The following is a 115,343-nucleotide window of genomic DNA, read 5'->3' on the forward strand; positions in this document are numbered from 1 at the left end:
CAAGGTGGTACCACTCCTTCCCATCCCGAACAGGACAGTGAAACGCCTTTGCGCCGATGATAGTGGACGGACGTCTGTGAAAGTAGGTCATCGTCAGGCTTTTATTGCTCAGAACCCCGCAGGCTAACGCCTGTGGGGTTTTGTCTTTTGGGGCGCGCCAAACCCTGAAAAGAAACCCTGAAAAGAAACCCCCGTGCGGCTTGCGCCGCACGGGGGTTTTTGTTTTCCACATAGCGCCCGCGACGGAATTCCAGGGCGATCCTGTCATTGATCGTTGTGGTTTCGACTCCTGAAAATCGCTTGCGATAAGCCCCCGCAGCGAGCCTGCAACCCGCGCCAGCATTGAATGTGCCCAAATAACAACGCTCGTGGGGCGGCTGGCTTTGTGCGGTAAGATTGACCGAGTCAATTGTTGGAGCGTAATCGTGAGTGATACCCAGACCCCCGCGCCCGGTACGGCATTAGACCTGCGCACGCTGACCCATGTCGCCTATGGTTTGTTCGCCCTGGGCTTTCTGACCAGTGGTTTCCTGGGCATCGCCACCCTGGCGGCTGTCGTGCTGATGTACCTGAAGCGCTCGGACGTCGCCGGCACCGTTTATGCCACCCATTTCGACTGGCTGTTGCGCACCTTCTGGTGGGCGTTGCTCTGGCTGGCCATCAGCAGCCTGGCGCTGATCATCTACATTGGCTGGATCGGTGTAGTCGCGACGGTAGTGTGGGGCTTGTATCGCCTGATCAAGGGCTGGCTGGCCCTGCTGGAAGGCGCTGCGCCGACCTCCTACGCCTGATTCCGGGCGCTCGCACTAAAAAGCCGGCTGACGCCGGCTTTTTTTCGTTCGGGACCACGCCGTGGCGTTGACGCGCGGGCGGCAAAACTATCTGGATGGGCGATCGCTCGCCATTGACTGTCTCGCGGCCATCACAGGGTAAGGCGCGAACGCCACGAGGGGCCTTTTGGAGGTAGTGGCGAGCGTCATGTTGCTGCACGATGAACCGCGCGGCTTGGCGGCGTTGGTGCGTATGGCGCAGGTGTTGCTGGACCTGGCGCAAGGGCCGCAGTTCAGCAATGCCGAGCTTGATGTTGCGGCCGATGACCAGCGCGCTGGCGAGTTGCTTCGCCTGTTCGATAGGGCGCGGCCCCACGACCATATATCTACTCGCAGGTATCTTCGCGTATGGCCCCACAGCGATCGGCGGCCTTGACGTTTCGCGCCTGCTTGCTCGATGAAGCGCAGATCGTCGCGTGCCGAGCATGGCGAGTCATGAGAGATCGCGGACCTTTGCTGAGCAGCATTGCGTTCAGGACGCCGACCCGTACGCGCGGCTGTCACGACAGCGTGAGGGTGCTCATGCATCTCGATCGAGACCGCAATGATGTTGCCCACGCGATTCGACGCGACAGCGTTCGCATGCAAGATGGATGAGGTGGGGAGGAAGGCCGTGCCCATCGCGGGTATGGGACTGGCTGGACAAGGCGCAAAGCCTGTGGCGGCGGGGATCTTCGGAAGTCGGGTCCGCCCGGCGTTCTAGCCAGGGCGTCGCGACAGTATCGAGGCAGGGACGTACAGGGTACGCCCTTTGCCTGCTTACTTCAGATGTGCGTTGACCAGTTTGGTCAGTTCGAACATCGTGACCTGATCCTTGCCAAAGATCGGGCGCAGCTTGGCATCGGCGTTGATGTTGCGCTTGTTGCTCGCATCTTGCAGGTTGTGCTTCTTGATGTATTCCCAGATCTTCTTGGTGACCTCGGTGCGCGGCACGGCTTCCGAACCGATCACAGCGGCCAGTTCGGCGCTGGGAGTCAGGGGCTTCATGAATGCAGCGTTCGGCTTGCGCGCGGTCGCGGGTTTGGAGGTTGTGGCCATAATGCGGCGCTCCTTCTCTGGCTGTTGGAAAAATTGTCCTGCGGCCGGAGCATAACGTGTCTCTCCCGTAAAGACAAAGGCATTTATCCTCTGTAGCAACTAAAATATCCCCACTGTCCCCCCTCTCACGTCATTCTGTAACCTCCTATGTACGCACGTTCTCCTTTGGAATCAATTCGCCTGTTCCATGACGAATTGACGGCGCTGCGGCGCGACTTGCATGCCCATCCCGAGCTTGGCTTCGAAGAGGTCCGGACGTCCGGGATCGTCGCGGGTGCGCTTGAGGCGTTGGGAATCGAGGTGCATCGCGGAATTGGCAAGACCGGCGTGGTGGGCGTCATCCGCGGCAAACGCTGCGACAGCGGCCGCATGATCGGCCTGCGCGCCGACATGGATGCGCTGCCGATGACGGAGGACAACGAATTCGGGCACAAGTCGACCAAGCCGGGCCTGATGCACGGTTGCGGCCACGACGGCCATACTGCTGTGTTGATCGGGGCGGCGAAGTATCTGGCGCAGACGCGCAATTTCGATGGCACGGCCGTGCTCATCTTCCAGCCGGCCGAGGAAGGACGCGGTGGCGCCAAGGCCATGATGGAGGACGGGTTATTCGATACCTTTCCGTGCGATGCCATCTATGCCTTGCACAACTGGCCGGGCTTGAGGCCCGGCACCATCGGCATCAATCCGGGGCCGATGATGGCCGCGGCAGACCGCTTCGAGATCCTGATCACAGGCCGTGGCGGCCACGGCGCGCATCCTTATCAGACGATTGACCCGGTCACGATCGCCGGCCAGGTCATCACGGCATTGCAGACCATCGTGTCGCGCAACGTCAATCCGCTGGATTCCGCGGTGGTGTCGATCGGGTCCCTGCAGGCGGGCCACCCTGGCGCGATGAGCGTGATCCCGCGCGAGGCGCGGCTGGTGGGCACGGTGCGCACATTCCGCAAGTCGGTGCAGGAGATGGTCGAGACGCGCATGCGCGAGCTGGTGACGGCGATCGCCGGCGCCTTCGGCGGCACGGCCGAACTGACTTACGAACGCATCTATCCCGCGACCCTGAACACGCCACAGCATGCCAACCTGGTCGCCGACATCGCCACCGAGATGATCGGCAAGGAAAACGTGGTGCGCGATCTGGTACCGTCGATGGGGTCGGAGGATTTCTCCTTCATGCTGCAGAGCAAGCCCGGCGCCTACTTCCGCCTGGGGCAGGGCGGCGCCGAATCCGGCTGCGTGCTGCACAACTCGCATTTCGATTTCAACGATGCCGTCATTCCCCTGGGCAGCGCGATGTTCTGCGCGCTGGCCGAACGGGGCATGCCCCTGGCAGATTAAGAAGCCTCTACATGTCCACGCAAAACACCAATCAACTGATCATCACCCGCCCCGACGACTGGCACCTGCATCTGCGCGACGGCGCGGCGCTGGAAGCGGTCGTTGCGGATACGGCGCGGCAGTTCGCCCGCGCCATCATCATGCCCAACCTGAAGCCGCCGGTGACCACCACCGAGCAGGCGCTGGCCTATCGCGGCCGCATCCTGGCGGCGTTGACCAAGGCGGGCGGCGATGCGGGCGCCTTCACGCCGTTGATGACGCTGTACCTGACTGACAATACCTCGGCCGAGGAGATCTTCCGCGCGCACGAGTCGGGCCAGGTCTACGCGGTCAAGCTGTATCCCGCGGGCGCGACCACCAATTCCGACGCCGGCGTGACCGACTTGCTGGGCAAGTGCGCCAAGGCGCTGGAAGCGCTGGAAAAGTGCGGCATGCCGCTGTTGGTGCATGGCGAAGTGACGGATCCGTCGATCGACGTGTTCGACCGCGAGGCGATCTTCGTGGAGCGCGTGATGAAGCCGCTGCGCCGCGCGTTTCCGGCCTTGAAGGTGGTGTTCGAGCACATCACCACCAAGGAAGGCGCCGAATACGTGCGCGATGCCGAAGGGCCTATCGCGGCCACGATCACGCCGCAGCACATGCTGTACAACCGCAATGCGATTTTCCAGGGCGGCGTGCGACCGCATTGGTACTGCCTGCCGATCCTGAAGCGCGAGACGCACCGCTTGGCGCTGGTGGAGGCCGCGACCAGCGGCAGCCCGCGTTTCTTCCTGGGCACCGACAGTGCGCCGCATGCCCGCGGCCTGAAGGAGCATGCCTGCGGCTGTGCCGGTTGCTATACCGCCCTGCATGCGATGGAACTGTACGCGACCGCGTTCGATGCGGTCGGCAAGCTGGATAAGCTGGAAGGATTCGCCAGCCTCCACGGCCCTGATTTCTATGGGCTGCCGCGCAACACTGGCAAGCTGACGCTGGTGCGCGAAAGCTTCCAGATTCCGGACGAGGTGCCGTTCGGCAACACCGCGCTGGTCCCGCTGGCCGCTGGCGAGACGCTGGCCTGGCGCGCGTCGGTCTGAGCGCGGCGACCGCCCTCCGACTATATATAGAGGGCGGTGCGGAAAGCGCCGCGGGCGCTGCGGTAACGGGACTGGATCAGAGGGCGCTTTCGCGGCGCGCCTCGAGCAATTCCCAGCGCGCGAACTTTTCCTCGAGTTCGCTTTCCAGCTTGGACAGCTCGCTGTTGATGCGTTCGACTTCGGCGGGCGCATCGCGGTAAAGGCTGCCGTCGGCGAGCTTGCCGGCCAGTTCGGCTTGTTGCGCTTCGAGCGCGGCGATGGCTTCGGGCAGGCCTTCGAGTTCGCGAAGCTCCCACGAATTCATCTTGGCGGCGCGGGCCGGCTTGGGCTTGGCGGCCTTGGCGCGGGCCGCGGCTTCGTCGGCCGCGCGCGCCGCCTTGGCTGCGTCTTCCTGCGCCGCGGCGACCGGCGCCGGGGCGGGGCGCTGGGCTACCCATTCGTCATAGCCACCGACGTAGTCGCGCCAGTGGCCGTTGCCTTCGTAGGCGATGGTCTGCGTGACGACGTTGTTCAGGAAGGCCCGGTCGTGGCTGACCAGCAGCACGGTGCCCGAGTATTCCTGCAGCAGTTCTTCAAGCAGTTCCAGCGTTTCGATATCGAGGTCGTTGGTCGGTTCGTCCAGCACCAGCACGTTGGCCGGACGCGCGAACAGGCGCGCCAGCAGCAGACGGGCGCGTTCGCCGCCCGACAGGCTGCGCACCGGCGAACCGGCGCGGGCGGGCGAGAACAGGAAGTCGCCGAGATAGCTCATGACGTGCTTGCGGGTGCCGCCGATCTCGACCCACTCGCTGCCCGGACTGATGATGTCGACCAGCGTCGCGTTCTCGTCGAGCTGGGCGCGCATCTGGTCGAAGTAGGCCACCGACACGTTGGTGCCCAGGCGGGTCGTGCCGCTGTCCGGCTGCATCTCGCCCAGGATCAGCTTTAGCAGCGTGGTCTTGCCGGCGCCATTGGGGCCGATGATGCCGATGCGGTCGCCGCGCAGGATGGTGGTGGAGTAGTCGTCCACCACGATCTTGTCGCCGAAGCGTTTGCCGACATGGTCGAGTTCGGCCACGAGCTTGCCCGAGCGCTGGCCCTCGGCCAGCGCCAGCGACACGTCGCCGACCCGTTCGCGACGCTCGGCGCGTTCGACGCGCAGGCGTTCCAGGCGGCGCACGCGGCCTTCATTGCGGGTACGGCGTGCCTCCACACCCTTGCGGATCCAGACTTCCTCCTGGGCCAGCAGCTTGTCGAAGCGGGCCTGTTCGAGGCGTTCGGACTCCAGCCACTGGGCCTTGCGCTCCTGCCATTGCGAGAAGTTGCCGGGGAAGCTGAGCAGCCGGCCGCGGTCCAGCTCGACGATGCGGGTGGCCACGGAATCCAGGAAGCGGCGGTCGTGGGTGATGATGACGGCGGCGCCCTTCCAGGTGCGCAGCATTTCTTCGAGCCAGGCGATGCCGTCGAAGTCGAGGTGGTTGGTGGGTTCGTCCAGCAGCAGCAGATCGGGTTCTTCGACCAGCGCGCGGGCCAGCGCGACGCGCTTGCGGGTGCCGCCCGACAGGCCGGCGATCTGGACGTCCGCAGGCAGGCCGAGCTTTTCCAGCACGGCGCGCACGCGCGAGGGGCGCTGCCAGTCTTCATGGTCGCCGTCGACATTGCAGACCACGTCGAACACGGTGGCGTTCTCGTCCAGTTCCGGTTCCTGTTCGACCGTGGCCACGCGCAGGCCCGAGCTGCGGGCGATGTCGCCATCGTCCGGCACGGTGCGGCCGTCCAGCAGCCGCAGCAGCGAGGACTTGCCGGCGCCGTTGCGGCCGATGAGGCCGATGCGCTCGCCGGCCTGAATGGCGAAGTCGGCGTGGTCCAGCAGCGGGTGGTGGCCATAGGCCAGCTGGATGTCGGTCAGGGTGATGAGCGTTGCGAGGGCCATGTGGGTCGGGTCGTTCTTGCGGCGGATAAGCGGATCAGACCGGTATTGTCGCAGGAACCCGCGCCGCTGTTCGGGGACGGAGCGGCGACCTGTACTAGAATACGCACCGCAAGGCGGGTCGGGCGATCGCGGTGGATGCGAGTCCATCGAGGAAGGTCCGGACTCCACAGGGCAGGGTAGCGGCTAACGGCCGTCCGGTCGCGTCTTCGGACGCGGTCGAGGAACAGGGCCACAGAGACGAGTCTGCGGGGCGGGCGCGCCAGTCGCGCACCGATACGGCCATCTCCGTATCGCGCCGGTCGGCAACGGCCGGCGGCATCGCAGGGTGAAACGCGGCAACCTCTACCCGGAGCAACATCAAATAGGCATGCGTGCGGCTTTCGGGTCGCGAAGGGCGGCTCCGTCCGAGCATGCGGGTAGATGGCTACAGCGGCTCAGCAATGATCCGCGCAGAGGAATGATCGTCCGCCAGGGAAACCTGGTGTACAGAATCCGGCCTATAGACCCGTCTTGCATTGGATTTCCGATCGACGCGTGGCGCCGCGGCGCTTTTTTCTCGCCGCGATATCCGCCACCTGGCGCGCAACGCCCGCCAGTCTTCGGCAAGCGGGCCGGGTAAAACAATGCAAAGGCATTGTTAGCCGCCACTTCTTAAGAAGCACTTTTAGATAGTGACGCAACCTCCTGATTTATTGGGAGGTTTTTCTTTTTGCGTATTTACAAGTTGCTCTAAGTCCTTGTTGTGATTGAAAAAATTGCAACCGCGCGCTTGACCGCCCCATTGCCATACCGTAGAGTGGGAAATAGTAGGAAATTGTGCAATTAAGTGGGGTAAAAGTGGTGTTTCAGGGAAGCAGCGCGCTCACGCTGGATGCCAAGGGACGGATCTCGATTCCGACCCGGCATCGTGACGCGCTGATGGCGCAGGCCGAAGGCCGCCTGACCCTGACCCGCCACCCAGACGGCTGCCTGCTGGTGTACCCGCGGCCCGAGTGGGAAAAGAAGCGCGAGCAGATTGCCGCCTTTCCCATGACGGCGCGCGCGTTGCAGCGGCTGTTGCTGGGCAACGCTCAGGACGTGGAACTGGACGGCTCCGGCCGCGTCCTGATCGCGCCTGAACTGCGCAACGCTTCCGGTATGACGCGCGATGTGATGCTGCTCGGTCTGGGCGCCCACTTCGAGCTGTGGGATGCCGCTACCCTGGCCAGCCGCGAGGCTGAGGACCTGGCCAAGGGTATGCCGGATGTGTTGAATCAGTTTTCGTTCTGAAAGAGTTATGGAATTCGAACATCGGCCCGTCCTGCTGGAGCCGACGGTGGACGCGCTGTTGCTGGCCGATTTCGGCGGCAAGGGCGCGGCACGGTCGCACGCCCAGGACGAGCCGGCCGCGGCTACGCGAGCGGAACGGGGTGTCTTCGTGGACGGCACCTTTGGGCGCGGTGGCCACAGCCGCGAGCTGCTCGGCCGCCTCGGTCCGGCGGCCCGCCTGGTGGTGTTCGACAAGGATCCCGAGGCGATCGCGGTGGCCAATGCGTTGGCGGCGGCGGATTCCCGGGTGACGGTGGTGCATGGGGGCTTTGCCACCATGGCCGAAGAGTTGCGGCAGCTCGGCATCGACAAGGTCGATGGCGTGATGCTGGATCTGGGGGTGTCGTCGCCTCAGATCGACGATGCCGAGCGCGGTTTCTCGTTCATGCGGGACGGCCCGCTCGACATGCGGATGGACACCACTCGTGGACCCACGGTGGCGGATTGGCTGGCGCAAGCCAGTGTGGATGAGATGCGGGAGGTCATAGCGGATTATGGCGAAGAACGGTTTGCTTTTCAGGTTGCAAAGGCGATTGCTGCTCGCCGCGCAACAAGGCCGCTGCGCACCACGCTCGAGCTTGCCGAGTGCGTCGCCAGCGCCGTCCGCACGCGCGAAAAGGGGCAGCATCCGGCCACACGCACCTTTCAAGCTCTACGGATTTACATCAATCGGGAACTCGAAGAGCTCGCGCGCACCCTCGCGTCAGCTCTAGACCTGCTTGCCCCGGGGGGGAGGTTGGCGGTGATCAGCTTTCATTCGCTTGAAGACCGTATGGTCAAGCAGTGCATCGCGGCGGCGGCTCGTCCGGCAGCCGCGCATGCGCGCCTGCCCCTGCGCGAAAGCGAAATGCCCCAGCCGGTGTTGCGTTCCCTGGGTCGCGTGCTGGCCGAAGACGATGAGGTCTCGGCCAATGCGCGCGCCCGTTCGGCCGTGCTGCGCGTGGCCGAACGCACCGCCACGCCCTTGCCCGCCGAGGGCGGCATGGCGTTCGTGAAAATCGGGTCGCTGCCGGGCAGCGATCTGGCTCCGCCGCCTCGCCGCGGCGGCAAGGGAGGGCGCCGCTGATGGGTCGCGTCAACCTGATCGTTGCGGCTTTGCTGATGCTGTCGGCCATCTCCCTGGTCACCAGCCGGTATCAGTCGCGCCAGCTCTTCGTCGAGCTGGGCCGCGATCAGGCGCAGGAGCGCGATCTGGAAACCAACTGGCGGCGTCTGCAGTTGGAGCGCGCCGAGCTGGCGCGCAACGCCCGGGTTGACGTGATTGCGCGCGACAGCCTGAAGATGATTCCCATCGTGCCTGACCGCACGCTCTATCTGAATCAGGCGCCGGTGCCGGCCAGCGGAGGTGCCCAATGAAGCGCGTTCCGTTCTTCGACAATCCGGTGCTGCGCGGGCAACTGCCGACCTGGCGCGCGCGTCTTGTGCTGATCCTGCTGTTTGGCGGTTTCACCGTGCTGGCCGGCCGCGCGTTGTTCCTGCAAGGGTTGTCCACCGAATTCCTGCAGCAGCAAGGCGAGCGTCGCTATGAGCGCACCCTGACGCTGTCCGCCACCCGCGGCAAGATCATGGACCGCAACGGCGCGGTGCTGGCCTCCAGCGTGCCGGCGCGCGCCATCTGGGCCATTCCCGAGGATCTGAAGCAGGCGACCCCGAGCCAGCTGGACTCGCTGGCCAAATTGCTGGAAACGCCGATCGCCGACTTGCGCCGCCGGGTCGAGGAAGACAAGAACTTCGTCTACCTGAAGCGCCAGGTCTCGATGGACGTGGCCGACAAGATCAAGCAGCTCGGCCTGCCGGGCGTGCACCAGCAGCCCGAGACCCGCCGCTACTACCCGGACGGCGACGTGATGGCCCACGTGGTGGGTTTCAACAGCGTCGAGGACCAGGGCCAGGAAGGCGTCGAACTGACCTTCAACCAGCAATTGTCGGGACGCCCGGGCAGCCGCCGCGTCATCAAGGACCGGCTGGGCCGCGTCATCGAGGACGTGCAGGCCGTGACGCTGCCGGTGGATGGCCGCGACCTGCGGCTGTCGATCGACACCCGCCTGCAGTACCTGGTGTTCAAGGAACTGAAGGACGCCATGGACAAGCACCAGGCCAAGGGCGCCACCGCCGTGGTGGTGGACGTCCATACCGGCGAGATCCTGGCGCTGGCCAACGTGCCGACGTTCGACCCGAACAAGCGCGAGACCTTCCACGGCGCCAATCTGCGCAACCAGGCCATTACCGACACGTTCGAGCCGGGCTCGATCATGAAGCCGTTCACCGCCGCGCTGGCGCTGGACCTGGGCCGCATCACCACCTCGACCCTGTTCGAGACCGGCAACGGCCGCTTTACGTATCAAGGCAGCACGATCAGCGACGTCAGCCGCAACGGCACGCTGGACGTGGCCGGCGTGCTGCGCAAGTCCAGCAACATCGGCATGACGATGATCTCCGAGAAGCTGGAATCGCGCGAGATGTGGGACCGCTTCACCGAACTGGGCCTGGGCCAGGCCCCTCAAGTGGGATTCCCCGGCGCGGCCCCCGGCCGCCTGCGTCCGTGGGACCGCTGGCGCCTGATCGAGAAGGCCACCATGGCCTATGGCTATGGCCTGTCGGTGTCGCTGCTGCAAGTGGCGCGCGCCTACACCGTGTTCGCCCGCAATGGCGACATGGTGTCGCTGACCCTGGTCAAGCGCGACAGCGATCCGACCAGCGTCAAGATCTATACGCCCAAGACCACCGCGCTGGTGCGCGGGATGCTGGAGGCCGCCACTGGGCCGGACGGCACCAAGGCCGCCCAGGTCCAGGGTTACCGTGTGGCCGGCAAGAGCGGCACCGCGCGCAAGATTGTCGACGGCAAGTACAGCACGCAGCGGTATCGCAGTTCGTATGTGGGCTTTGCGCCGGTGTCCGATCCCAAGATCGTGGTGGCCGTCTCGATCGACGAGCCCACGGTCGGCGGTTATTACGGCGGTGCGATCGCTGCGCCCGTGTTCTCCCACATTGTCGGCGGGAGTCTGCGGCTGATGGGGGTGCGGCCGGACGCGCCCTTCGAATCGACAATTGTTGCTGGTATCAAGGAGCCAGGCAGATGAGCGCCAAAGGCTTCCTCTCATCCCCCGCCGCCACGGTCGAACAAGCCGTGGCGTGGTTGCATTCGCGCGTGTCGTTGACCGCGCACCTGAAGCTGGACTCCCGCGAGATCGAGCCGGGCGACGTGTTCGTCGCCTGCCCGGGCCTGTCCAGCGACGGCCGTCTATATATAGAGAAGGCGTTGGCGCTGGGCGCCAGCGCGGTGCTGTTCGAGGCCCCCGCGACCGAGGCCATCGAGGCCGCGGCCGCCGCCGGCGATACGCCGATGCTGCCGGTGACCGGCTTGCGCGCCCTGCTGGGCGAGCTGGGCGACACCTGGTACGGCCGGCCGTCGTCGACCCTGGCCGTGGTGGCCGTGACCGGCACCAATGGCAAGACTTCGTCGGTGCAATGGATCGCCCACGCGCTGGGCCGCAACGACAAGCCCTGCGGCACCATTGGCACCTTGGGCGCCGTGCTGCCCGACGGGCAGACGCTGGGCGGCCATCTCACGACCCCGGACGTGCTGACCGTGCACCGCCTGCTGGCCGCCATGCGCGACGCCGGCGCCAAGGCGGTGGCGATGGAAGCGTCTTCGATCGGCATCGAGCAGGGCCGCATGGATGGCGTGCGGGTGGCGCTGGCCGCCTACACCAACCTGACGCGCGATCACCTCGACTATCACGGCACGATGGAACGTTACGAGGCGGCCAAGGCCAGCCTGTTCCGCTGGCCGGGCCTGAGCGCGGCGGTGGTGAACGCCGACGATGAAGCCGGGCGCCGCCTGATCGCCTCGCTGCCGGCGGACCTGTCGGTGATGGGCTACAGCCTGAGCGCGGACCCGGCGATTCCCGCCGCGATGCGCGCGCGCGACCTGCAGGCCACCGCGCAAGGCCAGATCTTCACGCTGGTGTCGCCGCATGGCGAGGCCCAGATCGTGACGCGCCTGCTGGGGGCGCACAATGTTTCCAACCTGCTGCTGGTGGCGGGCGTGCTGTACAAGCTGGGCCTGCCATTCGCGCAGATCGCGCGCGAACTGGCCGCGACCGATCCGGTCGATGGCCGCCTGCAGACCGTGGAACCGGTTGCCGCCAGCACGCAGGCCCACTCGGGCCGTGGCGCGCTGGTGGTGGTGGATTACTCCCACACCCCAGATTCGCTGGCGCGCGCGTTGATGGCATTGCGTCCGGTGGCGCAGGCGCGCGCCGGCCGCCTGGTGTGCGTGTTCGGTTGCGGCGGCGACCGCGACGCCGGCAAGCGCCCCGAGATGGGCCGCATCGCCGCCGAACTCGCGGACCACGTGGTGGTGTCCAGCGACAACCCGCGCAGCGAGTCGCCCGAAGCGATCGTGGCGCAGATCCTGGCCGGCATTCCGGCGTCGGCGGCGGTCGAGGTGCAGGTCGACCGCGCCCGCGCCATCATGCAGGCCATCTGGGCCAGCGCGCCCGAGGACGTGGTGCTGCTGGCTGGCAAGGGCCACGAAACCTATCAGGAGATCGCCGGCGAGAAGCTGCCGTTCGACGATCGCGAATGGGCGCGGCTGGCGCTGCTGCTGCCGCTGGTCAAGGGCGTTTCCACGGATACGCGGCGCATCGGCGCTGGCGAGCTGTTCGTGGCGCTGGTGGGCGAGAACTTCGACGCGCACAACTACCTGGACCAGGCCGCCGAACGCGGCGCCTGCGCCGCGGTGGTGGCGCACGCCGTGCCGGAATCGAACCTGCCGCAACTGGTGCTGGGCGATACCCGCGTGGCGCTGACGCGCATCGGCGCGGCCTGGCGCGCCCGCTTCACGCTGCCGGTGGTGGCTGTGACGGGCAGCAACGGCAAAACCACCACCAAGGAAATGATCTCGGCCATGCTGGCGGTCTGGCGCGGCGAGACAGGTCGGCTGGCCACGGCCGGCAACCTGAACAACGACATCGGCGTGCCGCTGACGCTGCTGCGCCTGCGTCCGGAGCATCGCGCGGCCGTGTTCGAACTCGGCATGAATCATCCGGGCGAAATCGCCCAACTGGCTGCCATCGCGGCGCCCAGCGTGGCGTTGGTGACCAATGCCCAGCGCGAGCACCAGGAATTCATGCACTCCGTGGAAGCGGTCGCGCTGGAAAACGGCGCCGCCATCTCGGCGCTGCCGGCGGACGGCGTGGCCGTCTATCCGGGCGACGAGGCTTACTCGGCCATCTGGGACAAGCTGGCCGCTCCACGCCGGGTCTTGCGTTTTGGCCTGCAGCCCGGTCTGGACGTCTATGCCGAGCAGATCCTGGCGGACGTCGATTCGACGCGCTGCCGCGTGGTGACCCCGATGGGCAGCGCCGACTTGACGCTGCCGGTGCCCGGCGTGCACAACCTGCGCAATGCGCTGGCGGCGATCGCCAGCGCCATCGCCGCCGGCGCGCCGCTGGATGCCGCCGTGCGCGCGCTGGCCGGCTTCAGCCCGGTCGCGGGCCGGATGCAGCACAAGAAATTGAGTGACGGAACGTTGCTCATCGATGACACCTACAATGCCAACCCCGACTCGGTTCGCGCGGCCATCGATGTGCTGGCCCGCATGGCCGGCACGCGTGTCCTGGTTCTGGGCGACATGGGCGAAGTCGGGGACAACGGCCCCGCCATGCATGAAGAGGTGGGCAATTACGCGCGCGAGCTTGGCCTCGATGCGCTCATCACGCTAGGCGATGCCAGCCGGGCGGCCGCGGCCGCCTACGGCACGGGCGCGCACGCCTGCGCATCGGTAGACGAAGTCGTTGCCGCATTGCGCGGCCTGCGCGCGTCCTGCGTATTGATAAAGGGATCGCGCTTTATGCGCATGGAGCGGGTAGTGACGGCTTTTATTTCGAATGACGGGCAAGCGTCCAAGGGGCAGGGGGACAACCATGCTGCTTGAGATCGCCCGTCTGCTTTCCGATGATGTGCGCGCGCTGGGCGTGTTCGAGTACATCACGCTGCGCGCGGTGCTGGCGTGCGCCACGGCGCTGCTGATCGGCCTGGTGGCCGGCCCGCGCGTGATCCGCAAGCTGACCGAGATGAAAATCGGCCAGGCCGTGCGTTCGTATGGCCCGGAAAGCCACCTGGTCAAGACCGGCACCCCGACCATGGGCGGCGTGCTGATCCTGATTTCCATCGCCATCAGCACGCTGCTCTGGGCCGACTGGACCAACCGCTTCGTCTGGGTGGTGCTGCTGGTGACGTTCGGCTTTGGCTGGATCGGCTGGATGGACGATTACCGCAAGGTGGTCTATCGCGATCCGGAAGGCATGCCGGCGCGCCAGAAGTTCTTCTGGCAGGCAACCATCGGCCTGGTGGCCGCGGTCTACCTGGCGTTCGCCGTGTCGGCGCCGGCCAACACCGAATTGTGGCCGCTGTTCAAGGCCTGGGTGGGAAGCGGCTTCACGATGTCGCTGCCGACGCGCGCCGACCTGATCGTGCCGTTCTTCAAGACCGTCAGCTATCCGCTGGGCGTGCTCGGCTTCGTGGCGTTGACGTGGGCCGTGATCGTCGGCACCAGCAATGCCGTCAACCTGACCGATGGCCTGGATGGCCTGGCGATCATGCCTACCGTGATGGTTGGCAGCGCGCTCGGCATCTTCGCCTACGTGGTCGGCCGCGTCGACTATTCGAAGTACCTGCTGTTCCCCTACATCCCCGGCGCCTCGGAATTGATGGTGCTGTGCGCGGCGATCGGGGGCGCGGGGCTGGCATTTTTGTGGTTCAACGCGTATCCGGCGCAGGTCTTCATGGGCGACGTCGGCGCGCTGGCGCTGGGCGGCGCGCTGGGCACCATCGCGGTCATCGTGCGCCAGGAGATCGTGCTGTTCATCATGGGCGGCGTGTTCGTGGTCGAGACCCTGTCGGTGATGATCCAGGTTACGTGGTTCAAGTACACCAAGCGACGTTATGGAACAGGTCGACGCATATTCCGCATGGCTCCGCTGCATCATCACTTCGAAGTGGGCGGCTGGAAGGAAACCCAGGTGGTCGTGCGTTTCTGGATCATCAGCATGATGCTGGTGCTGATTGGCCTCTCTACCCTGAAGTTGCGATGAATACGATGGAAACCTCCCGCGCCGATGCGCCGCTTGTCCTGATCCTTGGATTGGGCGAGTCGGGCGTGGCCGCCGCACGCTGGAGCGCCCGCCAGGGCGCCCGCCTGCGGGTGGCCGACACGCGCGCGGAGCCGGGTGGACTGGACGCGCTCCGCGATGCGCTGGCGCAGGCCGAGGTCGAGTACCGCCTGGGCTGCGATACGTCTTTCGACGTCGCGTTGCTGGACGGCGTGAGCCAGATCGTCGTCAGCCCGGGACTGGCGCCCGAAGGCGCGCCGGCCGGCGATCTGCTGCGCGAGGCCAAGGCGCGCGGCATCGAGATCATCGGCGAGATCGAATTGTTCGCGCGGGCGCTGGCCGAATTGGCCGAGACCCGCGAATATCGCCCACGCGTGCTGGCCGTGACCGGCACCAATGGCAAGACCACCGTCACCGCGCTGACGCGCGATCTGGTCGCGGCCAGTGGCCTGTCGGTGCTGGCCGCCGGCAACATCAGCCCGGCGGCGCTGACCGCGCTGATGCAGGCGCTGGATGCCGACGATCTGCCGCAGGTGTGGGTGCTGGAGCTGTCGAGCTTCCAACTCGAGACCACGCATACGCTGATGGCCGACGCGGCCGTCGTGCTCAACGTGACGCAGGACCATCTGGACTGGCATGGCGGCATGGACGCCTATGCGCGCGCCAAGGCGCGCCTGTTGAAGATGACGCGCATCGCCATCGTCAACCGCGATGACCCCCATACCGTGGACATGGTGCCGTCGCTGGCTGCCATGCCGGTGCGCAGCTTTGGCCGCGACGTGCCGGAACTGGTCGGCGACATGGGCCTGGAGCTCGGGCAGGGCGTGGCCTGGCTGGCCGCGGCCGAGCCGGTCGATTTCGACGAGCCCGTGGCGCCTGTGCGGCGCAAGAAGGATGCGCCCGAGCCGACACGCGCCAAGGGCCGCATGAGCCGCCTGATGCCGGTCGATGCCTTGCGTATCCGCGGCATCCACAATGCCTTGAACGCACTGGCTGCGTTGCAGTTGGCGCGTTGCCTGGATCTGGGCTGGGGCCCGATGCTGCGGGCCCTGCGCGAATACGCCGGCGAACCGCATCGCGCCGCCTTCGTGCGCAGTATCGGCGGCGTGGACTACATCAACGACAGCAAGGGCACCAACGTTGGCGCCACCGTGGCCGCGCTGGAAGGCATGGGCCAGCCGGTGGTGCTGATCGCCGGCGGCCAGGGCAAGGGCCAGGACTTCTCGCCGCTGATCCCGGTGGTGTCGCGCCGCGCGCGCGCCGTGTTGCTGATTGGCCAGGACGGCCCCGAGATCGGTCGGGTGCTGGCCGCCACCGGCGTCGACTGCATCGCCGTCGAATCGCTGCGCGACGCCGTGCGCCGCGCCGCTGACCTGGCGCAGGCCGGCGACGTGGTGCTGCTGTCGCCGGCCTGCGCCAGCCTGGACATGTTCCGCAATTACCCGCACCGCGGGCAAGTGTTCGTGGAAGAGGTCGAAGACCTGGCCCGCGACCGGGGAGAGGTGGCATGAGCCTGATCGCCGATCTCACCGCCAGCGTCAACGCCGTACGGCCCGGCCGTACCCGCATGCGCAATTTCGACATGCCGCTCGCGATTGCGGCGTCGACCTTGCTGCTGCTCGGCCTGCTGATGGTGTATTCGGCGTCGATCGCGCTGGCCGACGGCCCGCGCTATGCCTCCTATGGCCGTTATTACTTTGTCATCCGCCATGGCCTGTTCGTCACCGCCGGCCTGGTGGCGGGCGCCGTCGTGCTGGCGATTCCGATCCGCGTGTGGCAACGCCTGGCGGTGCCGCTGTTCGTGGTGGCAATGGTGCTGCTGGTGGCGGTGCTGGTGCCCGGCATCGGCCGCGAGGTCAACGGCGCGCACCGCTGGATCCCGCTGGGTCCGCTGAATTTCCAGCCGTCGGAACTGATGAAGCTGGCCGCGCTGCTCTACGCCGCCGACTACACCGTGCGCAAGCAGGAACACATGCAGGCCTTTGCCCGCGGCTTCCTGCCGATGGCGTTCGCGCTGGCCGGCGTCGGCATGCTGCTGCTGCTCGAGCCCGACCTGGGCGCCTTCATGGTGATCGTGGCGATCGCGATCGGCATCCTGTTCCTGGGCGGCATCAACGGCAAGTACTTCAGCAGCCTGCTGGCGGTGCTGGTCGGCACCTTCCTCATGCTGATCTGGTTGTCGCCGTGGCGCCGCGCGCGCCTGTTCGCCTACCTGGATCCCTGGAACGAAGACAACGCCTACGGCAGCGCCTACCAGCTTTCGCATTCCCTGATCGCCCTGGGGCGCGGCGAATGGCTGGGCGTGGGGCTGGGCGCCAGCGTCGAGAAATTGCACTACCTGCCCGAGGCCCATACCGACTTCCTGATGGCGGTGGTGGGCGAGGAACTCGGTTTCGCCGGCGTGATGCTGGTGATCACGCTGTTCGCCATCATCGTCTACCGCGGTTTCGACATCGGCCGCCAGGCCATTGCCATGGAACGCACGTTCGCGGGCCTGGTGGCGCACGGCGTGGCGATGTGGTTCGGGGTGCAGGCCTTCATCAACATGGGCGTGTGCCTCGGACTGTTGCCGACCAAGGGCCTGACGCTGCCGCTGATGAGCTATGGCGGTTCGGGCGTGGTGATGAACCTGTGCGCCCTGGCCATGCTGATCCGGGTGGACGTGGAAAACCGCATCATGATGCGAGGAGGACGGGTATGACCGCGTCGTCGCGCACCATCCTGATCATGGCCGGCGGCACCGGCGGCCACATCATGCCCGGCCTGGCCGTGGCCGACGTGCTGCGCCAGCGCGGCTGGCGCGTGCTGTGGCTGGGCAACCCGGACAAGATGGAAGGCAAGCTGGTGCCGCCGCGCGGCATCGAACTGGTGCCGCTGCGTTTCGCCGGCGTGCGCGGCAAGGGCGTGACGGCGCTGCTGAAGCTGCCGTTCCTGCTGGTGCGCGCCTTCGCCCAGGCCTGGGCGCGACTGTCGTACGTGCGTCCGGACGTGGTGCTGGGCATGGGCGGCTATGTCGCCTTTCCGGGCGGCGTCATCGCGACGTTGCGTGGCACGCCGCTGGTGGTGCACGAGCAGAACGCGGTGGCCGGCACCGCCAACAAGTGGCTGGCCAGGATGGCGCGCCGCGTGCTGAGCGGGTTCCCCGGCGTGCTGCCCAAGGGCGAGGCCATGGGCAACCCGGTGCGCGCCGACCTGTGCGCCTTGCCCGATCCGGCGCGGCGCTATGCCGCCCGCAGCGGCCCGTTGCGGCTGCTGGTGGTGGGTGGCAGCTTGGGCGCCCAGGCGCTCAATACCACCGTGCCGCAAGCGCTGGCTCGACTTCCGCAGGCGGACCGTCCGGTGGTGGTGCACCAGGCCGGCGAGCAACATTTGCCGGCGCTGCAGCAGGCCTACGCCCAGGCGGGCGTGACGGCCGACTGCCGCGCCTTCATCGAGGACATGGCCGGCGCCATGGGCGAGGCCGACCTGCTGGTCTGCCGCGCGGGCGCCATGACGGTGTCCGAAGTGGCCGCCGTCGGCGTCGCGGCGCTGTTCGTGCCGCTGCCCCATGCCATCGATGATCATCAAACCGCCAACGCGCGCTTCCTGAGCGACGCGCAGGCCGCGTGGCTGCAGCCGCAGAACGCCTTCAGCCCCGAGTGGCTGGCGGACTGGCTGGGCCAGCGTTCCCGCCAAGAACTGCAAGCCGTCGCAGAACGGGCCCGCGCGCACGCGCGCCCGGAAGCGGCGGCGCATATCGCCGACGTCTGTGAACAAGCAGCGGGGCGTTCATCATGAAACACAGAATCCAGCATATCCATTTCGTAGGCGTCGGCGGTTCCGGCATGAGCGGCATCGCCGAGGTGCTGCTCAACCTGGGCTACACCATCAGCGGTTCCGACCTGAACGAGTCGGCCGTGACGCGCCGCCTGGCCGGCCTTGGCGTGAATATCGCCATCGGCCACGTCGCCAGCAATGTCACCGGCGCCGACGCCATCGTCACGTCGACCGCGGTGGCGGGCGACAACCCCGAAGTCATCGCGGCCCGCGCCGCCCGCATCCCGGTGGTGCCGCGCGCCATCATGCTGGCCGAGCTGATGCGCCTGAAGCGCGGCATCGCGGTGGCCGGCACGCATGGCAAGACCACCACCACCAGCCTGGTGGCCAGCATCCTGGCCGCCGGCGATCTGGATCCGACCTTCGTGATCGGCGGGCGCCTGAATTCCGCCGGGGCCAATGCGCGCCTGGGGCAGGGGGACTACATCGTGGTCGAGGCCGACGAATCCGACGCTTCGTTCCTGAACCTGCTGCCGGTGATGGCCATCGTGACCAACATCGACGCGGACCACATGGACACCTATGGCCACGACGTGGCCCGCCTCAAGAGCGCGTTCATCGAATTCACCCAGCGCCTGCCGTTCTACGGCAGCGCGGTGCTGTGCACCGACGACGCCAACGTGCGCGAGATCATGCCGTTCGTGTCGCGCCCCATCACCTCGTATGGCCTGAACGAAGACGCGATGGTGCGCGGCTACGAAGTGCAGGCCGACGGCACGCGCATGCGCTTCAATGTGCAGCGCAGCCACCGCGACACGCTGCTGCCGCCGCTGCAGGTGGAGCTGAACCTGCCGGGCCTGCACAACGTGCGCAACGCGCTGGCGGCGATCGCCGTGGCAACCGAGCTGGGCGTGGCCGATGAAGCCATCCGCGACGCGCTGGCCTCGTTCAAGGGCGTGGGCCGCCGCTTCACGCAGACGGGCGAATTCCCGGTGCCGGCCGCGCATGGCGGCGGCACCTTCACGGTGATCGATGACTACGGCCACCACCCGGTGGAAATGGCCGCCACGCTGGCCGCCGCCCGCGGCGCCTGGCCCGACCGCCGCATCGTGCTGGCATTCCAGCCGCATCGCTACACGCGCACCCGCGACTGTTTCGAGGATTTCGTGCGCGTGCTGGGCACGGCCGACGCGGTGCTGCTGACAGAGGTCTATGCTGCCGGGGAGCCGCCGCTGGTGGCCGCCGACGGCCGTGCCCTGTCGCGCGCCCTGCGCGTGGCCGGCAAGGTCGAGCCGGTGTTCGTCGAGGACGTGGCCGACCTGCCGCAGGCGGTGGTCGATTTCGTGCGCGACGGCGACGTGGTGATCGTCATGGGGGCGGGCTCGATCAGCAAGGTCCCGGCCCAAGTTGGAGAATTGGCATGAGCGCGAAATTCGGCAAGGTGGGTGTGTTGTACGGCGGCCGTTCCGCCGAACGCGAAGTGTCCCTGATGTCCGGGGCTGGCGTGCACCAGGCGCTGCTCAGCGCCGGCGTCGACGCGCACCTGTTCGACACGGGCGAGCGCAGCCTGGCCGAGCTGGCCGCCGAGGGCTTCGAGCGCGTGTTCATCGCCCTGCATGGCCGCTTCGGCGAAGACGGCTCGATCCAGGGCGCGCTCGAATTGCTGGGCATCCCCTATACCGGCAGCGGCCCGCTGGCCTCGGCACTGGCCATGGACAAGACCATGACCAAGCGCGTGTGGCTGCAGCATGGCCTGCCCACGCCGGAATTCGAATTGCTGGACGCCGACACGGAACTGCGCCTGGTGCCGGACCGCCTGAGCCTGCCGCTCATCATCAAGCCGCCGCACGAGGGCTCGACCGTGGGCATCACCAAGGTGGTGGGCTATTCCGACATGAAGGAAGCCTACGCGCTGGCCGCCAGGTTCGATGCCGAGGTGCTGGCCGAGCAGTTCATCCAGGGCCGCGAGCTGACCGTGGCGGTGCTGGGCAGCGGCAAGACCGCGCGCGCGCTGCCGGTGATCGAGATCGCCGCGCCCGGCGGCAACTACGACTACGAGCACAAGTACTTCTCCGATGACACGCAGTACTTCTGCCCGGCCGCGTTGCCGCCGGCCGTGGCCGAGGAGGTCGCCGACATCGCGGTGCGCGCCTATCGCGCGCTGGGCTGCGAAGGCTGGGGCCGCGCCGACTTCATGCTGGATGCCGACAACCGCCCCTGGCTGCTTGAAATGAATACCTCGCCCGGCATGACCAGCCATTCGCTGGTGCCGATGGCGGCCCGCGCCACCGGCATGAGCTATGCCGAGCTGTGCGTGGCGATCCTGGCCGACGCCTCGTGCAAGTTGCACAGCGCCGCTCGCAATACTTGACCCGGACATTCTGTGTGGAACGACGCTCGCACGACCAACCTGATCGCCAACACGCTTGCCGTGCTGGCGGTCTGCGCCATGCTCCTGGCGGGCGTGGTGTGGGTGGCGCAGCGTCCGTATTTCACGCTGTCGGCCATCGAGCTGGAGTCCACGCCGGACTCCGAGCTGCACTATGTCTCGCCGGGCGCGGTGCGCGCGGCGATCGCGGGGCGCTTCAAGGGCAACTTCTTCACGGTGGACCTGGACGACGCGCGCGAGATCTTCGAGTCGGTGCCATGGGTGCGCCACGCCACCGTGCGGCGGATCTGGCCGAATGTGCTGCGCGTGCGCATCGAGGAGCAGCAGCCGCTGGCGCTGTGGAACGAGAACCAGATGATCAACACCTGGGGCGAGGCGTTCACGGCCAACACGGGCGAAGTGGACGACGAGACGGTGCTGCCGCAGTTCTCCGGGCCCGAGGGCACCGAGTCGCTGGTGGTGCAACGCTACGCCGAGCTGGCGCGCTGGTTCGCGCCGCTCGATATGCATGTCAAGCAGCTGGAGCTGAGTCCGCGCTACGCCTGGCGCGTGGTGCTGTCCAACGGCATGCTGCTGGACCTGGGCCGAGATCCGGGCGCCGATGCGCCGGATCCGCACGGCCTGCCCGGCGCGCTGCCGTTCGCGGCGCGCATTCAACGTTTTGTTCAGGCCTGGCCGGCCGTGGCGGGGCGCCTGGAAGGGCGCACCATCACGCAGGCCGACCTGCGCTATCCCAATGGTTTCGCCCTGGCGCTGGCCCCGTTGCCCGCGTCGGCAAACAAACCCAAATCCACACCGAAACCTCCCAAGAAACGCTAACGCCATGACCCGTGACATCAAGGACCTTATCGTCGCCCTCGATATCGGCACCAGCAAGGTGGTGGCTGTGGTGGCTGAAATCCTGCCCGAAGGGCGATTCGAAGTGCTTGGCCTCGGCCAGCATGAATCGCGCGGCATGCGCAAGGGCGTGGTCGTCAATATCGAGACCACTGTGAATTCGATTCAGCGCGCGCTTGAAGAAGCCGAGCTGATGGCAGATTGCAAGATCCGAGACGTCTACACCGGCATTGCCGGCAGCCATATCCGCAGCTTCAATTCCAGCGGCATGGTCGCCGTCAAGGACAAGGAAGTCACCGCCACCGACGTCGCCCGCGTCATCGAGACCGCCAAGGCGGTGAACATCCCGACCGACCAGCAGGTGCTGCACGTGCTGACCCAGGAGTTCATCGTCGACGGCCAGGAAGACATCCGCGAACCCATCGGCATGAGCGGTCTGCGGCTGGAAGTGCGCGTGCACATCGTGACCGGCGCCGTCAGCGCCGCGCAGAACATCGTCAAGTGCGTGCGCCGCTGCGGCCTGGAAGTGCAGGACCTGATCCTGCAGCCGCTGGCCTCCAGCCTGGCCGTGCTGACCGCCGACGAAAAGGAGCTGGGCGTCGTCCTGGTGGACATCGGCGGCGGCACCACCGACGTGGCGATCTTCACCGGCGGCGCGATCCGCCACACCGCCGTGCTGCCGATCGCCGGCGACCAGATCACCAACGACATCGCGGCCATGCTGCGCACGCCGACGCCCGATGCCGAGGAAATCAAGCTTCGCTATGGCGTGGCCAAGCAGGTGCTGGCGAGCCCGGACGAGTCCGTGGAAGTGCCGGGCCTGGGCGACCGCGGCCCGCGCCAGGTCAAGCGCCAGGCGCTGGGCGCCGTGATCGAGCCGCGCGTCGAAGAACTGTTCACGCTGGTGCAGCAGGTGGTGCGCGACTCCGGCTACGAGGACCTGCTGGCTTCCGGCGTGGTGCTGACCGGCGGCTCGGCGCAATTGCCCGGCATGATCGAACTGGCCGAGGACGTGTTCCTCAAGCCGGTCCGCGTGGCGGTGCCCGAATACGAAGGCAGCCTGGCCGACGTGATGCGCAATCCGCGCTTCTCGACCGTGATGGGGCTGTTGCAGGAGGCGCGTATGCAACGCGTGCGCGGCCGCAAGGTCGCCGCGCAGACCGGCAATTTCAAGAGCCTGCTGGCGCGCATGAAGGAATGGTTCATGAATTGAAGAGGGGGGCAGGTTGGGGCCTGCTCCTTGGCACGATCCGCGGCGGTAGGGCGGGCCGGGCCAGAAAGGGGAGGCGTCTCAAACCCGTTGCGGACCAAAGCAGTCGGCTTCGGCTTTGAGGCGATTCACAAAATATAGGTTGTTGGGGAATTTTTGTGATTTGCAAAATCGGACTTGTGAGGGAGTCATCATGATGAACTTTGAGATGCTTGAGAACAACACCAAAGGGACCGTAATCAAGGTCGTTGGTGTGGGCGGTGCGGGCGGCAATGCCGTCGCGCACATGATTCGCAGCGGCGTGCACGGCGTGGATTTCATCTGCGCCAACACCGATGCGCAGGCACTGGCGGCGACCAACGCCCCGGTGCAGATCCGCCTGGGCCGCACCGGCCTGGGCGCGGGCGCCAAGCCCGAGCAAGGCCGCGCGTCGGCCGAAACCGCGCGTGAAGAGATCCGTGCCGCCCTGAACGGCGCGCACATGGTCTTCATCACCGCGGGCATGGGCGGCGGCACCGGCACGGGCGCGGGTCCGGTCGTGGCCGAAGTCGCCAAGGAGCTGGGCATTCTGACGGTGGGCGTGGTCACCAAGCCCTTCTCGTTCGAAGGCAACAAGCGCCTGAAGATGGCCGAAGACGGCATTGCCGAACTGGCCAAGCACGTGCATTCGCTCATCGTGGTGCTCAACGAGAACCTGTATGAACTGATGGACGAGGACGCGACGCAGGAAGACTGCTTCCGTTCGGCCGACGACATCCTGCACAACGCGTGCGCGGGTATCGCCGAAATCATCAACGTCGAAGGCAACGTCAACGTCGACTTCGAAGACGTCAAGACGATCATGGGCGAGCAGGGCCAGGCCATGATGGGCACGGCATCGGCTTCGGGCGCTGACCGCGCCCGCGTCGCCGCCGAGCACGCCATCGCCTGCCCGCTCCTGGAAGGCGTGGACCTGAACGGCGCGCGCGGCGTGCTGGTCAACATCACCGCCAGCCGCTCGCTGAAGATGCGCGAAACGCGCGAAATCATGGAAACGATCCGCAGCTACGCTTCGGACGACGCGACCGTGATCTTCGGCACCGCCTACGACGAATCGATGGGTGAAAACCTGCGCGTGACCGTGGTTGCGACCGGCCTGGGCCGTGCGCAGGCGCGTCCGCAACTGGTGCAGAGCACCGCTGAAGTGCTGCGCACCGGCACCGACAACATGCCCATGGGCACGATGCCGGCCGCCGGTCAGGGTGATTACCGCAATCTGGACATGCCGTCTGTCATGCGCAACCCGCGCAGCCAGGCGTCGGCCCAGGTGCGCGCGCTGGAAAGCTCGGGCATGGATCATTTCGACATCCCCGCTTTCCTGCGTAAGCAGGCGGATTGAACCTGGAGCCTGGTTTCAGGCTCTATATGCACTCCCTCATCTCCGGCTTGCCTGTCCCCGCGGGCAGGCCGGAGGCGGAGCGGTCCGTGTTTTGATTGTGTGACGTGAATCGGGGACGGTTTTATCGGTCGGTCCTGACGCTTTGATGGCGTTGAGAACCGGACAGAGTTACAATACGTCAGTTACGCCGGCAATCTCTTGTCATCTTGCCGGCTTCCTGGCTCAAAATACCTTAGTCTCATGTTCCGACAGCGCAGCATTCAGAATCTCGTCCGCACGACAGGCGTCGGCGTCCACTCCGGACGGCGGGTCGAGCTCACCCTGCGTCCGGCGGCGCCCAATACGGGCATCGTGTTCCACCGCGTCGATCTGCCCGAAGTCGTCGACCTGCCCGCGCAGGCCACTGGCGTGGGCGATACGCGCATGGCGTCCGTCCTGCAGCAGGGCAACGTCCGCGTTTCCACGGTGGAGCATCTCATGTCGGCGCTGGCCGGCCTGGGCATCGACAACCTGCATATCGACCTCACTGCCGAAGAAGTCCCCATCATGGACGGCAGTGCGGCAACCTTCGTGTACCTGTTGCGCTCGGCGGGCATCGTCGAGCAGAACGCGCCGAAGCAGTTCATCCGCGTGTTGAAGACGGTGGAAGTGCGCGAGGGCGAAGGCCGCAACGAGAAGTGGGCCCGGCTCGAACCCCATGAAGGGTACGCGCTGGCCTTCTCGATCGACTTCCGCCACCCGGCCATCGACTCGACCGCGAATTTCGCCGAAATCGATTTCGCCACCCATTCTTACGTGCGCGAGATCGCGCGCGCGCGCACCTTCGGCTTCGTCAACGAAGTCGAGGCGCTGCGTTCGATGGGCCTGGCCCGCGGCGGCAGCCTGGATAACGCCATCGTCATGGACGAATACCGGGTGCTGAACAGCGACGGCCTGCGCTACGATGACGAATTCGTGAAGCACAAGATCCTGGACGCCATCGGCGACCTGTATCTGCTGGGCAAGCCGCTGGTCGCGCGCTATGTGGCATGCAAATCGGGCCACGCGCTGAACAACCAGTTGGCGCGCGCGCTGCTGGCGCAGCGCGATGCCTGGGAAATGGTCACCTACGAATCGCAAGCCGAGGCGCCGCAGGCGTTCTGGCACGAATGGCAACTGGCCTGAGGCCGGTCGACTGCTGATGGCCGGTGCGCCGGGGGCTGTCCCCGGCTGGCAGCCGGCCAATTTCATTTGGATGGCATCCCAAGGGGGCACGCCTCGACCCGCTGGCGCCATCCCCGCGCCCGCCGCAGGGTCATCCCGTCCGGCAATGTGGCCATCGATGTCACCCGAAAGGCGGGCATCCGGACAAGCCCGGCTATCTCAGCTACTCTTGTGGTGCTTCAATAGCCTGGCCACCGCGTCGGCCAGCGGGCCGGGACGCAGGTTGTCATGCAGGGTTTCGAAGGCGCCCAGGGCGGCATCCCCCAGCGGCTGCGCCTCTTTCGGCGGCAGCGGCTTGCGGGCCCCGGGCTTGGGCAGGCCGGCTTGTACCTTCACCGCAATTTCGTTAAGGTTCCAGCCTTGGTCCGCCAAAGCCTGCGCGATGCGCGGGGCAAGTTGGCGCATCTTCGCCGCGTGCGCGGCGCTGGGCACCACCAGTTGAAGGCGCTGGTTTTCCAGCTTGCCGACCTGGCAGACGGAGCCCAACGGGGCGGGCAGGATCGCCGCCACCGCATATTGGATTTGCAAGTGCTTGCGGGCGGTTGCCAGTACGCCGGCGCCCCGCATGTCATGACCCAGCCATCCCAGGGCGGTATTTTCCCCTCGCCGGCTGGAACTGGAACGTTGACGGTATGAAGTGGGTCTATTCATCCCGGCTCTGAGAATTAGGAAGCAAACCTTGAAAATCGTGATTATGCACGCCCGCGACGGGCGGGACGGGCATTTCACCCTGGGAGGCGCGCATTTGGCGTTGTTTCTGGGGGGCGCGCTGATGACGGCCGCCATCTTCGGCGCCGCCCTTCAGCGCTACATTACACCCATCCTGCCCGCCGTACACACCGTTGGCTGGCCGCTGTCCGAACAACCGGGACGCGATGCGGACTTCCTGCGGGGCAACATGAACCTGCTGGCCGCCAAGGTGGGCGCGCTGCAGGCCAAGCTGGCCAGCATCGACGGCCTGGGCCAACGGGTGGCCAAGGTGGCTGGCGTGGCCTACACCGATCCCGAGGTCGCCAAGCAACTGGCATCGGCCCCCGCCGACGCCCAGCATGCCCCCGAGGCCACCCAGGTGATGGACGACCTGTTCACCGAGGGCACGCCGCCCAGCGCCGCCTCGGCCGAGGCCCTGGGCCGTCAGTTGGACGAGATCCAGGAACGGCTGGCCCTGCAGACCGACAATCTCAAGCTGCTGGACGCGGCGCTGACCCGGCGCTCGGCCGACCAGGCCCGCATGCCGACGGCGATGCCGATCACCGATTACCCCTATCTCAGTTCTTCCTACGGCTGGCGCCGCAACCCCGTGACCGGTCGTTCGGCCATGCACGAGGGGCTGGACTTCGCCGCGCCGCCGGGCACGCCCATCCTGGCGGCCTCCGGTGGCGTGGTGCTGGAAGCAAGATTCCATCCCGGCTATGGCAACATGGTCGAAATCGACCATGGCGATGGCCTTATCACACGCTACGCGCATGCTTCCTCGCTGATGGTCAAACAGGGTCAACTGGTCGACCGCGGCCAGCAGATCGCCCGGGTGGGCTCGTCGGGGCGATCCACCGGACCGCACCTGCATTTCGAAGTGCGGCTGGCCGGCCAGCCGCTGGATCCGCGCCTGTTCCTCGGCCCGCAGCAGAACGCTCCGCCGACGGTGGCGCAGGCCGGCGCGGACAGCGCCGCGCGCTGACGCCCGATCCGGGCTACAGTGCCACCCTGGCCATCGGTTCAGGCTCTTACGCGCCAGGTGCGTTAAACTGGTTCGTTTCCCAGCGGACCCCCGCTCAACCAAATAAATCAAGTCACGGGTGACGCCGCCCTGGCCCCATGTGGGCGCGGCGGGGCTCGTGCGGCCGACATACGCATGGTTTCTCTGCTCAAAAAACTCATAGGCAGCCGCAACGACCGGCTGCTTAAGCAGTATCGCAAGCTGGTAACCCAGATCAATGGGCTGGAGCCCAAGATCTCCGCGCTCTCCGATGCGGAGCTGGCGGCCAAGACCGCGGAATTCCGTTCCCGCCATTCCCAGGGCACGTCGCTCGACGACCTGCTGCCCGAAGCCTTCGCCGTGGTGCGCGAGGCGGGCAAGCGGGTGTTCGGCATGCGCCACTTCGACGCGCAGTTGCTGGGCGGCATCGCCCTGCACAGCGGCAAGATCGCCGAAATGCGCACGGGCGAAGGCAAGACGCTGATGGCCACGCTGCCGGTCTACCTGAACGCGATCGCCGCCAAGGGCGTGCACGTGGTCACGGTGAACGACTACCTGGCCCGCCGCGACGCCGAATGGATGGGACGCCTGTATCACTTCCTGGGCCTGTCCACGGGCGTGGTGGTGCCGCAGCAGCCGAACGAGGAAAAGAAGGCCGCCTACGCCGCCGACATCACCTACGGCACCAACAACGAATTCGGTTTCGACTACCTGCGCGACAACATGGAATACCGTGTTGAGGACCGGCGCCAGCGCGGCCTGTTCTACGCCATCGTCGACGAAGTGGACTCGATCCTCATCGACGAGGCGCGCACGCCGCTGATCATCTCCGGCCAGGCCGAGGACCACACCGAACTCTACATCCGCATGAACGCGGTGCCGCCGCTGCTGACCCGCATGGCCAGCGAGCCCAAGCCGCAGGAGCCGGAACCCGAGGGCGACTACTGGGTCGATGAAAAGAGCCAGCAGGTCTACCTGTCGGAAGCCGGCCACGTCAACGCCGAAGGCATCCTGGCGCGCCTGGGCATCCTGCCCGAGGGCGAGTCGCTGTACGACCCGCGCCACATCGCGCTGATGCATCACCTGATGGTGGCGCTGCGCGCCAACACGCTGTTCTTCCGCGACCAGCAATACGTGGTGCAGGATGGCGAAGTCATCATCGTCGACGAATTCACCGGCCGCCTGATGGTGGGCCGCCGCTGGTCCGACGGCCTGCACCAGGCGGTCGAGGCCAAGGAAGGCGTGAAGATCCAGCACGAGAACCAGACGCTGGCGTCGATCACCTTCCAGAACTACTTCCGCATGTACGAGAAGCTGTCCGGCATGACCGGCACGGCCGACACGGAAGCGTACGAATTCCAGGAGATCTACGGGCTCGAGACGGTCATCATCCCGACCAACAAGCCCATGATCCGCAAGGACCAGAACGACCAGGTCTTCAAGACGGACGGCGAAAAGTACAACGCCATCCTCGAAGACATCCGCGATTGCCACGAGCGCGGCCAGCCGGTGCTGGTGGGCACCACCAGCATCGAGAACTCCGAACTGCTGTCGGGCCTGCTGAAAAAGGCCAAGCTGCCGCACGAGGTGCTGAACGCCAAGCAGCACGCGCGTGAAGCCGAGATCGTCGCCGAGGCCGGCAAGCCGGGCCACATTACCATCGCCACCAACATGGCGGGCCGCGGCACCGACATCGTGCTGGGCGGCAGCGTCGACAAGCAGGTCGACCTGATCCGCGCCGACGAGTCGCTGTCCGAAGCCGAAAAGACCGCCCGCATCGAAAAGGTGCGTGCCGACTGGAAGCCGCTCAACGAGCAGGTCAAGGCTGCGGGCGGCCTGCGCATCATCGGCACCGAGCGCCACGAATCGCGCCGTATCGACAACCAACTGCGCGGCCGCGCCGGCCGCCAGGGCGACCCGGGTTCGTCGCGCTTCTACCTGTCGCTGGAAGATTCGCTGATGCGCATCTTCGCCGGCGACCGCGTGCGCGCCATCATGGAGCGCCTGAAGCTGCCCGAGGGCGAGCCGATCGAGGCCGGCATGGTGACGCGTTCCATCGAGACCGCGCAGCGCAAGGTCGAAGGTCGCAACTTCGACATCCGCAAGCAACTGCTGGAATACGACGACGTCGCCAACGACCAGCGCAAGGTGCTGTACGCGCAGCGCAACGAAGTGCTGGAAGCGGCCAGCGTCAGCGCCACGGTCGAGAACCTGCGCGACGCCGCGGTGGTCGACCTATTCAACACCTACGTGCCGCCGGAATCGGTGGAAGAGCAGTGGGACATCCCGGCCTTGCAGAAGGCGCTGGAGGCTGATTGGCAGATCCACCTGCCGTTGACCGAGATGCTCGAGAAGGAAGCCAACCTGACCGACGAGGATCTGCGCGAGCGCGTGATCGCGGCGGCGCGCGACGTCTACCAGGGCAAGGTCGACCAGGTCGGCGCCGAATCGTGGTCGCAGTTCGAGCGTTCGATCATGCTGCAGGCGATCGACACGCACTGGCGCGAGCACCTGTCGGCGCTGGACTATCTGCGCCAGGGCATCCATCTGCGCGGCTACGCGCAGAAGAACCCCAAGCAGGAATACAAGCGCGAAGCCTTCGAACTGTTCTCGGGCATGCTGGACCGCATCCGCGACGACGTGGTGCGCGTGCTGATGACGGTGCGCGTGCAGTCGTCCGAGCAGGTCGAGCAGGCCGAGGCCGAAGCGGCCCAGCCGCACGTGCAGAACGTGCAGTACCACCACTCCGACTACGACGAGGCCCTGGCCCAGTCGGCCGACGACGCGGGCGCCCAGCCGGTGCGCAACGTGCTGCCCAAGGTGGGCCGCAACGATCCGTGCCCGTGCGGCAGCGGCAAGAAGTACAAGCAGTGCCACGGCAAGCTGGTCTGAGCGGATAACGCCATGCTGCATGCCGTCGGCCAGACCGAGTTCGACCACGCCGTGGTCATGGTGCGGGACCGCCTGGATGCGCTGGCGCCGCACTTCGAGCGCCAGGGCTTCCACCTGAGCGACAAGGCGGTGCACAACCTGGGTTCGTGCAACCGCCTGATCGTGCTCGAAGGCACCTACGTCGAACTGCTGGGCTGGCCGCCCGGCGCGCCGCCGGCGCGCAAGGAAATCGCCGATTCGCCCTTCGGGCTCGAGGCGCTGGTGTTCCGCACCTACGATGCCGAGGCCACGCGCGAGCGCCTGCTCGCCGCCGGCTTCGCCGTCAATCCGATGCAGGAGCTGTCCCGTCCCGCCATGCTGGACGGCCGGGAAGTCGAGGCCCGTTTCCATACCGTGCGTTTCGCCGAGCAGCCGCTGCCCGGGATCCGCATGTATTTCTGCCGTCACCTGACGCCCGAGTGCGTCTGGTCGCCTGAATTGATGGCCCATCCCAACGGCGCCCGCAGCCTGCTGCGCATCGACGCCCGCGCGGCTCAGCCGCGCCAGGTGGCCGAACGGCTGGCCCTGGTGGCAGGGGTGACGGCCGAGGCCGCCGCCGGCGGTTGGGACGTGCCGCTGGCCAACCTGCACATCCACGTGCGGGAAGACGCCACGGCCGTGACCCCGGTGCTGTCCACGCTGACGTTGGAAAACCGCGACGGCGCTCACTACACGCTCGACACCGGCGTCTGATCCCGCCTTCCGCGCGCAGTCGCCGCGCGGGCTTTTCTTTGGTTGACCTCCCGTTCCCAATTTTTGGGGGCGGAGCCTTGCTTCGCGCTTGCGGGCAAACCCGGGTTGTCCGGCAAAGTGTATGCACTTTAGTATGCACTTTATCCCCATCGCGGAGCGCCCCGGCGGCCGACACCCTCATGACCTCATCCCGACCCGCAGCCCGCACCATGGCCGGCCAGGCCGAGCTGTACAACGCCGTCAAGGCGATGGCGGTGAGTTTCGAGTTCAAGCCGGGCGAGCGCATCAACGAAGTCGAACTGGCCAGGCGCCTGAACGTGAGCCGCACGCCGCTGCGCGAGGTGCTCAACCAACTGATGGTCGAGGGCTTCCTGACCCGTTCGGTGAACCGCGGTTTCATCGCGCGGCTGCTCGACGCCAAGCAGATCCATAGCCTCTATGAATACCGCGCGGTGCTCGAGGCCGGCATTGTGCGCGCTGCCTGCGAACGCGCCACCGACGAGGAACTGGCGGCGCTGCGCGCGTTTGTCGAACGCTCGCGCGACGTGCCCGAGGACAGTGACGCGACCCGCCTGCTGGAATTGGACGAGGCGTTTCACCTGACGCTGGCGCGCTATTCGCGCAACGAGGAATTCGTGCGCGCGCTGGAGAGCGTCAACGCCCGCATCCATTTCGTGCGCTGGATCGACATGCAGCAGGGCCGTCGCAGCCACACCCAGGGCGAACACTTGCGCATCGTCCAGGCGTTGGAGCGGCGCGACATGGATGCCCTGCCGGACATGATGCGCAGCCACATCGGCCGGCGGCTGGACCAGATCACCGATGTCATCCGCACCGGCTTTTCCACGATTTACATGCGGGACCAGGCCGAACCCGCTGTCGCAGCGCCGGCCAACACCACAACAGCAGGGGAAAACACATGACCTACACAACGATGCGGCGCGCCTTGGCGGCCGTCTGCGCGCTCGCCGCGCTGGGGGGCGGGCTGGCCGCCGCGCCCGCCCGGGCGGAAGAAAAGCCGCTGATCCTGGTGGTGCCGTATCCGCCCGGCGGCAGCACCGACATCCTGGCCCGCATCCTGCAGCCACGGCTATCCAAGGAACTGGGCGGCCGCGCCGTGGTGGTGGAAAACCGCCCGGGCGCCGCCAGCCAGATCGCCACCGCCTTCGTGGCGCGGGCCGAGCCCGACGGCAGCACGCTGCTGGTCAGCTTCGACAACCACGGCATCAACCCGGCGGTGAAGCCCAAGCTGCCCTACGACACCTTCAAGGACTTCGTCGCCATCACCCAGACCGTGCGCTTTCCGCTGGTGCTGGGCGCCAATCCGGGCGTGCCGGGCGACAACCTGAAGGAATTCCTGGCGGCCGCGGCCAAGCAGCCGCCCAACAAGTTCAACTATGCCTCCACCGGCGTGGGATCGCTGAATCACCTGGCGCCCGAAGAGCTCAAGCGCCTGTCCAAGGTGGAACTGCTGCACGTGCCGTACGGCGGCGGCGGACCGGCCATCCAGGCCGTGGTGGGCGGCCAGGCCAACATGACCTGGTTGAGCTTTGCCGCGCTGCGCGGCCAGATCCAGGCAGGCAAGATCAAGCCGCTGGCGGTGGCCGGCGAGAAGCGCCTGCCGGACCTGCCCAACGTGCCGACGGTGGCGGAGTCCGGTTTTCCGGGCTTCGTCGCCTATTCGTGGAGCGGCATGTTCGCGCCCAAGGGCACGCCGGAGGCGACCGTCAAAAAGCTGACGCAGGCGTTCAACACGGTGCTGGCCGATCCGGACGTCAAGAAGAAGCTGGAAGAGGCCGGCTTCGAGATCGTGGCCTCGAACGGCCCGGCCCTGGATGCCTACGTGAAGGCGGAATACGACCGCTGGAGCAAGTTCATCAAGAGCAGCAACATCAACCTGGATAACTGAGCGGCCGGCGGCGGCGCGCCCTCGCGCGCCGCCCGGTCCGCGCATCGCGTGGAGAAGACATGGATACCTTGACTGGCGCCGAAGCAATGGTGCGGATGCTGCAACACAACGGCGTCAAACATATTTTCGGCCTGTGCGGCGATACCAGCCTGCCGTTCTACGACGCGCTCTACCGGCTGGATCATGGCATGCGACACATCCTGACCCGTGACGAGCGCAGCGCCGGCTACATGGCCGACGCCTATGCCCGCGTGACCGGCAAGGTGGGCGTGTGCGAAGGGCCCAGCGGCGGCGGCGCGACCTATCTGCTGCCGGGGTTGGTGGAGGCCAACGAATCGTCCATTCCGGTGCTGGGCATCACCTCCGACGTGGCGGTGGGCTCGCGCGGCAAGTACCCGCTGACCGAACTGGACCAGGAGGCACTGTACCGGCCGTTGACCAAGTGGAACCGCACCATCGATCGCGCCGACCAGATCCCCGGCATGGTGCGCGCGGCGTTCCGCGCCATGACCACCGGCAAGCCCGGCGCGGCGCACCTGTGCTTTCCGTATGACGTGATGAAGCAGCAGGTCGATGGCGCCGACGTCTGGGCCCAGCCCGAGCATGCGCAGTTTCCGTCGCTGCGCTACGCGCCGGATCCGTCGGACGTGGCGCGCGCGGCGCAGCGCCTGGTGGGCGCGCGTTCGCCGGTCATCATCTGCGGCGGCGGCGTGGTGATCGCCGGCGCCAGCGGCGCGCTGCAGGAACTGGCCGAGAGCCTGAAGGCGGCGGTCTGCGTGACCGTCAGCGGCCAGGGCAGCCTGGCCGACACCCATCCGCTGAACGCGGGCGTGGTGGGTTCGAACGGCGGCGTGATGGCCACGCGCGACGTGGTGGCCGCGGCCGACGTGGTGCTGTTCGTCGGCTGCCGCGCGGGTTCGACCTCGACCGAGCACTGGCGCTTCCCGAACCGCGACGTGCCGATCCTGCACATCGACATCGATCCGATGGTGATCGGCGCCAACTACCTGACCGAAGTCGGCATGGTGGGCGACGCCAAGCTCGCCCTGCAGGCGCTGGGCGCCGAGGTGCAGGCGCGCCTGGCGCACCGGCCGTCCGACGCCGTTGATGGCGCGGTGCTGGCGGGCCGCGCCAAGGCCGCGCGGCGCGCGCAACTGGAGCCGCTGGCGAGCAGCCTGGAGGCGCCGATCCGCCCCGAACGCGTGGTGCAGTCGCTCAATCGCCTGCTGCCCGACGATGCCGTGGTGTGCGCGGATCCCGGCACGCCGTGCCCGTACTTCTCGGCTTACTACGACGTGTCGCGGCCCGGCCGCCACTTCATCACCAACCGCGCCCATGGCGCCTTGGGCTTTTCGATGTCGGCGGCGCTGGGCGCCTGGGTCGGCCGGCCGAACGCCAAGTGCGTCTCGGTGATGGGCGACGGCAGCTTCGGCTTCACGGTCGGCGAGCTCGAGACCATCGTGCGCCACAAGGCGCCGCTGCTGATGATCGTGTTTTCGAACTCGGTCTATGGCTGGATCAAGGCCAGCCAGAAGGCCGGCTACGACAAGCGCTACTACAGTGTGGACTTCGATCGCACCGACCACGCCCGCATCGCGGAAGCCTATGGCGTGAAGGCCTGGCGGGTCGAGGATCCGGCCAAGCTGGACGCGGCGATCAAGGCGGCGATGGAGCATGACGGCCCGGCGCTGATCGACGTGGTGGCGCAGCCGCTGCAGGACGCGGCGGCGCCGGTCAGCCAGTGGATGGGCTGAGAACCCGGCCGGGAAATATGCAGCGGGGCCTTGGAAGGCCCCGCTTTTTTTCGGGATGCCGGTTGCGGCGGACGGCGTCAGTGCGGCGCGGGCGTGGGCACCAGATGGTTGACGCCGGTGCAGAGGTCGGCCTGGTCGACCCCGTAGATATGCAGGGACACGGCGACGCCCGGGCCAGCGTTGCCGAGGCGGTGGATCTGATGCAGGCCCGGGGCGGCGGTGCCGACATCGCCCGGCCGGCGACTGATCTCGCCGCAGGCAATGGCCGCGGCGGCGGCAGGGTCCCAGCGGTAGTGGGTTTCGGCCAGTTCGCCTTGCAGGACCTGGTAGGTGCACCAGGTCTTGTGGCCGTGCACCGGGCTGAACTGCCCCGGGCGCCAGATCAGGTAGGCGACGGTGAAGGCGCCATGCGGATCGGCGTAGGCGATATGGCGGGTGTAGGTGTCGGCGCGGCCGGCGCGCAGGTCTTCGGGCAGGCCGCGCAGCATGTCGCCGGCATTGGCGACGCTGCTGGCCAGCTCGCGCAGCAGGCCGCGGGCCGCGTTCATCTGGGCGACCTGCACCGATTCGCACAGCGAGCGCAGGTCTGCGGCGGCAAGTTGGACGGAGGTCATGGGCGGGCCCCTGAATGACGAGGTTTCATCTTAGGGATTTGCGCTGGAATGCCTTTGCCAAATTCGGCCGCCGGGGCCCGAACATTAGAAAAAAATTCCACCCCTGCCGCGGCCTGCCGCTCCTATACTGATCCGCTTCACGGCATCACTCTGGAGAGTCAGGCATGGATCTGGGGATCAGCGGCAAGACGGCATTGGTATTTGGCGGCAGCCGCGGCATGGGCCGTGCCTGCGCCCTGCAGTTGGCGCGCGAGGGCGTGGCGGTGACGATCGCGGCCCGCAACCCGCAGACGCTGGAGCAGGCGGCCGCCGAGATCGCCCGCGTCGCGGGCATCGGCGTGGGCTGGGTCTCGGCCGACCTGACGCTGGACAAGGGCCGCGACGCCGCGCTGGCCGCGTGTCCGCACCCCGACATCCTCATCAACAACGCCGACGGCCCCATGCCTGGCGATTTCCGCGATTGGAGCCATGAAGACTGGATCGCGGCGCTAGATTCCATGATGCTGGGCCCCATCGACATGATCCGCCGCGTGGTCGACGGCATGATCGAACGGCGCTTCGGGCGCATCGTCAACATCGTCTCGCGCAGCGTCAAGGCGCCGCACGCCGAGCTGGGACTGTCCAACGGCGCCCGCGCCGGCCTGATCGGCTTTGTCAGCGGCCTGGCGCGTCAGACCGTGCGCCACAACGTCACCATCAACAACCTGCTGCCGGGCGCCTTCGCCACCGACGCGCAGGCGCGCCATATCCGCGGCATGCTGGAAGAGGGGGGCAAGACCTTCGAACAGCTTTGGGACGAGCGGGGCCGCGCCAGCCCGGCCGGCCGCTATGGCCAGCCCGAGGAACTGGGAGCGCTGTGCGCCTACGTCTGCTCGGCGCACGCTGGCTACATGACGGCGCAGAACATCCTGCTTGACGGCGGTGGCTACCCCGGCACGTACTGAAGCCACGGCCGCTTAGGGTGTTCCACGGCTGGACGCGGTCGGGGCGTCAGGGCAAGATTGCGGCGATATCGCTTGAGGAACCCCCATGGACCAGACGGACATCAAGATCTTGGCGTTGCTGCAGAAGGACGCCACCTGCTCGGTCGCCGAGATCGCCGAGCAGGTCAATCTGTCCGTCACCCCCTGCTGGCGCCGCATCCAGAAGCTCAAGGACGATGGCGTCATCGCCCGCAACGCGATCCTGCTGGATCCGCGCGCGCTGGGGCTGAACCTGACCGTGTTCGTCTCGATCAAGACCAGCCAGCACAACGAGAAATGGACCCAGAGCCTGATCAATGCGGTCATGGCGCTGCCGAACGTGGTCGAGTTCCACCGCATGGCCGGCGACATCGACTACCTGCTCAAGGTGGTGGTCGAGGACATGGCGGCCTACGACCGCTTCTACCGCCGCCTGATCGGCGCGGTCGACCTGCTGGACGTCAGCGCCAGTTTCTCGATGGAAGTGATCAAGAGCACCACGGAATTGCCGCTGGACGCGCTCTAGGCGCGGGCGGCCGACGCGCTCCGTGCGGGACCGTCCCCAGGGGGGCGGCCGGTGGCAATCGGGCCCCGGCGCCGATGCGCAATTTTTTTCCCTGGCGCCGCCCTCCGGCGAATACAAATTTCTTTCGGGGTGTTGCGCGCGGCCCATCTCGCAATTCTTTTGCGCGCCAGGCGGCGTAGCATATCCGTCATTCCCGCCATGGGAATGAACCCGGGATATCAGAGGACCCTATGTCGTTGGCAGTACCCGCCGGCTGCGCCGGACTGGCGAAGACGCAACCCGCGTCGGTGGAAGATCTTTTGGTGGGATGGAACGGCACCGACGACCTGTGGGTGTTCGCCTATGGTTCCCTCATCTGGCATCCCGGTTTTGCCTGGCGCGAACGGCGCCTGGCCACGGTGCGCGGCTATCACCGCTCGCTTTGCCTTTGGTCGCACGACCACCGCGGCTCGCCCGACAACCCCGGGCTGGTGTTCGGCCTGGATCGCGGCGGCTGCTGCCGCGGCGTGGCATTTCAGATTGCCGCCTGCGACGTGCCGGAGGTGTTCGAGGCGCTATGGCGCCGCGAGATGGTCACCGGCGCCTACACGCCGCGCTGGCTGGCCTGCCACACCGAACAGGCGCCCGTGCGCGGACTGGTTTTCCTCTTGAACCGCGCCTGCCAGGAATACGCCGCCGACCTGAGCGACGACCGCCTGCTGGCATCGGTGCGCAACGCGGTTGGGCATTCAGGCCCGTGCCTGGATTACGTGGTGGAAACCGAAAAGGCGCTGCGCGCCCACGGCATTGACGATTGGCGCCTGGGCGAGCTGGTGCGCCGCCTGGGCATGCAGCCCTGCTGAAGGGCGGCGCGCCCGAGGCCGCCGAAGCGCCTTGCGGCGGGCGCCCGGGGCCGTTCCGCGGCGGCGCGCCGGGCCGTCAGAAGGCCCAGCGGCCGAACATGAACAGCACGTTGCCCGCGCCGCGCGAGCCGGGGATGTAGGTGGCGTACAGCATGGTGTCCTTGTAGCCGGCCGAGACCAGTGGCAGCACGCCGGGGAAGGGCACGTAGCTCATGATGTCGCGGCGCGCGGTCAGGAAGACCGTATAGCCGGCGCCCAGCCGGAAGTTCTCGCTGACCCGTCCGATCTTCAGGAAACCATAGCCGGCGATCGGCTCGACCTTGCTGTGCGAGTCCAGGAAGGCCATGGCGTACAGGCCCTGCCAGTCGCCGTCTTCGTCGTAGATGCTGCGGCCATAGCCGCCGCCCCAGGCCAGCTCGTTGAAGCTGTTGATCTTTTCGCGGCTGTACATGGCGCGGTTGTGCCACGCGTAGCCGCTGAAATAGAGGTCGTTGCCGCCTTCGGTCCAGATCTGGTCGAGGCGTTGACAGGCGGATTGGGCCCACGAGGGAAGGTTATCGCAGGCGTGCGCGGCGGCGCTGAAAGTGGAGAGCAGCAGGCAAAAAAGCGCTGCCCGGAAACGGGCGGTCATTGCGGGGACAGAAAATGATGACAACCCCGTTACTGTAACGGAGCGGCCGTCATATTGACTGTCATGTCGCTGTCAAACGAGTGTTCAGGACATCCGGTGAAACATTCGTGCGCGGGTCCGTTGCGGACGCGCTACAGCAGGAAAATCGTGGCCAGGCCCAGGAAGATGAAAAAGCCCAGCGAGTCTGTCGCGAAGGTCAGCAGGACCGAGGATCCCATGGCCGGATCTTTGCCGAAACGGGCCCGCACCATCGGCACCAGCACCCCGACCGACGCGCCGACCAGCATGTTGCAGACCATGGCGGCCATCATCACCAGCGCGATCGACAGGGAGTGCGAAATCACCCAGGCGAACAGGGCCGCAACCAGGCTGCCGCACAGGCCCACCATGAGGGTCACGAACAGTTCACGCTTGACCAGTTGCCACAGGTTGCGGCCGGTGATCCGGCCCATCGCCAGGGCGCGGATGATCAGCGTCATGGTCTGGTTGCCCGAGTTGCCACCGATGCCGGCGACGATGGACATCAGAAACGCCAGGATCACGATCTGACTGACCGTGCCCTCGAATTGCGAGGCCACGAACGAGGCCGTGGCGGCGGTACAGAGATTGAACAGCAGCCAGGGCGCACGGTTGCGCAGCGCGGTGCTGACCGGGGCGAAGATGTCCTCTTCCTGCAGACCGGCGCGCGACAGGGCCTGCTCCTGTGAGTCTTCGCGCATCACGTCGACCACGTCCGCAATGGTGACGCGGCCGATCAGGCGGCCCTGGTCGTCCATCACGGGCGCCGACACCAGGTCGTAGCGTTCGAATGCGCCGGCGGCGTCGGCGTCGGAGTCGAGCGGGTTGAGGGTCAGGAAGTCGGCGTTCATGACCGCGCGCACTTCGGTTTCGGGTTCGCTGACCAGCAGGCGCGACAGCGGCAGGATGCCTTGCAGCTTGTCCTGGCGGTCGACCACGAAGATCTGGTCGGTGTGGTCGGGCAGTTCGTGCAGGCGGCGCAGGTAGCGCAGCACCACTTCGAGCGTGACGTCCTCGCGCACCCGGACCATTTCGAAGTCCATGATGGCGCCGACGCTGTCCTCCGGATAGCCCATCGCTTCCAGCAGTTGCGCGCGCTCTTCCTCGGTCAGGCCTTTCTGGACCTCGGCCACCACGTCCGGCGGCAGGTCGGGCGCCAGGTCCGCCAGTTCGTCGGCGTCCATGTTGCCGGTGGCGGCCACCAGGTCCTGGCGGTCCATCGCCTCGATCAGCGACTCGCGCACCCAGTCCTCGACCTCGAGCAGCACGTCGGCGTCGTGCTCGGGGCTGACCAGCTTCCAGATCGCCTGGCGTTCATCCTTGGGCAGCGATTCGAGGATGAAGGCGATGTCCGCGGGATGCAGGCCGTCCAGCAGGGTCTTGAGCTCGGCCTCGTGCTGGCGGTGCACCAGGTCTTCGACCAGGTTGGCCTTGGCGTCGCCTTCTTCCTGGCGATGCACCAGGTCGGCCACCAACTGTTGGCGGCGCAGGCGCTCCTGGACTTCCGCCAGGGCGTGCTGCGCGTCTTCCGGGTCGAGGCGGCGGGGCGTCGCGGGCGGTTTCTGCGCGGCGGCGGACTGCGTCATGCGATACGGCTCAAAGAATGGGGAGAGGGCGGCTGCGCCGCGCTTCGTCGGTGGCGACGTAGGTCAGCGTGGCTTCGGTGACCTTGACGACTTCGGCATCCAGGCGCTGGCGCTCCGCGTAGACCTCGACCGAGACGGTGATGGAGGTCTTGCCGGTCTTGACGATGGAGGCATAGAAGCTGAGCAGGTCGCCCACGAACACGGGTTGCTTGAACTGGAACGCATTGACGGCGACGGTGGCGACCCGGCCGGCCGCGCGGCGGGCAGCGGGAATCGAGCCGGCGATGTCGACCTGGGACATGATCCAGCCGCCGAAAACGTCCCCGTGGATGTTGGCGTCCGCCGGCATTGGCATGACGCGCAATACCGCGTCGCGATTGGCGGGCAAAGTCGTGAAGGGGGTTTTGGTGCTGGAGGTCATGCGGCCGGCTCCAATGCAAGGCAACCAGCCGATTATGCAGGAAAAACGTGGCGCCGGCGCGGGCCGGCGCCACGTCGGGACGCTTTATCGAAGCGCCCGCGGATCAGGACGCCAGCTTGACGATGCCGTAGCCGCCGACCAGCAGCCAGACGTACAGGATCAGGCCCAGCGCCATCACGCGCGGACCGGCCTTGCGGATGTTGGCGAAGCGCGTTTCGATGCCCAGCGCGGTCATGGCCATGGTCAGGGCGAAGACGTCCAGGCGGCGGATGGCGGCGACGACGTCCGCCGGGATGATGTTCAGCGAGTTGATGATGGCCAGGGCCAGGAAGCCGACCGCGAACCAGGGAATGGGCAGCTTGGCGCCCTTGGCGTTGCCGCCGGCGTGGCTGGCGGCGCTGCGCAGGTACAGGCCGAGGATCAGCAGCACCGGCACCAGCAGCGCGACGCGGGTCATCTTGACGATGGTGGCGACTTCCGTGGTGGCGGGGTCGATGTTGCTGGCCGCGCCCACCACCTGCGCCACTTCGTGGATGGTGCCGCCGATGTAGATGCCCAGCGCCTGGGTGTCGAAAGGCAGCCAGCCGGCGTGGTACAGCACCGGGTACAGGAACATCGACAGCGTGCCGAACAGCACCACCGTGGCCACCGCCACGGCGCTCTTGTGCGGCTGCGCCCGCAGGGTCGGCTCGAAGGCCAGCACGGCGGCCGCGCCACAGATGGCGCTGCCGGCGGCCGTCAGCATGGCGGTGTCGCGGTCCAGCCCGAGCAGGCGCTGGCCGACCCAGGTGCCGATCAGCAGCGTGCCCACCACCACCGCCACCGAGACCGCCAGGCCCGGCAGGCCGACGGCGGCGATCTGCTGGATGCTGATGTTCAGGCCATAGAAGGCCACGGCGATGCGCAGCAGGCGGCGCGCGGTGAAGTTGACGCCCACGCCCCAATCGACCGGCATGGTGCCGCGCAGGAAGTTGCCGTACAGCATGCCGCACACGATACCGACCACCAGCGGCGAGAAACCGAGCTGGCGGATGGCGGGCAGGTCCGCCAGTTGCATCACCGCGGCCGACATCAGGCCGACGAACAGCACGCCGTTGAGCTTGTCGCGCCAGGGCGTGGCCGCGGCGGCCGCGGCGGGCGGCGCGGCAGGGGCGGCATGGTGGGGGGCGGTGGTGCTGGCGGTGCTCATGGCGGGCCTTCGTGCATATCTAAATAACTAGGCGAAATATTAATTTCATGGTCGTTATTTGGAAAATTTTCATTTTTGATATGAAATATCGGAAATTCTGATAATACGGCTGCCGCCGCCCGGACCGCCCATGACCCCCGATCAATTGCTCACCTTCGCCACGGTGGCCGATGCCGGCAATATCAGCCGCGCGGCGCAGCAACTGCACCTGTCACAGCCGGCCGTGTCGGGCCAGTTGCGCGCCTTGCAGGAATGGTTCGGCGAGCCGCTGTACCGCCGCAGCGGCCACGGCATCGCCCTGACCGAAGCGGGCGAGCGCCTTGCCGAGCAGGCGCGGCAATTGCGCCAGGTGTACCGCCAGGCGCAGGCGGTGCGGGAGTCCTGGCGCGGCCTGGAGACCGGCGCGCTGCGCCTGGGGGCCAGCACCACGCCCGCCAGCTACCTGTTGCCCGCCCTGGTGGCGGATTTCCGCCAGGCGTTTCCGGCGGTCAGCCTGCACCTGTCCGATGGCAACACGCGCGAGATCGTAGAGCGCCTGCCCGCGCTGGACCTGGCGTTCATCGAGGGCGACGTGCCGACGGGCCTGCCGGCCGATACCGCGGTGCACGCGTGGCGGCAGGACGAGGTGGTGGCGATCGTGCGGGCCGACCACGCGCTGGCCGGCAAGGGCGCGGTGACGCTGCGCGACCTGGCGCAGTCGGCGCTGGTGATGCGGGAACCGGGCTCAGGCGTGCGGCGGCTGGTCGAGCGCGCGTTCGCCGACGCCGGCCTCGCGCCGTCGATCGGGCTGGAACTGGCGGGGGTGGAGGGGGTGAAGCAGGCGGTGCGCGCCGGGCTCGGCGTGGGCTTCGTGTCGGCCATGTCGATGCGGCACGAGGATGGCGCGTTGGCGGCCTTGCGGCTGTTGCCGCGTCCGCTGACGCGCACGCTGAGCATCCTGGTGCCGCACGCGGATGCCGCCGCCCGCGCCGCCCAGCGCTTCCTGGCGATGTGCCAGGCGGTGCGGACGGCGCAGGCGGGCGACTTCTAGCGGCGCGTCAGGCCTTGGCCAAGCGCTTGAGCGCCAGTTGCACCCAGTAGGTGCCGCCCAGCGGCAGCAGGTCGTCGTTGAAGTCGTAGCTGCCGTTATGCAGCATGCAGGGGCCCAGGCCATGGCCGGCGGCGCGGTGGTCGCCGACGCCGTTGCCGATCCAGACGTAGCAGCCGGGCAGTTCCTGCAGCATGAAGGCGAAGTCCTCGGCGCCCATGGTGGGCTGCACGTGGTCGTTGACCTTGTCGGCGCCGACGATGTCGCGCATGACCTCGGCACAGAACGCGGCTTCGTCGGGATGGTTGATGGTGGGCGGGTAGTTGCGCTGGAAGGTGAACTCCACCTCGCAGTCCATGGCGGCGCAGGTGTGGCGCGCGATCTCTTCCATACGGCGTTCGATCAGGTCCAGCACCTCCAGCGTGAAGGTGCGCACGGTGCCGCGCAGCTCGGCGTGATTGGGCACCACGTTGTCGGCGCTGCCGGCGTGGATCTGCGTGATGCTGAGGACCGCGGCGTCGAGCGGATTGCGGTTGCGCGTGATGATGGTCTGCAGCGATTGCGCCAGTTGCACCGCCGCCATCACCGGGTCGATGCCCAGGTTGGGCATGCCTGCATGGGTGCCCTTGCCCTTGACCACGATGGAGAATTCGTTGCTGGAGGCCATGATGGGGCCGGCGGTCACGCCGAACTGGCCGGGCGCCATGCCGGGCCAGTTGTGCATGCCGAACACGGCTTCCATCGGGAAGCGGGTGAACAGGCCGTCGTCGATCATGCGCTTGGCGCCGCCGCCGCCTTCCTCGGCGGGCTGGAAGATCACGTACACCGTGCCGGCGAAGTCGCGGTGCTGCGACAGGTAGCGAGCGGCGGCCAGGAGCATGGCGGTATGACCGTCGTGGCCGCAGGCGTGCATCTTGCCGGCGTGCTTGCTGGCGTGGGCGAAGGTGTTGGCTTCCTGCATCGGCAGGGCGTCCATGTCGGCGCGCAGGCCGACGGCGCGTTCGCCGGGACGGTCGCCGCGGATGATGCCGACCACGCCGGTGCCGCCCAGGCCGCGATGGATTTCAATGCCCCATTCTTCGAGCTTGGCCGCGACCACGTCGGCGGTGCGGAATTCCTCGAACGCCAATTCGGGATGCGCGTGGATGTCGCGTCGGATCTGGGAGATATCGTCGCGCCAGGCAACGATGGGATCGAGCAGTTTCATGGAAAGAATCAGGCGGAATATGGGAACGCAACAAGGTTATCATCAATCAAAAACCAATTTAATGGAGACAAACACCATGACCCGTCCGTGGCTTGCCCATTACCCGAAAGGCGTGCCCGCCGATATCTCCATCGACGGCTACACCTCGCTGACCGACCTGCTGGACCGGGCCTGCAAGCAGTACGCGACCCGCATCGCCTGCACCGCCATGGGCAGCGACATCACCTATGCGGAGCTGGACGCGCACGGCCGCGGGTTCGCCGCCTGGCTGCAAAGCCTGGGGCTGCCCAAGGGGTCGCGGGTCGCGTTGATGATGCCCAACGTGCCGGCCTACCTGGTGGCGCTGCTGGGCACGCTGCGAGCCGGACACGCGGTGGTCAACGTCAATCCGCTGTATACCCCCGATGAACTGCAACGACAGTTGCAGGACAGCGGCGCGGCGGTCATCGTCATCCTTGAGAATTTTGCCCACACGCTGCAGAGCGTGTCGGACCGCGGCCAGCTCAAGCACGTGGTGGTGACCGGGCCGGGCGACCTGCTGGGCGGCCTGAAGGCGCCGCTGGTGAACCTGGCGGCGCGCTACATCAAGAAACTGGTGCCGGCGTGGCACATCGAGGGCGCGCAGATGCTGTCGAAGGTGCTGGCCTCGGGGGCGGGCCTGCCGTTCACCGCGCCGGCCATTTCGATGGACGACCTGGCCGTGCTGCAGTACACCGGCGGCACCACCGGCGTGCCCAAGGGCGCGATGCTGACGCATCGCAACCTGACCTCCAATGTGATGCAGATGGAAGCGGTGGCCTCGCCCGCGCTGCATGACCTGGCGGCGCGGCAGGTCACGATCCTGAGCGCGTTGCCGCTGTATCACGTGTTCGCCATGACGGTCTGCGGCCTGTACGGGCTGCACGCCGGCATGCGCAACGTGCTCATCATCAATCCGCGCGACCAGCCGTCGCTGATCGGCGCGTGGCGCAAAACGCCCATCAACGTGTTCCCGGGCGTCAATACGCTGTTCAATGCGCTGGTCCACAACGAGGACTTCGCCAAGCTGGATTTCTCCGGCCTGCGGCTGACGCTGGGCGGGGGCATGGCGGTGCAGCAGGCGGTGGCCGAGCGCTGGCTCAAGGTCACCGGGAGGCCGCTGGTCGAAGGCTATGGCCTGTCCGAAACCTCGCCGGTGGCCACGGTCAATCCGACCGATACCGATGCGTATTCGGGCTCGATCGGGCTGCCGCTGCCCTCCACCGACGTCGCCATCCTGGATGACGAGGGCCACGAGGTGGCGCTGGGCGAGCGCGGCGAGGTCTCCATCCGCGGGCCGCAGGTCATGGCGGGCTACTGGCAGAAGCCGGAAGAGACCCGCCAGGCGATGACCGCCGACGGCTTCTTCCGCACCGGCGATATCGGCATCATGGACGACAAGGGCTATACGCGCATCGTCGACCGCAAGAAGGACATGATCACCGTGTCGGGTTTCAAGGTCTATCCGAACGAGGTCGAGGCGGCGGTGTCGCAGATGCCGGGCGTGCTCGAATGCGCCGCCATCGGGGTGCCGGACGGGCATTCGGGCGAGGCCGTCAAGGTCTTCGTGGTGAAGAAGGATGCCTCGCTGACCGAGGCCCAGGTGCAGCAGTGGTGCAAGGACAAGCTGACCGGCTACAAGCGGCCGCGCTTCGTCGAGTTTCGCGACGAGTTGCCCAAGAGCAACGTCGGCAAGATCCTGCGGCGCGAACTGCGTCCGGACGCCGAGGCCGCGGCGCCGCAGGGCCAGGCGGCCTGAGCGCGCGCGGCGTGGGGACGGCCGGGCCTCAGCCCGGCTGGTCCAGGTGGGGGGCGATCATCTCGTGCAGGGCGCGCTCGATGTCGGGGTTGCCGGCCACGACGCGTCCGCCGATGGGCCAGGAGTCCTGCTGGTGCATGTCGCTGCAGGCGCCGCCGGCTTCGCGCACGATCAGCGTGCCCGCGGCCACGTCCCAGGGCGCCAATCCCATTTCCCAATAGCCGTCATAGCGGCCGCAGGCGGTCCATGCCAGATCCAGCGCGGCCGCGCCCATGCGCCGCACGCCGCGGGCTCGGTTGATGGCGTCATGCAGCATCGGCATGTATTGGCTGGCGAAGGAAAAATCACGGAAGGGAAAGCCCGTCGCCAGCACGGCGTCGTCCAGCGTGCGGGTGCGCGAGCAACTGATGCGCCGGCCATTGAGCCAGGCGCCCAGGCCGTACACGGCGGTGAACAGTTCTTCGCGGCAGGGATCGTAGACCACGCCCGCCACGGGCGTGTCGCGCGCCAGGCGTTCGGTGGGGGATACCGCGGTGCCGGCATGCGCGATGAGCGCGATCGAGACGGCGTAGTGCGGAATGTCGTGCAGGAAATTGGTGGTGCCGTCGAGCGGGTCGATGTACCAGGTGGCGGCGCCCTGCGCCTGGCCGCCGGTCTCTTCGGCGACGATGCCGAACTTGGGCGTGCGCGCCTGCAATTGTTCGATGATCGCGGCCTCGGCCTCGCGATCGGCCTGGGACACGAGATCGTTGCGCGCCTTGCGATCGATCACGAGGTCGGCGCGATGATGCGCGTAGGATTGCAGGATGGCCGCGCCGGCGTGGGCTGCCGTGACCGCGGCGTCAAGCGCGGCGCACAGGTCTACGGGCGAGGCGAGCGAGCGGGGCGGGTCATAGGTTTCCATGAAACCAGTGTAAGCCCACCCATGCGTCAAATCCGTGGCGACGCGGCAAAAGCCCGCGTGCCCGTGGCGCATATCCAACGCAGCCGGCTGCGCCAGCCGATAATCCTTCTTTTCCGATCGCCGCCGTTTTCATGTCCTCGTCCTATGCGCCCCTGACCCCCGCCGTCGCTGAATTCGATGCCCAGGGCCGGCTGTACAGCCCGGTCTATGGCGACGTCTATCACTCGCCGTCGGGCGCGTTGGGCCAGGCGGAACACGTTTTCCTGCGGGGCAACGGCCTGCCGGAACGCTGGCGCGGTCGCGGCGCCTTCACCGTCTGCGAGACCGGTTTCGGCCTGGGCCTCAATTTCCTGGCGTTGTGGCGCGCCTGGCGCGACGATCCACAGCGTTCGCGCACCCTGCACGTGGTGTCGCTGGAGGCGCATCCATTCGGCGGCGAAGACCTGCGAGCCTTGCTGGCGCGCCATGCGCCCGAGCCCGTGGCTGCGCTGGCGACGCAACTGGCGGCCCAGTGGCCGGCCTTGCTGCCCGGCCTGCACCGGCTGGAATTCGAGGGCGGCGCGGTGACGCTGACGCTGGGTTTCGGCGACGCGCAGGTGTTGGCGCCGCGGCTCGCCGCGCGAGTCGATGCGTATTTCCTCGACGGTTTCGCACCCGAACGCAACCCGCGCATGTGGCAGGCCGCCTTGCTCAAGGACCTGGCGCGGCTGGCCGCGCCGCAGGCCACGGTGGCCACCTGGGCCTGCACGGGTGAACTGCGCCAGGCCCTGCGCGATGCGGGGTTCGACGTGCGGCGGGCGCCGGGCTATGGCGGCAAATGGCACATGACGGTAGGCGCGGTGGCGGTCGGCGCCGACGCCGCGCCGGCCGCCACGGCCGACCCTGGCCGCCATGCGCTGGTGGTGGGGGCGGGCCTGGCGGGGGCGGGCATTGCGCAGTCCCTGGCGCTGCGGGGCTGGCGGGTAACAGTGCTGGATGCGGCGCTGGCGGGGGGCGCGCTGGCCCATGCCGGCCACACCGCGGCTGCGCTGACGCCGGTGCTGGCGCGCGACGACAATGCGCGCGCGCGCCTGTCGCGCGCCGGCAGTGCACGCGCCCGGGCGCGTTGGGCCGGGCTGGCCGGCGGCGCCGCGCCGATCCGGTGCGGGACCGTGCAATTGGAACGTGACGCCGGGCGCGCCGCCGCGCTGGAGGAAACCCTGTCGGTGCTGGCGTTTCCGCGTGACTGGGTGCGCGCGGTCAGCCGCGACGAGGCCAGCGCGCTGGCCGGATTGCCGCTGGCGCGCGGCGGTATTTTCTTCGGGCAGGGCATGCTGGTGCAGCCCGCCCAGTTGATTCCGGCCTTGCTGGCGACGCCCGGCGTGCGCGTGGCGGCGGGGACGGTGGCGCGGGTGGCGCCGGACGGCACGGGTTGGCGCGCGCTCGACGCCGCCGATGCGGAGCTGGCGCGGGCCGATGTCGTGATCCTGGCCAACGCCTTCGGCGCCCAGGGTGTGCTGGCGGCCAGTGGCCTGCTGGCGCCGCTGCCGCGGGTAGCGCAGATGCATGCGCTGGCAGGCGAGGTCACACTGATACCGGCCGCGGCGCTGGGCGGCGGTCCGCGTTGCGTGGTCGGGGGCGAGGGCTACCTATTGCCGGACACTGGCGCGGGTTGTGTGGCGGGCAGTACGTACGTGCATGGCGCCAGCGAGGCGTGTATCGGCGCCGAAGGCCAGCGCGTGACGTTGGACAAGGCGGCGGGATTGCTCAGCAGCGGCGACTTTCCCGCCTTCGACGCGCTCGTGCCTGGCACGCTGCCGGGCTGGGCGGGGTGGCGGGCGGTGTTGCCGGGGCGCCTGCCCGCCGTGGGCGAGCTGGCCCATGCGCCGGGGTTGTGGTTGGCGGCGGGCTACGCGTCGCGCGGGTTGTCCTGGTCCGCGTTGATGGGGGACCTGGTTGCGGCCCGGCTTTGCGGCGAGCCGTCACCTCTTGAAACCGATCTGTCCCGGTTGATCGCCCCACGCTGAAAAAAACTTCCGGGGCGTGCAGAACCCGGAGCGGGGTGGCGTAGAATTGTGGCAAATGCCAGGATTTGGCGCCAAATGAACCCGCGTTGGGCGCAGGTTTGGTGTTCCGGTGGCGCTCTGGCGATGACTTGCGGGGGGCCAGCCGGGGGCTTTGCGACCCCTTTTTTCGGATGATATCGCCATCCAAAAGAGGGACTGAGTTTATTTCAAAGCTCAAATCCGTCAAAATAGCGTCTTTTGATGGTTTTTGGCTTAAGCCGGGGGATGCTCTGTGCCGCCCAAGTTCGACTTTGCCCATACTACCCAGCTCGACAACATCGAGCTGCTGACGTCCCGCCCCAGTCGCATCGATTTCGACGCGGGCGATGGGTTGCACCTGGTAGTCGAGGCGCATGCGCCTGGTGTGTTCCGCCTGCGCTGCGGCGAGGCGAACCACCTTACCGATGACAAACCCGGCGCGCGCGCGCGCGCCGTGGCCGAGATGCTGCTCGCGCGCCAGGAGGCGGTGGGCGAGGCCGCCATCGCCCCGCGCGAAGGCGGGGACGGTTGGCGCATCACCCAGGGCGACGTGGCCCTGGAGCTCCAATCCAACCCGGTGCGCTTTGCGCTCTACCGCAATGAAGAGCGGGTGTTCGAGTCCGAGGTTTCCGCGCATACGCCCGCATTCGGGCACAACGCGCTGGACCAGGCCGACGCCGCGGCCTGGACGGCGGGCTTTACCCTGCTGCCGGGCGAGCGGGTGTACGGTCTGGGCGAAACCCCGGGCGATCTGAACCGCCGCGAAGAATCCGTGGTCTCCGACGATCCCGAGCATCGCGCCCTGCCGCTGGCATGGAGCCCGCGCGGCTGGGGGCTGTACGTCAACACGATGCGCCGCGTCGAGCACGCGGTTGGCACGGCGCCGGCCGATTCGGCCTACGTCGTCAGCGTCGACGACGTGGTGCTGGATGTGTTCCTGTTCGCCGGCGAGCCCGCCGAAATCCTCAACCAGTACACCGCCCTGACCGGCCGCGCCGGCCAGCCGGTGCTGTGGGCGATGGGCGCGTGGCTGCAGCAGGCCAGCGGCGAGATGCCGACACAGACCGTGGCCCTGCTGGGCCGCATGCGCGAAAACCAGATTCCGGTGGATGCCGTGACCCTGGCGCAGCCGGCGGCCTGGGGCTTCCAGGCCGACAAGACCGTGTTCGAATGGGACGCCCAGCGCTTCCCCGATGCCAAGCAGATGCTGGCGCTGTTCCACAAGCACAACGTGCATGTGGCGGCGTCGGGTTTCCCGGGTGTCATCAAGACCAGCCCGCTGTTCGAGGAACTCGAAGACCGCGGCTGGCTGCTGACGCGCGAAGATGGCTCGGCGCAGGTGTTCGACGGCAATGCCGCCACCTCGGGCCAGCCCTACGGTCTGCTGGACCTGACCTACCGCGACATTTACAACCTCTGGGTCGAGCGACATCGCCAACTGGTCGAGGACGGCCTGGACGCGCCGGCCTGCGACGCCCAGATCGCCATTCCCGATGGCGTCTCCGCCCGCAACGGCGAGACCGGCCCCGCGCTGCGCAGCATGTATCCGCTGCTGGTGCGCCGCGCGTTGTTCGACGCCGTCGCCGGCCTGAAAGTGCCGCCCGAGGGCGTGGTGCCCAGCACCGACCTGTTCCCGGCCGCGCAACGGCTGCCGTGGCAGGTTGGCCCGCAGGTCGACAACACCTGGGAAGGCCTGCGCCATACCCTGCGCACCGCGCTGTCGATCGGCGCCTCGGGCCTGCCGGTCCAGGTGCACGGCATTGGCACCGGTTCGCGCGGCACGGCCGACATGACGCCCGAGCTGTACCTGCGCTGGCTGACCGCCGGCGTGTTCTCGGCCAATTTCTCGTTCCAGGGCGTCGCCGGCCTGCTGCCGTGGGACTTCGGCGACGAGACCCTGGCGCACGTCAAGACCTGGATGCAGTGGCGCTACCGCCTGGTGCCCTACGTGCTGGGCGCCATCGAGGACGCTGCCCGCACCGGGCTGCCGGTGCAGCGCTCCATGGCGCTGTCGTTCCCCAACGACCCGCATGCCCACGAATGGGATCTGCAGTACCTGCTCGGCCCGGCCCTGCTGGTGGCGCCGATCACCGCGCCGGGCAAGCAGGTGCGGGTGTACCTGCCCAAGGGCGAGGCCTGGTGGGACCTGAACACCGGTCATCGCTACGAAGGCGGCACCACCTGGACCATCGATTGCGAGCTGGGCCAGTTCCCGGTGTTCGGCCGCGAAGGGCACATGCTCTGTCTCGGCCCGGCCGCGCAGCACACCGGTGAATTCAATTCGGCCCGCATCCTCGACGAGGTCTGGATGTTCGGCATGCCGGTGCACAACCCGGTGGTCATGCGCAACAAGATCCGCGTCATGCAGATGCAGGGCTCCAGCTACATCAAGGGGCTGGAAGGCCTGCGCATTTCGCCGTCCGAGGGTCTGGAGGTCAAGCGCCGCGGCGCGGAAGTCCGTATTTCGCGCGCTCGCTGAGCCAGGCGGGGCCGGTTCGCCGGCCGCCGATGAAAAAGGGCAGTCAGGAAGGCTTTCCTTCCCGACTGCCCTTTACGTCTTTGCGCGGACGCATCTTATATTACTGTTAGTTATTAAAAATGGAAAAAACGGTCGTTCTCTTTAGAAGAGAAAAGATACAAAATCGCTTGCCATGATTCAGATCGAGAACCTATCCAAGACCTACGCCACGCCGCACGGCCAGTTCCAGGCGCTGCGTGGCATCAACCTGCACATCCAGCAGGGCGAGGTCTTCGGCATCATCGGCCCCAGCGGGGCCGGTAAAAGCACGCTGGTCCAGTGCATCAACCTGCTGGAGCGTCCCAACGAGGGCTCCATCGCCATCGGCGGCCAGGCGCTGACCGGGCTGAGCGAGGCGCAACTGCGCGCGCAGCGCCGCCGCATCGGCATGGTGTTCCAGGGCTTCAACCTGCTGTCGCGCCGCACGGTGTACGGCAACGTGGCGCTGCCGCTGGAAATCGCCGGCGTCGCCAAGAGCGAGATCCCGGCCCGCGTCGAACGCCTCCTGGCGCTGGTGGGCCTGGAGCACCTGCGCGACCGTTATCCCAGCCAGATCAGCGGAGGCCAGAAGCAGCGCGTCGGCATCGCGCGCGCCCTGGCCAACAATCCGGACGTGCTGCTCAGCGACGAGGCCACCTCCGCGCTCGATCCCGAGACCACCCACAACATCCTGGCGCTGCTGCGCGACATCAACCGCAAGACCGGCGTGACCGTGGTCATGATCACGCACCAGATGGAAGTGGTGCGCGAGGTCTGCGACCGCGTGGCCGTGCTGTCGCAGGGCGAAGTGGTCGAGATGGGCAGCACCCGCGAAGTGTTCGCGCAGCCGCGCCACGAAGTGACCCGCGCCATGGTGTCGGCCGCGACGGCGTCGGACCTGACCGACGCCACGCTGGCCGCCGTCAAGCAGCGCATCGAGGCGCTGGCCGCCGCCAAGCCGGGCCAGGCCGTGCGCCTGCTGCGCCTGTCGCTGACCGGCACCGACGCGTCGGGCTCGTTCCTGTCCGACCTGTCGACGCAGTATTCGCTGGACGTGGGCCTGGTGCAGGCGCGCGTCGAAGACATCCAGGGCGTGGCCGTCGGCACGATGTTCGTGCTGGCCCAGGGCGCGCCCGCCGCGGTCAAGGACGCCATCGCCGCGTTGACCGCCCGTGACATCACCGTTGAAGAAATCGCTCATGAGCCCGCAACTGATCGACCTGCTTATTACGTCGCTGCTTGACACCCTGCTGATGGTGGGCGTGGCCAGCGCCATCGCGGTGCTGGTCGGCATTCCGCTGGGCGTGATCCTGACCGTCACCGCGCGCGGCAACATGCTGGAGAACCAGGCCGTCAACCACGCGCTGGGCGCGGTCATCAACGCCACCCGCTCGGTGCCGTTCGTGATCCTGATGGTCGCCATCATTCCGTTCACGCGCCTGGTGGCGCAGACCTCGATCGGCACCACCGCCGCCATCGTGCCGCTGTCGGTGGCCGCGATCCCGTTCATGGCGCGCATCGCCGAGAACGCCATGCGCGAAGTCGATCCGGGCCTGATCACGGCTGCGCGCGCCATGGGCGCCTCGCCGATGCAGATCATCATGAAGGTGCTGCTGCCCGAGGCGCTGCCCGGCCTGATCGCCGCCACCATCGTCACCGTGGTCAGCCTGATCGGCTACTCGGCCATGGCCGGCGCCATCGGCGGCGGCGGCCTGGGCGACCTGGCCATCCGCTACGGCTACCAGCGCTTCCAGTCCGACGTGATGGCCGCCGTGGTCATCGTGCTGATCGTGCTGGTGCAACTGATCCAGAGCCTGGGCGACCGCTACGTGCGCCGCATCTCGCATCGTTGATCACACCGAACATTCTTCTCCTCCTTCCGACATCCGGGAAATTCGCAACATGAGCATCAAGGTTTTGAAGTCGCTGGCCGCGTTCGCCCTCGGCGCCGCCGTATTCGCCCAGCCCGCGCTGGCCCAGGACAAGCCCCTGAAGGTTGGCGTCACCGCCGGCCCGCACGCCCAGATCTTCGACGTGGTCAAGCAGGAAGCCGCCAAGCAGGGCCTGAATATCCAGGTGATCGAGTTCACCGACTACGTGCAGCCCAACGTCGCGCTGGCCTCGGGCGACCTGGATCTGAACAGCTACCAGCACCAGCCGTACCTGGACAACGCCAACGCCGACCGCGGCTACAAGCTGGTCAGCATCGCCAAGACCGTGATCTTCCCGATCGGCATCTACAGCAAGAAGATCAAGTCGCTGTCCGAGCTGAAGGAAGGCGCCCGCATCGCGCTGCCGAACGACCCGACCAACGGCGGCCGCGCCCTGTTGCTGCTGCAGGCCAATGGCCTGATCAAGCTGCGTCCGGAAGCCGGCCTGAAGGCCACCCCGATCGACGTCATCGAGAACCCGAAGAAGCTGCGCTTCATCGAACTGGACGCCGCCCAGTTGCCGCGTTCGCTGGACGACACCGACGCTTCGGCCGTGAACACCAACTTCGCGCTGGAAGCGGGCCTGAACCCGGCCACCGACGCCATCGCCCAGGAATCGCCCAACTCGCCGTACGCCAACGTGCTGGTGGTGCGTGAAAAGGACAAGGACCGTCCCGAGTTCGCCAAGCTGGTCAGCATCTACCACAGCCCCGCCGTGAAGCAATTCATCGAGACCAAGTTCAAGGGCGCGGTGGTGGCTGCCTGGTAAGCCAGGTTCGCCTCCCCGATGCAGAACGGCCGCGCAAGCGGCCGTTTTCCGTTGAGGCGGGCCGAACGGCCGTTTCACGGTCCCGCCGCAGCGCGGGTCGCGTGCAGCGGCGCCGCTGGCGGACAGCGATCGTTCCGGCGTGGAGGCATCCTGGCCTCTATTTTTTGACAAGGTCCACGAAATCAGCCATAATTTTGGGCTTCGGTCGGGCTGATAGCTCAGTCGGTAGAGCAGCGGACTTTTAATCCGTTGGTCGCGAGTTCGAGTCTCGCTCAGCCCACCACCCCGAATTCTCGCTTGAGCCCAAGCTCTCCATCCCCCGGGGAGCTTGATGCCATGGCACCCAAAGACGCCGCTTTCGAAGCGGCGTTTTTTTTGCGCGGCTCTTCGCCTGGAGCCGCGCCGGTATCCGAGTACCGGTGCTCCCCGGCGGGCCGCTGCGCGGCGCGCCGCTTCAGGATTCGCGACCGACCCTTGGGCTCTGATCGAGCCGCCTCCCGCCGATCGACCGATCTGGCCGCAATGGCCATCGTGGTGTGCGGGGCGATTCCGCAGCCGTTGTTGATCGGCCACTTTCTTGCGGATGAATCAGATTCCCGGGAAAGAGCGGTTTCCTTTTATCTGAATATCACGCCATCTGAGCAGCTCGACGGAAATAATTCGAGCTGAAAATATCATTATTGGAAATGGCTTCGGATAATATAAGACCAAGCCGCGGTTTTATAAATATCTATGTGTTTTATTTGTCCTGCTTCCCGCAATAATAATTATTAGAGTGCGGCGTGCGCATTGACATTCGATTGCTCCATCGAAATTAATACCTATGGCGTTACGCATGACGCGTGTGCCGCAAGTGCTCTAATTCATTAGCCAAATCGCCTCGATTCTCGCGAAGGAATCGTGCCGGCGGGGTTATTTCCTTGCTGAATGCACGTAGCGATTTCAATTGGAATCGCGGGATTTCATCCAGGTGGAAATAATGGCTTGCAGGGCCGTTTTTTTGTCGTCGTAATAATGAAAAAATATAAAACTGAAATGCAGGCGGGGTGCAATGCCGATTGGCAAATGCACCGATGCGCAACGATTGCTGTGTCCGTAATGGATACGGGTACGTCATGGTCGTCCTGATGTCCGGGGCGGGCCGATCCCGGTCATGGGGAGCAATGCGCTGGTGCGCGGGCGCCGTCGTCGCGATGGCCCTGGTCGCGACGGGCGGCACGGCCGGGGCCGGTGTGACCGGCGGCAAGACAGCGTCGGTTGGCGCGCCCGCGGGTGCCTCCGGGCCCGGGGAGGCTCCCATCACACTGCAGGCCCTGGTCGAGGCGGCGATGCGCGGCCATCCGCTCGCGCGTGGCGCGCTGCAGGAGCTGGACGCGGCCAAGGTCGACGTGGACGCGGCCCGGCGGCGCTGGTGGCCTTCGGCGTCCCTGGTCATGGAGTCGCACTCGACTTCCGTCAACTCGCCCGCATCGCGGGGCGCCCAACTCGAGCAGACGCTATGGGATGGCGGCCAGATCAATGCCAATATCGACCGGGCGCGCGCGGATGTGAGCAAGAGCGAGGCGCGGGTCACATGGCAGCGCCAGCAACTGGCGCTGCAGGTCATCGGCGCCTGGCAGTCGCTGATCAGCGCCCGAGACCGGATTGCCATTTCCGAGGCAACCATGACCCGGCTGCGCGGCTACGAAGCCCAGATGCGCCGCCGGGTGGCGGCCGATGCTTCGCCGGCGGTCGACATCGAATTGGCGCTGTCGCGCCTGCGGCAGACGGAAGTCGACCTGACGACGGCGCGTTCCGCCCTGCGGCTGGCGGCACAACGGATCGAGCAATTGTCGGGCGTGGCCGGGCTGGACGCTGAGGCCGACACGCTGGCCGCGTGGCCCGACGCGCAGCAGGTCAAAGACGTTTCGGCCCGCTTGCTGGCGGAAGACGTCGGCGCCCAGGCATGGGACAGCGCGGCCGTGAAAATGGCGCAGGGCGATGTGGCCGTCATGCGGGCCCAGCTCGACGCCAAGTCGGCGCAACGTTGGCCGACGGCCTACCTGCGCGTCAACCGCCCATTGGGCGATGCCTATCCGGGCGCGCGCACCGACCGTGGCGTATCCGTGTTCGTGGGCCTGCGCTATACGCCGGGCGCAGGGTTCTCGACCGGTGTCGAGGCCGATGCCCTGCGCGAGCGCGTGTCGGCGGCAAGCATGGCCGTGGACGCGGCCTGGCTCGAACAGCGGGAGGCGATGCTCGGCGATATCGATCAGATCGCGGCGGCCGAGAATCAGTTGGCGGCGCTGGAGAGCGCCGTCACCGGCTCGCAGCACGTGCTCGACTCCTATTCCCGTCAGTTCACCGCCGGACGCAAGACCTGGATCGACCTGTTGAATGCCGTGCGGGAACTGGCGCAGAACCAGTACGCCCGGGCCGACTCGCAGGCCGCGCTGGCCGCGGCCGCCTATCGCCTGCAGGTGCGCCTGGGCGCGACGGAGCTGGCGCCGTGAGCGCCGTCCCCAAGATGGAGCCGCTGGAGTCGCTGGCCTGGGCATTGAACCGGCTGGCCACGTTGCAGGGCGCGGTGCTGGATCCGCTGCAATTGCGGTCCGGCCTGCGTCAATGCGCCGGCGTCCAGCATCCCGCCGAGTTGCTGGTTCTGTTGTGCCGCCTGTTGGGGGTGGGGACGCCGCAGGGGTTGCGGCGTCCCGATGCCGCGCATTTGCCGCTGCTGTGCCATCTGCCGGACGGCCAGTGGGGCATCGTGACCGACCTGGCGCCCACGGGCGACTGGATGGTGGCATGCGGCACCGTCACCCAGGCGTTCGCGAGCGCCGCGCTGCAAGACCGCTGCACGCGGATGCAACTGGCGCCGGCGGGTTCTTCCGCGGTCAGCGGCCATCCGGTCGGGCCGGCACCGGCCGAGACCTTCCGCTCGCGTCGCAACGCGGCCATCCGGCCGTACCGCGGCGCGTTGATCGAGGCGTGCGTCGGCTCCGTGATGGTCGGCCTGCTGGCGCTGGCCACCTCCATGTTCTCGATGCAGGTGTATGACCGTGTCATCCCCACGCGTGGCGAGTACACCCTGTTCGTGCTGGCGACCGGGGTATTGATCAGCGTCCTGATCGAACTCGCCGTCAAGATCGCCCGGGCCCGCGTGATGGATCACGTGGTGGTCGGGGTCGACGGCATGCTTTCGCGCGACATCTTCCATCGCCTGATGTCGCTGCGCATCGATCAGGTCCCGGCTTCCGTCGGTTCGCTGGCGGCGCAGATCCGCGGCTACGAACAGGTGCGCGCGTTCTACACCGCGTCTTCGTTGTTCGCGCTGGTCGACTTGCCGATGGCCTTGGTGTTCGTGGCGATCGTGATGGCGCTGGCTACGCCGGCGGTGGGCCTGGTTTTGCTGGGGTTCGCGCTGGTCGCGCTGTTCATCGGCCTGGCATCGCAGCGCCGGATCGCGCGCCAGGCCAAGGAGGGCGCGGCGTATGCCAATCTCAAGACGGGCCTGCTGGTGGAGGCCGTCGAAGGGGCCGAGACCATCAAGGCCGGCGCGGGCGGGTGGCGCTTCCTGTCGCGCTGGCTCGATGTCAGCGCGCGGACCATCGCCAACGATCTCAAGATGCGCCACTTGAGCGAAAACGTGGGGTATCTGGGCGGCTCCATCCAGCAACTCAGCTATGCCTCGTTGATCGTCGTGGGCGCCCTGACGGTGATGCACGGCGAGATGACCACCGGCGCCCTGATCGCCTGCTCCATCCTGAGCGGCCGGATCCTGAATCCGATCCTGGCGGTGCCGGGCTTGATGATCCAGCGCGCGCATGCGCTGGCCGCCGAGGACGGCCTGGAAAAACTCTATCAACTCAAGACCGACAACCACGGCGTGCGGCGTCCGCTGGCGCCGGAGCGGATCGAAGGACGCTTTGCGCTCGAAGACGTGTCGTTCGCCTATGGCGACAATCCCGTGGCCCTGCGCGTGCCGAACCTGCGTATCCAGCCGGGTGAAAGAATCGCGGTGGTCGGGCCGATCGGGTCGGGCAAGTCGACACTGCTGCGCGTACTGACCGGCATGTACGTGCCGCAATCCGGGCGCGTACTGCTGGACGACCTGGATCTGTCGCACATCAGCCGGCTGGCGTTGAGCCGGCAGATCGGCTACCTGCAGCAGGACCATCGCCTGTTCCAGGGAACCCTGCGCGAGAACCTCCTGATCGGGCTGCCCGATCCCGGCGACGAAGAGATCCTGCGCGCCATGCGCCGCACCGGCATGGATCGCATCGTGGCCGCGCATCCGAAGGGCCTGGACCGGCCCATCGTCGAAGGCGGGCGGGGATTGAGCGGCGGGCAGCGGCAACTGGTGGCGTTCACCCGCCTGGTGCTGTGCCGGCCGCGGATCATCCTGCTGGACGAGCCCACCGCGTCGATGGACGACGACCAGGAGCGCCGTTGCCTCGGCGTGTTGGCCGAAGAGGCGCGGGCCGGCGCGACGCTGGTGGTCGTGACCCACAAGCCCAATGTGCTGCCGTTGGTCGAGCGCGTCGTGGTCATGATCGGCAACGGCATCGTCAGGGACGGCCCGCGCGATGCGGTATTGAAAGACCTGGAGGCCGCCCGGCGCGATGATGATGCCCGGCGTGCCGCCGGGGCCTCCCTGGGCGTGGCGGGAGCGCAGGCATGAGCCGGCTGATCATTGATTCCCGCTCGCGCGGCAAGGGGAATGCCTTGGCGCCGATGTTGCCCGCGGACGGATCGGATGGGGTCTCGCTGGCCACGCCGCCGCGCCGGGCGCGCTGGTGCATGCGCGCCATGTTCGCCGGCCTGTGCGCGTTGCTGGCCTGGGCCGCGGTGGGCAAGATCGACCAGGTCACGCGGGCGCCCGCCCAGATCATCGCCGCCGCGCGCACCCAGGTGATCCAGTCGCCCGATGGCGGCATCATCACCCAACTGCATGTCAGCGAGGGCGACGTGGTCCATGCCGGCGACGTGCTGGCGACGCTGCAGGAAGAGCGGGCCCGCGCCGCCGTCAGCGACAGCAACGCCAAGGTGGCGGCGCTGCGGATCACGCTGGCGCGCCTGCATGCCGAGGTCTATGGCACCCCGCTGGCGTTCCCCTCGGATCTGCAGGATTACAAGGACTACATGCGCAATCAGCGCGACCTGTACCAGAAGCGCCGCACCGCGATCAAGGAAGACCTGGCGGCGCTGCGCAACATGCTGTCGCTCGCGCGCCAGGAACTGTCGATCAACCGCAAGCTGGTGGCCACAGGCGACGTCAGCCAGGCGGAGATCCTGCGGCTGCAACGCGCGGTCGCCGACATCGAGGCGCAGATGACCAGCCGGCGCAACAAGTATTTCCAGGACGCGCAGGCGGAAATGACCAAGGCGCAGGAAGACCTGACCAGCCAGACCGAGCAGTTGCGCGACCGCAATCAGGTGCTGGAACAGACGCGGCTGATCGCCACGGCCGATGGCATCGTCAACAACATCCGCGTCAACACGATAGGGGGCGTGGTGCGTCCCGGCGAGACGGTCATGGAAATCCTGCCGACCGGCGGCGACCTGCTGGCCGAGGCGCGGGTCGGACCCGCCGATATCGCCTTTGTCCAGGTGGGCCAGAGCGCCAACGTGCGCATCGATGCCTATGACTCCTCCATCTTCGGCGTCATGTCGGGCGAGGTGAGCTACATCAGCCCCGACGTGCTTCAGGAAGAGACACGCCAGGGGCCTTCGCATTACTACCGCGTCCGCATCCTGATCCGGGAAGCGGAGTTCAAGCGCCATTCCTCCGAACAGATCCAACTGCGGGCGGGCATGACCGCCACCGTGGACATCAAGGCGCGCGAGCGCACGGTGCTTCAGTACCTCGCAAAGCCCATCACCAAGGGGTTGCAGCAATCGCTGGGTGAACGCTGACCTGCCTTGTCTTGCCGGGCGTGACAGGCCCGGGATTTTGATTCTCCTTTTGTGAAACCACCGCCATGAAAAATCGATTCAGGACGCTCTCCACCTTTGCCAAAGACGGCCGCATTCCGCTGAACTTCAAGCTCTCCGACGTCAAGGCCATGGCGATCGTCGGTGTCGACGTGGTCGCGCTGATGAAGGATGGCAGCCGAGTGCTGTTGCCCGGCCTGGCAGTGAAGATCCTGGAGCGCCCCTCGCCCGAATTGCAGTTCGATGACCAATCGCTGTCGGGTGCGGAGCTGTTCTCCAAGGTGGATATCGACAGCACCGCGCTCAAGGACGCCGCCGAGGCGCTGCAGGTGCCGATCTCCGAACCCACGACGCAAGAGACGCTCGGCTTCGCCGAGGAGGCGGCGGCCGTGCCGTCGGACAGCGCGCAGGGCGCGCCCAAGGAGGATGGCAAAGGCACGGGGGAACCCTTGGCCTGGTACCAGGAGTACGGCTGGATGTTCGGCGTGGTCGGCCTCGTTGGCCTGGCGCTGGGGCTGTCCAGCCAGAAGGGCAAGAGCAAGGGCAAGGAAGAAGACAGGCCGGCCGCGCCGGCGCCCGCGCCAGACGCCGGGGAGCAGCCGGAGGCTGGCGGGAGCACGCCGTCGCCGACGCCGGACCCTGACGGCGACACGCCGGCAAAGCCGGCCGTCACGGTCACGGGGGGCATCGCGGCCGGGGTGTTCAACCATGCGCAGACGCTGTCGATTTCGCTGTACGACGGCCAGGGGCAGTCGCTGGGCGAGGGCGACCTGGTGCTGGGACCCGGCGGCCAGGTGCTGTCCTACCGCGCCGAACTGCCGTCCGACTATGTCGGCCTGGTGCGCGTGGTGGTGTCCGACAAGGCGCGCGACGGCCAGGGCTATATCGATGAATATCGCCAGGCCTTGGCGCTGGCCCAGGGGATGACGGCGGAGCAGGCGGCGCAATTCGCCGCGACGGATTTCCCCACGCTGAGCGCAATCGGCTACCGCGCCGAGGGGCAGACCGAACTGTCGATCTCGGTGACGCCGCTGACCGAACTCGTCACGCGCCTGGTGGGCGCGCCGGCCGATCCCTCCACGCCGCTTGACGGGGTGTCGGCCGAGCAGGTCAACGCGATGGCGGCCGCGGTGACCAAGCTCATGTCGCAGTTCACCAGCGATGCGCAGCTCGTCGACATCCTGGGGCCGGTGGTGGCCATCAATGCCGACACGTTCGCGCAGGCGTCGGTCGCGGCGCAGGCTTATGGCAAGGTGCTGGCGGCCCTGGCCGGCATGGATTCGGTGTCGGGCGCGCTGGGCAACACCCTGCAGCTTCTGGCCGGCGGCCTGGCGCCGGATGCCGATGGCGCCTTGCGGATCGCGCCGACGATCGAGGGCGCGGTCCTGCTGGCGGCCATGCAGGAAGCCAATGTGCTGCTCGGCAGGCTGGTCGATCCCGCCCTGTTCGATACCTTCACGTTGCCGCAGATGCCCTGGGCGTCCGTGGCGGCGACGTTCACGGACGCGGAGGCGTCGCCCCTCCCCGCGCTCGATGCGCTGGGCAAGGATGCGCAGCCGTCGGTGACGGTGTCATGGACCGGCAGCGCCGACCGCATCAGCGCCGGCCAGCGCGTCGAGCTGCATCTGCTCGATGGCCGCACCATCCTGTCGCGCGTGTTGACGGCGGAGGACGTGGCCGCCGGCAGCGTGGTGCTGCGGGCCGGGGACTACGGCGAGAACACATTGGGCGAGGACGGCGCCAAGCGCTTGTTCGCTGCAATCGTCGACGACCAGGGCGAGTTGATCGCCGGATCCGACCTGCGGACCTATGGGTTGGTCAGCGTGGAGGTCGATGAGATCACCGGCCTGAGCGCCGATACCGGCGTTTCGCCCAGCGACTTCATCACCAATCAGCCGGTGCAGGCCGTGTCCGGCCACTATCTCGGCACGTTGGGGCCCAACACCCATATCGAGGTGTCGGCCGATGGCGGCAAGACCTGGGTGGAGGCCGAGGCGACGCCCGCCGCTGATGGCGCGAGCGGCGGCACCTGGGTCTCCGGCTTCCTGCGGCTGGACGGCGAAGGCGAGGACGCGCGGCTGCTGACGCGTGTGGCGGTGTCTGGTGTCGACGGCGAGCAGCCGTTGACGCTGCCCGGCGCCTCGCATGCATTCGTGCTGGACGTCACGCCGCCGGACGCCCGCGTGGCTTCCATCGACAGCATCAGCACGCCGTTCGCGGGCGCGGTGCTGCCGGGCGGCTTCCTGTTCACGCAGCCGGCGCAGACGATCCGCGGCAAGGTGCTTGGCACGGTGACCAGTGACGACCGGATCATGGTGTCGATCGACGGCGGCGCCACGTGGACCGTGGGCGAGCTGTCGGCCGACGGCGCGTCATGGAGCGTCGCGGTGGGATTCTCCAGGTACGGCGCGGGCGACATCCTGGCGCGCATCAGCGACGTGGCCGGCAACACGACGGAAACCGTGTCGCACCCGTACCAGTACACCGAGCCCACGCTGGTCGGCATACAGCCGACCCAGGCCGCGCAGATCGTCATGGTGGCCGACGACGTCGGCGATCCATCCACCGATCCCTACGATTTCGTGGGCGCGCTCAGTTCCAACATGAGCACCGACGATCGGCGGCCTTCCTTCAGCGGCACGCTCAGCGCGGCGCTGGAAGGCGACCAGGTGCTGGTGCTGGCCGATAGCCTGAACGGCGGGGCCGAACGCTTGCTGGGTTACGCCAACGTGGCGCCGGCCGGCGAGGGGCAATTGCCGCAATGGTCCTTCACGCCGGTGTCGGACATGGCGTTTGGCAGCCATCACGTCGTGGTCAAGGTGTTCTCGCCGGGCCTGGATGCGTACGCGCCGGTCTATCCCGAGGGCGTCGATGCCGATGCGCCGGACGCAACGTCCAACTGGGGCTCCTGGGACGTCAACGTGCAGTCGCTGTCGTTCGACGGCGTGATCGTTCCGGGCGTGACCGAAGTCAACCTGTTGGAGACCACGAGTCCCGTGACGGACTACACCCAGCCCATCCTGACGGGCGCGCTGGGCAGCCTGCCCGCGCCAGGCGAGTACGTGGCCATCTACGACGCCCTCAATGGCGGCGCGCCGACACTGGTGGGCAGGGCGGACGTCACGCCTGCCAGCGAAGGCTCGGGAGCGACGTGGCGCTACGAATTCCCCGCTGACAGCGAACTGAGGGATGGCGTCCACCGGCTGCGCGCCGTGGTCGAGCGCGCCGGGCCGGAGGATGGGGCGCCACAGGCCCTGCTCAGCGCGGCTCCGCCTGCCGTCATCGTAAGCACCGAGCTGCCCGAGCAGCAGGTGGTGATCGACCAGGTCATGGATGACGTGGGCGTCTACACGGGCCTGATCGTCAGCGGCGCTTCCACCGACGACACGCAACCTTCGCTGTCCGGGACGCTGTCAGGCCCGTTGCTCGCCGGACAACGCCTGCAAGTCCGCGTGGAGGACGTCAACAATCCCGGCCGGTCCTTCTCCTACCAGCCGCAGATCGATGAAACGGGCCTGGCCTGGTCGCTGCGGATCGATCCCCCGCTGGCCGAGGGCAACTATCGCCTGATGGCGGGCGTGGTGAACGGCGGCGACGCCATGGGACCGCGGCATGCCGAATTCGATCTGCGTATCAACAGCCTGACCTTCAGCGAGCTGGATGACGCCGCCGGCCCCATCAGGGGCAATGTGTTCGACGGCGACGGTCCGTTCCTGACCGACGACCATGCGCCGGTGCTGCGCGGCCAACTGGGCACCGCGCTGGGAGAGGGCGAGGCGTTGCAGATCGTGGCGGCGCAAGCAGGGAAGGAGACGGTGCTGGGCCAGGCTTCGCTGATCGAGCGCCCGCAGGGCGGATTCACCTGGCAACTGGAGCTGGGCGCGTCGCAAGGCGGCGCGGGTGAGTTGCCGGAAGGGCATTCCACCTTGTCGGTGCGAGTGGTGGACACGGCCAGCGGGCAGATTCGTCTGGCGGTGGACCGGGAAATTGACTTCGATGATGGCACGCCCACGGGGGTCGTCAACATCACTGAGGTTCGTGACCAGATTCCTGGCAACAGCGGCTTCGTCGGCGCGCTGGCTCCCGGTCAGAGCACCGATGATCGCCGGCCGCTGATCTCGGGCGTGCTGCTGGACGGGAATACGCTGCCGGCATCGCGCGCGGTGCAGATCGTAGACTCCGTGAGACAGCCCGATGGCAGGGTGGTCGAGAACGTACTGGGCCTAGCCACGCTCAATGCCGACGCCGCCGACGGCAGTTGGCGCTTCACGCCGCCCGGAGGCCTGGAACTGGGTGACCATACGTTTTCCGCCCGGATCGTCAACCGGGCCAACGGGCAATTGGGACCGGTGGGCCAGACATTCACCGCCAGGGAAAGCCAACTGACCATCAACGCGGTCCAGGACAGTGTCGGTGCGCTGCAGGGCAATCTGCTGGATGCGAAGCTGTTTGCCCAGCCGCCCTTCACCGACGACGTGCGCCCGCAGTTGTCGGGCAGGCTGGGCATGCCGCTGGGGCCGAATGAGCGCGTCGCGGTCTATGATTCGGTCGATGGCACCGCTGCGGTCCTGCTGGGCGTGGCGACCGTGGCGGACACCACCTGGAGTTTCCAGCCAACCGCGGGTTTGAGCAACGGCGCGCACGGGTTCCAGGTCAGGGTGGAGCGGATCGTCGCCGGTGCAAGGCCTCAGGTCCTGCTGTCGGATTCGACGGTTCCCATCACGATCGACGCCGTCGCCCAGCCGGTGACGGCGGTGGTGCTCACGGTGAACGTAACCGATCGCGTGGGCGCCGATGGCTCGCAGGTGGGGCCGGTCGGCTTTCGCGCCAGCACCGACGACCGGAGGCCGGTGGTCAGCGGCACTCTGAGCGAGGCGGTGGGGGCGAGCCAGCAAGTGCAGGTGTTCCTGTCGCGCGAGGACGGCGCCATGCGCCGCCTGGGCGCGGCAACCCTGAACGGCGTCAACTGGACCTACACCCTGACCGAAGCATTGCCGGATGGGCTCGCGACGCTCCACGCGCGAGTGGTGGCGGTCAATTCGGGGCTGACCAGCAATACGCTGGCGACCTCGGTGAACGTGAACAGCATCCAGGTGTCCGAAGTGGTCGAACCGACCACGGGCGTCAATGTGCTGGGCCGGGATGGCCATGGCACCGCCGACAACCAAGTGACGCTGCGTGGCCAGCTCGGGGCGCCGCTGCTGCTGCCGTCGGAGCGGGTGACGATCTACGTGAAGGGCGAGGGCGCCGCGCTGTTCACGCCGGTTGGCGTGGCGAAGTTCGAGGCGAACGGCACCGACTGGACTTTCAGCCTGCCGCAAAGCAATGGCGCGCCGCGAGTCTGGCAGGAGGGACGCTACGAGGTGTCGGCGCGTATCGAGGATGCCTCCACGCGCGCGGTGCGGGCGGTGACGAAGGTGGGCTTCACGGTCGACACCCAGGTTCCCCAGGAACACGCGGAAATCGTCGGCTACGAAGACCACGCCGGGCCGCTGCAGGCCCTGTTGACGCAGGCGGGCGTCAGCACCGATGACACTCGCGGCATCGTGCGCGGCAAGCTCGACAAACCGATCAACGCCGATACCCGCCGCGTGGTGTTGTATGACCGTATCGACGGTCAGATGGTGCGGCTGGGAGAAGCCTTGGCCACGGACACCGAGTGGACTTTCCAGAACCGGGAACCGCTTGGGGCTGGTGTCCATACGTTCCTGGCGCGAGTCGAGAATATCGTATTGGGCAAGGAGGGCGATGCCTCGTCGGAATTCACCATCCATGTGCAACAGGTAACCCTGGACTCCATCGCGGATCCGGCGCACCTGGACCAGAACATCCTGCTGCCCGGGGTCGATGGCGCCTCGAAACAGGGGAAGTTCGTTTTTGGCGGTCACCTGGGCGCGCCGCTGGGAGAGGGCGAAGTCCTCAAGCTGGTTATCGACGATGTGCCTCGCGATGGCCATGTCACGTTCGATCAGGCCAGCCTGACGTGGTCGGGCACGCTGGCCGATGACGAAGTCCTCGGGGATGGCGCCCATGTCATCGCCGTCCAGGTCACGGACCATGACGGCGCCGAACTGCGGGCGGTGTCGGCATCGCATACGGTCTACATCGACGGTGGCGCGCCCACCGAGACCGCGACGATCAGCCAGGCCCGCGACATATACGGGGCGGGATCCTCATTCACGGGCGCCAACGCCACCGGGGTGCCGTCCGACGACGCGCTGCCACAGCTCAAGGGCAGTGTTTCCGCGCGGCTGGCCGGCGGGCTGAGCGTGGCGGTGTACGGCCGCTTGCCCGGGCAGGCCGATCAGGTCCTCCTGGGCTATGCCACCGTGGATGCGAATGCCGAATGGACGTTCCAGGTCGACCGGGAGCTTCCCTTCGGCGACACGGTATTCAATGCCCGCGTGGTCAACCGGGCGGATCCTCAGACCCTGCAAGGCCCGCTTTCGTCGGACTTCGTCGTGCACCAGCAGTCCGTGAGCATCACGGCGCTGATCGATGACCAGGGGGATGTCCGCGGAGATCTGTTCGCGCTTGAATCCCTCGGGGCAAACGGACGCCCGGTCCTCATGCGCACCGACGACGCGCGTCCGACCTTGAAGGGCCATCTGGCCCAGCCGCTCGGCAGTGGCGAGGTGCTGGCGATCTTCCGAGGCAGCAACAGGCTCGGCGAGGCCCAGATGGACGCCGACGGAGTGTCGTGGTCCTTCACGCCGCAGGCGGACGTGGAGACGGGCAGCCAGCGCTTCAGCGCCGTGCTGCTGACGTCCGACGGGGTGTCGCGCATGTCGGCGCAAACCCCGGAAATCACGGTGTCGACGCTGCGGCCGGGTCATGCGGTGGCCATCACGTCGGTGCTGGATTCGAACAATCTGCTGGGTACGTGGGACCGGACCGCGCGCGGGCAGGAGGTGCCGCGGCGCGAGGTGGTGACGACGGCGGTGCTCGACGATACGCGTCCGCGCTTGTCGGGCACCTTGGGGCAGGCGCTGAACGCCTTCGAGGTGCTGCGGGTCTACGCCGAGCATGACGGTGTTGTCCAACTGCTGGGCACGGCTAATACCGACGGCCTGACCTGGTCGTTGCGGCCGCCGGTATCGCTGCCGGCCGGCGCAAGCCATATTTACGCGGCCATCGAGAACAGAGGGGATAGCTTCGGCGCGGTGCGGTCGGATGCGGTCGATGTCAACGTGCTGTCGCTCTCGCCGATATCGGTGCAGGACCTGTCGGCGCAGGGCGCTGTCGAAACGCTGCGTCCGATCCTGCGGGCCAGGGTGAATACGGATAGAACGCAGGGACTGTCGGTGCGCGTGCTGGTCGATGGTGACGCGGCAGGCGAGGCGTCCGTCGGCGCGGACGGCGCGTGGACGTTCCAACTGCGCGCGGACCTGGCGACGGGCATGCACCGGGTCGAATACGTGTTGCTCGATGGCGGCGTGCCGGTCGAGGCGGTACGGAGCCTGGCGCCCGTTAATGTCATGGTGAGCGGCGCCGATGCGCCCGCGTTCGGCGTCACGTTGACGACAGGCGCCGAGCCCATCTTCACCGACCGCGGCTTGACGATGCTGACCGGCACCACCACCGAGGCGGTGACGCCGGGCATGGGCGTCATGGTGTCCATCGATGGCAAGGACGTGGGGGTGGCCGGGTTCGATGCCTCGGGTACCAATTGGTCCTACACGCTGTGGGCGCAGTCGCCGGGCGCCCACCAAGTGGCTGTCAGACCGGTCAATCTGGCGACGCTGGCGCCGGCCCCGGACAGCGAGGCGCGGACCACCGTCTACCAGAATGCGATCACGATCGACGCGCCTGACAACGCGCAGCTCCTGGCGGACGGCGGACTGGTGGCGTTGATCGGCAGCGGCGACCTGATGTTGTCCGGCCACCTGGCGAGCGAGTTGCCGGCCGGGACCACGCTGCAGGTACGGCGCGATGGCGTGGCATTGGGAAGCGCGACGCTGGAAGGCAAGAAATGGAGCTATGCGCTGACGTCTTCCGATCAGTTGGCGGGGGATCATCAGTACAGCGTGGTGGCGCTGCCAGCGGGCGTGGATGCCGGGGATGCCAGCGTGGCGCCCGCGTTGTCGGCGCAGACGGCGTTGACGCTGGTGGCGGCCGGAAGCGGGCCGAGTCCGGATCTGTTCGCGTCGATCACGGGGCTGATAGACGGCCAGCGGCCGGGCCAGTTGAGCGCCAATTCCACCATCGAGGGCCAGATCGCGACATTGCGCGGCACCGTCAGCACCGCTTTGGGTGGACAGGATCAGATCGTGGTCTACGGACAACCGCAGGACGGCGAGCGGCAGCGGCTGGGCGTGGCCCGGATGTTGACCGACACGACCTGGGAGTTCCGGATAGGCGAGGCCCTGCCGTCGGGCTCCTACACGCTGAGCGCGATTCCCGAGAACCGGTTGACGGGGATCGGCAACGACATCGCCGCGGCGATAGCCAATTTCCAGGTCCAGCATCTCACCATCACCGAGCTGAACGACCAGACGGGGGCCTTGCAGGGCAACCTGCTGGATCAAGATCCAGGCTCGCGCCTGACCGACGAGGCCACTCCGCTCATCAAAGGCACATTGAGCGCGCCGCTGGCCGAGTTCGGGCAACGCCTGCGCGTGTCGGATACCTTCAATGGCGCCACCTCCGAGCTGGGCCAGGCCGTGATCGACAGGGCCGACCCGCTGAAATGGTCCTTCCGGCCGGATGCGCCGCTGCTGGACGGCCGGCACGTCCTGTCGGTGGAAGTGGTGGGGGCCACCACCGCCATTGCCGAGACCGGGGACAGCGTGTCCTTCCGCAAGGACAGCAGCACGCCCGCCCAGACCGTGTCGATCGTGACCGTGCGCGACGATGACGGCCCGGTCGTGGGCAATGTGCCGATGGGTGGGGACATCGACTTCCGGCGTCCGCTGGTTTCCGGCAGGCTCAGCGCGGCGTTGTCGAACGCGCAGGTGTTGCGCCTCTGGCAGGATGACGGCCAGGGCAACGTCAGTTACCTGGGTGAGGCCACGGTCACCGGAACCAATTGGCAATGGCGCAGCGACGTGGACATGGCGCTCGGCACCGTCAATCTGTTCGCGACAGTGGACAACGCGGCGCGGGCGGGTACCACCTATACCGCGCAGGATAGCGCGATCCATGGCAGGCCTTCGCCCACCTTCAGCTTCCACCTGCAAGGGCTGGAGGGCATCGAGGTCAAGGACGCCAAGGGCGTCGTGGTGGGGCAGAACACCAGCGAGCGGCAGTTCACGATCAGCGGAGCGCTGGCCGCGCCGCTGGCCGATGGCGAGTACGTGGAAGTCCGCGACGGCGCCCAGCTCCTGGGACGCGCCAGTGTTCAAGAGCAGCAGTGGCATTTCGACATCGAGGTGCCGCTGGGCAATGGCCAGCACGACTTCAAGATCTCGATCGGCGGCGCCGGCAACAGCCCCACGACGCCGTTGGTGTTCGAGACGCTGGCCGTCAACGTGCATGACGCCGCGCCGGACCCCTTGCAGGCGGGGTTGATCGAGGCCGTGATCGCCCTGTCGACCGGGCAGGTGCTGTCGGCCGACAGCCGTTTCGACACGCTTGCGGCGCAAAGTGTCCGGCCTGGCCAGAGCCTGGATGGCAAGCGGGTCGGGATCTTCGGCACGCTGGCGCGGGAGCCGCGCGCCGGCGACCTGGTGCAGGTCTTCGACAACGACGTGCTGCTGGGCGCAGCCGCGGTTGTCGGCACGCGCTGGCGTTTCAACGCGCCGCCCTTGTCCGAGGGCGAACACACGTTCTCGCTGCGCATCAACGAGCAGCCGGTGCCCGCGCCGGATCCGGTCCATGCCGCTGCCTATCCGGTCGTGGTGCTGGGTGACGACGCCATCCGCATCGATGCGCTCGCCAGCCGCGTGGATCCGGCGCAAGCCTTGAACGGATCGTTGTCTCACGGCTTGGGACGGGACGAGGTCCTGGGCGTGTACCGCACGCTGAACGGCGAAACCGTGCGGCTGGGCGATGCCACGGTACAGGGCGCCGCGGACAAGGACGGCCGCTTCGCGTGGTCGTTCACCCCTGCCGCGGGCATGGGGCTGGGCGTGGGCGCACAGACCCTGACCGTGCAGGTCGAGGGGCCGACGCACACGCGCGTTGCCGCGGCGCAGGCGCTGCCCGTGCTCATCGACGAGGCTGCCATTGCGACAGCGGCGACGATATTGTCCGTGTCGACGCCCCAAGCCAGCGGATTGTCCGGCGTGGAGTCTGGCGCGACGATCGCCAGCGCCGCGCTGGTGGTGAGCGGGGCGCTGGACCGCGGTCTGCTGGGCAGCGAGCGGGTCGTCCTGTATGACGGCGATACCCGGATGGGCTACGCCAGCGTCCATGCCAATGGCCGCAACTGGACCTACGTGTCGCCAGGGTTGAACAATGGCTCGCACACGTTGACCGTGGCGGTGGAGAACGAACCGGGCGTCAAGGGGGCAACCTCGCAGCCGTTCGCGTTGACCATCGTCGCCCCTGCGCCGGGCCAGGTCGTCACGCCGGTCAGCGTTCAGAACGGCGACGCGGCGCTGGGCAGCGCGGTGCAGCTCGATACCGGCGGGTTCTCGGTATTCGCGTGGAATATGGGGAGTGCGCAGGCGACCAATATCAACAACATCTGGGCGACTTCCACGGCCAATCCCGCTGGCCAGGGGCAGTTGCCGGAGCTTAACTTCAGGGGGTACAACAGCGCGCTGCTGCCGGGTGTGCCGTATGCCACCATCGCCAACTACGTTGGCAGCGGCTGGTTCCACGTCAGCCCCGAACAGGCCGGCATCTGGACATTCCGATCGCCGGTGGTGGACGATTTCGAGATCGTCAGCGTCGATGGCGACCGGGTGATGGTCGGCCGCGAGTATCTGCGAAATGGCATCCAAGGCGACGTCAGCCTGGATGCGGGCTGGCACTACCTGCGGGTCGATACCGGCAACACCGGCGGGGTGGGGTCTTGGGTGATGCAATGGCGCCGCCCAGGCGAATCCGAGTTCAGCGTGATCCGCGACGTGCAAACCGGTCCAACCGAGCAGGGCGTGGCCCTGGGGGCGAAGGACGCGGACCACCACGTGAAGCTGGACTATACGTTGAGCGCGCCCCTGGGCAAGGACGAGACGTTGCAGGTGGTGGACTTGACGGCGCATCGAACGGCAGAGGGGCTGCGCGTGCAGTTCTGGAATCTGCCCCAAGATGCCAACCGCAGCTTCCCGGACGCATTGGCGTTGACCGCGACCGTGGCGCCGGTGGTGTCCCGCATGGCCGACAACCTGCCCTACGATTGGCGGCACGCGTTCGACAGCGGCGTGACCATGTCCGACGCTTCGCTGATCGGGCGGGCGACGGGTTGGTTCCATGTCGCGCAGGCGGAGGCCGGCACCTGGCTGATCCGCAGCACGACCCGGGACGATCAGGTTCAGCTCAAAATCGACGGCTACACCCTGCTGTCGCCCGACAGGGGAATGCCCCACGGGCAGTATGCCTCCCTGCACCTGGAGGCGGGATGGCACTACCTGGATTCCACGCTGTTCCAGCAGGGGGTCCTGAGAGATGACTGGCATGTCAGCGTCATCAAGCCTGGAGAGACCGCCTTCGCGCCGCTGACCGGATTCGCGCAGTTCGAGTCCGCCGTGTTGGGCAACGCGGTCAACGAGGCCGGGGACCCCACCGCCTTCTCCTTCCAGGCCCAGGTCGACGATGGCCAGAGTCATACCTTGTTGGCGACCGTGACCCCGGCCGGCGCGGACGGGCCGGTGTCCGACCCGATGACGCATGGCGAGCCCGGCATGGTGTTCCTGGCCAATGGCGCCTTCGGCATCGTTGACAAGAAAGTCGAGGTCACGGGCGACGGGCAGTTGGTCGATTTCGCGCGCAGCCACGGCACGATCAACGCGGTGGATCTGGACGCCGACAAGGCGGCCCATGAGCAGGGCAACACCCTGGTCATGGACTCTACTGATGTGCGGCTGATGTCGGATGTCGGGTCGGCCATGTCCCTGAGCAACGACGGCTTGTTGAACGGCGCGTTCCGCCAGTTGGTGGTACAGGGAGGCGAGCACGATGTGCTGCAGTTCGGCCAACTGGGTGGCGCGCGGTTCTGGACGGAAAGCGGCCAGATCAAAGGGAACGACGGAGCCGATTACACGGTGTTCACCGAACCCGCACTGGCGCTGCAGGTGATCGTGGACACCCACGTCGCGCTTGCGCTGGACAGCGCGCTGCATTCCAGCGCCCATCCGGTCATCTGAGAGGGTTGTGATGCAAAGTCAATCTTCGTCAAACATCAACTACTGGCCGGGCTTCGTGGACGCCTTCTCCAACCTGGTGCTGGCGCTGGTCTTCGTGATCGTGATCCTGGCCATGTCGCTGGGGATGTTCAGCGGCATCATGGCCAAGATGGCGATCCAGCGGGCGCTGGTCGAGCAGCGCCTGGATGAATCGCGGGCGGCCTCGGCCTCGCTGGCGGGGGATGGCACGGGCGGAGCGTCGGCGGGCGGCAAGGATCCCGCCGCGCGGGCTGTCGCGCAGCCGCAGGCGCGCGACGGGGGCGATCAGGCGCAGGACGCACATGCGGAGGAGGCGATGGATGCCTCCGATAGCGCCGACGATGTAAAGGCGCAGGCCTCGCCGCCCGCGCAGCCGGCATCGGCGCCGCCTGGCAACGACCCGCGGCCTGAACAGACGGCGGAGGCAGGCGGTGACGCGCCGGGCATGCCGGCCGCCGTTCACGCCGAGCCCGCTTCCAGCGCCGATGTCAGGGCCGTGTCCGGTGGGCGCGAAGGCGCGGCGCGGGACGATGCCTCCCCCAGGCGGGAGGCGCAGGCAAGCGCTGCCGCCGCCAGGGAGGAGGATGCCCTGGAGCATGCGACCTTGCGCCGCGAGAACGATGCCCTGCGGCAGGAACTGGCTGCCTTGCGCAAGAAGCAGGCTGCGCTGGAACATGGGGCGGGGAACGGGGCGGGTCGCAACGAGGCGGGAGCGGGCAAACAGAAACCGGTCGACAAGTTCGGGCCGACGATGCCGCAGGAAGACCGCCGTTTCCGCCAGCAGATCGAGGACGACCTGCAACGCACGCTCAAGGAGTTCGAGGCGCGGCGCGACAGCGGCGCCAGCATCGACGTGGTGATCTATGTGCCGAATTACGCGCTCACCGAAAACAAGCGCACGGCTTTGTTCTATCTCATTTCTATCAAGGACTATTTGATGAAGCGGAAAGTGGCGCCCGGGCAGATCCGGATGCACATGACCCCGGCGCCCGCCGGGCAGAAAGACATGACGGTCTCCATGTCCGTCGAGCCTTGAGGAGCCGATCATGATTCGTTTCCGATCGATACGCTGGCAAGTGGCGAAGGTGCTGTCGCCGCTGATCTGCGCGGCGGTGGCGTCAGCCATCTGGCCGGACCTGATCAAGCTGGCGCTGGGATCAGGCCATGCCATCACCTTCGTGATCCTGACGGGTATCGCGGTGGGCACCCTGCTCATCGTCAACCAGAGCCTGCGGATCAACACGCGATGGGATGCCCTGAGGCGATTCATCGCCGAGGTCGAGGGCCAGGGGAAGGACTGGCGCACGCTGCCTTATGTCAAGACCACCCTGGGCAAGGTGCTGCTGCGCCAGGAAACCCTGGCGCTGGGGCAGGAGGCCCTGGAAAAGGACGTACAGGACCTGCGGGTGCGCGTCTATCAGGCCCAGATATTGCCGGATTTCCTGGTCGGCCTGATGGTGGCGCTGGGCCTGGTCGGCACGTTCATCGGCCTGATCTATACGCTGGGCGACGTCGGCGGGATGCTGGCGGAACTCAACACGAACTCCGTCGATGGGTCCCAGGTCGAGCAGGTCTTCGGGCGCCTGGTGGCGCAGTTGCAGAGTCCGCTGACCGCCATGGGCACGGCCTTCGCGGCATCGCTCTTCGGCCTGGTGGGCTCGATCCTGCTGGGCCTGATGATGGTGCTGCTGCGGGGGCAGATCGAGGATTACATCCGCGCCGTCCGCAAGTTCATGCTGGAGTGCCTGGACGTTCGCAACCAGCGCCTGAGCATCATGCCTGGCGACGTGGTGAACGAGCAGATGCTGGCGCGCCAGGTGCACCACCTGGGCGAACTGGTCGAGCGGCTGGCGCAGCGCCAGGCCGAGACGCTGCAGTCGCACGAGGCCTTGCAGCGGCAATTGGCGCAGGCGCGCGAACGCGACGAGCGTGTGCAGGCGCAGATCGAGGCGCGCTTCGAGCAGATCGGCGACTGGCAAGACGCGGCGATCGCGCAGGTGAACACCGTCAAGGCGCGCTCGGACTCGATCGACGAGGCGCTGACGCTGCTGATCGAGCGCGGTGGCGCCGTGGTCGGCGCGGTACGGGCGTTGGCGGATGCGTCAACCGAGGAGTCGGCCGAGCTGCGCCGCGCCGCCGGCGTGCTGGCGGAGCTGGGCGACGCCCAGAAGGCGCAGAGCCAGGTGCTGGATCAATGCGCGCAGGGGCTGGCCCAGGCGCCGCGGATACTGGAAACGCTGCAGGCCTGGAATCAGGCGGTGAATGCGCACCAGGATGCGCGCCTGCAGGGGTTCGAGACGCAGTTGCAGATGATCCGGGCGTTGCTGGAGCGCAGCCCGGTCGGCGGCGCCTGATTGCCGGCGCGTCCACGCCGCCTGGGGCGGCGTGGATCAGAGCGGCAGCAGCGCCGTTGCCTCGATTTCCACCAGCATGCCATCCAACGCCAGCCGCGGCACCGGGATCAGGGTGCAGGCAGGCGCCAGGTGCACGCCCCAGCGTGACTTGATCTCGTTTGAGAAGAGCGCCAGGCGCTCCTGGCTGTGGTCGACCACCAGCACGGTCAGCTTGGCGACGTCGAACAGGGTGGCGCCAGCCGCCTGCAGGGCGGTCTGGACGTTGTCCAGCGCCTGGCGCACCTGGGCCAGGAAGTCGGGCGACAGCTCGCCCCGGGTGTTTTCGCCGCCCTGGCCGGCGGCGAACACCAGCCGGGCGGGCGTGTCGGCCACGGCGACGTGCGAGTAGCCATTGGGGCGGGGGTCGTACAGACCGGGCGGGTTGATGAAGGCGAGCGAGGACAGGGCTGGGGTGATGCGGGACGACATGCGAAGGCTCCGTGGACAAGCGTATTGACGAAGCCGCAGTATCAAACCTCAACCGTGGTTGAGGTCAAGGCGGCGGCCGCCGCCATCACTTGTCGGCCGGGCCGACGGATCAGGACAGGGTGCGCGGCGGCATCGCCGACAGGTCGGCCAGGCTCAGGCCGCAGCCCCGGGCGCGCTCGGCCAGGGTGGCGCTTTGTTCCAGCGCCCGCTTGCTTTCGAGCAGCAGCACGTCGAGCTGTTCGTCCAGCGATGACGCCATGGCCCAGGCCCGCTCGGTGAATTCGACGGAGAAGGCGTCGACACAGGCCTTGCAGATGGCCGTGCCGTTCCGTTCCAGCAGCGGGGCGCCTTGCGCCAGCGTCGAGAGGCAAAAATGACAGGCGAGGGCGCGGCTCATGCGGGGGGGCTCGTGGTCGGGGGAAGGCCGGCCGCAGGGGGAGCGGGGCCTGACCTTCTGGACAACGGCCGATCGGGCGCAGTCTTAAATCGGCGCGTCCGCGTTACCGACCCTTTCAGTTCACGTAGGCGGGGCTCAATGGCGCGGAGATGGCCTGGGGCGTGACGTCGATCACCGTCCCGGCCGGCAGCTTGAAGAACGCGGCGCTGGCGGCCAGGCGCTTGGCCTGTTCCTCCAGCGACGAGGCCGCCGCCGCGGCTTCCTCGACCAGGGCGGCGTTCTGCTGGGTGACGTCGTCCATCTGCGTCACGGCGCCGTTGATCTGGTCGATGCCGACGGACTGCTCGGTCGAGGCCTCGGTGATTTCCGCCATGATCTGGGTGACGCGCTGCACCGACGCCACGATTTCCTGCATGGTGTCGCCGGCGGCGCGGACCTGGTCGGCGCCGCTTTCGACGTTGCTGGAGGACTGTTCGATCAGGTCCTTCACTTCGCGGGCGGCCTGGGCGCTGCGCTGGGCCAGCGTGCGCACCTCGCCGGCGACCACCGCGAAGCCCTTGCCCTGCTCGCCGGCGCGGGCGGCCTCGACCGCCGCGTTCAGGGCCAGGATGTTGGTCTGGAAGGCGATGCCGTCGATCACCGACACGATCTCCGAGATGCGGCGCGAGCTTTCCGAGATGCGGGCCATGGTCTGGACCACCTGGCCGACCGCCTCGCCGCCGCGCAGGGCGATGGCGCGGCTCTCGGCCGCCAGGGTGTTGGCCTGGTGCGCGTGCTCGGTGTTCTGCTTGACGGCCGTGGCCAATTCTTCCATGGACGCGGCGGTCTCTTCCAGCGACGCGGCCTGTTCCTCGGTGCGGGCCGACAGGTTGGTGTTGCCCGAGGCGATTTCGGCCGCGCCGGTGTTGATCTCGGTGACGCTGCGGCGCACTTCGCTGACGGTGCGGGTCAGGCTCTCCTGCATGCGCTTGAGCGCCGTGAACAGCACGCCGATCTCATTCTTGGAATTGACCGTGACGCGCTGGGTCAGGTCGCCGGAGGCGATGCGGTCGAAATGCACCGCGGCGTCCCTGAGCGGTTGCAGCACCTGGCGGCCGATGAAGCGCCAGCAGCCCAGCGCCAGCGCGGCGGCCAGCGCCAGCATGATGATGGTGGACAGCTCGGCCCGTTCGTAGCGCAGGTCGGACGCGGTATTGATCTCGGCGCTGCGGCGTTCGGTGTGCGCCAGGAAGGCGGTCACGCGTTCGGCGAAGCGGGCGTCGGCGCCGCGGGTGTCCACCACGGCGGCGGCATAGCCATCGGCGGATTGTTTCTGCAGCGCCTGCTCCAGCGCTTCGATGCTGCGCACATAGGCGGTGAAGACGGTGTCCAGTTCGCTGGCCAGCTTCAGGCCGGCCTCGGTGCTCTTGGGCACGCGCTGGTAGATGGCGAAGTGCTTGCGCGCTTCCTGCAGGTACTGCGTGGCCTGGTCGACACTGCCCTGGGCCTGGCTGCCCTTGCCGGACACGATGTCCAGGTAGGCGGCGACCAGCATCAGCCGGCTGCGCAGCAGCAGCGTCTGCGTTTCGTACAGCGGCCGGGTCTGCTCGGCGGCGACCGAGTTCAGGTCGTCCACCGCGACGTCGGCGTCCCGCGCATAGATCCAGCCCATGCTTGTGGCCGTTGTCAGCGCCAGGAGGAAGATGGCCATCACGGCCAGCAGGCCGGTGCGTATCTTCAGGTTCTTAAGCATGGTGGGGGGCTCCTGTGTCTGTCTTGGGGCTGACCCGTCAAAGCGTGGTCGCGGAAAATCCGGCAGACTGTAAATTTGAATTACAAATTTAACAATTGATTATTTTTCATCCCGGCATTCTGCTTTCGGCAACGCTGCGGTACGGCCTGGCTTTCCCGCGCGTTGGCGGGCGTCGCAGCAGGGTCAGAACAGTTGAGGGGCGTCGCTGCGGATGAAGCGCAGGAAGCGGTGCGCGGCGTCCGACAGGGGGCGCGAGGCGTGCGTCTGGAACTGCAGTTGGCCGGCGTTGAGCAGCGCGTCGTTGATGGGCCGGCAGATCAGCCGCCCGCTTTCGAGGTGCTCGACGGCGGTCAGGCGGGCGCACAGGGTGACCGCGTCGCTGGCCAGGACGTAGTGGTAGGCCGCGCCCGGCAGATTCGAAGTGAAGGCCGGTGACAGCGTGACGTTGTACAGGCTGCAGGCCATGTCCAGCACCTGCCGCAAGGCGCTGCCGCCATCCGGCAGCGCCAGCGGATAGGCCGAAAGCTGCGTGATGTGCAGCGATTCGCAGGCGGCCAGCGGGTGGCCGGGGCGCATCACCGCGACGATCTCGGCGGGATGCGAATAGATCACGGCGATGTCCTTTTCCGCCGTGTGGCTGTAGGTGACGCCGATGTCGGCCTGCGCCGAGCGGACCCGCTCGGACACCAGGCCGGCGTCGAGGATGTGCAGCTTGAAGCGGATGGTCGGGTGTTCGGCCTGGAAGGCGGCGAACTTGCGCGGCAGGGCGTAGGCGGCGAAGCCGGGCGCCCCGGCGATCTTCACGGTCTGGGTGTAGCGGCCGTTCTGGCCATCGATTTCGGCATAGGTGCGGGCGGCATCCGCCTCGACGCGGCGCGCGTGGTCGGCCAGGATGCGGCCGACTTCGGTGACCCGCATGCCCTTCGGGTGGCGTTCGAACAATTGGTTGTGCAGGCGTTGCTCCAGGCCGGCGATCTGGCGGCTGACGGCCGAGCTGACGACATTGAGCCGCGCGGCGGCGCCATTGACGGACCCTGTGTCGACGACAGTGAGAAAGTAACGAAGCGCGGTGCTGTCGAATTGGAATCGCTTCATTGATGTGCGTGCCGTAAATCTCAATGTCGAGTCCGGGCGGCTGGCAACCGCTATGAACGGCGCGGGAGGCGGCGGTCCTTGGGATGGCCGCGCGCCGTGCCGTCTTGTGAACGCCACGGCCAACGGCGTCGGACCACGCAAGCGAGGGTGGGTTGCGCCGCGGAAAGAGCGCTTTCCGGGAGCCCGGCGCGCTGCAATGCCAGCCCCGGGGCCTGTGGGCCAGGCGATTGGGCCAGTGGTGGAATTTATTCCAGCAACACCTTTTGCCACAATCGCAAATTTATCAATATTGCATTCTAATTTCGGCAATAAGCCCTGGCACAGCGATTTACGGCCCTGCGCAGGCCCCAGACGCAAAAAAAGCGCGCCCGAAGGCGCGCTTGAAAGCAGCGTGCAAGCGTTGTGGCGCGTCAGTCGATCACGAAGCCGCCGGGGCCGGCCTGGCCGAGCAATTCGCGCGCGCACTGCACCGCTTCATGCGGCGTGGCCACGGCCAGGAACGGCATGCCGAAGGCGCGCGCCATCTTTTCGCCGCGTTTGCGGATCTTGTCGAGCGCGTCGGCGTCGCGTTCGACGGCGATGAACGCGCGGCAGCGGGCCTTCAGCCTCGGCATGTTGGCGGTCTGCCAGTCGATCATCGCCTTGCGGTCGCCGTGGCTGGCCTCGGTGCGCATGTCGGGCACCACCATGACGAAGGTCTCGGGGTTGTCGACCAGCATCTCCATCTCGCGGATCCAACTGGCGGAATAGCCGGCCGGGGCGCCGCCGTGCTTGGCGGTGACGATGGGGAAGTGGGATAGGTCGTGGAAGAAAAACTGGTCGCGGTTCATTCGAATTCTCCGATGGAAAGGGCGGGCGCGGCCTTGCGGCAGCCGCAGCCGCCGTAAAGCACCAGGCTGTAGGAGTCCAGCGCGAAACCGCGTTGCCTGGCGATATCACGCACCAGTTGCGCCATTTCGGGGTCGCTGGACTCCAGGATCCGGCCGCAATGGCGGCAGACCAGGTGGTCGTGGTGTCCCTTGTCATTCAACTCGTACACGGTGCAGTGCGAGTCGAGCTGAGTTCGTTTGAGCAGTCCGGCGTCTTCGAGTTGCGTGATGACGCGATAAACCGTGGCCAGGCCGATGCTGCTGTGTTCCGAGATGAGGTTGCGGTAGATGTCCGCCGCGCTCATGTGCTGGTCCGCGTGCTGGTGGAAGATGTCCAGGATCTTCAGGCGCGGGAAGGTGGCTTTGATGCCGGCCACGCGCAGGCGGGTATGGTCCATGTAGATTCTCCATGCCGGGGGCGATGCCCGAATGATGAGAATGATGTACATTTTCAAGTGGCCCCGCTAACGGAATTCCGTCAACCTGTAGCTCAAATCTGCCAACCATGCGCGTGACCGTGGTCCACAACGCCTTGCCCGATGTCCTGCTGACCCCGTTCAGCATGCGGCATCCGCGCGCATCCAAGGGGCTGTCGGTGCCCGACCACGTGCACAACGAGGGCATGCTGGTGCTGGTGCATGAGGGTCTGGTGATGGTGCAGTCGGGCGCCGAGGTCTGGACGGTGCTGCCGGGCAGCCTGGGCTGGATTCCGCCCGGGGTCTCGCACGCGGCGCGCTGGTTCGGCGAGGCGCGCGGTTCGTTCCTGTACGTGCGGCCCGACGCCTGCGCCCGGCTGCCGGATCATTGCCGCTCGTGGCCGTCTTCGCGCCTGATCGACGCGCTGATGGAGCGCTTTACCACCAGTGCGCCCGGCGAGCTGCCCGAGGCCTATCTCGAACAACTGTTCGAGGTGTTGCTGGTCGAGGTCAAGCAGCGCGAGCATGCCCCGGTGCTGCTGCCGATGCCGGACGATCCGCGCCTGCAGGACCTGGCCCACACCCTGCTGGGCACGCCCGAAGACCCCTCCGGCATCGACGAATGGGCGCAGCGGCTGAACATGTCGACGCGCACCCTGATGCGCCGCTTCCGTCAGGAAACCGGCGTCACGCTGGGCCAGTGGCGCCAGCAGGCGCGCCTGTTGCGCGGGCTGGAAATGCTGTGCCGCGGCGGCTCGGTCACCGAAGCCGCGCTGTCGGTCGGCTACGAGAGCACCAGCGCCTTCATCGGCAGCTTCCGCGCCGCCTTCGGCATGACGCCCACGCGCTACCTCGCCGGCCGGGAGTAAGCCGCCAGGCAGGGGGTGCGGTCGCGCCGCTGGCTGCCGTCCAGCCCTGGCCAGCCTTTACGGATCTTCACTTTTTCCCGACAGATTTGCGGATCTTCGCGGATGCCCTTTGCCTACCATGGCGGCAGGGTAGGACAGGTCTTCTCGTCCTGCCCGCCATGCATCAAGGGTGTTCCATGACTTGCCAACCTTTCCTCGCTTTCCCGCCGGCCGGGAGCGCCGGCGCCGCCGCGGCTCCGACGGCTGTCCTCGCCTTCGCCCACGTCCTGGCGCGCCTGCTGGCGGCCACGCGCGCCGCCTGGCAGCTCGACGCCGCCGCCGGGAGCACGCCGTGACGACCCCGCGTACCGGCGCGCTGCTGATCCACGGCCTGGGCGGCACGGAATTCGACATGGGCTCGCTTCACAAGGTGCTGGCGCGCGCCGGGGTGCAAACCCATGGCGTCACGCTGCCCGGGCACGCGGGGCGGCCCGAGGACCTGCTGGACGTGCGGGTCGAGGACTGGATGGACGTCGTCACCCGGCGCTATCGCGAGCTGTGCGAGCAGTACGAGGTGGTGCACGTCATCGGCATGTGCCTGGGCGCCTTGCTGGCGGTCGAACTGTGCAAGCGCGAGTCGCACACCCGCGGCGCGCTGGTGTCGCTGTCGGCGCCGGTTTTCCTGGATGGCTGGAGCACGCCCTGGTACCGCGGCCTGCGCTATCTGCTGTATCACGTGCCGGGTGTGCCGCGACGCATCCGGGTCGAGGAAGAAGATCCCTACGGCGTCAAGAGTGAACTGGTGCGGGCCTTCATCAAGGCGGGCTTTGCGCGCGGCGACGGCTTTCACTACCAATGGGTGCCGCTGGCCTGCGTGCGCCAGGTCGATCGCCTGCGCGGCATGGTCAAGCGCGGCCTGGAGCGGATGCGCTGCCCGACGCTGGTGATGCACGCAGTCGAGGATGAGCTGACCAGCCCGCGGTCGGCGCGGCTGCTGGGGGCGCGCATTCCCGGCGCGTCGGTGGTGCTGCTGCAGGACAGCTATCACATGATCTGCGTCGATCACGAGCGAGAGCGCGTGATGCAGAACGTCCTGAGTTTCCTGGGCAAGGACCCGGGCATCGTGCGCGTGCGGCGTCGCGACAATGCGCCGCGGCTCGCGCGGGGGCAGGAGGCGCAGGCGGGCGCCGAGGGCATGCTGGTCGCCGCCCGCTAGGGCGGCAGGCGAATCAGGCCGCGGCCGGCTGGTCGGGCTGGTTGGGGTGCGACGGGCCTTGGGGATCGTTTTCCGCGTCGGGCCGCGGCGGCACCGCGGGCAGGCCCAGCGCCAGCCGCAGTCGCTGGCAGTCGGGATTGGGCGAGCCGTCGGGCATCCAGATGTCGAACTCGCGGCAGGGCGTCGGGCGGTTCTCGTAGATGGCGCAGTGGATGCCGGGTCGGCCCAGTTCGCCGCGCAGCGAGATGCAGCGGCCGCCGCCCATTTCAGTGCCCTTCATGCAGGCGCGCAGCGGGCTCATCTGCGTCACGAGGTCGAGCGGCACCTGGCCGCCGTTTTCGCCGGCCAGCTCGCCGATATAGAACGACACCCGGAAATGCGAGCAACAGGCGCCGCAGTCCAGACAGGGATTGGTGGCGGGGTTGCTGTCGCCGGCCAGCAGGGCGGGCGACACCAGGGTCAGGGCGGCTGTCTCGAGCAGGGACATGGCGGGGATCCGAAAGCCTGTCCGGTCCCGGCATGACGCAAAACGGGCTTGCATGCCGCAAGCCCGCCTGGCCGATCCGGGACGCGCTCGGGCACGGCCGGCGCGGGATCAGGGTGGGAAATAGTAGCTGGATTCGGCTTGCGGCCGCTACGACTTTTTTTGGGGACGTTGCTGCGGTAGCATCGGAAACCCGATAGCCGCCAGGACCCTTTCCCATGACCGCCAACTCCGACTTTTCCGACGGCCTCGCCCGTTGCGCCTGGGTCGACACGTCCGCCGAATACATGGCGTACCACGACAACGAATGGGGCCGCCCGCAAGGCGACGACCGCGCCCTGTTCGAGCAATTGTGCCTGGAAGGATTCCAGTCGGGCCTGAGCTGGCGCACCATCCTGAACAAGCGCGAGGCCTTCCGCCGCGGCTTTGCCGCGTTCGAGCCGGCCAAGGTCGCGCGGTTTGGCGAAAAGCAGGTGCTGGCGCTGCTGGCCGACGCCGGCATCGTGCGCCATCGCGGCAAGATCGAAGCCGTCATCAACAACGCCCAGCGGGCGCTGGAGATGATCCAGCGCGAAGGGTCGCTGGGAGCGTTCTTCTGGCGTTTCGAGGCGCCCCCGGGATCCCCGTCCACGCGCGGCGCGTCGACCTCGGCGCAATCCGAGGCCTTGTCCAAGGCCCTCAAGAAGCTGGGGTGGAAGTTCGTCGGCCCGACCACGGTGTATGCCTTCATGCAGTCGGTCGGCATGGTCAACGACCATCATCCCGACTGCCACTGCCACGGTCTCAGCGAGCAGGCGCGCAAGGCGTTCCGGCGGCCGGCGTAAGGTGGCTGGTCCAAGGCGGCCGACACAAGGGGGGCTGGCACAAGGCGGCCCGTTGGCTAGGCGCCTGTGCATAACGTGGCGGCGGGCCGGCACGCATCGCCGGTCTCCTGCGGCGCCTATCCGGCAGCGGCCGGCGCCTTTGCATCCTGCGCCACGGCGGCCGCGCCCGGGATGCAGTAGCGCCCTTCGCGGTAGGCCCAACTGGGCCAAAGCGCGTGCGCCAGCGCCTCGTCGGCCAGCGCCGGGTCCAGCGGCGCCGGGGCATAGTCTTCCGGCGCGGTGTAGCGGTACTGCACCGGGGTCTTGTTCGGCGCCAGCACCAGCAGGTCGTTTTCCTTCAGGTAGCCATAGGTGTTGTCGTACTGCATGATGGCGCGGCCCGGCGTGCTGCGGGTCAGGTCATGGCCGAGCATCGGGTGTTCGGTATCGACGCCGATCAGCGACAGCAGCGTCGGCGCCAGGTCGATCTGGCTGATCAGGCGGTCGTCGCGCCGCGGTTCGATGCCGGCGCCCAGGATCACGGCGGGAATATGGAAGTGGCGCACCGGCACCAGGCTGGCGCCGAACACGCGCGAGTCGTGGTCGGCGGCGATCAGGAAGACCGTGTTTTCCCAGTACGGTGCCGCCTTGGCGCGTTCAAAGAAGCGGCCCAGGGCCCAGTCGGCGTAGCGCACGGTGTTTTCCACCGTGGCCGGGTTGCCTTCGGTCTGAATGCGGCCCGCCGGGTATTCCCAGGGCGAATGGTTCGAGACGCTGAAGGCCAGCGTGAAGGTGGGCTGGTCGCCGTCCTCGCGCAGCAGCCGGTCGAGCTGGTTGAACATGTCCTCATCGGACGCGCCCCAGGTGCCGACGAAGGCGGGATCGACAAAGTCCTCGCGGTCGACGATCTGGCGAAAGCCGTTGCCCAGGAAGAAGCCCTTCATGTTGTCGAAGTGCGATTCGCCGCCGTAGATGAAGCGCGAGTGGTAGTCGTGGCGGCCCAGCAGGTCGGCCAGCGAGAAGAAGCCGCGTTGCGAGCGCGGCAGCTTGAGCACGGCCTGCGCCGGCGTGGGCAGGAAGCCGGTCACCACCGCCTCCAGGCCGCGCACCGAGCGCGTGCCGGTGGCGTAGGCGCGGGTGAAGGTCCAGGCGTCGCGCGCCAGCGCGTCCAGTTCGGGCGTCAGATCCATGCCGCCCAGGCCGGCGCTGTACTGCGCGCCCAGGCTCTCTTCCAGAATGATGACCAGGTTGAGCGGCCGCGCGGTCTTGCGGCTGGCGGGCTGGCGATGCAGGCTGGGGTATTCCGCGTTGGCCGGCGGATAGGGCAGGCCAGCCCGCGTCAGTACGCGGCGCTGCATGTCATCGTCGTCCATGCCGCCGTACACAGCCGAGGCCGACTTTTCGTTTTTCATGCTGTAGACGGCGTAGAACACGTTATAGAGCGAGTTCAGGGCCAGGGTGTTGAGCATGCCGTCGGAACTGTAGGCCACCGACGACGGGTTGATCGGCCGGTGGCCGAGGGTGCCGCGGATCGCCAGGATCACCACCGCCAGGAGCGCCAGGCTGGCCAGCGGCATCTGCCACCAGGCCAGTTGCGCGTCGGGCTCGGCGTGGCCGAACAGCGCATAGCCGCCCCAGCCAATCAGCCCGAGGGCGCCAAAGCCGCCCAGCAGCGCGCCCTTGTAGCCGCGCCACAGCATGCCCGAGACTTCGCGCGGGTGCTTCAGGTATTCGACGAACAACCGGTTGGGACGGGTGTCGTATTCGAGAATGAAGGGCGGCGTGGCGACTTCCAGGAACGCCAGCAGGATGAACGCGACCAGATACCAGATGCCGGCGGCGGTGGCGGCGAACGGCAGGTGGCCGAGCCACGGCGACAGCACGATCGGCAGCGCGCCCAGCACGCCGATCTGGTGCGCGTCGATGCGCAGCCCGCCCAGCAGCAGGGGAGCCAGGCCGCCGGCGTTGCGCACGCGCTGCCATTGCCAGGCGGCCAGGGCCAGGCGGCTGAGGGTCAGTAGCGCGAACGCCGCCACCACGAAAATCAAGCTCGAATGCCGCATCGGGCCTCCAGGTAATACTACTGCGCCGCCGCCAGGACGGTTGCCGGTCGATCGCCGCGCATTTGAACAGGGCGGGCGTCAAAAAAACGGTGGAAATCCTTCCGTGCGGGGGCAAACGGCGGGATCCCGCGGGGGCGGCTTTGTAACTTTTGCCGACCGCGCTCTATGACACGGAAAAATCCGTACACATTATGGGGCCCGCAAGCTTAACCCGCCGCGCGCGGCGCGCTACCCTTTAGGGTAAATAGGGCCGGTGCATCGGCGCTCCGGCGGCAACGGCAAGGATAATAACGATGACGCGCAAAACAAAAATAGCGGTCGGGATTGTGGGCAGCCTCGTCGTCCTGGTGGCGGTGCTGGTCGTGCTGGTCGCCACCTTCGACTGGAACCGCGCCCGGCCGATGATCAACGAACGCGTCAGCGCGGCCATCGGACGGCCGTTCGCCATCAATGGCGACCTGACCGTGACATGGTCGCGTGAATCGGACGAGAGCGGTTGGCGCGCATGGGTGCCATGGCCGCACATCGTGGCCAACGACATCAGCGTCGCCAATACCGAATGGGCTAGGGTGCCGGAGTTCGCCACCCTCAAGCGCGGTGAGTTCAGCCTGTCGCCGCTGCCGCTGCTGGCCCACCGGGTCGTGATCCGGCGCATCCAGTTGACCGAGCCCGCCGCCGACCTCGAGCGCCTGGCCGACGGTCGCGCGAACTGGGTCTTCACCCTGCCCGAGACCGGCGAGCCTTCGCCGTGGGTGCTGGACATCAATGAAATCGGCTTCGACAAAGGCAGCGTCGGCCTGTCCGATGCGATCCTGCAGGCGGACCTGACCGTGCTGGTCGATCCGCTGGGCAAGCCCGTGCCGTTCGCCGACGTGGCCGGCGCGGCCTTCGTGCCCGAAGACGCCGCCGCCGCGGCGCCGCGCGACTATGTCTTCGGCTGGAAGGTCGACGGTAAATTCAAGAACCTTCCCACCAAGGGCGAAGGCAAGGTCGGCGGCATGCTGGCGTTGCAGGATCCCAAGCAACCGTTCCCGGTGCAGGCCGACGTGTCGATCGGCGGCACCAAGGCGGCCATCACCGGCACCCTGACCGACCCGGCCAACCTGGGCGCGCTGGACCTGCGTCTGAAGCTGTCGGGCGGCTCGATGGCGCAACTGTATCCGCTGACCGGCGTGACGCTGCCCGACACCCCGCCGTATTCCACCGATGGCCACCTGGTGGCCAGGCTGCGCCACGCCGGCGGCGCGGTGTTCGAATACCGTGATTTCAATGGCCGCGTCGGCAACAGCGACCTGCATGGCGACGTGACGTTCTCGCTGGCGGCCCCGCGTCCGAAACTGACCGGCAAGCTGTCGTCCAAGCAGTTGCGCATGGCCGACCTGGGGCCGCTGATCGGCGTGCAGTCCGGTAAGCCCGCCCCGGCCCAGGACAAAGCCAAGGACGCCCCCGCCAAGCCGCCCAACGGCAAGGTGCTGCCGACCCAGGCGTTCCGCACCGACCGTTGGCGCGACATGGACGCCGATGTGGCGCTGGAGGCCGGCCGCATCGTGCACGATGCCAAGCTGCCGTTGACGGACCTGACGGTGCACTTGATCCTGCAGGACGGCCAACTCACGCTCGATCCGCTGCGCTTCGGCATGGCCGGCGGCAACATGGCGGCGACCGTGCGGCTGGACGGATCCAAGGCGCCGCTGACGGGGCGAGTCGAGATGCACGCGCGGCGATTGCGGCTCAAGCAACTGTTCCCGTCGGCGGAGTCGATGCAGAGCGCGCTGGGCGAATTGAACGGCGACCTGGCGCTGTCGGGCACGGGCAATTCCGTGGCCGCGTTGCTCGGCTCGGCCAGCGGCGATATGAAGATGCTGGTCAACGATGGCGTCATCAGCCGCAGCCTGATGGAGATTGCCGGCCTGAACGTCGGCAACTACGTCGTCTCGAAGCTGTTCGGCGACGACGAGGTCAAGATCAACTGCGGCGCGGCCGACCTGGAGATGAAGAGCGGCGTGATGACGCCACGCGTGTTCGTGTTCGACACCGAGAACGCGCTGATCAACATCACCGGCACCACCGACTTCAAGAACGAGAAGCTCGACCTGGACATCACGCCCGACAGCAAGGGCTTCCGCATTTTCTCGCTGCGTTCGCCGCTGTATGTGCGCGGCACCTTCGGCAAGCCGGACGTGGGCGTGCACGTGGGGCCGCTGGCGGCGCGCGGCGCGGGCATGGTGGCGCTGGGCGTGATCCTGACGCCGGCGGCGGGTCTGCTGGCGCTGATCGCGCCCAGCACCTCCGACGACAACTCCTGCGGCACGCTGCTCAAGCAGATGCGCACCCCGCCCAAGGCGCCGGCGCCCAAGGGCAAGTAGGCGGCGTCAGCGCGGCAACGCCATGCGGGCGCCGTCGCGCGCCTGGTTGTCGGCGACGCAGACCGCGTTGCGGCCGTGGTTCTTGGCGTAGTAGAGGGCGCGGTCGGCGCGCTGGATCACCTCGTCCAGCGTGGCGCCGTGCTCCGGGTAGCAGGCCACGCCGGCCGACAGCGTGATCGGCGCGGGCAGGCCGGTTTCGGTGCCGAGCGCCTCCAGCTTCTGGCGCAGTCGCTCGGCCGTGGCCACCGCGGCCGCCAGCGGCGCACCCGGCATCAGCATCACGAACTCCTCGCCGCCGCTGCGCGCGACCGTGTCGCCGCTGCGCGACCCCTCGATCAGCAACGCCGCCAGCACCTGCAGCGCGCGGTCGCCGGCGGCATGGCCGTACAGATCGTTGACGTTCTTGAAGTGATCGATGTCCAGCGCCACGATGGCCAGCGGCGTCTCGGCGGCCTGCAGCAGCGCCATGGCTTCGTTCAGGCCGCGGCGGTTCAGCAGCGACGTCAGGGTGTCTGTGGTGGAGGCGCGGCGCAGGTCGCGGATCTTGTGCTGGATCGAGTTCAATCCCATCAGCAGCGCGCGCTTGAGCTGCGAGGCTTCGAAATACCACGAACGCACTTTGCGGATGCGCTCGGCCGAGTCGGGGTCCTGCATGTGCTTGGCGATGCTGGCCAGTTCCCCGAGCGGGCGGGCGATCCAGCGCGACAGCAGCCAGATCAGCAGGATCGAGATCAGCAGCAGCGGCAGGGTGTTGCGCGCGGTCGCCATCAGCAGGTCGTTCAGGGGCAGCAGGGTGCTGGCCACCGGCCGCTGCGCGACGATGGTCCAGCCGGTGCTGGGCACCGGCGCGAAGCCGGCCAGGATCTCGGTGCCCGTCGCGTCGGTGAAGCGCGCTTCGCCGGTTTCGCCGCGCAGCGCCGCGGCCAAGGCGGTCTTGTTCGCGGACATGCTGCCCAGGCGGCTGCGGTCGGGGTGATAGATCAGGGTGCCGTCACGCGCCAGCACATACAGCAGCGAGTCGTCGCGGTTGAAATGCTGGCCGAGCAGGCGATCCAGCACGTTGTCTTCGTGCAGGTAGAGCGTGCCGGCGATATAGCCGAGATAGCGGTAGTCGCGCGAGAAGATCGGATGGGTGTACAGGATCAGCCAGCGGCCGGTGCTGGCGCGGAAGGGTTCGCTGATGAACGGCCGGCGCGTGCTCAGGGCGGTCCGGGCGGCGTCGCTGGTCATCTGCTGGCCCATCAGTTGCGGGTAGGAGGTCGACACCGCCAGCACTTTGCCCTGCGCCGACACCACGAAACTGGAATTGAAATGGCCCAGTTGCTCTTCCTGGCGCCGCGTCTCCGACGACATCAGTTCCGGGTGGGTCTCCATGTGGGCCAGCATGTCGGCGCTGTAGGCCAGGTGACGCCGCAGGTCAGCAAGGAAATATTCCGTGGTGGCGGCGAGCTTGGCGGCATAGACACGGTTGCTTTCGAGCGCGTTGTGCAACAGCAGGTCGCGTTGCACCAGGTAGCTGGCATGCAGACCCGCGGCCAGCACCAGGAAGATCGACAGCAGGCTGATCCATAGGATGAGACGCCGGAGGTCGAGGCGGAGCATGGAAGGTAGGACCGTCAGGCGTGGGCGCGGCCTGGGGGCGGGCCGGAATGGGGCAGGCCGGCGAGCGCATCCCAGGCGCACATCGCCTGGCGCGCGACCGCTTGCAAGGTCTTGCGGCTGGCGCCGTCGCGCGCCTGGATCGACATTCCGTGCAGGATGGTGGTGTAGAACGCGGCCAAGCCTTTCAGGTCGGTGCCGGCGGGCAATTCGCCGGCGGCGGCGCCGGCGGTCAGGCGGGCCAGGATGCGGCCTTGCATTTCGCGCCGATTGTCGCCCAGGAACACGCCCACGCCGGCGTCGGTGTCGGCGCCGGCCGGCGCGCCCAGCACGATCAGGCAGCCCGGCGGAGCGCCGGGGGTGGTGAAGCGTTCGGCAGCCGCCAGCAGCATGCCGCAGATGCCCGCGCGGGCGGTGGGGGCGTCGGTCAGCGCGCGGCGCGATGCGGCGCCGTCGGTGTCGCGGTAAAGCTGCACCGCTTCGCGAAATAGTCCCTCTTTAGAGCCGAATGCGCCATAGAGACTGGGCGAGTTGATGCCCATCGCGGCCGTCAGATCGGTTAGCGATGCTCCTTCATATCCCTTCGACCAGAAGACTTCCATGGCCTTGCGCAAGGCCTGGGCCCGGTCGAAGTTCCTGGGACGCCCACGTTCTGCCATGACCCGGATTTTACTCGCGAGAGTTATTTTGTGTTGATTGATAAAAAAATCGTTGACGGCCGCTTGGCGGCAGTCGATGATATTTGTACTGAACACTACAAATTATGGTGAATCCATGCAGAACCTGATCGGAAAAGTGGCTTTCGTGAGCGGCGGCAGCCGTGGCATCGGCGCGGCAATCGTGCGCCGCCTGGCGTCGGAAGGCGCGGACGTGGCTTTTACCTACGTCAGCGCCTCGTCGCGCGAGACGGCGCAGGCGCTGGCGCGCGAACTCGAGGCAGAGGGACGACGCGCGCGAGCCATCCAGGCCGACTCGGCCGATCCGGCGCAAGTGCGGCGGGCGGTGGAGCAGGCCATCGGCGAACTGGGCCCGGTGGATGTGCTGGTGAACAACGCCGGCATCTTCCTGGCCGGCCCGCTGGACGAGGTCACGCTGGAGGACTATGACCGCACGATGAACATCAACGTGCGCGCGCCGTTTGTCGCGATCCAGGCGGCGCAGGCCTCGATGCCGGACGGCGGCCGCATCATCAACATCGGCAGTTGCCTGGCCGAACGCTCGGGCCGCGCCGGCGTGACACTGTACTCGGCCAGCAAGTCGGCGCTGCTGGGCATGACGCGCGGCCTGGCGCGAGACCTGGGCGCGCGCGGCATCACCGCCAACGTGGTGCATCCGGGTCCGATCGACACCGATATGAATCCGGCCGATGGCGAGCGTGCGGGCGACCTGGTGGCGGTGTTGTCGTTGCCGCACTACGGCGAAGTGCGCGACATCGCCGGCATGGTGGCGTTCCTGGCCGGTCCCGACGGGCGCTACGTGACGGGTGCGAGCCTGGCGGTGGACGGCGGGTACGCAGCCTGATCCGGCGCTCCCTGCGCGGCCTGAGGCCAGGGCGAGGGCGCCCGCATCGAAGGGCCCGCGTCTGTTTTTTTGGGGGCTATCTGCAATGGACTTGCACAATTAAAAAAAGGTCCCTATAATCTCGCTTCTTCGCTGGTCAAACACAACAAACGCAGCGGCGACAACGCGAAAGCGGCGTTTACCAAGTGGTGGTTGTGATTGAACATGCAGGGCTGTTAGCTCAGTTGGTAGAGCAGCGGACTCTTAATCCGTAGGTCGAGTGTTCGAGCCACTCACAGCCCACCAAAATTTCGAAGGCCGTCGACGTTAATCGTCGACGGCCTTTTTCACGTCGACGGCCTTTTTCATTTTCCGCGCGCCGGTGACTTTCCAGGCCTGTGGGCGCCCGCGGGCTTGCCCCCCCCCCCCATGATTCGGGGCCGGCCGCTGCCGCTGGCGTCGCGCTAGAAATCCTGCGCGATCGCGCTCGCGCTGATCCTGGCCTGCGCGATGGTGTCCGTGGCCAGGGCGTCCCAGGTGTGTTCGACCATCAGGCGCCGCACTTCCTTGACGCCGATGAACTTCAGCCAGAAGTCGAGGTAGTCGGCCTGGTGCGCGAAGCCGGGGCTGGCGGGATAGGCGATGGGGTCGTGGCCCTGGCCGCGGACGTGGATGACCAGGGCGCGCGGGATGCTCAGCATCGGGCCGTATGCCCGCCCGTCGAAGCTGAACAGCATGCCGCGCTGGCTGACCAGGTCGATCAGTTGCTTGAGCTTGTACGGATAGTCGAAATTCCACATCGGCACGCCAAGCACGATCCGGTCGGCCTGCTGAAAGCGCCGGGCGAGTTCGGTGATGCGGGCCCAGATCGTGGCCTCGGCATCGTCCAGCGGGGCTTTGGCGACGCCCTTGTACTTGGCGCCGATCGCCCGGCTGTCGAAGTCGGGCAGGTCTTCTTCCCACACGTTCAGGGTGTCGACCTCGAGTTCGGGGTGAGCCTGGCGACAGGCGGCCAGGAACGACTGGGCGATGGCGATCGACGCCGAGCGGGCGCCACGGGGGGAAGATTCGATGTTCAAGAGACGCATGCTGCAAAGTCCGGATGGGGCGAGCGTCGTAAGTTTGGTTGCCAGTCGGCCCGCCAGGGGAAATACGATTGCAAATGCAATCGTTAGGCGGGCAATTGTATCGTTGTCCGATGGAATTGCAAACGCCATCGCGGGACGGCCTGTGGGGCGGCCCGTGGGGCGGTATCACGGCGCACCGCCGGGTCCGGGCGCCGCGAAGTACGCCATCGGCGGGCAGACAGGATTAAGCCTGGACTGAATGGTGATTGCATCCTGGCTAAATCACCGCGAGCGATGTCCTCTCTATAGTGAGGGCATCGAATCCAAGGAGTGCCCCCATGCCTGTAATTGCCCCGTCCGCCGCCTATCCCCGCGCGGTGCTGTTCGATCTGTTGACCGCGCTGCTGGATTCCTGGACGGTGTGGAATGCCGCGGCCGGCGCCGAGGCGCGCGGCCGCGCCTGGCGCGCAGAGTATCTGCGCCTGACGTATGGCTGTGGCGCCTACCAGCCGTATGAGCAATTGGTCGAGACCGCCGCCGCGGCGGTGGGGCTGCCGGCCAGCGCGCCGGCGGCGCTGGAGGCGGAGTGGGACCGGCTGCCGGCCTGGGACGGCGCGCGCGAGCTGCTGCGGGCGCTGCGTCCGCACTGCCGATTGGGCGTGGTCACCAACTGTTCGCGACGCCTGGGACATCGCGCGGCGGGTCTGCTCGGAGTGGACTGGGACGTGGTGGTGACCTCGGAAGAAGCGGGCTTTTACAAGCCGGATCCCCGGCCCTACGAACTGGCGCTGGCGCGGCTGGAGGTGCCGGCCGCGCAGGCGGCGTTCGTGGCCGGCTCAGGCTACGACCTGTTCGGCACCAGCAAGGTGGGGCTGCGCACCTATTGGCACAACCGCGTGGGCCTGGCCTTGCCTGAAGGCGCGCCGGCGCCCGAGGCGCAGTCGCCGCGACTGGATGACGCGTTGCCGTGGCTGGCCGGGTTCGGCGCGGGCGCGGCGGTGCGCTAGCCGGGGGCGGTACAAACTGTTGCGCGCTCGCGATTCCCGCAGCGGGCGGGACAGGCCTTAACATGGTCCCTGCCGGCATCCGCCGGCGCACCGACAGGATCGTGGAGGTTGTCATGCAATCAAGAACAATGCTCAAGCGTATCGCTGTAGTCGCGGCAATGGGTGTGCTGGTGGCGGGGTGTGCCACGCAACAGCAGACCAACACCGCGGTGGGGACCGGGGCGGGCGCGGCCGTGGGGGCCGGCATCGGCGCCCTGATCGGCCATGGCACCGGCGCGGCGGTCGGGGCCGGCATCGGCGCCGTGGCCGGCGGCCTGATCGGCTACAACTGGAAGGTGGTGAAGGAAGACGTGCAGAAGTCCGGCGCGACCTCGCTGGGCATCGACGTGGTCGAGATGCCGGATGGCAGCCTGAAGGTCAACATCCCGAGCAACGTGTCGTTCGATACCGACAAGACCGACCTCAAGCCGGCGTTGCTGCCGGTGCTGGACAGCGTGGCGCGCTCGCTCAACCAGCATCCCGAATTGCGCGCCAAGGTGGTGGGCCATACGGACAGCACGGGCGCGCTGGCGCACAACCAGACCTTGTCCGTGAACCGGGCGCGCAGCGTCACGGAGTATCTGTCGCGGCAGGGCGTGGCGGCGACGCGGCTGACGATCGAAGGGCGCGGGCCCAACGACCCGATCGGCGACAACGCCACCGCCGACGGCCGGGCGCTGAACCGCCGGGTCGAGATCTACCTGTACGCAGTCAAGCAGTAGTAGCATGCGGGCGCCGCGCCCATCATGCGTCGACGGCATGCCGATGGCCGTGATGGTGCCGGGCCGTCGCCGACGCGAACGGCGCGGCGCTCTTCCCTGGCTTTTCCTGGAGTTCGCCATGAGCATGTTTCCCCCTGCCCGCATCGGCACCGATATCGCGATCGCGGCCCTGTCCGGTTGGCAGGCCGTCGCGATGCGCGACGCGATCGAAAAGCGCTTCCGTTTCGCCAATTTCAACGCCGCCTTCGGTTTCATGGCGCGAGTGGCGATGTTCGCCGAGAAGCTGAACCACCACCCCGAATGGACCAACGTCTACAACCGGGTCGACGTGATGCTGACCACGCACGATGCCGGCGGCGTGACCGAGCTGGACGTGCGCATGGCGCAGTTCATGGACGAGGCCGCCGCGCAGATGGGCGCGACCGCGCCGAAAGCGGCCGCCTAGACGGATCAGCCTTCGCGCGTGCCGGAGGGCTCGCGCTGATGCGCGATCAGGCGGTCGAGCATGTCGCCGAGCTGGCGCTGTTCGTCGGCGCTGAGGCAGCCGAAGATCTCCTGGTTGCGGCGCGCGATCAGATCGATGATGCGCCGGTAGTGGGTATCGCCCGCGGCCGTCAGCGACAGCACCACGCCGCGGCCGTCGGCCGCCGAGTCCTTTTTCCTGATCAGTCCACGTTCGACCAGGGCCTGCGCCGAACGGCTCGCCTGGCCCTTGTTCAGGTTGGCGGCCAGCGCCAGGTCGTTGACCGAGAGCGGCGCGTAGCGGCCGATCGCGGCCAGGCAGCGCGCCTCGCCCAGCGGGATGCCGCAGTCTTCCAGATAGGCACGATTCGTGTCACGGTCGGTGATCTTGTTGATCACGTGCAGGCGGTAGGTCAGGAATCGTTCGAGGGCGGGCGTGGTCACGTCGGGCGATCGGCGGTGGCGGCGGGATAGTGTGCCACAGGGGCGGCGCTGGCCGCCTCGGCCTGCGCCAGCAGGGCGGTTGCGGCCTCGGCGTCCGGCAGGCGCGCCAGCGCCGACAGGCCGAGGATCGACAGGAACAGCGGCGCCTGCGCGGGGCCGACGCGAGTCAGGGCCTGCGCCATCAGGGTGTACACCCGGTCCAGTTCATCATTGCTCATGCTTGTGGCTCCCGGGGCGAGGGGGCGATCATCGGATAGTAGGGGGCCAGCGCGGCGCGCAGGACGCGCTCGTCCGCCATGGCCCAGCGGCCGAGCACATAGCCGTCCGGCCGCAGCAGCCAGACCGTGCCGGGCTGCGCGCCGAAGCGCTCGCGCAGGTGGCGGTGCGGGTCGCGCCAGGCGTCAGGCGCCGGTCCGTCGACGACGATGGCCTGCAACGGACTGGCGCTGTGCCGGGTGATGGCCGCGAGCGTGCGCAGGGTCTGGGCGGCGCGGGCGTCCGCGGCGCAGGCCAGCAGCACGAAACCCTGGCCGAAACACGCGCTGAGGTAGCGCGGCGACGCGTCGGCGTCGGCCAGCAGCAGGTCGGGCGCGGGCTGGCCGGGGGCCGCGGCGAGTGGCTGGCCTTGCGCGCCGTCAGGCAGGTTCAGCGGCGAGCCGTCATACGAGATGGGGGCGGATTGACGCGGATTGATCAGCGGCCGGGCGCGTTCGTCGGTCAGGGCCAGCCGCAGAGCGGCCTCACGCATCAGGCGGAAGCCGAAATCCGGCGGCGCCATGAACTCGGTGCTCTTGGCGCCGTAGGCCAGATTCTGGCGGGTGGCGTGGACGCGCTCGCCGCTGTAGCTGTCGAGCAGGTCCTCGCAAGCCTGGCCGCGCAGCACCCAGGCCAGCTTCCAGGCAAGATTGCCGGCATCGTCCAGGCCGGAGTTCAGGCCGCGCACGCCGAAGATCGGCACCAGGTGGGCGGCGTCGCCGGCGAACAGCACGCGGCCGTGACGGTAGCGTTCCAGCGTCAGGCATTTGGCGTTGTAGAGCGAGATCCAGAGCGGCTTCCATGGCGCGGTCTCGCCGATCATGTCCAGATGGCTCTGCACCCGCGGCAGCACGTTCTCCGGCTTGACCGCCTCGGCGGCATCCTCGTCGTCGCGGATCTGGTAGTCGACGCGCCAGACGTTGCCGGGCTGGCGGTGCATCAACAGGGTGGAGCCGGGATTGGACGGCGGATCGAACCAGGCCAGTCGTTCGACGGGGCGGTCGGACGTCTGTTCGATATCGACAATGACGTAGCGGCCGTCGTACTGCATGCCCTCCAGCTTCAGGCCCAGCGCGTCGCGCACGCTGCTGCGACCGCCGTCGCAGGCCACCAGCCAGTTGGCGCGCACGGTGTGATGCTGGCCGTCGATCTCGGCCTCGACGTCGACGCCGTCCGGGCCCGGACGCACCGAGACGGCCCGGGCCGACCACTGCAGCACGGCCTGGCCGGGCTGGCGCAGCATGGCCAGGTGCGCGTATTCCTCGACGAAGTACTGCTGGATGTTGACCATCGGCGCGAAGCGCTGTGTCGGGTCGTGCGGCATTTCGAAGTGCAGCACTTCGCGGTCGCGGTAGTAGCTGCGGCCGCCGCTCCAGGGCAGGCCGGTGGCTGTCAGCGCCGCGTCGGCGCCAGCCCAGCCCAGGATTTCCTGCGAACGGCGCGAGATGCAGATGGCGCGGCTGCCACTGCAATAGCCGTCGTCGGCCTCGAGCGTGAGCGAGGCGATGCCGTAATGCGCCAGCAGCGCGGCCAGGGTGAGCCCGACCGGACCGCCGCCGACGATCAGGACGGGCACGCGGGCTGGGAGTGCCATGCTGTCTCCAGGATATTAGTTGTTTGCGCAACTATATCGTCGGATTGGTTGTGTGCGCAACCATTTGGCCACGGCAAAAAAAACCCGCCGGGTCGGGCGGGTCTTGTCTGCGCGCGACAGCGCTCAGTTGCGCACGTAGTAGATGCGCATGGCCTGTTGCTTCTGGCTGCCGTCCATGACACGCAGCACCACGACCTTGGGAGTGAAGCCGTCGGGCAGCTTCAACTGGCCCAGCGCGTAGTCGTAGCGGTCGACGTTGAGCGTGGGGCCTTCCGGCGTGATGGTGGCGGCGCGGCCGTTGGGGTAGCTGCCGTCGATGGAGAAGGTGAGCGTCCCCTTGAATGGCGCGCCATTGCGCTCTTCGCGCATCACCAGCACCTGGTAGTCGAGCTGGCCGGGCTGGCGCTTGAAAGTGGCCGAGCGGATGCCCAGGTTGCCGCCGCGGGGGTCGGGCGGCATGGCGTCCTGGAACAGCACCAGTTCCTTGTTCAGCGTTTCCAGCCTGGCGCGGGCGTCGGCCAGGTCGGCGGTGAGTTTTTCATGGCCGGACTTGTTGGCGTCGCGTTGCTGCGTGGCCTCTTCGAGTTGGCTTTGCAGGCGCTGGTTCTCGAGCTTGGAGGCGCTCAGTTCGCTGTGCAGTTGTTCGGATTGCTCGACGGTCAGCCGCTGCGGGCCGTAGTTGGTCTGCAGGAAGAGCACGCCGCCCGCGCCCAGGGCAATGCCCACCAGCAGCAGGACCAGCCAGCGCGGCATGCGGCGCGTGCGTTGGCCCGGTTGGTAAACGGAGGGCTTGAATACGGCCCGTTGCGATCTTCCAAACATCCCCATTCCTAGAAAACGTCCTGTGTGTTGCCTGACCCTGCGCCGCGCGCACCAGTCAAAGCGTCAGAGAATACCCGGTTAAGCCGGGGCGATGGGCGCGCGGACAAGCCTCGTTGCGCACCTTGATATTGTGAAATATGTGGGCATTGGCCGGACTCACCGCGCGCCGCGGCGGAGTTCGGCGTCCAGGTCGGCCAGCCGCTGGGGGGTGCCGATGTCGGCCCATCGGCCGGCGTGGCGGGCGCCACGGACGCGGCCCTGTGCCATGGCTTGCCGGAGCAGGGGCGCGAGCCGCGCGGCCGTGCCGCGGGCAATCCCCGCGAATAGCATGGGATGGTAGACGCCGATGCCGGAAAAGGTCAAACGGGCCTCGCCGCCGTCCTCGACCCGGCCGTCGGCCGTGAGGGTGAAATCGCCGGCCGGGTGTTGCGGCGGATTGTCGGCCATCAGCAGCCAGGCGCCGGCGGGCGGGAGCGCGGTCGCCAGGGCCGGCGCGGCGGCGGGGTCCCAGTCGCACCAGATGTCGCCGTTGATCACCAGGAACGGGTCCGGCCCCAGCAGCGGCAGGGCCTGGGCGATGCCGCCGGCGGTTTCCAGGGCGCTGGCCTCGGGCGAGTAGCGGATCCGCAGGCCGAAGGCCGCGCCGTCGCCCAGCGCGCGTTCGATCTCGTGGCCGAGCCAGGCGTGGTTGATGACCACGTCCTGTAAGCCGGCCGCGGCCAGCCGTTCGAGGTGCCAGGCGATCAGGGGCTTGCCGCCGACCGGCAGCAGCGGCTTGGGCAGGCGGTCGGTCAGCGGGCGCATGCGTTCGCCGCGGCCGGCGGCAAGGATCATGGCGCGCATCAGAAGGTGTATCCGACGCTGACCTGGCGGTCGTCGAGCTTGTCCAGCAGGCGCAGCAGGGGCGTGAAGACGCCGTAGCGCTGCGCCACCTGGCGCACGTAGCCGTTCACCCGCGGCATGTGGGCCAGGTAGTGGGCCTTGCCGTCGCGGTGGTTCAGGCGGGCGAAGACGCCCAGGATCCGCAGGTTGCGCTGCAGGCCCATCCATTCATAGGCGCGGTGGAATTCGGCGAAGTCGGCGTCGACCGGCAGGCCGGCGGCGCGCGCCATTTCCCAGTAGCGGATGGCCCAGTCGAGCTGCTGCGGTTCTTCCCAGGTGGTGCGGGCGTCGGTCACCAGCGACGCCAGGTCGTAGGTGATGGGGCCGGCCAGCGCATCCTGGAAGTCGATGACGCCCGGGTTGGGGCCGTATTGCGGCTGGTCGCAGAGCATCAGGTTGGGCGAGTGGTAGTCGCGGTGCACCAGCACGGTGGGCTGGTTGCCGTTGCTGGCCGAGAGCAGCGCGAAGATCTTTTCCAGGGCCTGCGCGGTCTTGTCGTCGAGCGTGGCGCCGTGGTGCTTCTGCACGTACCACTCGGGGAACAGCTTGAGTTCGTCGGCCAGCCGCCCGGTATCGTAACGGGCCAGGCCGGTGGTTTGGGCCTGCTGCAGGCGCACCAGCGCCGCCAGGGCGTCGCGGTACATCGATTGCAGGCGGGCGTCGTCCACGCCGTCCTGGATGCGCTGGTAATAGGTCTGCTCGCCCAGGTCGGACAGCAGCAGCAGGCCCTGGTCGAGGTCCTGCGCGATCACGTCGGGCACGTTCAGGCCGGCGTCGCGCAGCAACTGGTCCACGTGCAGGAACGGGCGGCAGTCCTCATGCTGGGGCGGCGCGTCCATCACGATCAGGGTGCGGCCGGCGGCGTCCAGGCGGAAATAGCGGCGGAAACTGGCGTCGGCGGAGGCGGGGCGCAGGCTGTCCACCGCCAGTCCCAGGGCGGCGGGCAGGCCTTGCAGCCAGGCGCGGATCTGCTCCAGGCGGGGGTCATGATCGTTTTTCAAGGAAGATCCGTGTCAGAAGGGCAATATTGCGGAAAATTGGGTTGCGCGCACATAAGGCTGGGCGTCTGGCGCGGCTTCTCTATAATACCGGCTCGTTTCCGTTAGCATGGGCCCCTGCCGGGCGCCATCGCCTGGTTCCCCCATCGTCAAAAAGGGCTGTTTTCACTCGTGCGCAAGGTTCGGTGGTTGATCCTATCTGCTATCAGCGTCGCCGGGGCCGTTCAGGCCCAGGGCAGCCAAGGCTCGGCTCCCGCGTCGACGTCGATCACGGCGGCTCCTGAGCTGCGCACTTCCCCCGGGCTGCGGGTGCACCGCCTGCCGGACGGGAACATCCCGGCCTATATGGAAGCGGACACCATCGAGGGTGATCCGGATTCCGACCTGACCCTGACCGGCGCGGCCCAGGTCCGCCGCATCGACGGCGTCATCAAGGGCGATCGGATCAACTACCGCAAGGATACCGGCGAGGTGGACGTGCAGGGCAACGCGCGCATGATGCGCGACGGCACCCTGGTGACGGGGCCCAACGCCAAGTTCAACGTCGACAAGTACTCCGGCGAAGTCGAGAAACCGAATTTCTGGCTGGGCGCCACCGGCGGCTTCGCCGTGGCGGAACACGCCGACATCTTCAGCAAGTCGCAGATGCGGCTGCATACGGTCACCTACAGCGGCTGCTCGTGCGAGACGCCGTCGTGGTACATCAAGGCCAAGACGGTCGACATCGACTTCGATGAAAACGAAGGCGTGGCCCGCAATGGCGTGCTGTACTTCAAGGACGTGCCGATCCTGGCGTCGCCCTACATGACCTTCCCGGTCAAGAAGGAACGCAAGTCGGGTTTCCTGATGCCGACTTATGGCACCACCAGCAAGGGCGGTTTCGACTTTTCTCTGCCGTACTACCTGAACATCGCGCCGAACTATGACGCGACGATCCAGCCGCGCTACTTTTCCAAGCGCGGTTTGCAGTTGGGCGGCGAGTTCCGCTACCTCGGCGCGAGCTACGCTGGCAGCTTCTACGGCGCTTATTTGCCGAACGACAACGTCAGTGGCGAAGACCGCTGGATGTACTGGTGGCGCCATCAGCAGTTGCTGGGCAACGGTTTCTACGCCGACTGGGACGTGGCCAAGGTCTCGGATAACGACTACTTCCGCGATATTTCGCAACTGGGCCTGAACCAGGCGTCCACCACCTACCTGCCGCAGCGCGCGCGGGTGGGCTGGTCCTCGACATACTGGAGCGCCTATGCGCAGGTCTACAAGTACCAGACCCTGCAGGATCCGGATGCGCTGTTGACGCCGCCCTATGACAAGCAGCCCGAGCTGTACCTGCGCGGCGCCCGCTACGACTGGGGCGGCTTCGACGTGGACTGGACCTCGACCGCGGTGCGTTTCAGCAAGCCGCTGTTCCTGGGCAATCGCAACGGTCCCAACGGCGACCGCCTGCAGACCTACCCGACTGTGTCATATCCGATCGTCCGTCCGGGCTGGTTCGTGATTCCCAAGGCCGGGGTCAATTACACCCAGTACCAGACGGATTGGTATCACGGTGACTGGCTCGGTTTGAACTCGGGCACGGCCAATGCCGGCACCTCGTTCGGCTACCCGCGCTCGCAGTCGCGCACGGTGCCCATCATGTCGCTGGACGCCGGCCTGATCTTCGAGCGCGACACCACGTTGTTCGGCAAGGATTCGATCCAGACCCTGGAGCCGCGGTTGTACTACCTGCGTGTGCCGTACCGCGACCAATCCAAGATTCCGGTCTACGACACATCGCTGTCCGACTTCAGCTTTTCGCAGGCCTTCGAGGAGAATATCTACACCGGTGGCTGGGATCGCATTTCCAACGCCAATCAGTTGACCGCCGCGCTGACCACGCGCTGGCTCGATGCCTCCACCGGTTTCGAACGCGCGTCGCTGGCCGTGGCGCAACGACTGTATTTCGCCGACCAGCAAGTGACGTTGCCCGGCGAGACGCCGCGCGAGAACGTGCGCTCCGACTTCCTGGTGGGCGCCAGCGCCGCTTTGACCGACACGTTCTCGACTGACGTGGCGGCGCAGTACAACCCCTACGACAACCGCTGGTCGCGCGGATTGCTCAGCGGCCGTTGGTCGCCGCAGCGCCTGACGACGGTGGCCTTGGCCTATCGTTATCAGCGTGATCCGCAGCCGGGCGTGGCTTATCAGCCGCAAGGGCAGAACCAGATCAGCCTGGCAGTGCAATGGCCGTTCACCAAGCGCTGGTACGGCGTGGGCCGCGTGGACTATTCGCTGCGCGACGGTCCGTCCAGCACGGTCAGCGGTACCAACGACTCCCCGCGTATCACGCAGGCCATCGCCGGCCTCGAATACAAGGGCGATTGCTGCTGGGTTGGCCGGATGGTGTTCCAACGCTACGCCGTGTCCGCCACCGACGCCAACACGGCGCTGTTTTTCCAGTTGGAGTTGACCGGACTGGGTTCCCTGGGAACCGATCCGATGAACCTGCTGAACAGAAGTATCCCCGGTTACTCGCGCATCACCCCGCCTGCGCCCACCGGGACCACATTTGAAAGGTATGAATGATGCGTAGGTTGCACTCTTTGCGTCGCTTCTCCGGCAACGCGCTGTTGCTGGCCGTTTGCGCCGCTTTCTCCGCCGCGCACGCGGCCGAGCCGAACGCCAAGGGCGCCAAGAATGCGCCGACCACGCAGAAAAGCGCGCCGCCCGCCGGGGAGCAGTTCGTCGACGGCATCGCCGCCGTGGTCGACAAGGACGTGATCACCCTGCGCGAATTGCGCGATGCGTCGCTGCGCATTGCCGGCGAACTGAAGGCCCGCGGCATCCAGGTGCCCGACGACAAGACCTTGCAGCACCAGGTATTGCAGCGCCTTATCATGGAACGGGTGCAGCGCCACGAGGCCGACCGTCTCGGCATCCGCGTCGATGATGCCCAGGTCGACCAGGCCATCAAGACCATTGCCGACCGCAACAAGATCAGCCCGGCCCAGTTGCGCCAGGAAATCGAGAAGTCCGGCACCTCCTGGGACAGTTATCGCAAGTCCCTGAAGGACGAGATCCGCTCCGATCGCCTGCGCCAGCGCGCGGTCGACTCCACCATCGTCATTTCCGATGCCGAGGTCGATGCGTTCCTGAGGGACCAGCGCCGCAATCCGGCGTTCGGCGCCGCCCCCCCGTCGGCGCAGCAGGCCCAGCCGCAACCGGCGCCGGAAGCCGCGCCCGAGCAGGCCGCCGCGCCGGCCGGTCCGATGCTCTACGCCGTGGCGCAGATCCTGGTGCGCGTGCCGGAAGGCTCGTCGCCCGATCAGGTCGCCGCGTTGCGCAAGAAGGCCGAGGACCTGCTGGCCCGCGCCAAGCGCGGCGATGACTTCGCCAGCCTGGCGGCCGCCAATTCGGACGGCCCCGAAGCCCTGCAAGGCGGCGTGATGGGCGTGCGTCCGCTGGACGGCTGGCCCGACCTGTTCGCCAAGGCCCTCGGCAATCTGCAGAAGGGCCAGGTGTCGACGCTGCTCCAGAGCGGCAACGGCTTCCACATCCTCAAGGTGATGGACCGCGGCACCGCGCAACCGGCGCCCAGCCGCACCGCCCGCGCCCCCGCTCCCGCGCCGGCACCGCAGCCGCGTCCGCAACCCCAGGCCCAGGCGCCGCAAGGTCCGGTCGAGGTGATGCAGACGCATGCGCGCCACATCCTGATCAAGACCTCGACCGTCATGAGCGACGAGCAGGCCCGCCAGCGCCTTGAACAGGTGCGCCAGCGCCTGGTGGCGGGCGATGCCAAGTTCTCGGACATGGCGCGTCAATACTCACAGGACGCGACCGCGCCGCAGGGAGGCGACCTCGGCTGGCTCAATCCGGGCGAGACCGTGCCGACCTTCGAGGCAGCGATGAATGCGCTGAAGCCGGGCGAGATCAGCCAACCGATCCAGACGCCGTTCGGCTGGCACCTGATCCAGGTCGAAGAGCGCCGCCAGCACGACGCCACCGACGACCTGGCCCGCATGCGCGCCCGCCAGACGCTGTTCGAGCGCCGTGCCCAACCCGCTTTCGAAGATTGGCTGGATCAGTTGCGCGCCCAGGCGTACATCGACAACCGGCTGGAAAAGCAGGACCGTATCAACCAGAACAACCGCTGATCGCAGCCCGGGTTTTTCATGTCTCAACACCAGGCGCGCAAGCGCTTTGGCCAGAACTTCCTGACCGACGAGAGCGTGGTCGAGTCGATCGTGCGCGCGGTCAGTCCCGCTCGCACCGACACCGTGGTCGAGATCGGGCCGGGCCTGTCGGCGCTGACGCGGCCGCTGCTCGAGCGGCTCGATCACCTGACCGCGGTCGAGATCGACCGTGACCTGGCGGCGCGCCTGCGCAAGCAGTTCGAGGAAGGTCGCCTGACCGTGGTCGAGGCCGACGCGCTGACGGTGGATTTCTCGCAGTTCGGCGCGGGGCTGCGGGTGGTAGGCAACCTGCCCTACAACATCTCCAGTCCGCTGCTGTTTCATCTGATGACCTGGGCCGACCATGTCCGCGACCAGCATTTCATGCTGCAGCGGGAAGTGATCGACCGCATGGTCGCGCAGCCCGGCAGCGGCGATTTCAGCCGCCTGTCGGTGATGCTGCAGTCGCGCTATCGCATGCACAAGCTGTTCGACGTGCCGCCCGAGGCCTTCGATCCGCCGCCCAAGGTGGTGTCGGCCATCGTGCGCATGGTGCCGTTGCCGGCCGAGCGCCTGCGCCCGGTCAGCGCGCGCGCCTTCGAGACCGTGGTGGCCCGCGCCTTCTCGCAGCGCCGCAAGATGTTGCGCCGGGTGCTGGCCGACTGGGCCCCGCAGGTGCCTTGGGAAGCGCTGGACATCGCGCCCACCGCGCGCGCCGAGGATATATCGGTGGATCGCTACATCCGCCTGTCGGATGCGCTGGTCGAGGCCGGCGTGCTGCAGGGCGGTTGATGCCGTACCGCCGCCAGGCAAGCAAAAGCCCGCGTACAGCGGGCTTTTTTTCGTGATGACGCGCGGTGGCCGCTACAGCATGCGCTTCTGCGCCGCCATCCACAATTGCATCACGTCACGGGCGCGGTCATGCAGCAGGCGTTCGGCATCGGCCAGGGCTTGCTGCAAAGTGATGGGGCCGGGCGCCAGGCTGAAGGCGGCGCTGATGCCGCCGGCGTGCAGCGCTTCGTAGCCTTCACCAAGGGAGCCGGCCAGCGCCACCACCGGCACGCCGGCCTGGTGTGCAATGCGGGCCACGCCCGCCGGCGTCTTGCCGCGCAGGGTCTGCGCGTCCATGCGGCCTTCGCCAGTGAAGGCGAGCGTGGCGCCTTCCATGGCCTGCGCCAGGCCGCCGAGTTCGGCGACGATCTCGACGCCGGGCCGGAAGTGCGCGTTCAGGAACGTCTTGGCGGCGAAGCCGAGGCCGCCCGCGGCGCCCGCGCCGGCATCGTGGCGGCGGTCGCTGCCCAACTGGCGCGCGCAGATGTCGGCGAAGTGGCCGAGCATGGCGTCCAGCGTCTGCACTTGTTCGGGCGTGGCGCCTTTCTGCGGACCGAAGACGTGCGAGGCGCCCTGCGGGCCGCACAAGGGATTGTCGACGTCGGAGGCGATGACGATGCTTGTCTTCGCCAGCCGCGGATCGAGGCCGCGCATGTCGATGCTGGCCAGTTGGCCCAATGCGCCGCCGCCCGGCGGCAGGCTGCGGCCGTCCCGGTCGAGCAGGCGCAGGCCCAGCGCGGTCAGCATGCCGGCGCCGCCGTCGTTGGTGGCGGAGCCGCCCAGGCCCAGGATGATGCGTTCGGCGCCGGCATCCAGCGCCGCCAGGATCAATTCGCCCACGCCGTGGCTGCTGGCGCGCATCGGATCGCGCTTGGACGGCGCGATCAGTTCGAGGCCGGCGGCCGCGGCCATCTCGATGATGGCGGTGCCGTCGTCGAGCAGGCCCCACACGGCGTCGACCTTGTGACCCAGGGCATCGTTGACCGTGCGCTCGCGCGCCTGGCCGCCGGCCGCCGCCAGCACCGCCTCGACCGTGCCCTCGCCGCCGTCCGCCATCGGAATGCAGACCGTCTGCGCGCCGGGACAGGCGGCCTTGACGCCGCGCGCGATGGCCGCGGCGGCGTCGGGGGCGGAGACGCTTTCCTTGAAGGAGTCGGGTGCGATGACGATTTTCACGAGGTCGGCCACGGTGCGTTGAGGGACGGGATGTCGATCATGATACCCGCGTGTCCGCCGCCGTCGTACCATAGCGCTTTCGTTGTTCATGTGAGAGTGGATCGCCATGCCTGTATTGCGCCGCACCAAAATTGTCGCCACCCTGGGCCCCTCGACGTCGACGCCGGAACGCATCGATGCCATGATCAAGGCCGGCCTGGATGTGGCGCGGCTGAACTTCTCGCACGGCAGCGCCGACGACCACCGCGAGCGCGCCCGCCTGGTGCGCGAGAGCGCCGCGCGGCAGGGCCGCTTCGTCGCCATCATGGGCGACCTGCAGGGCCCCAAGATCCGCATCGCGCGTTTCACCGACAAGCTGGTGCAGTTGCAGGTGGGCCAGCCGTTCACGCTGTCGCGGGTGCATCCGAAGGACGCCGGCACGGCCAGCATCGTCGGCATCGACTATCCCGAGCTGGTGACGGACTGCCGCGTCGGCGACGAGCTGCTGCTCGATGACGGCCGCGTGGTGCTGGTGGTCGACCGCGTCGAGGGCGACGAAGTCCACACCACCGTCACGGTGGGCGGCCCGCTGTCCAACAACAAGGGCATCAACCGGCGCGGCGGCGGCCTGTCGGCGCCGAGCCTGACCGACAAGGACCGCGTCGATATCAAGCTGGCGGCCGAAATGCAGCTGGACTACGTGGCGGTGTCGTTCCCGCGCTATGGCAGCGACATCGACGAGGCGCGCGAACTGCTGCGCGCCGCCGGCAGCGAAGCCTGGATCATCGCGAAGATCGAGCGCGCCGAAGCGGTGGCCGACGACGAGGCGCTGGACGCGCTGATCCGCGCCAGCGACGGCGTGATGGTGGCGCGCGGCGACCTGGGCGTGGAAGTGGGCGATGCCGAACTGGTCGGCATCCAGAAGCGCATCATCCAGCATGCCCGCACCCTGAACAAGGTGGTGATCACCGCGACCCAGATGATGGAGTCGATGATCTCCAGCCCGATGCCCACGCGCGCCGAAGTCTCGGACGTGGCTAACGCGGTGCTGGACTACACCGATGCGGTGATGCTGTCGGCCGAAAGCGCCTCGGGTTCGTATCCGGTCGAGACGGTGCAAGCCATGGCGCGTGTCTGCCTGGGCGCGGAAAAGCATCCCACCAGCACGCAGTCGCACCATCGCCTGGGCGAGACCTTCACGCGCTGCGACGAAACCATCGCGCTGGCGGCCATGTACGCGGCCAACCATTTCCCGGGCGTCAAGGCCATCATCGCGCTGACCGAAAGCGGCCACACGCCGCTGATCATGTCGCGCATCCGCTCGGGCGTGCCGATCTACTGCTACAGCCCGCACAGCATCACGCAGAACCGCGTGACCATGTTCCGCGGCGTCTACACCATCCCGTTCGCGCCGTCGGACTACGAGCCGGCGGATCTGAGCAACGCCGCCATCGACGAGCTGAAGAAGCGCAATCTGGTGAAAGCGGGTGACTGGGTGATCCTGACCAAGGGCGACTTCTACCGCGACAGCGGCGGCACCAACGGCATGAAGATCCTGCTGGTGGATTGAGCGGTCTCGCGGCGCGCGGTGCCTGTAGGCAGGCCTGGCGCGCCGTCGAGGCAGCGTGGCTGGCGGCCGGCGCCGTTCAACCGAAGAACCAGTAGCACACGCCGATGGCCGCCAGCACCCCGGCCAGGTCGGCGACCAGCGCGCAACCCACCGCGTGGCGCGCGCGCAGGATGCCGACCGAGCCGAAATACACCGCCAGCACGTAGAAGGTGGTCTCGGTGCTGCCTTGCACCACCGCCGCCAGCAGCGCGGGGAAGCTATCGACGCCGAAGTGCGTCATGGTTTCGAGCATCATGGCGCGGGCCGCGCTGCCCGAGAACGGCTTGACCAGCGCGGTGGGCAGCGCGTCGACGAAGCGCGTGTCCCAGCCGGCATTGGCGGCCAGCCAGCGGATGCCGTCGAGCAGGAAATCCAGCGCGCCCGAGGCCCGCAGCACGCCGACCGCGCACAGCATTGCCACCAGGTACGGCAGCAGACTCTTGGCGATGTCGAAGCCTTCCTTGGCGCCTTCGATGAAGGCCTCGTACACCGGCACTTTCTTGCAGGCGCCGACGATGAGAAAGGCCAGCAGGATGCCGAACAGCGCCAGGTTGCCCATCAGCGACGACAGCGCGGCGATGGCGCTGGCCGACATGCTGGCCAGCAGCGCCATGAAGCCGCCCAGCAGCAGCGCCGCGCCGCCCAGCCACAGCATCACGACGGGATCGAGCAGCCGCAGGCGCTGGCACGCCGCCACCGCCAGGAAGCCGGCCAGCGTCGAGGCGCTGGTGGCCAGCAGGATGGGCAGGAACACCAGGGTCGGGTCGGCCGCGCCCTGCTGCGCGCGGAACATGAACAGCGTCACCGGCAGCAGCGTCAGCGACGAGGCGTTGAGCACCAGGAACAGGATCTGGGCGTTGCTGGCGGTGTCGGGCTTGGGATTGAGCGCTTGCAGTTCGCGCATCGCGCGCAAGCCGATGGGCGTGGCGGCATTGTCCAGGCCCAAGCCGTTGGCGGCGAAGTTGAGCGTGATCAAGCCGATCGCGGGGTGGTTGCGCGGCACCTCGGGCATCAGGCGCGCGAACAGCGGCCCCAGCAGCCGCGCCAGCCGTTCCACCAGACCGGCGCTTTCGGCGATGCGCAGAAATCCCAGCCACAGCGTCAGCGTGCCGAACAGCAGCACCATCACCTCGACCGACACCCGCGCCATGTCGAACAGGCTGGCGACCATGGCGCGGAACACGTCCGCGTCGCCGATGGCCAGCCAGCGGTACAGCGCGGCCGCGGCGGCAGTCAGGAAGAAGCCCAGCCAGAGTTTGTTCAGCATGCGGTGTGTGCCCGGATAGCGAAGGGAATGCGCACCAGCGCGGGGAGGCCCATTGTCGCAGAGTCGGACCCATGGGGTTTGTCCCCGATGGCCCAATTCTGGTACTTTGCCCTGATATGCCCAGTGGCATCGAACGAGAGAGAGCACATGGATTTCAACGCCTGGCGCCGGCGCCGCATCTCCGAACCCGCATACCGTTGGGCCCGCAACGCGATGCCGCCGCTCTCGGCCACCGAACGCGAGGCCATCGAGGCCGGCGACACCTGGTGGGAAGCCGACCTGTTCACCGGCAATCCCGACTGGCGCAAGCTGCTGGACGTGCCCGCCGCCGCCTTGACGCCGGATGAGCAACGCTTCATCGACGGCCCGGTGGCGCAGTTGTGCGCCATGCTGGACGAATGGGACATCACCTGGCATCGGCGCGACCTGCCGCCCGAGGTCTGGGCCTTCCTGAAGGCGCAGCGCTTCTTCGGCATGATCATCCCCAAGCGTCACGGCGGCCTGGGCTTCTCGCCCTACGCCCACTCCGAGGTGGTGCGGCGCATTTCCGCCTATTCCATCACCGCTGGCGTGACGGTCATGGTGCCCAATTCGCTGGGGCCGGGCGAGCTGCTGATGCAGTTCGGCACCCAGGCCCAGCGCGATTACTGGCTGCCGCGGCTGGCCGACGGCCGCGAGGTGCCGTGCTTCGGCCTCACCAGCCCCGAGGCCGGCTCGGATGCCGCGTCCATGGTGGATACCGGCGTGGTCTGTCGCCAGGTGGTGGACGGTCGCGAGCTGATCGGCGTGCGCCTGAACTGGCACAAGCGCTACATCACGCTGGGGCCGGTGGCCACGGTGCTGGGGCTGGCGTTCAAGATGTCGGATCCCGACGGCATCCTGGGCGGCGCGCGCGATATCGGCATCTCGGTGGCGCTGGTGCCGACCGACGCGCCCGGCGTCGAGATCGGTCGCCGCCACCTGCCGGCGATGCAGGTGTTCCAGAACGGACCCAATCGCGGCCGCGACGTGTTCGTGCCGCTGGACGCGCTGATCGGCGGCGTCGAGCGCGCCGGGCACGGCTGGCAGATGCTGATGAGCGCGTTGGCGGCGGGGCGCGGCATTTCCTTGCCGTCGCTGTCGGCGGCGGCGTGCGTGATGAGCGCGCACGCCACCGGCATGTACGCCCGGGTGCGCGAGCAGTTCGGCATCCCCGTTGGCAAGTTCGAGGGCGTGCAGGAAAAGCTGGCCAGCCTGGCGGCCAACGCCTACCTGGTGGAAGCGGCCCGGCGCCTGACCTGCGCCGCGCTGAACCAGGGCGTGAAGCCGGCGGTGGTGTCGGGCATCATGAAATACCACGCCACCGAGCGCATGCGGGTGTCGGTCAACGACGCCATGGACGTGCATGCCGGCCGCGCGGTGATCGACGGACCCAGCAACTACCTGGGCGCGCTGTACCGGGCGGTGCCCATCGCCATCACGGTCGAGGGCGCCAACATCCTGACGCGCAACCTGATCATCTTCGGCCAGGGCGCGATCCGCGCCCACCCCTACCTGATGCCGGAGATCCTGGCGCTGGGCAATCCCGATGAAGAGCGCGGCATGGAAGTGTTCCACGACGTGTTCTGGCGCCACCTGCGCCATACCGGCATGAACACGCTGCGCGCCATCGGCCGCGCCTGGACCGGCGGCCTGCTGGCGCCGTCGCCGGTATCCGGCCCCACCGCCGGCCACTACCGTCGGCTGGGCCGCTATGCGGCCGGCTTCGCGCTGCTGGCCGACGCCGCGCTGGCGCGCCTGGGCGGCGGCCTCAAGCGCCGCGAGATGATCTCGGCGCGGCTGGGCGACATCCTGGCCGAACTCTACCTGTTGTCGGCGGTGCTCAAGCGCTGGGAAGACGAGGGGCGCAAGCACGACGACCTGCCGCTGGTGCGTTGGTGCATGGCGCAGGGCTATGCCGAGATCGAAAAACGCATGGACCAGGTGTTGTCGAACCTGCCTGGCCGGCCGTTGGCCTGGGCATTGCGCGCCGCCATCCTGCCGTTGCGGCTGGCCAAGGGGCCGGACGACGCGCTCAGCCGCGAATGCGCGGAGCTGCTGCTCAAGCCGTCGCCGACCCATGCGCGGCTGGCGGCCGACCTGCAACGTTCAGCGGGCGCCCAGGGCGATGAGGATCCGCTGGCGCTGCTGACCCGCGCCTTCGCCCTGGTCGACGCGGTGCAACCGATCCGTGACCGGCTGCGCCAGTCGGGCGTGCGCGATTGGCGCGAGGCGCACCGGCACGGCGCCATCACGGCGACGCAGGCGGCGCAGTTAGAAGAGGCCGAGGCGATCGTCGCGCGGGTGCTGCAGGTGGATGATTTCGCGCCGGAGGAACTGGCGCCGGGGCAGGCGCCGGGCCCGGCTCCCGCCCCGAAGAACGATCAGTCGTCCTGATTCGGGTCCATGCCGGGGAACAGGATTTCGGTGAAGCCGAACTTCGAGAAATCCTGGATCCGGGAAGGATAGAGCCGGCCGATCAGGTGGTCGCACTCGTGCTGCACCACGCGGGCGTGGAAGCCCTCGGCCTCGCGGTCGATGTCGCGGCCGTAGGGATCCTTGCCCTGGTAGCGGATGTGGCGGTAGCGCGGCACCAGGCCGCGCAGCCCCGGCACCGACAGGCAGCCTTCCCAGCCGTCTTCCATGTCGTCGGACAGCGGCGTGATGACCGGGTTGCACAGGATCGTCTGCGGCACCGCCGGCGCGTCGGGATAGCGCTCGTTGCGGTCGAAGCCGAAGATGACCAGTTGCAGGTCCACGCCGATCTGCGGCGCGGCCAGGCCCACCCCTTGCGCCGCCGCCATGGTCTCGAACATGTCTTCGATCAGGGCGTGCAGCTCGGGGGTATCGAAGCGCTCGACCGGCGGCGCGACGCGCAGCAGCCGGGGATCGCCCATTTTGAGGATGGAGTGGATCATGGCGATGGCGGGTGGGTTCAGTCCACTCGTCCTTTCTTCTGGATGAACTCGATCTTGTAGCCGTCCGGGTCCTCGACGAAGGCGATCACGGTGGTGCCGTGCTTCATCGGGCCGGCCTCGCGGGTGACCTTGCCGCCGCGTTCCTTGACCTTGTCACAGGCTTCGTAGGCGTTGTCGACTTCCAGGGCGATGTGGCCATAGCCGTTGCCCAGGTCGTACTTGTCGGTGTCCCAATTGTGGGTCAGTTCGATCACCGCGCCTTCCGATTCGTCCTGGTAGCCGACGAAGGCCAGCGTGAACTTGCCGTCCGGGTAGTCGTTGCGGCGCAGGACGCGCATGCCGAGCACGTTGGTGTAGAAGTCGATGGACTTGTCGAGATTGCCGACTCGCAGCATGGTGTGGAGCATACGCATGGTGGAATTCCTTAAGCGATGAGGGGTGGCGGGAAGCCGTGGACGTGTCCGGCGGACTCCCGGGTTATGCCGAGGTCTTGCAGCGCGCCGCCCATGGCGTCGACCGCAAGCCGCATCTGGTCGGGCCCGAAGGCGCCGATGCAACCGACCCGGAAAGTGGGCAGTTCGGTGTTGGTGAAATTGCTGAGCACGAAGCCGCGCTGCTTGAGCGCGTCCACGAACAGTTGCAGGTTCCAGGTCGGCGCGTCGGGCGCATGCACGTTGACGACGATCGGGCCCTGCAGCGCGGGCGGCAGGTAGGGGCGGAGCCCCAGGCCGGCCACGCCGTCGTAGAGGGTGCGCATGTTGGCGGTGTAGCGCGCCAGCCGGGCTTCGCGGCCTTCATGATGATACAGCTCCAGCGCCACGGCCAGCGCCGCAAGCGTCGGCGCTGGCGGGGTGAAGCGCGGGCCGGCGTTGGGCGCCAGGGTGTGCTGGTAGATGTCGGCCAGGTCCAGAGACCAACTGCCGGCGTTGCCGCGCGCGGCCTCCAGGCTGTCGCGGCGGCCCACCACGAAGGCGGCGCCGGGCAGGCCTTCCAGGCATTTGTTGGCCGTCAGCACCACGGCGTCCACGGCGGGCAGGGCGCGCATGTCGAGCGGCAATGCGCCGAACGCCGAGACCGCGTCGACGATGACGCGGCGACCCAGCGCGTGGGCGATGCGGGCCAGTTCCGGCACGTCGTGGCAGATGCCGCTGCCGGTCTCGCTGTAGACCAGCGCGACGTGCGTCAGGCTCGGGTCCTGCTCCAGCGCCTGTGCCACGGCCTGCGGGTCGACGCGGTCACGCGCGCCCACGTACAGCGGCACGGCGACGCGGCCGGCCTCGGCGGCCAGCTTCTGCAGGCGGCCCGCGTAGGCGCCGGTGGACGGCACCAGCAGGCGGCCGCCGGGCGGCACCAGGGTGCGGATGGCGGCTTCCACCGCGAAGTGGCCGCAGCCCGGCAGCGCCAGCGCCACGTGCGTGTCCGCGTCGGCCTCGGCCACGCGCAGCACGTCGGCGCAGACCTGGCGGTACAGCGCGCGGAATTCGTTGTCCCAGGGCGCGTAGTCCTGCGCCATGGCGGCCTTCACCCGCGCATCGGTCGTGACCGGGCCGGGAATCAGCAGAAGCATGGTGTGTCTCCGTGGGTGCTCATGCGAGGCTTCTTTTAGTGGGAACACGCCCCTGGGCCGGTTGCGCGGGCGTCTCTCGCACCGACCCTAGAATTGCGGCAGCGAGGCGGGGTCGTGGCGCCGCAGCACGTTCTTGGCTTCCTCGAAGTCGGGCAGGATCTGGCCGACCTCGCGCCAGAAATCCTGGCTGTGGTTCATTTCGCGCAGGTGCGCCAGTTCGTGCGCGATGACGTAGTCGATGATGGCCGGCGCGAAATGGATCAGGCGCCAGTTCAGCATGATGTTGCCGTCGCTGGTGCACGAACCCCAGCGCGTGGCCGCCGACGACAGGCGCCAGCGGCGGATCTTCAGGCCGCTGATCTGCAGGAAGTGCGCCAGCCGGGCGCCGAACCAGGCGCCGGCGCGCTGCTGCAGCCAGGCCTGGGCGGCGTCGCGGATGCGGCCCTGGTCGGCGTCGGCCGGCAGCGCCAGCCACAGCGTGTCGCCGTCGGCCGGGGCGTCGGCATCGCCGGACAGGCGGGTCTGGCGGCTGTCGCCGCCCACGCCCAGCACGATGCGCTTGCCCAGGTAGGGCAGCTCGCCGCCCGCCTGCCAGCGCGTGTGGGCCATGGCGAGCTGCTGCTTGCGGGTGTGCCATTCGCGCAGCTTGGCGACGATCCAGCGGGATTTCTCGCGCACCGCGTCGTCGATCTGCGCCAGCGTGACCCAGTTGGGCGCCGTGACGCGCAGGCCGTCGTCGGTGATGACGAAGCCGATGCTGCGGCGGCGCGAGCGCAGCAGCACGAAGCCGATGGGTTGCGGATCGGTGTCCACCTCGCGCCAGCGCGCGCCGGGCGGCAGCGGATCGGGGCAGGGGGTGGGCACGCGCGCGGCGGCGTTGGGCGAGAGCGTCAGCAGCGGTTCGCCGGCCGGCTTGGGCGCGGAAGAGGCAGGAGGAGGGAACAGCGGCGCGGGCGGCGTGGCCACCGGCGCCTTGGGCGGCGCGGGAGACGCGCTCAAGGGCGACGCGTCAGCAGACGCGTCGGAGTCTTGCACGTCGAACAGGAGTTCGAGCTGGTCAGTGCTGGGCATACCTTTCTGGATTGAGACGCCGCATTTCCCCTTCGATCCAGTCCTGCACTTTCTGGTTCAGTTCCTCGGGGGAGATTCCCTTCGATTCTATCGCGGGACCGATGGACAGCGTAACCATGCCCGGATATTTGATGAAGGCGTTGCGGCGCCAGCATTCGCCGGCATTGTGCGCCACCGGGATGACCACCGCGCCGGTGCGCGAGGCCAGCAGCGCGCCGCCCATCTTGAAGCGCGCGGTCTTGCCTGGCGGCACGCGGGTGCCTTCCGGGAACAGCAGCGGCCAGCGGCCTTCGTCCAGCCGGACCTGTCCCTGCTTGACCACCTGTTCGAAGGCGTCGCGGCCCTTGGAACGGTCGATGGCGATCATGCGCAGCAGCGCCAGGCCCCAGCCGAAGAACGGCACCATGTGCAGTTCCTTCTTGTAGACGAAGCACACTTCGCGCGGCATGTAGGCCGGGAAGAACAGCGTTTCCCAGGCCGACTGGTGCTTGGACAGCAGCACCGCCGGGCCGTCAGGCAGGTTTTCCCAGCCCTTGACCTGCCAGCGGATGCCGCAGAACACCTTGGCGCCCCAGATCGCCAGGCGCGGCCAGCCCACCGTGAGCTTGTAGCGCAGGTGCAGCGGCAGCGGCGCCCACAGCACGCAGGCGAAGGCATAGGGGATGACCGTGATGGCCAGGAACAGGAAATAAAGGAGCGAGCGCAGCCGGGCCATCAGTTGTCCTGGAGCAAGGCGTCGACCACGGCCGACAGGTCGTCGCAGACCCGCGTGTTCTCGGGCAGGCCGCCCTTGGCCAGCGTCTTCTTGCCGTTGCCGGTCAGCACCAGCCACGGCGCGCAGCCGGCAGCGGTGGAGGCCTGCAGGTCGCGCAGCGAGTCGCCCACGGCCGGCACGCCGGCCAGGTCGACGTCATAGCGGTGGCCGATCTGCTCGAACATGCCGGGACGCGGCTTGCGGCAGGTGCAGTCATCGTCCGGGCCGTGCGGGCACATGAAGACGGCGTCCACGCTGCCGCCGACGGCGGCCAGCTCGCGCCGCATCTTGGTGTGGATGGCGGTCAGCGTGTCCATGTCGAACAGGCCGCGCGCCAGGCCGGACTGGTTGGTGGCGACCACCACCGTCCAGTCCGCCTGCGTCAGGCGGGCGATGGCCTGCAGGCTGCCGGGCAGGGCGATCCATTCGTCGGGACTTTTGACGAAGGCGTCGCTGTCCTGGTTGATGACGCCGTCGCGGTCGAGGATGATGAGCTTCACTGTGCCAGCCTGGAAATGTCAGCGACCTGGTTCATCAGGGTGTGCAACTGGCCCAGCAGCGCCAGCCGGTTGGCGCGCACCGCGGGGTCTTCGGCCATGACCATGATGTCGGCGAAGAAAGCGTCCACCGGCTCGCGCGCCTGCGCCAGCGTGCGCAGGTTGGCGGCGAAGTCGCCGGCGGCCAGTTGCGCCTCGGCCTGCGGACGCAGCGCGGCGATGGCGGCGGCCAGCGCCTTTTCGGCGGGCTCGACCAGCGCGGCGTCATTGACCGCGCCGATCTCGCCCTCGGCCTTCTTGAGCAGGTTGCCGATGCGCTTGTTGGCGGCGGCCAGGCTGGCGGCTTCGGGCATCTGCGCGAAGGCGGCGGCGGCGCGCACGCGCTCGCCCACCTGGTGCAGCGGCGGCGTCAGGGCGATGACGGCCTCGACCGCGTTGCGGTCGTGCTCGTTGATCAACTGGTTGCGGTAGCGTTCGTAGATGAAGGCGCGCACTTCCGCCAGCGTGTCGGCGGGGATCTTGCCGGCCGGGAAGGTGGCGGCGGTGGCGGCCAGCAGGCCGTCCAGCGACAGCGGGCCGTCCTGGTTGAGCTTGAGCCAGCCGCCGGCGGCCAGTTGCTCGAAGGCGCTGATCAGGCCCAGCGCGGCGCGGCGCAGGCCGAAGGGGTCGCGTTCGCCGGTGGGCGCCAGGCCAATGGCCCAGATGCCGACCAGGGTCTCGGCGCGTTCGGCGATGAACAGCGTGGCGGCGGTCAGGTCGTCCTGCGAGACCGGCGTGTCGTAACGGTTGCGGTACTGGGTGCGCAGCGCCTGCACGACGCTGTCCGGCTCGCCGTCGCCGGCGGCATAGTAGGCGCCCATGATGCCTTGCAGCTCGGGGAACTCGCCCACCATGTTCGAGCCCAGGTCGGCCTTGGCCAGCAGCGCGGCGCGGTCGGCGGCGGCGACGTCGCCGCCCAGCTTGCCGGCCACGTCGCGGGCGATGGCGCGCACGCGCTCGACGCGTTCGAGCTGGGTGCCCAGCTTGTTGTGGTAGACGATCGAGCCCAGTTGCTCGACGCGCGCGGCCAGCGGCGTCTTGCGGTCGGTCTCGAAGAAGAACTGGGCGTCGGCCAGGCGCGGGCGCACCACGCGCTGGTTGCCTTCGACGATGTTCACCGGGTTGTCCGTGCGCATGTTGCTCACGATCAGGAAGCGGTGCGTCAGGCGGCCGCTGGCCGGGTCGAACAGCGGGAAGTACTTCTGGTTCAGGCGCATGGTCAGGATCAGGCATTCCTGCGGCACTTGCAGGAACTGTTCCTCGAACTCGCCGACGTAGACGGTGGGGTGTTCGACCAGGGCGGTGACTTCATCGAGCAGGGCGGCCACTTCGGGGTCGTCGCCCAGCGTGGCCGACAGGCGGCCGGCGTGGTCCAGCAACTGGCGCTGGATCTCGTCGCGGCGGCCTTCGAACGAGGCCACCACGCGGCCCTTTTCGGCCAGGGTGGCGGCGTAGGCGTCGGCATCGGCGATGGCGAT

The 115,343-nt window shown here is 67.6% G+C and carries 92 protein-coding genes, 2 tRNA genes, 1 rRNA gene and 1 other RNA gene (1 of these 96 running past the window's edge); 60 read left to right on the plus strand and 36 right to left on the minus strand.

From position 1 onward, the window contains the following. The 3 genes from rrf to HV783_RS00015 all read left to right on the plus strand — a co-directional run. Positions 1-99, plus strand: a 5S ribosomal RNA gene (gene rrf, locus HV783_RS00005); the annotation flags it as partial. Positions 100-425: 326 nt separating this feature from the next. Next, positions 426-791, plus strand: coding sequence for a DUF4870 family protein (locus HV783_RS00010; RefSeq protein WP_054501922.1), 366 nt, complete (start codon positions 426-428; stop codon positions 789-791). 187 nt (positions 792-978) lie between these two features. Next, positions 979-1,206, plus strand: a complete 228-nt coding sequence (locus tag HV783_RS00015; RefSeq protein ID WP_054501921.1) for a hypothetical protein — start codon at positions 979-981, stop codon at positions 1,204-1,206. A gap of 383 nt (positions 1,207-1,589) precedes the next feature. On the opposite strand, the gene HV783_RS00020 is transcribed toward HV783_RS00015, so the two are convergent. Further along, positions 1,590-1,868, minus strand: a complete 279-nt coding sequence (locus tag HV783_RS00020) for an SWIB/MDM2 domain-containing protein (protein WP_006217453.1) — start codon at positions 1,866-1,868, stop codon at positions 1,590-1,592. A gap of 147 nt (positions 1,869-2,015) precedes the next feature. Between HV783_RS00020 and HV783_RS00025 the strand changes: the two genes are divergently transcribed. Together HV783_RS00025 and pyrC are read left to right on the plus strand one after the other, a co-directional pair. Then, a complete protein-coding gene (locus tag HV783_RS00025) occupies positions 2,016-3,209 on the plus strand; it encodes a M20 aminoacylase family protein (RefSeq protein ID WP_049071372.1) in 1,194 nt (397 codons plus the stop codon). An 11-nt stretch (positions 3,210-3,220) separates the two neighbouring features. Next, positions 3,221-4,285, plus strand: coding sequence for a dihydroorotase (pyrC, locus tag HV783_RS00030; RefSeq protein ID WP_064527131.1), 1,065 nt, complete (start codon positions 3,221-3,223; stop codon positions 4,283-4,285). A 76-nt stretch (positions 4,286-4,361) separates the two neighbouring features. On the opposite strand, the gene HV783_RS00035 is transcribed toward pyrC, so the two are convergent. Next, positions 4,362-6,197, minus strand: coding sequence for an ATP-binding cassette domain-containing protein (locus HV783_RS00035; protein ID WP_054501919.1), 1,836 nt, complete (start codon positions 6,195-6,197; stop codon positions 4,362-4,364). Between the two features lie 110 nt (positions 6,198-6,307). On the opposite strand from HV783_RS00035, the gene rnpB reads away from it, so the two are divergent. The 16 genes from rnpB (at position 6,308) to lpxC (ending at position 25,357) form a co-directional block, all read left to right on the plus strand. Beyond that, an RNA gene (rnpB, locus tag HV783_RS00040) (RNase P RNA component class A) lies at positions 6,308-6,713 on the plus strand. A 324-nt stretch (positions 6,714-7,037) separates the two neighbouring features. Further along, positions 7,038-7,466 carry a division/cell wall cluster transcriptional repressor MraZ gene (mraZ, locus tag HV783_RS00045; protein ID WP_006392946.1) on the plus strand — a complete coding sequence of 143 codons (429 nt, stop codon included), beginning with the start codon at positions 7,038-7,040 and terminating at the stop codon, positions 7,464-7,466. 7 nt (positions 7,467-7,473) lie between these two features. After that, positions 7,474-8,571, plus strand: a complete 1,098-nt coding sequence (gene rsmH, locus HV783_RS00050; RefSeq protein WP_175188443.1) for a 16S rRNA (cytosine(1402)-N(4))-methyltransferase RsmH — start codon at positions 7,474-7,476, stop codon at positions 8,569-8,571. Further along, positions 8,571-8,861: a cell division protein FtsL gene (ftsL, locus tag HV783_RS00055; protein ID WP_049071379.1), complete on the plus strand. Its 291-nt coding sequence runs from the start codon at positions 8,571-8,573 to the stop codon at positions 8,859-8,861. The genes rsmH and ftsL overlap by 1 nt, the downstream gene beginning before the upstream one ends. Beyond that, the gene (locus HV783_RS00060; RefSeq protein ID WP_054419225.1) at positions 8,858-10,585 is read left to right on the plus strand and encodes a peptidoglycan D,D-transpeptidase FtsI family protein; all 1,728 of its coding nucleotides are present in this window, start codon (positions 8,858-8,860) and stop codon (positions 10,583-10,585) included. The genes ftsL and HV783_RS00060 overlap by 4 nt, the downstream gene beginning before the upstream one ends. Next, complete coding sequence (murF, locus tag HV783_RS00065; protein WP_054501917.1) at positions 10,582-13,446, plus strand: bifunctional UDP-N-acetylmuramoyl-L-alanyl-D-glutamate--2,6-diaminopimelate ligase MurE/UDP-N-acetylmuramoyl-tripeptide--D-alanyl-D-alanine ligase MurF; 2,865 nt, start codon at positions 10,582-10,584, stop codon at positions 13,444-13,446. Before HV783_RS00060 ends, murF begins: the two co-directional genes overlap by 4 nt. Further along, entirely contained in the window at positions 13,436-14,605 is a 1,170-nt protein-coding gene (mraY, locus tag HV783_RS00070; RefSeq protein ID WP_049071384.1) for a phospho-N-acetylmuramoyl-pentapeptide-transferase, read from the plus strand. Before murF ends, mraY begins: the two co-directional genes overlap by 11 nt. After that, the gene (murD, locus tag HV783_RS00075; protein ID WP_175188445.1) at positions 14,602-16,134 is read left to right on the plus strand and encodes a UDP-N-acetylmuramoyl-L-alanine--D-glutamate ligase; all 1,533 of its coding nucleotides are present in this window, start codon (positions 14,602-14,604) and stop codon (positions 16,132-16,134) included. The genes mraY and murD overlap by 4 nt, the downstream gene beginning before the upstream one ends. Beyond that, the gene (gene ftsW / locus HV783_RS00080; RefSeq protein WP_054501915.1) at positions 16,131-17,324 is read left to right on the plus strand and encodes a putative lipid II flippase FtsW; all 1,194 of its coding nucleotides are present in this window, start codon (positions 16,131-16,133) and stop codon (positions 17,322-17,324) included. The genes murD and ftsW overlap by 4 nt, the downstream gene beginning before the upstream one ends. After that, positions 17,321-18,400: an undecaprenyldiphospho-muramoylpentapeptide beta-N-acetylglucosaminyltransferase gene (gene murG / locus HV783_RS00085; protein ID WP_175188447.1), complete on the plus strand. Its 1,080-nt coding sequence runs from the start codon at positions 17,321-17,323 to the stop codon at positions 18,398-18,400. Before ftsW ends, murG begins: the two co-directional genes overlap by 4 nt. Then, positions 18,397-19,803, plus strand: coding sequence for a UDP-N-acetylmuramate--L-alanine ligase (murC, locus tag HV783_RS00090; protein ID WP_064527137.1), 1,407 nt, complete (start codon positions 18,397-18,399; stop codon positions 19,801-19,803). The genes murG and murC overlap by 4 nt, the downstream gene beginning before the upstream one ends. Beyond that, positions 19,800-20,750 (plus strand): D-alanine--D-alanine ligase, encoded by a 951-nt coding sequence (locus tag HV783_RS00095; RefSeq protein ID WP_064527139.1) that lies wholly within the window; start codon positions 19,800-19,802, stop codon positions 20,748-20,750. Before murC ends, HV783_RS00095 begins: the two co-directional genes overlap by 4 nt. A 12-nt stretch (positions 20,751-20,762) precedes the next feature. Further along, the gene (locus HV783_RS00100; RefSeq protein ID WP_020925135.1) at positions 20,763-21,587 is read left to right on the plus strand and encodes a cell division protein FtsQ/DivIB; all 825 of its coding nucleotides are present in this window, start codon (positions 20,763-20,765) and stop codon (positions 21,585-21,587) included. Positions 21,588-21,591: 4 nt separating this feature from the next. Then, positions 21,592-22,818, plus strand: coding sequence for a cell division protein FtsA (gene ftsA, locus HV783_RS00105; RefSeq protein WP_006217473.1), 1,227 nt, complete (start codon positions 21,592-21,594; stop codon positions 22,816-22,818). A 190-nt stretch (positions 22,819-23,008) separates the two neighbouring features. After that, positions 23,009-24,193: a cell division protein FtsZ gene (ftsZ, locus tag HV783_RS00110; RefSeq protein WP_054501910.1), complete on the plus strand. Its 1,185-nt coding sequence runs from the start codon at positions 23,009-23,011 to the stop codon at positions 24,191-24,193. Positions 24,194-24,433: 240 nt separating this feature from the next. After that, on the plus strand, positions 24,434-25,357 hold the full coding sequence (lpxC, locus tag HV783_RS00115; protein ID WP_175188448.1) for a UDP-3-O-acyl-N-acetylglucosamine deacetylase: 924 nt from the start codon (positions 24,434-24,436) through the stop codon (positions 25,355-25,357). 198 nt (positions 25,358-25,555) lie between these two features. On the opposite strand, the gene HV783_RS00120 is transcribed toward lpxC, so the two are convergent. Further along, the gene (locus HV783_RS00120) at positions 25,556-25,963 is read right to left on the minus strand and encodes a flagellar hook-length control protein FliK (RefSeq protein ID WP_006388788.1); all 408 of its coding nucleotides are present in this window, start codon (positions 25,961-25,963) and stop codon (positions 25,556-25,558) included. Between the two features lie 127 nt (positions 25,964-26,090). Here HV783_RS00120 and HV783_RS00125 point away from each other — a divergent pair, with 127 nt between their 5' ends. From HV783_RS00125 to HV783_RS00150, 6 genes are all read left to right on the plus strand, one after another. Beyond that, positions 26,091-27,074, plus strand: a complete 984-nt coding sequence (locus tag HV783_RS00125) for a M23 family metallopeptidase (RefSeq protein WP_054501909.1) — start codon at positions 26,091-26,093, stop codon at positions 27,072-27,074. 174 nt (positions 27,075-27,248) lie between these two features. After that, entirely contained in the window at positions 27,249-29,984 is a 2,736-nt protein-coding gene (gene secA / locus HV783_RS00130; protein WP_054501908.1) for a preprotein translocase subunit SecA, read from the plus strand. 12 nt (positions 29,985-29,996) lie between these two features. After that, entirely contained in the window at positions 29,997-30,716 is a 720-nt protein-coding gene (locus HV783_RS00135) for a VOC family protein (RefSeq protein WP_175188450.1), read from the plus strand. A gap of 179 nt (positions 30,717-30,895) precedes the next feature. Further along, a complete protein-coding gene (locus HV783_RS00140) occupies positions 30,896-31,639 on the plus strand; it encodes a GntR family transcriptional regulator (RefSeq protein ID WP_054501907.1) in 744 nt (247 codons plus the stop codon). Then, complete coding sequence (locus HV783_RS00145) at positions 31,636-32,625, plus strand: tripartite tricarboxylate transporter substrate binding protein (protein WP_006392965.1); 990 nt, start codon at positions 31,636-31,638, stop codon at positions 32,623-32,625. Before HV783_RS00140 ends, HV783_RS00145 begins: the two co-directional genes overlap by 4 nt. A gap of 59 nt (positions 32,626-32,684) precedes the next feature. Beyond that, entirely contained in the window at positions 32,685-34,379 is a 1,695-nt protein-coding gene (locus tag HV783_RS00150) for a thiamine pyrophosphate-binding protein (protein WP_054501905.1), read from the plus strand. A 77-nt stretch (positions 34,380-34,456) separates the two neighbouring features. On the opposite strand, the gene HV783_RS00155 is transcribed toward HV783_RS00150, so the two are convergent. Further along, positions 34,457-34,993 (minus strand): cysteine dioxygenase family protein, encoded by a 537-nt coding sequence (locus tag HV783_RS00155; protein ID WP_054501904.1) that lies wholly within the window; start codon positions 34,991-34,993, stop codon positions 34,457-34,459. 164 nt (positions 34,994-35,157) lie between these two features. On the opposite strand from HV783_RS00155, the gene HV783_RS00160 reads away from it, so the two are divergent. The 3 genes from HV783_RS00160 to HV783_RS00170 all read left to right on the plus strand — a co-directional run bounded on the left by HV783_RS00160 (position 35,158) and on the right by HV783_RS00170 (position 37,323). Further along, entirely contained in the window at positions 35,158-35,937 is a 780-nt protein-coding gene (locus HV783_RS00160) for an SDR family oxidoreductase (RefSeq protein WP_064527143.1), read from the plus strand. A gap of 85 nt (positions 35,938-36,022) precedes the next feature. Continuing rightward, positions 36,023-36,481: an Lrp/AsnC family transcriptional regulator gene (locus HV783_RS00165; protein ID WP_054501902.1), complete on the plus strand. Its 459-nt coding sequence runs from the start codon at positions 36,023-36,025 to the stop codon at positions 36,479-36,481. Between the two features lie 230 nt (positions 36,482-36,711). Further along, positions 36,712-37,323 (plus strand): gamma-glutamylcyclotransferase, encoded by a 612-nt coding sequence (locus HV783_RS00170; protein WP_054501901.1) that lies wholly within the window; start codon positions 36,712-36,714, stop codon positions 37,321-37,323. A gap of 76 nt (positions 37,324-37,399) precedes the next feature. Here the strand turns inward: HV783_RS00170 and pagP are convergent, their stop codons facing one another. The 4 genes from pagP to HV783_RS00190 all read right to left on the minus strand — a co-directional run bounded on the left by pagP (position 37,400) and on the right by HV783_RS00190 (position 41,168). Then, positions 37,400-37,954 carry a lipid IV(A) palmitoyltransferase PagP gene (gene pagP / locus HV783_RS00175; protein ID WP_175188452.1) on the minus strand — a complete coding sequence of 185 codons (555 nt, stop codon included), beginning with the start codon at positions 37,952-37,954 and terminating at the stop codon, positions 37,400-37,402. 131 nt (positions 37,955-38,085) lie between these two features. Then, a complete protein-coding gene (mgtE, locus tag HV783_RS00180; RefSeq protein WP_054501900.1) occupies positions 38,086-39,558 on the minus strand; it encodes a magnesium transporter in 1,473 nt (490 codons plus the stop codon). A 10-nt stretch (positions 39,559-39,568) separates the two neighbouring features. Further along, positions 39,569-39,979: an acyl-CoA thioesterase gene (locus tag HV783_RS00185; RefSeq protein ID WP_006388802.1), complete on the minus strand. Its 411-nt coding sequence runs from the start codon at positions 39,977-39,979 to the stop codon at positions 39,569-39,571. Positions 39,980-40,082: 103 nt separating this feature from the next. Further along, the gene (locus HV783_RS00190) at positions 40,083-41,168 is read right to left on the minus strand and encodes a YeiH family protein (protein ID WP_054501899.1); all 1,086 of its coding nucleotides are present in this window, start codon (positions 41,166-41,168) and stop codon (positions 40,083-40,085) included. A 130-nt stretch (positions 41,169-41,298) separates the two neighbouring features. Here HV783_RS00190 and HV783_RS00195 point away from each other — a divergent pair, with 130 nt between their 5' ends. Beyond that, a complete protein-coding gene (locus HV783_RS00195) occupies positions 41,299-42,198 on the plus strand; it encodes a LysR family transcriptional regulator (protein ID WP_054501898.1) in 900 nt (299 codons plus the stop codon). A gap of 7 nt (positions 42,199-42,205) precedes the next feature. On the opposite strand, the gene HV783_RS00200 is transcribed toward HV783_RS00195, so the two are convergent. Then, positions 42,206-43,402: a M20 aminoacylase family protein gene (locus HV783_RS00200; RefSeq protein WP_054501897.1), complete on the minus strand. Its 1,197-nt coding sequence runs from the start codon at positions 43,400-43,402 to the stop codon at positions 42,206-42,208. 76 nt (positions 43,403-43,478) lie between these two features. Here HV783_RS00200 and HV783_RS00205 point away from each other — a divergent pair, with 76 nt between their 5' ends. After that, the gene (locus HV783_RS00205) at positions 43,479-45,179 is read left to right on the plus strand and encodes an AMP-binding protein (RefSeq protein ID WP_162876703.1); all 1,701 of its coding nucleotides are present in this window, start codon (positions 43,479-43,481) and stop codon (positions 45,177-45,179) included. A 28-nt stretch (positions 45,180-45,207) separates the two neighbouring features. Here the strand turns inward: HV783_RS00205 and HV783_RS00210 are convergent, their stop codons facing one another. Then, positions 45,208-46,083 (minus strand): inositol monophosphatase family protein, encoded by an 876-nt coding sequence (locus HV783_RS00210; protein WP_054501983.1) that lies wholly within the window; start codon positions 46,081-46,083, stop codon positions 45,208-45,210. A 131-nt stretch (positions 46,084-46,214) separates the two neighbouring features. On the opposite strand from HV783_RS00210, the gene mnmC reads away from it, so the two are divergent. The 13 genes from mnmC (at position 46,215) to HV783_RS00275 (ending at position 73,840) form a co-directional block, all read left to right on the plus strand. Next, the gene (mnmC, locus tag HV783_RS00215) at positions 46,215-48,089 is read left to right on the plus strand and encodes a bifunctional tRNA (5-methylaminomethyl-2-thiouridine)(34)-methyltransferase MnmC2/FAD-dependent 5-carboxymethylaminomethyl-2-thiouridine(34) oxidoreductase MnmC1 (protein WP_175188454.1); all 1,875 of its coding nucleotides are present in this window, start codon (positions 46,215-46,217) and stop codon (positions 48,087-48,089) included. Positions 48,090-48,360: 271 nt separating this feature from the next. Further along, complete coding sequence (locus tag HV783_RS00220) at positions 48,361-50,586, plus strand: glycoside hydrolase family 31 protein (RefSeq protein ID WP_054501894.1); 2,226 nt, start codon at positions 48,361-48,363, stop codon at positions 50,584-50,586. 172 nt (positions 50,587-50,758) lie between these two features. Further along, positions 50,759-51,847 carry a methionine ABC transporter ATP-binding protein gene (locus HV783_RS00225; RefSeq protein ID WP_054501893.1) on the plus strand — a complete coding sequence of 363 codons (1,089 nt, stop codon included), beginning with the start codon at positions 50,759-50,761 and terminating at the stop codon, positions 51,845-51,847. Beyond that, positions 51,804-52,457, plus strand: a complete 654-nt coding sequence (locus HV783_RS00230) for a methionine ABC transporter permease (RefSeq protein ID WP_006388812.1) — start codon at positions 51,804-51,806, stop codon at positions 52,455-52,457. The genes HV783_RS00225 and HV783_RS00230 overlap by 44 nt, the downstream gene beginning before the upstream one ends. Positions 52,458-52,506: 49 nt before the next feature. Beyond that, on the plus strand, positions 52,507-53,304 hold the full coding sequence (locus tag HV783_RS00235; protein ID WP_049071433.1) for a MetQ/NlpA family ABC transporter substrate-binding protein: 798 nt from the start codon (positions 52,507-52,509) through the stop codon (positions 53,302-53,304). 207 nt (positions 53,305-53,511) lie between these two features. Further along, positions 53,512-53,587, plus strand: a tRNA-Lys gene (locus HV783_RS00240). 53 nt (positions 53,588-53,640) lie between these two features. Next, entirely contained in the window at positions 53,641-53,973 is a 333-nt protein-coding gene (locus HV783_RS00245) for a hypothetical protein (RefSeq protein ID WP_175188456.1), read from the plus strand. Between the two features lie 446 nt (positions 53,974-54,419). Further along, entirely contained in the window at positions 54,420-55,796 is a 1,377-nt protein-coding gene (locus HV783_RS00250; protein ID WP_175188459.1) for a TolC family protein, read from the plus strand. Next, positions 55,793-57,964 (plus strand): ATP-binding cassette domain-containing protein, encoded by a 2,172-nt coding sequence (locus HV783_RS00255; protein ID WP_231133063.1) that lies wholly within the window; start codon positions 55,793-55,795, stop codon positions 57,962-57,964. The genes HV783_RS00250 and HV783_RS00255 overlap by 4 nt, the downstream gene beginning before the upstream one ends. Next, the gene (locus HV783_RS00260) at positions 57,961-59,199 is read left to right on the plus strand and encodes a beta-barrel domain-containing protein (protein ID WP_175142026.1); all 1,239 of its coding nucleotides are present in this window, start codon (positions 57,961-57,963) and stop codon (positions 59,197-59,199) included. The genes HV783_RS00255 and HV783_RS00260 overlap by 4 nt, the downstream gene beginning before the upstream one ends. A gap of 65 nt (positions 59,200-59,264) precedes the next feature. After that, a complete protein-coding gene (locus tag HV783_RS00265) occupies positions 59,265-71,468 on the plus strand; it encodes a hypothetical protein (protein ID WP_175188461.1) in 12,204 nt (4,067 codons plus the stop codon). Between the two features lie 10 nt (positions 71,469-71,478). Continuing rightward, positions 71,479-72,522 (plus strand): hypothetical protein, encoded by a 1,044-nt coding sequence (locus tag HV783_RS00270; protein ID WP_116792250.1) that lies wholly within the window; start codon positions 71,479-71,481, stop codon positions 72,520-72,522. Between the two features lie 10 nt (positions 72,523-72,532). Further along, positions 72,533-73,840, plus strand: a complete 1,308-nt coding sequence (locus HV783_RS00275; RefSeq protein WP_054501889.1) for a hypothetical protein — start codon at positions 72,533-72,535, stop codon at positions 73,838-73,840. Positions 73,841-73,876: 36 nt separating this feature from the next. Here the strand turns inward: HV783_RS00275 and HV783_RS00280 are convergent, their stop codons facing one another. The 6 genes from HV783_RS00280 to HV783_RS00305 all read right to left on the minus strand — a co-directional run bounded on the left by HV783_RS00280 (position 73,877) and on the right by HV783_RS00305 (position 78,799). After that, positions 73,877-74,308 (minus strand): RidA family protein, encoded by a 432-nt coding sequence (locus HV783_RS00280; protein ID WP_054501888.1) that lies wholly within the window; start codon positions 74,306-74,308, stop codon positions 73,877-73,879. Between the two features lie 109 nt (positions 74,309-74,417). Then, positions 74,418-74,705 carry a hypothetical protein gene (locus tag HV783_RS00285; protein ID WP_054501887.1) on the minus strand — a complete coding sequence of 96 codons (288 nt, stop codon included), beginning with the start codon at positions 74,703-74,705 and terminating at the stop codon, positions 74,418-74,420. Positions 74,706-74,820: 115 nt separating this feature from the next. Next, positions 74,821-76,437 carry a methyl-accepting chemotaxis protein gene (locus tag HV783_RS00290; protein ID WP_054501886.1) on the minus strand — a complete coding sequence of 539 codons (1,617 nt, stop codon included), beginning with the start codon at positions 76,435-76,437 and terminating at the stop codon, positions 74,821-74,823. A gap of 183 nt (positions 76,438-76,620) precedes the next feature. Next, on the minus strand, positions 76,621-77,532 hold the full coding sequence (locus HV783_RS00295) for a LysR family transcriptional regulator (RefSeq protein ID WP_064526510.1): 912 nt from the start codon (positions 77,530-77,532) through the stop codon (positions 76,621-76,623). Positions 77,533-77,942: 410 nt separating this feature from the next. Beyond that, on the minus strand, positions 77,943-78,362 hold the full coding sequence (locus HV783_RS00300; RefSeq protein ID WP_054501884.1) for a hypothetical protein: 420 nt from the start codon (positions 78,360-78,362) through the stop codon (positions 77,943-77,945). Next, entirely contained in the window at positions 78,359-78,799 is a 441-nt protein-coding gene (locus tag HV783_RS00305; protein ID WP_054501883.1) for a Fur family transcriptional regulator, read from the minus strand. Before HV783_RS00305 ends, HV783_RS00300 begins: the two co-directional genes overlap by 4 nt. A gap of 107 nt (positions 78,800-78,906) precedes the next feature. On the opposite strand from HV783_RS00305, the gene HV783_RS00310 reads away from it, so the two are divergent. The 3 genes from HV783_RS00310 (at position 78,907) to HV783_RS00320 (ending at position 80,881) form a co-directional block, all read left to right on the plus strand. Then, positions 78,907-79,686 (plus strand): helix-turn-helix domain-containing protein, encoded by a 780-nt coding sequence (locus tag HV783_RS00310; protein ID WP_081273549.1) that lies wholly within the window; start codon positions 78,907-78,909, stop codon positions 79,684-79,686. Positions 79,687-79,862: 176 nt separating this feature from the next. Then, positions 79,863-80,021, plus strand: a complete 159-nt coding sequence (locus HV783_RS00315; protein WP_155755566.1) for a hypothetical protein — start codon at positions 79,863-79,865, stop codon at positions 80,019-80,021. Continuing rightward, the gene (locus tag HV783_RS00320; RefSeq protein WP_054501882.1) at positions 80,018-80,881 is read left to right on the plus strand and encodes an alpha/beta hydrolase; all 864 of its coding nucleotides are present in this window, start codon (positions 80,018-80,020) and stop codon (positions 80,879-80,881) included. Before HV783_RS00315 ends, HV783_RS00320 begins: the two co-directional genes overlap by 4 nt. 13 nt (positions 80,882-80,894) lie before the next feature. Here HV783_RS00320 and HV783_RS00325 read toward each other — a convergent pair whose 3' ends face one another. After that, complete coding sequence (locus tag HV783_RS00325; protein WP_054501881.1) at positions 80,895-81,368, minus strand: YkgJ family cysteine cluster protein; 474 nt, start codon at positions 81,366-81,368, stop codon at positions 80,895-80,897. Positions 81,369-81,583: 215 nt separating this feature from the next. Here HV783_RS00325 and HV783_RS00330 point away from each other — a divergent pair, with 215 nt between their 5' ends. Beyond that, positions 81,584-82,189 (plus strand): DNA-3-methyladenine glycosylase I, encoded by a 606-nt coding sequence (locus HV783_RS00330; RefSeq protein ID WP_175188463.1) that lies wholly within the window; start codon positions 81,584-81,586, stop codon positions 82,187-82,189. 116 nt (positions 82,190-82,305) lie between these two features. On the opposite strand, the gene HV783_RS00335 is transcribed toward HV783_RS00330, so the two are convergent. Further along, a complete protein-coding gene (locus HV783_RS00335) occupies positions 82,306-84,231 on the minus strand; it encodes an LTA synthase family protein (protein WP_054501879.1) in 1,926 nt (641 codons plus the stop codon). A gap of 293 nt (positions 84,232-84,524) precedes the next feature. On the opposite strand from HV783_RS00335, the gene HV783_RS00340 reads away from it, so the two are divergent. After that, the gene (locus HV783_RS00340) at positions 84,525-86,597 is read left to right on the plus strand and encodes an AsmA family protein (RefSeq protein WP_175188465.1); all 2,073 of its coding nucleotides are present in this window, start codon (positions 84,525-84,527) and stop codon (positions 86,595-86,597) included. Between the two features lie 6 nt (positions 86,598-86,603). On the opposite strand, the gene HV783_RS00345 is transcribed toward HV783_RS00340, so the two are convergent. Next, positions 86,604-88,199, minus strand: a complete 1,596-nt coding sequence (locus tag HV783_RS00345; protein ID WP_175188467.1) for a GGDEF domain-containing protein — start codon at positions 88,197-88,199, stop codon at positions 86,604-86,606. 14 nt (positions 88,200-88,213) lie between these two features. Next, positions 88,214-88,855, minus strand: a complete 642-nt coding sequence (locus HV783_RS00350; RefSeq protein WP_054501876.1) for a TetR/AcrR family transcriptional regulator — start codon at positions 88,853-88,855, stop codon at positions 88,214-88,216. A 115-nt stretch (positions 88,856-88,970) separates the two neighbouring features. Here HV783_RS00350 and HV783_RS00355 point away from each other — a divergent pair, with 115 nt between their 5' ends. Both HV783_RS00355 and HV783_RS00360 read left to right on the plus strand, forming a co-directional pair. Continuing rightward, positions 88,971-89,717 (plus strand): SDR family NAD(P)-dependent oxidoreductase, encoded by a 747-nt coding sequence (locus HV783_RS00355; RefSeq protein WP_116792245.1) that lies wholly within the window; start codon positions 88,971-88,973, stop codon positions 89,715-89,717. Positions 89,718-89,926: 209 nt separating this feature from the next. Beyond that, a tRNA-Lys gene (locus HV783_RS00360) sits at positions 89,927-90,002 on the plus strand. A gap of 158 nt (positions 90,003-90,160) precedes the next feature. Here the strand turns inward: HV783_RS00360 and HV783_RS00365 are convergent. Then, positions 90,161-90,784, minus strand: coding sequence for an FMN-dependent NADH-azoreductase (locus HV783_RS00365; RefSeq protein WP_054501874.1), 624 nt, complete (start codon positions 90,782-90,784; stop codon positions 90,161-90,163). A gap of 317 nt (positions 90,785-91,101) precedes the next feature. Between HV783_RS00365 and HV783_RS00370 the strand changes: the two genes are divergently transcribed. From HV783_RS00370 to HV783_RS00380, 3 genes are all read left to right on the plus strand, one after another. After that, entirely contained in the window at positions 91,102-91,770 is a 669-nt protein-coding gene (locus HV783_RS00370; RefSeq protein WP_175188468.1) for an HAD family hydrolase, read from the plus strand. Positions 91,771-91,883: 113 nt separating this feature from the next. Then, complete coding sequence (locus HV783_RS00375; RefSeq protein ID WP_054501872.1) at positions 91,884-92,531, plus strand: YiaD family glycine zipper/OmpA-like lipoprotein; 648 nt, start codon at positions 91,884-91,886, stop codon at positions 92,529-92,531. A 118-nt stretch (positions 92,532-92,649) separates the two neighbouring features. After that, a complete protein-coding gene (locus tag HV783_RS00380; protein WP_054501979.1) occupies positions 92,650-92,976 on the plus strand; it encodes a 4a-hydroxytetrahydrobiopterin dehydratase in 327 nt (108 codons plus the stop codon). Between the two features lie 5 nt (positions 92,977-92,981). Here HV783_RS00380 and HV783_RS00385 read toward each other — a convergent pair whose 3' ends face one another. The 6 genes from HV783_RS00385 to HV783_RS00410 all read right to left on the minus strand — a co-directional run bounded on the left by HV783_RS00385 (position 92,982) and on the right by HV783_RS00410 (position 97,991). Further along, on the minus strand, positions 92,982-93,437 hold the full coding sequence (locus HV783_RS00385) for a MarR family winged helix-turn-helix transcriptional regulator (RefSeq protein WP_175188470.1): 456 nt from the start codon (positions 93,435-93,437) through the stop codon (positions 92,982-92,984). After that, the gene (locus HV783_RS00390; protein ID WP_064526492.1) at positions 93,434-93,655 is read right to left on the minus strand and encodes a hypothetical protein; all 222 of its coding nucleotides are present in this window, start codon (positions 93,653-93,655) and stop codon (positions 93,434-93,436) included. Before HV783_RS00390 ends, HV783_RS00385 begins: the two co-directional genes overlap by 4 nt. Then, on the minus strand, positions 93,652-95,286 hold the full coding sequence (locus HV783_RS00395; protein WP_175188472.1) for an FAD-dependent monooxygenase: 1,635 nt from the start codon (positions 95,284-95,286) through the stop codon (positions 93,652-93,654). Before HV783_RS00395 ends, HV783_RS00390 begins: the two co-directional genes overlap by 4 nt. 123 nt (positions 95,287-95,409) lie before the next feature. Then, entirely contained in the window at positions 95,410-96,108 is a 699-nt protein-coding gene (locus tag HV783_RS00400) for a DUF6776 family protein (RefSeq protein ID WP_054501868.1), read from the minus strand. 156 nt (positions 96,109-96,264) lie between these two features. Further along, complete coding sequence (gene murU, locus HV783_RS00405; RefSeq protein ID WP_175188474.1) at positions 96,265-96,951, minus strand: N-acetylmuramate alpha-1-phosphate uridylyltransferase MurU; 687 nt, start codon at positions 96,949-96,951, stop codon at positions 96,265-96,267. After that, positions 96,951-97,991 (minus strand): aminoglycoside phosphotransferase family protein, encoded by a 1,041-nt coding sequence (locus HV783_RS00410; RefSeq protein WP_064526485.1) that lies wholly within the window; start codon positions 97,989-97,991, stop codon positions 96,951-96,953. Before HV783_RS00410 ends, murU begins: the two co-directional genes overlap by 1 nt. 168 nt (positions 97,992-98,159) lie before the next feature. On the opposite strand from HV783_RS00410, the gene HV783_RS00415 reads away from it, so the two are divergent. The 3 genes from HV783_RS00415 to rsmA are packed head-to-tail and all read left to right on the plus strand — an operon-like array spanning position 98,160 to position 102,931. Next, on the plus strand, positions 98,160-100,553 hold the full coding sequence (locus HV783_RS00415; protein ID WP_064526482.1) for an LPS-assembly protein LptD: 2,394 nt from the start codon (positions 98,160-98,162) through the stop codon (positions 100,551-100,553). Beyond that, positions 100,550-102,121, plus strand: coding sequence for a peptidylprolyl isomerase (locus tag HV783_RS00420; protein ID WP_054501864.1), 1,572 nt, complete (start codon positions 100,550-100,552; stop codon positions 102,119-102,121). Before HV783_RS00415 ends, HV783_RS00420 begins: the two co-directional genes overlap by 4 nt. Positions 102,122-102,139: 18 nt before the next feature. Next, positions 102,140-102,931: a 16S rRNA (adenine(1518)-N(6)/adenine(1519)-N(6))-dimethyltransferase RsmA gene (gene rsmA, locus HV783_RS00425; protein ID WP_054501863.1), complete on the plus strand. Its 792-nt coding sequence runs from the start codon at positions 102,140-102,142 to the stop codon at positions 102,929-102,931. A 72-nt stretch (positions 102,932-103,003) separates the two neighbouring features. Here the strand turns inward: rsmA and HV783_RS00430 are convergent, their stop codons facing one another. Next, positions 103,004-104,146, minus strand: coding sequence for a glycerate kinase (locus tag HV783_RS00430; protein ID WP_068952612.1), 1,143 nt, complete (start codon positions 104,144-104,146; stop codon positions 103,004-103,006). A gap of 106 nt (positions 104,147-104,252) precedes the next feature. Between HV783_RS00430 and pyk the strand changes: the two genes are divergently transcribed. After that, positions 104,253-105,695 carry a pyruvate kinase gene (gene pyk / locus HV783_RS00435; RefSeq protein WP_049071484.1) on the plus strand — a complete coding sequence of 481 codons (1,443 nt, stop codon included), beginning with the start codon at positions 104,253-104,255 and terminating at the stop codon, positions 105,693-105,695. 76 nt (positions 105,696-105,771) lie between these two features. On the opposite strand, the gene HV783_RS00440 is transcribed toward pyk, so the two are convergent. Further along, positions 105,772-107,001, minus strand: coding sequence for a nucleoside recognition domain-containing protein (locus HV783_RS00440; protein ID WP_175188476.1), 1,230 nt, complete (start codon positions 106,999-107,001; stop codon positions 105,772-105,774). A 147-nt stretch (positions 107,002-107,148) separates the two neighbouring features. Between HV783_RS00440 and HV783_RS00445 the strand changes: the two genes are divergently transcribed. Then, complete coding sequence (locus HV783_RS00445) at positions 107,149-109,416, plus strand: acyl-CoA dehydrogenase (RefSeq protein WP_175188477.1); 2,268 nt, start codon at positions 107,149-107,151, stop codon at positions 109,414-109,416. On the opposite strand, the gene def is transcribed toward HV783_RS00445, so the two are convergent. The 7 genes from def to glyS all read right to left on the minus strand — a co-directional run. Further along, a complete protein-coding gene (gene def, locus HV783_RS00450; RefSeq protein ID WP_006388854.1) occupies positions 109,404-109,937 on the minus strand; it encodes a peptide deformylase in 534 nt (177 codons plus the stop codon). The genes HV783_RS00445 and def overlap by 13 nt on opposite strands. A gap of 17 nt (positions 109,938-109,954) precedes the next feature. Further along, entirely contained in the window at positions 109,955-110,350 is a 396-nt protein-coding gene (gene gloA / locus HV783_RS00455; protein WP_049071490.1) for a lactoylglutathione lyase, read from the minus strand. An 11-nt stretch (positions 110,351-110,361) separates the two neighbouring features. After that, positions 110,362-111,504, minus strand: a complete 1,143-nt coding sequence (locus tag HV783_RS00460) for a 2-aminoethylphosphonate--pyruvate transaminase (RefSeq protein WP_064526472.1) — start codon at positions 111,502-111,504, stop codon at positions 110,362-110,364. Between the two features lie 87 nt (positions 111,505-111,591). Continuing rightward, positions 111,592-112,575 carry a M48 family metallopeptidase gene (locus tag HV783_RS00465; RefSeq protein WP_175168166.1) on the minus strand — a complete coding sequence of 328 codons (984 nt, stop codon included), beginning with the start codon at positions 112,573-112,575 and terminating at the stop codon, positions 111,592-111,594. Further along, positions 112,562-113,290 carry a lysophospholipid acyltransferase family protein gene (locus HV783_RS00470; protein WP_054501859.1) on the minus strand — a complete coding sequence of 243 codons (729 nt, stop codon included), beginning with the start codon at positions 113,288-113,290 and terminating at the stop codon, positions 112,562-112,564. Before HV783_RS00470 ends, HV783_RS00465 begins: the two co-directional genes overlap by 14 nt. After that, positions 113,290-113,829 (minus strand): D-glycero-beta-D-manno-heptose 1,7-bisphosphate 7-phosphatase, encoded by a 540-nt coding sequence (gene gmhB / locus HV783_RS00475; RefSeq protein WP_116792237.1) that lies wholly within the window; start codon positions 113,827-113,829, stop codon positions 113,290-113,292. Before gmhB ends, HV783_RS00470 begins: the two co-directional genes overlap by 1 nt. Beyond that, on the minus strand, positions 113,826-115,343 hold the 3' portion of the coding sequence (gene glyS / locus HV783_RS00480; protein ID WP_054501857.1) for a glycine--tRNA ligase subunit beta. It continues 621 nt past the right edge of the window; 1,518 of the gene's 2,139 nt are visible here — the last part of the coding sequence; the start codon falls outside the window, past its right edge; the stop codon is at positions 113,826-113,828. Before glyS ends, gmhB begins: the two co-directional genes overlap by 4 nt.

This window comes from Achromobacter dolens (assembly GCF_902859745.1).
In the GTDB taxonomy this organism is placed as follows: domain Bacteria; phylum Pseudomonadota; class Gammaproteobacteria; order Burkholderiales; family Burkholderiaceae_B; genus Achromobacter; species Achromobacter dolens.

What these genes read in the sequence shown, in the direction of transcription:
- HV783_RS00015 (WP_054501921.1), top strand. Translation starts at nt 979, where the DNA reads ATGTTGCTGCACGATGAACCGCGCGGCTTGGCGGCGTTGGTGCGTATG.
- HV783_RS00020 (WP_006217453.1), bottom strand. Translation starts at nt 1,868, where the DNA reads ATGGCCACAACCTCCAAACCCGCGACCGCGCGCAAGCCGAACGCTGCA.
- HV783_RS00025 (WP_049071372.1), top strand. Translation starts at nt 2,016, where the DNA reads ATGTACGCACGTTCTCCTTTGGAATCAATTCGCCTGTTCCATGACGAA.
- pyrC (WP_064527131.1), top strand. Translation starts at nt 3,221, where the DNA reads ATGTCCACGCAAAACACCAATCAACTGATCATCACCCGCCCCGACGAC.
- HV783_RS00035 (WP_054501919.1), bottom strand. Translation starts at nt 6,197, where the DNA reads ATGGCCCTCGCAACGCTCATCACCCTGACCGACATCCAGCTGGCCTAT.
- rsmH (WP_175188443.1), top strand. Translation starts at nt 7,474, where the DNA reads ATGGAATTCGAACATCGGCCCGTCCTGCTGGAGCCGACGGTGGACGCG.
- ftsL (WP_049071379.1), top strand. Translation starts at nt 8,571, where the DNA reads ATGGGTCGCGTCAACCTGATCGTTGCGGCTTTGCTGATGCTGTCGGCC.
- HV783_RS00060 (WP_054419225.1), top strand. Translation starts at nt 8,858, where the DNA reads ATGAAGCGCGTTCCGTTCTTCGACAATCCGGTGCTGCGCGGGCAACTG.
- murF (WP_054501917.1), top strand. Translation starts at nt 10,582, where the DNA reads ATGAGCGCCAAAGGCTTCCTCTCATCCCCCGCCGCCACGGTCGAACAA.
- mraY (WP_049071384.1), top strand. Translation starts at nt 13,436, where the DNA reads ATGCTGCTTGAGATCGCCCGTCTGCTTTCCGATGATGTGCGCGCGCTG.
- murD (WP_175188445.1), top strand. Translation starts at nt 14,602, where the DNA reads ATGAATACGATGGAAACCTCCCGCGCCGATGCGCCGCTTGTCCTGATC.
- ftsW (WP_054501915.1), top strand. Translation starts at nt 16,131, where the DNA reads ATGAGCCTGATCGCCGATCTCACCGCCAGCGTCAACGCCGTACGGCCC.
- murG (WP_175188447.1), top strand. Translation starts at nt 17,321, where the DNA reads ATGACCGCGTCGTCGCGCACCATCCTGATCATGGCCGGCGGCACCGGC.
- murC (WP_064527137.1), top strand. Translation starts at nt 18,397, where the DNA reads ATGAAACACAGAATCCAGCATATCCATTTCGTAGGCGTCGGCGGTTCC.
- HV783_RS00095 (WP_064527139.1), top strand. Translation starts at nt 19,800, where the DNA reads ATGAGCGCGAAATTCGGCAAGGTGGGTGTGTTGTACGGCGGCCGTTCC.
- ftsA (WP_006217473.1), top strand. Translation starts at nt 21,592, where the DNA reads ATGACCCGTGACATCAAGGACCTTATCGTCGCCCTCGATATCGGCACC.
- ftsZ (WP_054501910.1), top strand. Translation starts at nt 23,009, where the DNA reads ATGATGAACTTTGAGATGCTTGAGAACAACACCAAAGGGACCGTAATC.
- lpxC (WP_175188448.1), top strand. Translation starts at nt 24,434, where the DNA reads ATGTTCCGACAGCGCAGCATTCAGAATCTCGTCCGCACGACAGGCGTC.
- HV783_RS00120 (WP_006388788.1), bottom strand. Translation starts at nt 25,963, where the DNA reads ATGCGGGGCGCCGGCGTACTGGCAACCGCCCGCAAGCACTTGCAAATC.
- HV783_RS00125 (WP_054501909.1), top strand. Translation starts at nt 26,091, where the DNA reads ATGCACGCCCGCGACGGGCGGGACGGGCATTTCACCCTGGGAGGCGCG.
- secA (WP_054501908.1), top strand. Translation starts at nt 27,249, where the DNA reads ATGGTTTCTCTGCTCAAAAAACTCATAGGCAGCCGCAACGACCGGCTG.
- HV783_RS00135 (WP_175188450.1), top strand. Translation starts at nt 29,997, where the DNA reads ATGCTGCATGCCGTCGGCCAGACCGAGTTCGACCACGCCGTGGTCATG.
- HV783_RS00140 (WP_054501907.1), top strand. Translation starts at nt 30,896, where the DNA reads ATGACCTCATCCCGACCCGCAGCCCGCACCATGGCCGGCCAGGCCGAG.
- HV783_RS00145 (WP_006392965.1), top strand. Translation starts at nt 31,636, where the DNA reads ATGACCTACACAACGATGCGGCGCGCCTTGGCGGCCGTCTGCGCGCTC.
- HV783_RS00150 (WP_054501905.1), top strand. Translation starts at nt 32,685, where the DNA reads ATGGATACCTTGACTGGCGCCGAAGCAATGGTGCGGATGCTGCAACAC.
- HV783_RS00155 (WP_054501904.1), bottom strand. Translation starts at nt 34,993, where the DNA reads ATGACCTCCGTCCAACTTGCCGCCGCAGACCTGCGCTCGCTGTGCGAA.
- HV783_RS00160 (WP_064527143.1), top strand. Translation starts at nt 35,158, where the DNA reads ATGGATCTGGGGATCAGCGGCAAGACGGCATTGGTATTTGGCGGCAGC.
- HV783_RS00165 (WP_054501902.1), top strand. Translation starts at nt 36,023, where the DNA reads ATGGACCAGACGGACATCAAGATCTTGGCGTTGCTGCAGAAGGACGCC.
- HV783_RS00170 (WP_054501901.1), top strand. Translation starts at nt 36,712, where the DNA reads ATGTCGTTGGCAGTACCCGCCGGCTGCGCCGGACTGGCGAAGACGCAA.
- pagP (WP_175188452.1), bottom strand. Translation starts at nt 37,954, where the DNA reads ATGACCGCCCGTTTCCGGGCAGCGCTTTTTTGCCTGCTGCTCTCCACT.
- mgtE (WP_054501900.1), bottom strand. Translation starts at nt 39,558, where the DNA reads ATGACGCAGTCCGCCGCCGCGCAGAAACCGCCCGCGACGCCCCGCCGC.
- HV783_RS00185 (WP_006388802.1), bottom strand. Translation starts at nt 39,979, where the DNA reads ATGACCTCCAGCACCAAAACCCCCTTCACGACTTTGCCCGCCAATCGC.
- HV783_RS00190 (WP_054501899.1), bottom strand. Translation starts at nt 41,168, where the DNA reads ATGAGCACCGCCAGCACCACCGCCCCCCACCATGCCGCCCCTGCCGCG.
- HV783_RS00195 (WP_054501898.1), top strand. Translation starts at nt 41,299, where the DNA reads ATGACCCCCGATCAATTGCTCACCTTCGCCACGGTGGCCGATGCCGGC.
- HV783_RS00200 (WP_054501897.1), bottom strand. Translation starts at nt 43,402, where the DNA reads ATGAAACTGCTCGATCCCATCGTTGCCTGGCGCGACGATATCTCCCAG.
- HV783_RS00205 (WP_162876703.1), top strand. Translation starts at nt 43,479, where the DNA reads ATGACCCGTCCGTGGCTTGCCCATTACCCGAAAGGCGTGCCCGCCGAT.
- HV783_RS00210 (WP_054501983.1), bottom strand. Translation starts at nt 46,083, where the DNA reads ATGGAAACCTATGACCCGCCCCGCTCGCTCGCCTCGCCCGTAGACCTG.
- mnmC (WP_175188454.1), top strand. Translation starts at nt 46,215, where the DNA reads ATGTCCTCGTCCTATGCGCCCCTGACCCCCGCCGTCGCTGAATTCGAT.
- HV783_RS00225 (WP_054501893.1), top strand. Translation starts at nt 50,759, where the DNA reads ATGATTCAGATCGAGAACCTATCCAAGACCTACGCCACGCCGCACGGC.
- HV783_RS00230 (WP_006388812.1), top strand. Translation starts at nt 51,804, where the DNA reads ATGAGCCCGCAACTGATCGACCTGCTTATTACGTCGCTGCTTGACACC.
- HV783_RS00235 (WP_049071433.1), top strand. Translation starts at nt 52,507, where the DNA reads ATGAGCATCAAGGTTTTGAAGTCGCTGGCCGCGTTCGCCCTCGGCGCC.
- HV783_RS00245 (WP_175188456.1), top strand. Translation starts at nt 53,641, where the DNA reads ATGGCACCCAAAGACGCCGCTTTCGAAGCGGCGTTTTTTTTGCGCGGC.
- HV783_RS00250 (WP_175188459.1), top strand. Translation starts at nt 54,420, where the DNA reads ATGGTCGTCCTGATGTCCGGGGCGGGCCGATCCCGGTCATGGGGAGCA.
- HV783_RS00260 (WP_175142026.1), top strand. Translation starts at nt 57,961, where the DNA reads ATGAGCCGGCTGATCATTGATTCCCGCTCGCGCGGCAAGGGGAATGCC.
- HV783_RS00265 (WP_175188461.1), top strand. Translation starts at nt 59,265, where the DNA reads ATGAAAAATCGATTCAGGACGCTCTCCACCTTTGCCAAAGACGGCCGC.
- HV783_RS00270 (WP_116792250.1), top strand. Translation starts at nt 71,479, where the DNA reads ATGCAAAGTCAATCTTCGTCAAACATCAACTACTGGCCGGGCTTCGTG.
- HV783_RS00275 (WP_054501889.1), top strand. Translation starts at nt 72,533, where the DNA reads ATGATTCGTTTCCGATCGATACGCTGGCAAGTGGCGAAGGTGCTGTCG.
- HV783_RS00280 (WP_054501888.1), bottom strand. Translation starts at nt 74,308, where the DNA reads ATGTCGTCCCGCATCACCCCAGCCCTGTCCTCGCTCGCCTTCATCAAC.
- HV783_RS00285 (WP_054501887.1), bottom strand. Translation starts at nt 74,705, where the DNA reads ATGAGCCGCGCCCTCGCCTGTCATTTTTGCCTCTCGACGCTGGCGCAA.
- HV783_RS00290 (WP_054501886.1), bottom strand. Translation starts at nt 76,437, where the DNA reads ATGCTTAAGAACCTGAAGATACGCACCGGCCTGCTGGCCGTGATGGCC.
- HV783_RS00295 (WP_064526510.1), bottom strand. Translation starts at nt 77,532, where the DNA reads ATGAAGCGATTCCAATTCGACAGCACCGCGCTTCGTTACTTTCTCACT.
- HV783_RS00300 (WP_054501884.1), bottom strand. Translation starts at nt 78,362, where the DNA reads ATGAACCGCGACCAGTTTTTCTTCCACGACCTATCCCACTTCCCCATC.
- HV783_RS00305 (WP_054501883.1), bottom strand. Translation starts at nt 78,799, where the DNA reads ATGGACCATACCCGCCTGCGCGTGGCCGGCATCAAAGCCACCTTCCCG.
- HV783_RS00310 (WP_081273549.1), top strand. Translation starts at nt 78,907, where the DNA reads ATGCGCGTGACCGTGGTCCACAACGCCTTGCCCGATGTCCTGCTGACC.
- HV783_RS00315 (WP_155755566.1), top strand. Translation starts at nt 79,863, where the DNA reads ATGACTTGCCAACCTTTCCTCGCTTTCCCGCCGGCCGGGAGCGCCGGC.
- HV783_RS00325 (WP_054501881.1), bottom strand. Translation starts at nt 81,368, where the DNA reads ATGTCCCTGCTCGAGACAGCCGCCCTGACCCTGGTGTCGCCCGCCCTG.
- HV783_RS00330 (WP_175188463.1), top strand. Translation starts at nt 81,584, where the DNA reads ATGACCGCCAACTCCGACTTTTCCGACGGCCTCGCCCGTTGCGCCTGG.
- HV783_RS00335 (WP_054501879.1), bottom strand. Translation starts at nt 84,231, where the DNA reads ATGCGGCATTCGAGCTTGATTTTCGTGGTGGCGGCGTTCGCGCTACTG.
- HV783_RS00340 (WP_175188465.1), top strand. Translation starts at nt 84,525, where the DNA reads ATGACGCGCAAAACAAAAATAGCGGTCGGGATTGTGGGCAGCCTCGTC.
- HV783_RS00345 (WP_175188467.1), bottom strand. Translation starts at nt 88,199, where the DNA reads ATGCTCCGCCTCGACCTCCGGCGTCTCATCCTATGGATCAGCCTGCTG.
- HV783_RS00350 (WP_054501876.1), bottom strand. Translation starts at nt 88,855, where the DNA reads ATGGCAGAACGTGGGCGTCCCAGGAACTTCGACCGGGCCCAGGCCTTG.
- HV783_RS00355 (WP_116792245.1), top strand. Translation starts at nt 88,971, where the DNA reads ATGCAGAACCTGATCGGAAAAGTGGCTTTCGTGAGCGGCGGCAGCCGT.
- HV783_RS00365 (WP_054501874.1), bottom strand. Translation starts at nt 90,784, where the DNA reads ATGCGTCTCTTGAACATCGAATCTTCCCCCCGTGGCGCCCGCTCGGCG.
- HV783_RS00370 (WP_175188468.1), top strand. Translation starts at nt 91,102, where the DNA reads ATGCCTGTAATTGCCCCGTCCGCCGCCTATCCCCGCGCGGTGCTGTTC.
- HV783_RS00375 (WP_054501872.1), top strand. Translation starts at nt 91,884, where the DNA reads ATGCAATCAAGAACAATGCTCAAGCGTATCGCTGTAGTCGCGGCAATG.
- HV783_RS00380 (WP_054501979.1), top strand. Translation starts at nt 92,650, where the DNA reads ATGAGCATGTTTCCCCCTGCCCGCATCGGCACCGATATCGCGATCGCG.
- HV783_RS00390 (WP_064526492.1), bottom strand. Translation starts at nt 93,655, where the DNA reads ATGAGCAATGATGAACTGGACCGGGTGTACACCCTGATGGCGCAGGCC.
- HV783_RS00395 (WP_175188472.1), bottom strand. Translation starts at nt 95,286, where the DNA reads ATGGCACTCCCAGCCCGCGTGCCCGTCCTGATCGTCGGCGGCGGTCCG.
- HV783_RS00400 (WP_054501868.1), bottom strand. Translation starts at nt 96,108, where the DNA reads ATGTTTGGAAGATCGCAACGGGCCGTATTCAAGCCCTCCGTTTACCAA.
- murU (WP_175188474.1), bottom strand. Translation starts at nt 96,951, where the DNA reads ATGCGCGCCATGATCCTTGCCGCCGGCCGCGGCGAACGCATGCGCCCG.
- HV783_RS00420 (WP_054501864.1), top strand. Translation starts at nt 100,550, where the DNA reads ATGATGCGTAGGTTGCACTCTTTGCGTCGCTTCTCCGGCAACGCGCTG.
- rsmA (WP_054501863.1), top strand. Translation starts at nt 102,140, where the DNA reads ATGTCTCAACACCAGGCGCGCAAGCGCTTTGGCCAGAACTTCCTGACC.
- pyk (WP_049071484.1), top strand. Translation starts at nt 104,253, where the DNA reads ATGCCTGTATTGCGCCGCACCAAAATTGTCGCCACCCTGGGCCCCTCG.
- HV783_RS00440 (WP_175188476.1), bottom strand. Translation starts at nt 107,001, where the DNA reads ATGCTGAACAAACTCTGGCTGGGCTTCTTCCTGACTGCCGCCGCGGCC.
- HV783_RS00445 (WP_175188477.1), top strand. Translation starts at nt 107,149, where the DNA reads ATGGATTTCAACGCCTGGCGCCGGCGCCGCATCTCCGAACCCGCATAC.
- def (WP_006388854.1), bottom strand. Translation starts at nt 109,937, where the DNA reads ATGATCCACTCCATCCTCAAAATGGGCGATCCCCGGCTGCTGCGCGTC.
- gloA (WP_049071490.1), bottom strand. Translation starts at nt 110,350, where the DNA reads ATGCGTATGCTCCACACCATGCTGCGAGTCGGCAATCTCGACAAGTCC.
- HV783_RS00460 (WP_064526472.1), bottom strand. Translation starts at nt 111,504, where the DNA reads ATGCTTCTGCTGATTCCCGGCCCGGTCACGACCGATGCGCGGGTGAAG.
- HV783_RS00465 (WP_175168166.1), bottom strand. Translation starts at nt 112,575, where the DNA reads ATGCCCAGCACTGACCAGCTCGAACTCCTGTTCGACGTGCAAGACTCC.
- HV783_RS00470 (WP_054501859.1), bottom strand. Translation starts at nt 113,290, where the DNA reads ATGGCCCGGCTGCGCTCGCTCCTTTATTTCCTGTTCCTGGCCATCACG.